The organism is Dyadobacter sp. (assembly GCF_039919315.1).
Lineage (GTDB): Bacteria > Bacteroidota > Bacteroidia > Cytophagales > Spirosomataceae > Dyadobacter.
In genome coordinates this window covers 1-115,343 of the sequence record NZ_JBDSFX010000108.1, presented here as the reverse complement: position 1 = coordinate 115,343, position 115,343 = coordinate 1, and the positions used below count along the sequence as shown (strand labels likewise).

At 45.1% G+C, this 115,343-nt stretch carries 89 protein-coding genes (1 of these 89 running past the window's edge); 54 read left to right on the top strand and 35 right to left on the bottom strand.

All coding sequences use genetic code 11. From position 1 onward, the window contains the following. The 6 genes from ABIO93_RS32170 to ABIO93_RS32145 form a co-directional block, all read left to right on the top strand. Window positions 1-718, top strand: partial view of an FtsX-like permease family protein gene (locus tag ABIO93_RS32170; protein WP_348074153.1) — the final stretch only. It extends 1,703 nt beyond the left edge of the window; only the last 718 of its 2,421 coding nucleotides appear in the window; its start codon lies beyond the left edge, outside the window; its stop codon occupies window positions 716-718. Window positions 719-899: 181 nt separating this feature from the next. Further along, complete coding sequence (locus ABIO93_RS32165) at window positions 900-1,103, top strand: hypothetical protein (RefSeq protein ID WP_348074152.1); 204 nt, start codon at window positions 900-902, stop codon at window positions 1,101-1,103. Continuing rightward, window positions 1,100-1,648, top strand: coding sequence for a hypothetical protein (locus ABIO93_RS32160; RefSeq protein ID WP_348074151.1), 549 nt, complete (start codon window positions 1,100-1,102; stop codon window positions 1,646-1,648). The genes ABIO93_RS32165 and ABIO93_RS32160 overlap by 4 nt, the downstream gene beginning before the upstream one ends. 34 nt (window positions 1,649-1,682) lie before the next feature. After that, window positions 1,683-2,648 (top strand): ion channel, encoded by a 966-nt coding sequence (locus ABIO93_RS32155; RefSeq protein ID WP_348074150.1) that lies wholly within the window; start codon window positions 1,683-1,685, stop codon window positions 2,646-2,648. A 168-nt stretch (window positions 2,649-2,816) separates the two neighbouring features. After that, window positions 2,817-5,228, top strand: coding sequence for an ABC transporter permease (locus ABIO93_RS32150; RefSeq protein ID WP_348074149.1), 2,412 nt, complete (start codon window positions 2,817-2,819; stop codon window positions 5,226-5,228). A 146-nt stretch (window positions 5,229-5,374) separates the two neighbouring features. Beyond that, a complete protein-coding gene (locus ABIO93_RS32145) occupies window positions 5,375-7,753 on the top strand; it encodes an ABC transporter permease (RefSeq protein WP_348074148.1) in 2,379 nt (792 codons plus the stop codon). Between the two features lie 88 nt (window positions 7,754-7,841). On the opposite strand, the gene ABIO93_RS32140 is transcribed toward ABIO93_RS32145, so the two are convergent. Beyond that, the gene (locus tag ABIO93_RS32140; protein ID WP_348074147.1) at window positions 7,842-8,237 is read right to left on the bottom strand and encodes a type II toxin-antitoxin system VapC family toxin; all 396 of its coding nucleotides are present in this window, start codon (window positions 8,235-8,237) and stop codon (window positions 7,842-7,844) included. After that, a complete protein-coding gene (locus ABIO93_RS32135) occupies window positions 8,238-8,447 on the bottom strand; it encodes a DUF2281 domain-containing protein (protein WP_348074146.1) in 210 nt (69 codons plus the stop codon). Between the two features lie 241 nt (window positions 8,448-8,688). On the opposite strand from ABIO93_RS32135, the gene ABIO93_RS32130 reads away from it, so the two are divergent. After that, window positions 8,689-9,072 (top strand): hypothetical protein, encoded by a 384-nt coding sequence (locus ABIO93_RS32130; protein ID WP_348074145.1) that lies wholly within the window; start codon window positions 8,689-8,691, stop codon window positions 9,070-9,072. 48 nt (window positions 9,073-9,120) lie between these two features. Here the strand turns inward: ABIO93_RS32130 and ABIO93_RS32125 are convergent, their stop codons facing one another. Next, window positions 9,121-9,639: a hypothetical protein gene (locus tag ABIO93_RS32125; protein ID WP_348074144.1), complete on the bottom strand. Its 519-nt coding sequence runs from the start codon at window positions 9,637-9,639 to the stop codon at window positions 9,121-9,123. Window positions 9,640-9,647: 8 nt separating this feature from the next. Beyond that, entirely contained in the window at window positions 9,648-10,199 is a 552-nt protein-coding gene (locus ABIO93_RS32120) for a sigma-70 family RNA polymerase sigma factor (RefSeq protein WP_348074143.1), read from the bottom strand. Window positions 10,200-10,353: 154 nt separating this feature from the next. Here ABIO93_RS32120 and ABIO93_RS32115 point away from each other — a divergent pair, with 154 nt between their 5' ends. The 18 genes from ABIO93_RS32115 (at window position 10,354) to ABIO93_RS32030 (ending at window position 45,683) form a co-directional block, all read left to right on the top strand. Then, window positions 10,354-10,680 carry a DUF6249 domain-containing protein gene (locus ABIO93_RS32115; protein WP_348074142.1) on the top strand — a complete coding sequence of 109 codons (327 nt, stop codon included), beginning with the start codon at window positions 10,354-10,356 and terminating at the stop codon, window positions 10,678-10,680. Between the two features lie 270 nt (window positions 10,681-10,950). Next, window positions 10,951-13,395: an outer membrane beta-barrel protein gene (locus tag ABIO93_RS32110; RefSeq protein ID WP_348074141.1), complete on the top strand. Its 2,445-nt coding sequence runs from the start codon at window positions 10,951-10,953 to the stop codon at window positions 13,393-13,395. Window positions 13,396-13,574: 179 nt separating this feature from the next. Continuing rightward, window positions 13,575-15,977 carry an ABC transporter permease gene (locus ABIO93_RS32105; RefSeq protein WP_348074139.1) on the top strand — a complete coding sequence of 801 codons (2,403 nt, stop codon included), beginning with the start codon at window positions 13,575-13,577 and terminating at the stop codon, window positions 15,975-15,977. Between the two features lie 53 nt (window positions 15,978-16,030). After that, window positions 16,031-18,442: an ABC transporter permease gene (locus tag ABIO93_RS32100; protein WP_348074138.1), complete on the top strand. Its 2,412-nt coding sequence runs from the start codon at window positions 16,031-16,033 to the stop codon at window positions 18,440-18,442. An 86-nt stretch (window positions 18,443-18,528) separates the two neighbouring features. Further along, window positions 18,529-19,353 carry an ABC transporter permease gene (locus ABIO93_RS32095; protein WP_348074137.1) on the top strand — a complete coding sequence of 275 codons (825 nt, stop codon included), beginning with the start codon at window positions 18,529-18,531 and terminating at the stop codon, window positions 19,351-19,353. 68 nt (window positions 19,354-19,421) lie between these two features. Beyond that, the gene (locus ABIO93_RS32090; RefSeq protein WP_348074136.1) at window positions 19,422-20,960 is read left to right on the top strand and encodes an FtsX-like permease family protein; all 1,539 of its coding nucleotides are present in this window, start codon (window positions 19,422-19,424) and stop codon (window positions 20,958-20,960) included. A gap of 118 nt (window positions 20,961-21,078) precedes the next feature. Beyond that, entirely contained in the window at window positions 21,079-23,454 is a 2,376-nt protein-coding gene (locus tag ABIO93_RS32085; protein WP_348074135.1) for an ABC transporter permease, read from the top strand. A 111-nt stretch (window positions 23,455-23,565) separates the two neighbouring features. Then, on the top strand, window positions 23,566-23,982 hold the full coding sequence (locus ABIO93_RS32080; RefSeq protein WP_348074134.1) for a hypothetical protein: 417 nt from the start codon (window positions 23,566-23,568) through the stop codon (window positions 23,980-23,982). A 165-nt stretch (window positions 23,983-24,147) separates the two neighbouring features. Further along, window positions 24,148-26,565, top strand: a complete 2,418-nt coding sequence (locus ABIO93_RS32075; protein ID WP_348074133.1) for an ABC transporter permease — start codon at window positions 24,148-24,150, stop codon at window positions 26,563-26,565. A gap of 11 nt (window positions 26,566-26,576) precedes the next feature. Beyond that, a complete protein-coding gene (locus ABIO93_RS32070; protein WP_348074132.1) occupies window positions 26,577-28,955 on the top strand; it encodes an FtsX-like permease family protein in 2,379 nt (792 codons plus the stop codon). 11 nt (window positions 28,956-28,966) lie between these two features. Further along, complete coding sequence (locus ABIO93_RS32065; protein WP_348074130.1) at window positions 28,967-31,429, top strand: FtsX-like permease family protein; 2,463 nt, start codon at window positions 28,967-28,969, stop codon at window positions 31,427-31,429. A gap of 15 nt (window positions 31,430-31,444) precedes the next feature. Beyond that, complete coding sequence (locus ABIO93_RS32060) at window positions 31,445-33,841, top strand: ABC transporter permease (protein ID WP_348074129.1); 2,397 nt, start codon at window positions 31,445-31,447, stop codon at window positions 33,839-33,841. A gap of 10 nt (window positions 33,842-33,851) precedes the next feature. Beyond that, window positions 33,852-36,230 (top strand): ABC transporter permease, encoded by a 2,379-nt coding sequence (locus ABIO93_RS32055; protein WP_348074128.1) that lies wholly within the window; start codon window positions 33,852-33,854, stop codon window positions 36,228-36,230. Between the two features lie 32 nt (window positions 36,231-36,262). Continuing rightward, window positions 36,263-38,635, top strand: coding sequence for an ABC transporter permease (locus ABIO93_RS32050; protein WP_348074127.1), 2,373 nt, complete (start codon window positions 36,263-36,265; stop codon window positions 38,633-38,635). 122 nt (window positions 38,636-38,757) lie between these two features. Then, complete coding sequence (locus ABIO93_RS32045; protein ID WP_348074126.1) at window positions 38,758-40,251, top strand: capsule assembly Wzi family protein; 1,494 nt, start codon at window positions 38,758-38,760, stop codon at window positions 40,249-40,251. Window positions 40,252-40,407: 156 nt separating this feature from the next. Further along, window positions 40,408-42,807, top strand: coding sequence for an ABC transporter permease (locus ABIO93_RS32040; protein WP_348074125.1), 2,400 nt, complete (start codon window positions 40,408-40,410; stop codon window positions 42,805-42,807). Between the two features lie 22 nt (window positions 42,808-42,829). Then, window positions 42,830-45,280, top strand: a complete 2,451-nt coding sequence (locus ABIO93_RS32035) for an ABC transporter permease (protein ID WP_348074123.1) — start codon at window positions 42,830-42,832, stop codon at window positions 45,278-45,280. Window positions 45,281-45,395: 115 nt separating this feature from the next. Continuing rightward, the gene (locus tag ABIO93_RS32030) at window positions 45,396-45,683 is read left to right on the top strand and encodes a hypothetical protein (RefSeq protein WP_348074122.1); all 288 of its coding nucleotides are present in this window, start codon (window positions 45,396-45,398) and stop codon (window positions 45,681-45,683) included. A 14-nt stretch (window positions 45,684-45,697) separates the two neighbouring features. On the opposite strand, the gene ABIO93_RS32025 is transcribed toward ABIO93_RS32030, so the two are convergent. From ABIO93_RS32025 to ABIO93_RS32015, 3 genes are all read right to left on the bottom strand, one after another. After that, window positions 45,698-46,627 carry a serine hydrolase gene (locus ABIO93_RS32025; protein WP_348074121.1) on the bottom strand — a complete coding sequence of 310 codons (930 nt, stop codon included), beginning with the start codon at window positions 46,625-46,627 and terminating at the stop codon, window positions 45,698-45,700. A gap of 11 nt (window positions 46,628-46,638) precedes the next feature. Then, the gene (locus ABIO93_RS32020) at window positions 46,639-47,469 is read right to left on the bottom strand and encodes a carbohydrate-binding family 9-like protein (protein WP_348074120.1); all 831 of its coding nucleotides are present in this window, start codon (window positions 47,467-47,469) and stop codon (window positions 46,639-46,641) included. Between the two features lie 170 nt (window positions 47,470-47,639). Continuing rightward, window positions 47,640-48,965 (bottom strand): hypothetical protein, encoded by a 1,326-nt coding sequence (locus ABIO93_RS32015; protein ID WP_348074118.1) that lies wholly within the window; start codon window positions 48,963-48,965, stop codon window positions 47,640-47,642. A 121-nt stretch (window positions 48,966-49,086) separates the two neighbouring features. Here ABIO93_RS32015 and ABIO93_RS32010 point away from each other — a divergent pair, with 121 nt between their 5' ends. The 4 genes from ABIO93_RS32010 (at window position 49,087) to ABIO93_RS31995 (ending at window position 54,858) form a co-directional block, all read left to right on the top strand. Continuing rightward, on the top strand, window positions 49,087-49,656 hold the full coding sequence (locus ABIO93_RS32010; RefSeq protein ID WP_348074117.1) for a sigma-70 family RNA polymerase sigma factor: 570 nt from the start codon (window positions 49,087-49,089) through the stop codon (window positions 49,654-49,656). An 845-nt stretch (window positions 49,657-50,501) separates the two neighbouring features. Then, window positions 50,502-52,958 (top strand): T9SS type A sorting domain-containing protein, encoded by a 2,457-nt coding sequence (locus ABIO93_RS32005; RefSeq protein WP_348074116.1) that lies wholly within the window; start codon window positions 50,502-50,504, stop codon window positions 52,956-52,958. 122 nt (window positions 52,959-53,080) lie between these two features. Then, entirely contained in the window at window positions 53,081-54,442 is a 1,362-nt protein-coding gene (locus ABIO93_RS32000) for a GH1 family beta-glucosidase (protein WP_348074115.1), read from the top strand. 59 nt (window positions 54,443-54,501) lie between these two features. Further along, on the top strand, window positions 54,502-54,858 hold the full coding sequence (locus ABIO93_RS31995) for a hypothetical protein (RefSeq protein WP_348074114.1): 357 nt from the start codon (window positions 54,502-54,504) through the stop codon (window positions 54,856-54,858). 3 nt (window positions 54,859-54,861) lie between these two features. Here ABIO93_RS31995 and ABIO93_RS31990 read toward each other — a convergent pair whose 3' ends face one another. Beyond that, the gene (locus ABIO93_RS31990) at window positions 54,862-55,092 is read right to left on the bottom strand and encodes a hypothetical protein (RefSeq protein WP_348074113.1); all 231 of its coding nucleotides are present in this window, start codon (window positions 55,090-55,092) and stop codon (window positions 54,862-54,864) included. Between the two features lie 120 nt (window positions 55,093-55,212). Here ABIO93_RS31990 and ABIO93_RS31985 point away from each other — a divergent pair, with 120 nt between their 5' ends. Together ABIO93_RS31985 and ABIO93_RS31980 are read left to right on the top strand one after the other, a co-directional pair. Then, complete coding sequence (locus tag ABIO93_RS31985) at window positions 55,213-56,256, top strand: DUF4097 family beta strand repeat-containing protein (protein ID WP_348074112.1); 1,044 nt, start codon at window positions 55,213-55,215, stop codon at window positions 56,254-56,256. 132 nt (window positions 56,257-56,388) lie between these two features. Then, the gene (locus ABIO93_RS31980) at window positions 56,389-57,369 is read left to right on the top strand and encodes a helix-hairpin-helix domain-containing protein (RefSeq protein ID WP_348074111.1); all 981 of its coding nucleotides are present in this window, start codon (window positions 56,389-56,391) and stop codon (window positions 57,367-57,369) included. A 21-nt stretch (window positions 57,370-57,390) separates the two neighbouring features. On the opposite strand, the gene ABIO93_RS31975 is transcribed toward ABIO93_RS31980, so the two are convergent. Beyond that, on the bottom strand, window positions 57,391-58,083 hold the full coding sequence (locus ABIO93_RS31975; RefSeq protein WP_348074229.1) for a TIGR00730 family Rossman fold protein: 693 nt from the start codon (window positions 58,081-58,083) through the stop codon (window positions 57,391-57,393). A 207-nt stretch (window positions 58,084-58,290) separates the two neighbouring features. Here ABIO93_RS31975 and rpiB point away from each other — a divergent pair, with 207 nt between their 5' ends. Continuing rightward, window positions 58,291-58,722 carry a ribose 5-phosphate isomerase B gene (gene rpiB / locus ABIO93_RS31970; protein ID WP_244820990.1) on the top strand — a complete coding sequence of 144 codons (432 nt, stop codon included), beginning with the start codon at window positions 58,291-58,293 and terminating at the stop codon, window positions 58,720-58,722. On the opposite strand, the gene ABIO93_RS31965 is transcribed toward rpiB, so the two are convergent. Then, window positions 58,719-60,131, bottom strand: a complete 1,413-nt coding sequence (locus ABIO93_RS31965; RefSeq protein ID WP_348074110.1) for a hypothetical protein — start codon at window positions 60,129-60,131, stop codon at window positions 58,719-58,721. The genes rpiB and ABIO93_RS31965 overlap by 4 nt on opposite strands. A gap of 208 nt (window positions 60,132-60,339) precedes the next feature. On the opposite strand from ABIO93_RS31965, the gene rbfA reads away from it, so the two are divergent. The 3 genes from rbfA to ABIO93_RS31950 are packed head-to-tail and all read left to right on the top strand — an operon-like array spanning window position 60,340 to window position 64,647. Then, window positions 60,340-60,723 (top strand): 30S ribosome-binding factor RbfA, encoded by a 384-nt coding sequence (rbfA, locus tag ABIO93_RS31960; protein ID WP_348074109.1) that lies wholly within the window; start codon window positions 60,340-60,342, stop codon window positions 60,721-60,723. A gap of 19 nt (window positions 60,724-60,742) precedes the next feature. Further along, entirely contained in the window at window positions 60,743-61,969 is a 1,227-nt protein-coding gene (locus ABIO93_RS31955) for an FtsX-like permease family protein (RefSeq protein WP_348074108.1), read from the top strand. 44 nt (window positions 61,970-62,013) lie between these two features. After that, the gene (locus ABIO93_RS31950; RefSeq protein ID WP_348074107.1) at window positions 62,014-64,647 is read left to right on the top strand and encodes a M1 family metallopeptidase; all 2,634 of its coding nucleotides are present in this window, start codon (window positions 62,014-62,016) and stop codon (window positions 64,645-64,647) included. Window positions 64,648-64,772: 125 nt separating this feature from the next. On the opposite strand, the gene ABIO93_RS31945 is transcribed toward ABIO93_RS31950, so the two are convergent. The 6 genes from ABIO93_RS31945 to rplU form a co-directional block, all read right to left on the bottom strand. Then, window positions 64,773-65,840, bottom strand: a complete 1,068-nt coding sequence (locus tag ABIO93_RS31945; RefSeq protein WP_348074106.1) for a substrate-binding domain-containing protein — start codon at window positions 65,838-65,840, stop codon at window positions 64,773-64,775. 474 nt (window positions 65,841-66,314) lie between these two features. Continuing rightward, window positions 66,315-67,361: a ferredoxin--NADP reductase gene (locus ABIO93_RS31940; protein WP_348074105.1), complete on the bottom strand. Its 1,047-nt coding sequence runs from the start codon at window positions 67,359-67,361 to the stop codon at window positions 66,315-66,317. 34 nt (window positions 67,362-67,395) lie between these two features. Next, entirely contained in the window at window positions 67,396-68,481 is a 1,086-nt protein-coding gene (locus tag ABIO93_RS31935) for a hypothetical protein (RefSeq protein ID WP_348074104.1), read from the bottom strand. Between the two features lie 79 nt (window positions 68,482-68,560). Continuing rightward, complete coding sequence (locus tag ABIO93_RS31930) at window positions 68,561-69,157, bottom strand: NifU family protein (protein ID WP_348074103.1); 597 nt, start codon at window positions 69,155-69,157, stop codon at window positions 68,561-68,563. A gap of 164 nt (window positions 69,158-69,321) precedes the next feature. Next, complete coding sequence (gene rpmA, locus ABIO93_RS31925; protein ID WP_348074102.1) at window positions 69,322-69,606, bottom strand: 50S ribosomal protein L27; 285 nt, start codon at window positions 69,604-69,606, stop codon at window positions 69,322-69,324. A 78-nt stretch (window positions 69,607-69,684) separates the two neighbouring features. After that, a complete protein-coding gene (rplU, locus tag ABIO93_RS31920) occupies window positions 69,685-69,996 on the bottom strand; it encodes a 50S ribosomal protein L21 (protein WP_026632321.1) in 312 nt (103 codons plus the stop codon). 403 nt (window positions 69,997-70,399) lie between these two features. Between rplU and ABIO93_RS31915 the strand changes: the two genes are divergently transcribed. The 6 genes from ABIO93_RS31915 (at window position 70,400) to ABIO93_RS31890 (ending at window position 74,561) form a co-directional block, all read left to right on the top strand. Then, window positions 70,400-71,020, top strand: coding sequence for a thioredoxin family protein (locus ABIO93_RS31915; RefSeq protein ID WP_348074101.1), 621 nt, complete (start codon window positions 70,400-70,402; stop codon window positions 71,018-71,020). Window positions 71,021-71,044: 24 nt separating this feature from the next. Beyond that, complete coding sequence (locus tag ABIO93_RS31910; protein ID WP_348074100.1) at window positions 71,045-71,956, top strand: SMP-30/gluconolactonase/LRE family protein; 912 nt, start codon at window positions 71,045-71,047, stop codon at window positions 71,954-71,956. A 100-nt stretch (window positions 71,957-72,056) separates the two neighbouring features. Further along, on the top strand, window positions 72,057-72,734 hold the full coding sequence (locus ABIO93_RS31905) for a DUF1361 domain-containing protein (protein ID WP_348074099.1): 678 nt from the start codon (window positions 72,057-72,059) through the stop codon (window positions 72,732-72,734). After that, entirely contained in the window at window positions 72,709-73,083 is a 375-nt protein-coding gene (locus ABIO93_RS31900) for a diacylglycerol kinase family protein (protein WP_348074098.1), read from the top strand. The genes ABIO93_RS31905 and ABIO93_RS31900 overlap by 26 nt, the downstream gene beginning before the upstream one ends. Before the next feature lie 33 nt (window positions 73,084-73,116). Next, entirely contained in the window at window positions 73,117-74,229 is a 1,113-nt protein-coding gene (locus ABIO93_RS31895; protein WP_348074097.1) for a hypothetical protein, read from the top strand. A 35-nt stretch (window positions 74,230-74,264) separates the two neighbouring features. Then, window positions 74,265-74,561, top strand: a complete 297-nt coding sequence (locus ABIO93_RS31890) for a transcriptional regulator (RefSeq protein ID WP_244820975.1) — start codon at window positions 74,265-74,267, stop codon at window positions 74,559-74,561. Window positions 74,562-74,737: 176 nt separating this feature from the next. On the opposite strand, the gene ABIO93_RS31885 is transcribed toward ABIO93_RS31890, so the two are convergent. Further along, window positions 74,738-75,241 carry a DUF2911 domain-containing protein gene (locus ABIO93_RS31885; RefSeq protein WP_348074096.1) on the bottom strand — a complete coding sequence of 168 codons (504 nt, stop codon included), beginning with the start codon at window positions 75,239-75,241 and terminating at the stop codon, window positions 74,738-74,740. A gap of 166 nt (window positions 75,242-75,407) precedes the next feature. On the opposite strand from ABIO93_RS31885, the gene recG reads away from it, so the two are divergent. Continuing rightward, the gene (recG, locus tag ABIO93_RS31880; protein ID WP_348074095.1) at window positions 75,408-77,528 is read left to right on the top strand and encodes an ATP-dependent DNA helicase RecG; all 2,121 of its coding nucleotides are present in this window, start codon (window positions 75,408-75,410) and stop codon (window positions 77,526-77,528) included. Between the two features lie 2 nt (window positions 77,529-77,530). Here the strand turns inward: recG and ABIO93_RS31875 are convergent, their stop codons facing one another. From ABIO93_RS31875 to ABIO93_RS31835, 9 genes are all read right to left on the bottom strand, one after another. Further along, window positions 77,531-78,874 (bottom strand): FGGY family carbohydrate kinase, encoded by a 1,344-nt coding sequence (locus ABIO93_RS31875; RefSeq protein WP_348074094.1) that lies wholly within the window; start codon window positions 78,872-78,874, stop codon window positions 77,531-77,533. A 131-nt stretch (window positions 78,875-79,005) separates the two neighbouring features. Next, entirely contained in the window at window positions 79,006-79,701 is a 696-nt protein-coding gene (locus ABIO93_RS31870; protein ID WP_348074093.1) for a GDSL-type esterase/lipase family protein, read from the bottom strand. Between the two features lie 90 nt (window positions 79,702-79,791). After that, window positions 79,792-80,484: a hypothetical protein gene (locus ABIO93_RS31865; RefSeq protein WP_348074092.1), complete on the bottom strand. Its 693-nt coding sequence runs from the start codon at window positions 80,482-80,484 to the stop codon at window positions 79,792-79,794. Window positions 80,485-80,492: 8 nt separating this feature from the next. Further along, window positions 80,493-81,146 (bottom strand): hypothetical protein, encoded by a 654-nt coding sequence (locus tag ABIO93_RS31860; protein ID WP_348074091.1) that lies wholly within the window; start codon window positions 81,144-81,146, stop codon window positions 80,493-80,495. 174 nt (window positions 81,147-81,320) lie between these two features. Next, on the bottom strand, window positions 81,321-82,631 hold the full coding sequence (locus ABIO93_RS31855; RefSeq protein ID WP_348074090.1) for a TolC family protein: 1,311 nt from the start codon (window positions 82,629-82,631) through the stop codon (window positions 81,321-81,323). A 24-nt stretch (window positions 82,632-82,655) separates the two neighbouring features. After that, window positions 82,656-83,318 (bottom strand): ABC transporter ATP-binding protein, encoded by a 663-nt coding sequence (locus ABIO93_RS31850; protein ID WP_348074089.1) that lies wholly within the window; start codon window positions 83,316-83,318, stop codon window positions 82,656-82,658. A 235-nt stretch (window positions 83,319-83,553) separates the two neighbouring features. Further along, window positions 83,554-85,974: an ABC transporter permease gene (locus tag ABIO93_RS31845; RefSeq protein ID WP_348074088.1), complete on the bottom strand. Its 2,421-nt coding sequence runs from the start codon at window positions 85,972-85,974 to the stop codon at window positions 83,554-83,556. A gap of 5 nt (window positions 85,975-85,979) precedes the next feature. Beyond that, window positions 85,980-86,879 carry a winged helix-turn-helix domain-containing protein gene (locus ABIO93_RS31840; RefSeq protein ID WP_348074087.1) on the bottom strand — a complete coding sequence of 300 codons (900 nt, stop codon included), beginning with the start codon at window positions 86,877-86,879 and terminating at the stop codon, window positions 85,980-85,982. A 58-nt stretch (window positions 86,880-86,937) separates the two neighbouring features. Then, window positions 86,938-87,405: a hypothetical protein gene (locus ABIO93_RS31835; RefSeq protein ID WP_348074086.1), complete on the bottom strand. Its 468-nt coding sequence runs from the start codon at window positions 87,403-87,405 to the stop codon at window positions 86,938-86,940. Between the two features lie 225 nt (window positions 87,406-87,630). On the opposite strand from ABIO93_RS31835, the gene ABIO93_RS31830 reads away from it, so the two are divergent. From ABIO93_RS31830 to ABIO93_RS31815, 4 genes are all read left to right on the top strand, one after another. Further along, window positions 87,631-88,875, top strand: a complete 1,245-nt coding sequence (locus ABIO93_RS31830; RefSeq protein ID WP_348074085.1) for an MFS transporter — start codon at window positions 87,631-87,633, stop codon at window positions 88,873-88,875. Between the two features lie 68 nt (window positions 88,876-88,943). Then, complete coding sequence (locus tag ABIO93_RS31825) at window positions 88,944-89,174, top strand: DUF433 domain-containing protein (RefSeq protein WP_348074084.1); 231 nt, start codon at window positions 88,944-88,946, stop codon at window positions 89,172-89,174. Window positions 89,175-89,255: 81 nt separating this feature from the next. Next, window positions 89,256-89,495, top strand: coding sequence for a hypothetical protein (locus ABIO93_RS31820; RefSeq protein WP_348074083.1), 240 nt, complete (start codon window positions 89,256-89,258; stop codon window positions 89,493-89,495). Then, on the top strand, window positions 89,492-89,908 hold the full coding sequence (locus tag ABIO93_RS31815) for a putative toxin-antitoxin system toxin component, PIN family (RefSeq protein WP_348074082.1): 417 nt from the start codon (window positions 89,492-89,494) through the stop codon (window positions 89,906-89,908). Before ABIO93_RS31820 ends, ABIO93_RS31815 begins: the two co-directional genes overlap by 4 nt. A gap of 8 nt (window positions 89,909-89,916) precedes the next feature. Here the strand turns inward: ABIO93_RS31815 and ABIO93_RS31810 are convergent, their stop codons facing one another. The 3 genes from ABIO93_RS31810 to ABIO93_RS31800 form a co-directional block, all read right to left on the bottom strand. Next, window positions 89,917-92,322: an ABC transporter permease gene (locus tag ABIO93_RS31810; protein ID WP_348074081.1), complete on the bottom strand. Its 2,406-nt coding sequence runs from the start codon at window positions 92,320-92,322 to the stop codon at window positions 89,917-89,919. 84 nt (window positions 92,323-92,406) lie between these two features. Then, a complete protein-coding gene (locus ABIO93_RS31805) occupies window positions 92,407-94,782 on the bottom strand; it encodes an ABC transporter permease (RefSeq protein ID WP_348074080.1) in 2,376 nt (791 codons plus the stop codon). Between the two features lie 138 nt (window positions 94,783-94,920). Continuing rightward, on the bottom strand, window positions 94,921-97,311 hold the full coding sequence (locus ABIO93_RS31800) for an ABC transporter permease (protein WP_348074079.1): 2,391 nt from the start codon (window positions 97,309-97,311) through the stop codon (window positions 94,921-94,923). A 275-nt stretch (window positions 97,312-97,586) separates the two neighbouring features. Here ABIO93_RS31800 and ABIO93_RS31795 point away from each other — a divergent pair, with 275 nt between their 5' ends. From ABIO93_RS31795 to tnpA, 4 genes are all read left to right on the top strand, one after another. Next, a complete protein-coding gene (locus ABIO93_RS31795) occupies window positions 97,587-99,071 on the top strand; it encodes a glycine--tRNA ligase (RefSeq protein ID WP_348074078.1) in 1,485 nt (494 codons plus the stop codon). 128 nt (window positions 99,072-99,199) lie between these two features. Next, window positions 99,200-100,669, top strand: a complete 1,470-nt coding sequence (locus tag ABIO93_RS31790) for a nicotinate phosphoribosyltransferase (RefSeq protein ID WP_348074077.1) — start codon at window positions 99,200-99,202, stop codon at window positions 100,667-100,669. A 12-nt stretch (window positions 100,670-100,681) separates the two neighbouring features. Beyond that, a complete protein-coding gene (locus ABIO93_RS31785; protein ID WP_348074076.1) occupies window positions 100,682-100,915 on the top strand; it encodes a DUF3820 family protein in 234 nt (77 codons plus the stop codon). A 151-nt stretch (window positions 100,916-101,066) separates the two neighbouring features. Further along, on the top strand, window positions 101,067-101,588 hold the full coding sequence (tnpA, locus tag ABIO93_RS31780) for an IS200/IS605 family transposase (RefSeq protein WP_348074075.1): 522 nt from the start codon (window positions 101,067-101,069) through the stop codon (window positions 101,586-101,588). Window positions 101,589-101,707: 119 nt separating this feature from the next. Here the strand turns inward: tnpA and ABIO93_RS31775 are convergent, their stop codons facing one another. The 3 genes from ABIO93_RS31775 to ABIO93_RS31765 form a co-directional block, all read right to left on the bottom strand. Next, a complete protein-coding gene (locus ABIO93_RS31775) occupies window positions 101,708-104,515 on the bottom strand; it encodes an insulinase family protein (RefSeq protein WP_348074074.1) in 2,808 nt (935 codons plus the stop codon). A 101-nt stretch (window positions 104,516-104,616) separates the two neighbouring features. Further along, entirely contained in the window at window positions 104,617-105,342 is a 726-nt protein-coding gene (locus ABIO93_RS31770; protein WP_348074073.1) for a lipocalin family protein, read from the bottom strand. 101 nt (window positions 105,343-105,443) lie between these two features. Continuing rightward, window positions 105,444-106,481 carry a methylated-DNA--[protein]-cysteine S-methyltransferase gene (locus ABIO93_RS31765; RefSeq protein WP_348074072.1) on the bottom strand — a complete coding sequence of 346 codons (1,038 nt, stop codon included), beginning with the start codon at window positions 106,479-106,481 and terminating at the stop codon, window positions 105,444-105,446. A gap of 228 nt (window positions 106,482-106,709) precedes the next feature. Here ABIO93_RS31765 and ABIO93_RS31760 point away from each other — a divergent pair, with 228 nt between their 5' ends. Beyond that, window positions 106,710-107,954 carry a hypothetical protein gene (locus tag ABIO93_RS31760; protein ID WP_348074071.1) on the top strand — a complete coding sequence of 415 codons (1,245 nt, stop codon included), beginning with the start codon at window positions 106,710-106,712 and terminating at the stop codon, window positions 107,952-107,954. 2 nt (window positions 107,955-107,956) lie between these two features. Here the strand turns inward: ABIO93_RS31760 and dnaE are convergent, their stop codons facing one another. Continuing rightward, entirely contained in the window at window positions 107,957-110,917 is a 2,961-nt protein-coding gene (gene dnaE / locus ABIO93_RS31755) for a DNA polymerase III subunit alpha (RefSeq protein ID WP_348074070.1), read from the bottom strand. A 52-nt stretch (window positions 110,918-110,969) separates the two neighbouring features. Between dnaE and ABIO93_RS31750 the strand changes: the two genes are divergently transcribed. Together ABIO93_RS31750 and ABIO93_RS31745 are read left to right on the top strand one after the other, a co-directional pair. Beyond that, window positions 110,970-111,254 carry a type II toxin-antitoxin system RelE/ParE family toxin gene (locus ABIO93_RS31750; RefSeq protein WP_348074069.1) on the top strand — a complete coding sequence of 95 codons (285 nt, stop codon included), beginning with the start codon at window positions 110,970-110,972 and terminating at the stop codon, window positions 111,252-111,254. 6 nt (window positions 111,255-111,260) lie between these two features. Further along, complete coding sequence (locus ABIO93_RS31745) at window positions 111,261-111,560, top strand: HigA family addiction module antitoxin (RefSeq protein WP_348074068.1); 300 nt, start codon at window positions 111,261-111,263, stop codon at window positions 111,558-111,560. Window positions 111,561-111,568: 8 nt separating this feature from the next. On the opposite strand, the gene dinB is transcribed toward ABIO93_RS31745, so the two are convergent. Then, on the bottom strand, window positions 111,569-112,810 hold the full coding sequence (gene dinB, locus ABIO93_RS31740) for a DNA polymerase IV (protein ID WP_348074067.1): 1,242 nt from the start codon (window positions 112,808-112,810) through the stop codon (window positions 111,569-111,571). A 142-nt stretch (window positions 112,811-112,952) separates the two neighbouring features. Here dinB and ABIO93_RS31735 point away from each other — a divergent pair, with 142 nt between their 5' ends. Beyond that, on the top strand, window positions 112,953-113,714 hold the full coding sequence (locus ABIO93_RS31735) for a LexA family transcriptional regulator (protein WP_348074066.1): 762 nt from the start codon (window positions 112,953-112,955) through the stop codon (window positions 113,712-113,714). 564 nt (window positions 113,715-114,278) lie between these two features. On the opposite strand, the gene ABIO93_RS31730 is transcribed toward ABIO93_RS31735, so the two are convergent. Next, the coding region (locus ABIO93_RS31730; RefSeq protein WP_348074065.1) for an ABC transporter ATP-binding protein at window positions 114,279-115,343 on the bottom strand (1,065 nt) is incomplete at its 5' end.

Here is a 115,343-nt window from a genome sequence, read left to right as displayed (position 1 = left end):
GGTGATCATCACAGAAAGTATGGCCAAAATGATCGGCGAGAAAGAGCCCGTTGGCAAATATTTCCAAACCGACACTGCCGGTGTAAAGTATCAGATCATCGGCCTGATTCCTGATTTTAACCTCTATTCCTCTAAAAACGGGAAGAAACCGATCACCATGTATCTTTCCCGCTCCCAGTCGCTTTCGTACATATTCGTACGGGTGACGCCACAGAGCCTGGCCGTTTCAATGGATAAGCTGAAACGTGTCTGGAAAGAAATTGCGCCGGAATCTGAATTCATCGGTTCCTATGTAGATGAAAATACCAATGCATGGTACCGGGAAGAGGAGCGGTTGTCGCAGGTTTTCAGCCTTGCCTCGGGAGTGGCCATTGTGTTATCCTGTCTGGGTTTGTTCGCCGTTGCATTGATCGTGATGGAACAGCGTACCAAGGAAATAGGCGTACGCAAAGTGCTAGGCGCGAGCATTTCCAACCTGGTATATGTATTATCGAGGGATTTTGTCAAACTCGTGCTTATTGCAATTGTCATTTCCACGCCGCTAGCCTGGTTCGCGATGCAAAAATGGCTCGATAACTATCCCTACCGCATCGAAATCAGTCCAATGGTATTTATTATCGTAGGTCTCGCCGCCGTCGTGATAGCCGTAGTCACGGTAAGTTTCCAAAGCATCAAGGCTGCGCTGATGAATCCAGTGAAGTCGTTAAAGAGCGAGTAGTGGTCAGTTAACGCGTTGAAATTATATTTGAATGCCTGCAATTTCGGTTGCGGGCATTTTTTATTTATGACTGAAAGTGATCGAAGTACGTTCATCTAGGAATTTCATGTCTACAAGATTATATTTGTCAAAGGGCTGTTGAGTCAAGGAATTCGATAAATGCTACTTTTTGCATAACCATATGGATAGTGTCGTAAGTAAAACCGGAATTATGGTCAAAAGTCCCGGCAAAATGAATGCTTCTGAGCTTAAAGAGTGGAAAAGGAAATCATACGAGAGAGCTAAGGAATATTTATTTTCGATAGGGCAGCCATTGGTCTATTTTGGAAAAGACGGAACACCGGTAGCGGAGTACTCTGATGGGAGAATAGAAGCAGTTCAATGATCATACATTTAATTGCCGGGCCGCCTGGAATTGGTAAAAGTACCTACGGCAGAGAGCTGATTCCAACAGATATCCCCATTGTGGATCATGACCTCGCTGCTCAACAATACAAAAAAGAAGGCTTAGTAGATTACTCTCAGTTAGCTTCACAAAAGGCCAATCAGTTCATTAGTAGTTGTATTAAAGACCAAACAGACTTTGCTCTGGAACTGAATCTGGGATATGAATCTCACTACGAATATTTACGCTCGCTAGCCATTTCCAGCAAAAATGTGAAGATACATCTGATCTTATTTTTTACAGAGAATGTGAATCTTTGCTTGCTGCGAGCCAAGGCCAGGTTCGAGAATGGGGGGCATTTGGTATCTCCCAAGATCATTGAAGAAATGTATAAAAATACCCTTCCACTTTTGAAACAAAATATTTCCATATTCTCCCTTTATACTTTTGTAAGCGTTACAAGCACGGAAATCGAAGTCGTTACGGAAACTGACATTCCTGCTTGGGTCGAAAAATCCGATCTGCGCAAATACATTAAATCTTAGACCGAAATCCAAAAAAATAACGGCCTGCCCGGTTATGACCAACCAATTCTCCAAATCACCGCAAAGCAATGCGATCGATAATACTGGTTTCAGCCCTAATAGTAGCGCGGAGGGGGGCAGGCTGACGAATAAGGACGGGCGGATAAACCTGCGGAAAAGTGGGGTGCCTTTATACGAGCGGATCAGCATCTATCACTCGTTGCTTAATATGAATCCTGTGGCATTTACGCTGACCGTGTTCGCGGTATATACCTGCCTGAATTTGTCTTTTGCAGCACTTTATTACTCCATCGGGATCGTTCACCTGAATGGTACCCATCCGGAAGGAAACTTTGTTGGAGATTTTTTGCAGGCTTTTTTCTTCAGTTCTCAAACACTCACGACAGTCGGCTATGGCCACATCAGTCCTTCAAACTTTGTGACCAACGTGGTGGCCTCGCTGGAATCATTCATTGGGATCATGTCTTTCGCATTGGTGACGGGTATGTTTTATGCCCGTTTTTCGAGGCCGAAGGCTTACATCCGATTCAGTCCCAGTCTACTAGTGGCACCGTTCAAAGGAGGGAGGGCGCTGATGTTCCGACTTGCTACTTACAAAAATAACCATCTCACTGATGCGGATGCGCAGGTTACCATTGCCGTACATGTGGAGGAGGACGGAAAAACCGTGACGAAATTTTATCCATTGCCATTGGAGATCAATCACATCAATTCGCTGGCGCTGAGCTGGACGATCGTTCATCCGCTGGACGACAATAGCCCGCTCCGTGACTATACCAAGCAGGATTTTATGGATTGTAAAATCGAAATGATGATTACGATCAAGGCATTTGATGATCATTTTTCGAATACGGTCCAGCAACGTACGTCCTACACGCAGGACGAGCTGGTATACGGCGCGAAGTTCCTCCCGATGTACGCCCGCTCGGAGGATGGTCATTATACAAACCTGATGCTGGAAAAGATCAATTTATACGAAAAGGTGACTTTGATAGCCTAACCTTCGCACATCTATTGGACGCCTCCTGTTCAAAGCCGTACAAACGTGTCCGAAAGCGGACATTAGATGACGTGTTTAGTTTTGTAAATAACTGAAATTCAATGTAATGTCTTGTTGGTATGAGTTTTAAGTAGTGGTTTTCGAATACCACAACCAATTTGACCAGCCATGATAAAAAACTATCTTATTACCTCTTTCAGAAATCTAAGGCGCAATTGGAATTTTACTGTTATCAATATCACCGGGCTCACCCTGGGCCTGGCTTGCTGCATACTCATTTTCTTCACGGTCAGGTATGAATTGAGTTTTGATGCGCATCATCAGCATAGTAACAAGATTTATCGTATCCTCAAACACAATAAAGGGGAAGGTGGCGGCTACAACATGGGCATGCCGCTGCCGATCCTCGCAGCGCTGCGGAACGATTATCCGGAAATGAAAAACCAGGTTACCTGTACCTATTCCATGCGGGAAATTTTGGTGACGATCGGTGAGGGGCCTGCCAAGAAAAAACACTCGGAGCCTTCTTATTATGTATCATTTGTGGGCCCGGAATATTTTCGAATGCTTGATTATACATGGATTAAAGGCTCTCCCGCCACTTCTCTTACCAACCCAGGATCGGTTGTCCTGACCGAAACCCAGTCGGAAAAGTATTTTGGAAAGGGTAATTCGATGGGTAAAACCATACGCGTCAACAACAACATGAACTTTGTTGTGACCGGAATTGTGAAAGATCCTCCTGCGACTACCAATTTCCCATTTTCAACCATGTTGTCCTTTTCTTCATTAAAACAATATGGCGCATTCACGCAATGGGACGACTGGGTTAGCTCTTATGGCGGCGGGCAAATGTATATGATGTTGCCAGAGTCAGTGACGGAAGAGCGAATGGAGCAGCAGCTGGCATCTTTTACCAAAAAATACTGGGAGCCAAAACAGGCCGCCGAAGAGGAATTGGTGCTGCAACCTTTGAAGGAAATTCATTTTGATACGAAAACAAGTAACTATGCCGGTCGCTCGATCAGCAAAGGAATGATATGGTCGATGGTATTGGTCGGGATTTTCATCCTGATCACCGCCTGTGTGAACTTTGTGAATCTCGCGACCGCACAGGCATTGCGCCGCGCGCGAGAAGTGGGTGTACGGAAAGTGCTGGGCAGCACCAGGGGACAGTTGCTGCGCCAGTATTTCTCTGAAACTGCATTGATTACGATTTTATCCGTCGTACTGGCACTTATCGTAGCGCAAAGTGTGCTACCGTATGTGAGTAATGTCCTTAATATCAAGACGGAAGGCGTCATTTTCTTTACAGATCTGTCCGTGATCTCGTTCCTGGTGGTACTGACTGCTGTAACTACTTTGCTGGCAGGTTTTTATCCTGCATTGGTGGTGTCGGGCTATCAACCGATACTGGCTCTAAAAGGTAAGATGAGGACTGCGGGTAGCGGTCAAAATAATCTGAGATCGGGCCTTATTGTACTTCAATTTACGATTTCACAGATCGTGCTGATCGGTACGCTTATCGCTTACAGTCAGATGAAATATTTCCGTACGCTGGATCTGGGGTTTGACAAAGATGAGATCATCAGCATGCCCATTCCGGACCGGCAACCTGGGCAACTGGAAGCATTTTATGCCAAGTTGGCGTCGGAACCCGGTATTAAGTCAATGAGTTACAGTGCGTTCACACCGATGTCACGCAGCAATTGGCAAACTGGCTTTGTTTTCGAAAATGACGCTGATGCGCTTCCATTTGAGATAGTCATGCGCCCGGCGGATACCTCTTATGTTAAAACTTATGGGCTCACTATGGCTGCGGGCAGAATGTACCTGCCGGCTGATACTATGCGAGAATATGTTGTCAACGAGGCGTTTGTGCAAAAGCTAGGTTATAAAAATCCGCAAGATATCATCGGAAAAAGGATGGCGATTGGTGGTTCTGATTACAAGTTGCCGATTGTGGGCGTGGTGAAAAACTTCAATACATATAGCCTCCACCGTGAAATCATTCCTTGCGTGTTGACAACTGACCGCAACAACTATTTAACGCTTAGTGTGAAGCTGGCGGCGAATTCGGATGCCCGCCAGATCGAGCGGATTGAAAAAGCCTGGTCAGCCACTTTCCCTGATTATCTTTTTAAATACTCTTTCTTTGACCAAACACTTAGCAGCTTTTACGAAAAAGAGGAAAAACTGTTCTCCCTGTTCCGAATCCTGACGGGTATCGCCATTTTTATCGGCTGCCTGGGGCTATACGGTGTAGTCGCATTTATGGCCGAATCACGGACCAAGGAAATGGGGATCCGCAAGGCGATCGGTGCATCGGCGATGAATATTTTCGGGCTGTTCTCCATTGATTTTGTAAAACTGGTTGTAATTGCCCTGGTCATTGCATCCCCCATTGCCTGGTATGTCATGAATGAATGGCAGCAGGATTTTACCTATAAAGTGGAGATTAGCTGGTGGCTGTATGTGGTTGCCGGTATCTCAGCGGTCATTATTGCATTGATTACCGTTAGTTTCCAAAGCGCAAAAGCTGCATTGATGAATCCAGTGAAGGCGTTGAGGAGTGAGTAGGTACCAGCTAAAAGCTATTAGCCGTTAGCTTTTAGCCGATTTCATGGTAAAAGTAATTTCAAAACCAAACAGTCAGTATAAAAAAGCAAAAAGCTAATCGCAAAAAGCTAGTAGCTAACAGCTAAAAGCTAACACCCAACCCCGCCATGATTAAGAACTATTTCCTGATTGCGCTGCGCAATCTTTCGAAGAACAAAGTCTATTCATTTATCAACATCGCCGGGCTTGCCGTAGGTATTGCCGTGGCCATGCTGATCGGCCTTTGGGTGTGGGATGAGCTTTCTTTTAATAAATACCATAAAAACTACGACCGGCTCACGCAGGCTTACATTAGCCAGACATTCAATAAGCAAACCGGTAGTGGGAGGGCCGTATCGCTTCCGTCGGTGATGGAAATGCAGACTAAGTATGCTGCGGATTTCAAAAATACCTCCATGGCTTCGTGGAATTTTGGGCATTTGCTGGCCAATGGCGATAAAAAGATCAGCAAGCAGGGAATGTTTGCCCAGCCTGCTTTTCCTGAAATGTTGTCATTGAGAATGATCAGCGGGGACTTAAAAACAGCATTGAAAGAAACCGGCTCGGTGGTGATTTCAGAATCTGTCGCAAAAGCATTGTTTGGTAATGGAGAGGCGCTGAATAAAACGCTTAAACTCGATATCAAAAAGGATGTGAAAGTGACGGGGGTATATGAGGATATTCCATTTAATTCCGAGTTTCATGACCTCAACATGCTCCTCACCTGGAATGATTACCTGCTCGCTGAAAACTGGGTGAAGGATGCACAGACGCAATGGGGTAACCACTCTTTTCAATTTTATGCGCAGGTAGCCGACCGTGTGGATATTGAGAAAGTATCATTGAAAATCCGGGATGTGGAAATGCCACACGCATTTTCGAAAACCGACAACCCCCGATATTTTCTGCATCCAATGAGCCGCTGGCATTTGTACTCCGATTTCAAAGACGGGAAGAATGTAGGCGGAGGGATACAGTTTGTGTGGTTATTTAGCATTATCGGTGTATTTGTTTTGCTTTTGGCTTGTATCAACTTCATGAACCTCAGCACCGCGCGTTCCGAAAAGCGTGCGAAAGAAGTGGGTATCCGTAAAGCGATTGGTTCGCTGCGGACCCAGCTGGTATTTCAGTTTTTGAGTGAATCATTTCTGGTAGTCGGGTTCGCATTGATTTTGGCGATACTACTGGTGGCACTTACATTGCCTGCATTCAATGAGCTTTCGGGGAAAAAAGTAGGGTTTCCGTATGCCTACCCGATGTTCTGGCTTGCGCTGATCGTCTTCTCCGTGTTCACTGGCTTGATTTCGGGAAGCTATCCTGCCTTTTATCTGTCATCTTTCAATCCGCTGGCGGTTTTGAAAGGGACTTTCAAGTTGGGTAAATGGGCTGCTACGCCAAGAAAAGTCATGGTGGTGATGCAGTTTACGGTCTCCATTACGCTCATTATTGGTACCATTATTGTCTTTCAGCAGATTCAGCATGCTAAAAACCGGCCGGTAGGTTACGACCGGCAAGGTTTGTTGCAGATTAATATTTCCCCAAACCTTTACGGTAAGTACTATCCCCTGCGGGATGATCTTTTGAAATCCGGTGTGGTGTATGAAATGAGCGAATCGTCGAGTCCTACTACCGGCATTTATTCCAATCAGATCGGTTTTGAATGGGAAGGAATGGAGGCAGGATCGTTACCATTATTTGGCACGATCGCGGTTACGCATGATTTTGGAAAAACGATTGGCTGGAAAATTATCCAGGGACGTGATTTTTCAAGGGCTTATTCGACAGATACTGCCGGTTTTGTATTAAATGAAGCAGCAGTCAAACTGACGGGAATCAAGGACATTGTGGGTAAAACGATCCGTTTCAACGGGAAGCCGCGTCAGGTGATAGGAGTAATCAAAGATATGGTCATGCAGTCTCCCTACGAGCCCGCGGTTCCGACCGTCTTTTTAATGGATTATGAATGGGCGAGCCTGATTAATATAAAATTGGCGCCTGGTAATGAGGTAGATAAGGCATTGAAAAAAGTAGAAGCCATATTCCGGAAGCATGATCCGGACTCGCCTTTTGAATTCAAATTTGCAGATGAAGAGTATGAAGCCAAGTTCCGGGCGGAGGAAAGAATTGGTAAGCTGGCGCGGGTATTTGCAGTTCTGGCGATCTTTATTTCGTGTTTGGGCTTGTTCGGATTGGCGGCTTATACGGCCGAGCAGCGGACGAAGGAAATAGGTATCCGCAAAGCGCTGGGGGCAAGTGTGGCGCAGATGTGGGCCATGTTATCCAAAGAATTCGTGTATCTGGTGATCCTGTCCTGCGCAATCGCCTCACCCATTGCATTATATTTCCTCCATGACTGGCTGAAAAAATATGAATATCATATTGAATTGAGCTGGGTTGTATTCGCAGTGTCGGCGGTGACTGCGATTGTGATTACGCTGCTTACCGTAAGTTTCCAGGCGATTAAAGCTGCATTGATGAACCCAGTGAAATCGCTCAGGAGCGAATAGTGTTCTTCCTGATATCATAGAATTAAAAAATCATCCGGCATTCAATTAGATTATCATTGAATGCCGGATGATTTTTATTGTAATACTCCTACCAGGCTATGTTGATTTGATCTTGGTACAAGCCAAACTTAGGATCTGAGGTAATGATCGTATGATCTTCGGAGATGGCCGTCGCGATAATCAATCTGTCAAACGGATCGCGATGCTGATCCAGAAGGAGCAGCTTTTGATAGGCGATAATATGTGATTCTTTTATCGAGACTGTCGTGATTTCATCCCGGGAAGACCTAGCCATAGTTTCAGCCAGTGAATCAGGCAATTCAAGTTTGCCAATCGTGACTTTAATGGAAATCTCAAACCAACTGGCAGTACTTACAAAAATTTCGTTTTCAAGATTCTCAATGAGTAATTTGGCTTTTCGGGAAAGTCGCGGGTTGTCTTCAAGAAACCAAATCAATGAGTGTGTGTCCAGCAAATATTTCATTTAAATATAATCTTTAAGATCGTCCAGCGGTTCGTCGAAATCGTCAGACATTTTAACTTTTCCGCTTAAAATTCCAGCCTTTCGCTTTTTTAATGGAGCAGGGTTTTCCTCAATGAACGTGACGATCACTTCCATACGCTTATCAACCGGTGGTTTTTCCATCAGCGTGATCTGCCCATTTTCAAAAATTCCTTTTACCGCGGTCAACATGTCGAGAGTGTTTTCGGTTGCTACTCAAATATAACTGTTTATGATTGTTTTTATTAATGTGATGCCATTAAGGAATTCTCACATTAAAGTAAAATATCAAATAGTAACCACTCGTCGATAAAAAACAGCATACTGTCTGGTAAATGACCTGGTTCGCAGATTGGCTTTAAAGTGAATTAAACGTTTGTCAAAAAAGGCCCTCTAACCTACATAAACAAACAATTTAAACATTTTAGAAACCATGAGAAAGACCATTTTAGCCATCGCAACCATAGTTACATTGACAGTAGGCAACAGCTTCGCACAACGTAACAACCGCCACGAAATACCGGCTGTAAACAACTCCCGCGTTGATAATGCTTTTGAGGAGTTCAAGATCAACAAGCTGGATGAAATTGTAAAACTGTCGCGCAAGCAGGAAAACAAGATCAAGAAGATCGAAAACCATTATGACCGTCTGAAATCATCCAACAGAAGATACAACACGTATCAGGGTGCTCAGCGTCTGGAACAGGAAAAACAAAAAGAAATCCTGTCCGTGTTAACCCCGGCGCAACGTCAGCGTTTGTTTGCCTACCAACATGGAAGCCACTTCGACAACCGTCGTTACAACCGTAAAGGATAATTTTTGCGAAACTTGCCAAGTCTTCAAGACTTGGTAAGTTTTTATTATTCAAGACTTGCCAAGTTTTATTGCTTTTAGCCGTAGAAAATAATCGAAAAGCATCAATGCTGCCAGCCCGATAATGATGAGCGAATAATGCTGTGGCACATTGTTCATTTTGTCGGAAATAATGTAAGTTGATCGGGTAGCCTGCTCAATTACGCTGATGACTTTTGGAGTTTGTTCGGAGGTATTTCCAGGAAAATAAAAACATGCTGCAATGACCAGTACCGCAGCTGCAGCTATCCAGTACCATGTTCTTTTGGAAATAATAGGCTGATACCTGATCGCCGGAGCGGCAACAGGCAATGCACGCAAAACCTGGTTCGTGAAAGCAACTGACGGTTTTTCAAGACTGGTACCTTGGATCAGCATTTTCAGCGCAGCCTCCTCAGTAGTCGCGATGTGTTGCCATTCCACACTGACCTTTTTCATTACATTTTCAGTAAAATCTGTGCGGGGCTTATCTATTGCAGCTTTTTGCAGCAGTTTTCTGAAATTTTCTTCGTTAGGATTCTCCGTTTCCATGCTCGGCGTTATAACAAGAATTGTAGTTCTTTCCCCAAAATCTTCCTGGCCCTGAACAGCTTTATTTTGATATTAGCAGCAGAAAGGCCCGTAATTTCTCCGATTTCTTCAACCGAATTTTCGTTCATATAGTACAACGTAATCAGCAGCGACTCTATTTTCGGCAGCCTCTGGATTGCGGCTTTTACAAATTTATCTCTTTCAGCGGTTTGTAGTTGCTCAATCTGAGGAGTTGAATGGTCGTAATTGTAATTTTCACTCAATTCCTCGTCAATGGACAGGAACTGAAACTTATCCTGCTGTAATTTAGAAATTGCAGTCCGGTAAACGATGGTATAAAGCCAGGTCGAAAATTTCGATTTTCCCTGAAATGCATTGATCTGAAGATAAACCTTCACAAAACTTTCCTGCGCCACATCTTCGGCGTCTTCCGCATTACCCAGGATATTGAAAGCAATGGTGTAAGCCATATTTTTGTACTTATCTACAAGAAAAGTGAAGGAACCCAGGTCTCCTTTTTTTACATTGTCAATATGGATCTGATCTCCCGGGTTCTTCATGCATTCAAGTTACTCATCTTCTGATAAGACATGAATGATGACTGGTCGGTTACAGTTTGGGAGATATATTTTTTATTAAATATTTTTTCAAAAATCTGTAACCAGACAGAGGTGTCACCTGTCAAATGGGTACAAAACAATTAATAGAAAGATCATGAACGGAGTAGTAATATCATTGGGAGCATTTGCCGGGCTTTTTGGAATTTTTTACGTTTTCCTTATGACGCGCCACCGGGAACGTATAGCCCTCATCGAAAAAGGCGCCGACGCCTCTATTTTCACGGATAAGAACTTTTCCAGCTATCCTACCTTGAAATTCGGAATGCTGTTCGTTGGTATCGCTCTGGGCATATTGCTGGGCGATATTCTGGAAAGACAATATGATTTTAATAAAGGGGTTGCCTATTTATCAATGACTTTTCTGTTCGGCGGGATAAGCCTCATTTTAAATTTCCTGATTGAAAGAAAAATGAATGGCTAACTGCCTCATAACCTGCTGGGATTATATTTGCTTACCGATTAAATCAAATATTTGCCGTTCGTCATTTAGCGAAAATATTATCGCATAGTACCTTGCATCGCAAAGTACCTTAGAATACATTTGTATATCAGTTTGATTTTTAACTGTGATACTATGGCCATTAATTAAGAAAAGTAGCCCCAAATTTTAACGATGTTTTTAAAAGAGCCACAATCTCTTACAGGAATTACTATGCCTTTTGCATCTATTAGCCAGCTCAAAATGTTCACCATGAAAACATTACTCCTAGTTTTAGTCTCTTTTCTTTTCTCCGGACTCGTGTGCGTGAGCCACGCATCTTTTGGGCAAACGATCAATACCGGAAGCCGGATATCCGGGTTTGTCGCCGACTCTTCCAATAACAAAGCGCTGGATTATATCACGGTTAGTTTAATGACAGATAAAACCACGGCGATCAAGGCGGACTTTACCAAAACTGACGGGTCATTTGTATTTAAAAACCTTAAACCATTGAAATATTCGATTGTGATTGTCGGGGTAGGTTACAAGACAAAAACAGTGGTTGCGGACCTATCGGACAGTACCAAACAAAGCATGGAGCTTGGCTCCATTTCGATTAGTCCTAGCATTACCGGCCTTAAAGAAGTTACAGTCACGACGATTAAACCCATTGTCCAACAGGAAGTGGACCGTATCATTTATGATTTACAGGCAGACCCCGAAAGCAAGGTTTATAGTGTGCTGGAGATGATGCGCAAAGTGCCTTTTCTCTCTGTGGATGCGGACGACAACATTTATCTGAAAGGCAATGCGGATTTCAAGATCCTGATCAATGGCAAACCTTCGAGTATGGTCGAAAGAAGTTATAAAGAGGTGTTGAGAAGCATGCCGGCCTCGTCCATTGAGCGCATTGAAGTGATCACCACGCCGCCAGCCAAGTACGATGCCGAAGGATTGGCCGGAATTATCAACATTATCACCAACAAAAAAATGGATAACGGCTATAATGGTACAATTAATGTAAACGAACGCTTTCCAATTGGAGGACCTGGATTTGGCGGAACCGTGTCTGCTAAGTTGGGAAAAATAGGGATGACGGCTATGGCTGGTGGAAGCCAGTACAATACGCCATCAACGCTGAATAGAGTGAGTAGAAGTACTTTCGGTGAATCTCTGACAAATACGAATCAGAGTGGATTTGCGAAATCAGCCAACAAAAACGGTTATATCGGATATGAAATCAGCTACGAAATTGATACGCTGAACCTGTTGAGTGCGCAGTTCAATATCAACGGCAGTAAATCGGAAGGCTCAGGTTATCAGACTTCCCGATTGAACCGGAGCAGTGAAATCCTGGAAGCATATCGGGTTGACAATAATAACTGGGGGGATGGAAACGGAATGGATGCAGCACTCAACTTTCAACGGACTTCAAAAGCAGATAAAAATAGGCTCCTGACATTCTCGTATCGCTATTTTGGGTATAACAATAAGCAAAACAGTAACCTCTCGATTTCGGAGCAGGTCAACTTCGAGCTGCCTGATTACCGCCAGATCAATTCACAAAGTTTTTCGGAACAGACTTTTCAGGTGGATATCGTGTACCCAGTCAAAAAACTGACGATTGAGGCCGGCTTAAAAGGCATTATGCGAGATAATCGCAGTGATTTTCGATATGATGTTTTTAATCCTGATACAAATGAGTATCAAATCAGTCCCGGGATGAGCAACAAGTACAACAATACTCAAAACGTCTTCGGTGTTTACAATACCTATCAATATAACCTAAAAAATTGGTCTTTTAAAGGAGGTGTACGCATTGAACAAACGGTCGTCGACGCGGACTTTATTTCTACCGATTCAAAGGTAAAGCAAAACTATTTCAACGTGATCCCGTCGGTGTCTGTCAACCGTAAATTCAAAAATAACAATGCATTGAACCTGGGTTACTCGCAGCGTATCCAGCGCCCTGGAATCTGGCAGCTAAATCCATTTATCGACCGCTCCAACCCAAATTTCGAAAGAACCGGGAATCCAAACCTGCGACCTGCATTTGTTAACGACGTTCAATTGACTTACAGCCTGAATAAAAAAGCATCTATTAATATTGGGACTGGCGTTACAGCTTTTCGTGACCTCATCTTCCAAGTAGCAGTTTATGATCCGGAAACGAACATCACACGGAATTCTTTTGAGAACACCGGAACGGCACGTCTCATTATGCTCATGCTGAATGTCAATTATCCAATCACGAAAAAATGGAATTTCAGCCTGAATGCCAGAGCAGCTCATGGAAAAGTAAAAGGAATTGTAAACAACATTCCAGTGACGAATCAAGGCATTATGTCGCAAGTTTCTGTATCCACGGGTTACCGGCTTGTTAAAGACTGGAAAGTGAGTGCGAATTTGAACCTGAACGGGCCTGGTGTTAATTTACAGGGAAGCAGTAATGCCATGACCAGCTGTGCCTTCAGTGTCAGCAAAGACGTGATCAAGGATAAATTAACATTCTCGGCCGCAGCCAATAACCCATTTACCAAATTCAGAAGCTTCCGGCGGGAGACATCAGGGCCCGATTTCGGCCAGACCGATTATCGCAGGGATTACTTCCGATCATTCAACCTGAGCCTGAACTACAAATTTGGCCGCTTGAAGGCTGCTATCAAGAAAAATCAGAGGGGTATACGGAATGACGATGTGCAGAGCGGTAACTAATCTAGCGAGACTTGGCAAGTCTGAAAAGGCTTACCAAGTCTTTCTTTTAATTTTCGCGTACAAGGCTGAACAGCATTGTCCGTTTTCGGACGATCATAAAGGAGTTAAATTATTGATTATTAGCATTTTGAGTAAATGGCACAAATTTGTTAGCCATAACCCTGAACAACTCAATTTTTATGCTGAGAAACTATCTGAAAATCGCGCTGCGGAACTTGTTGAAACACAAGTCGTTCAGTTTCATTAATATAGCAGGCGTAGCCATTGGGCTTGCCTGCTTTCTGATGTTGTCGCTTTATGTAAAAGACGAGCTCAGTTATGACCGCCATCATGCGAATGCGGATAGGATTTATAGATTAGCCAGAACATTTCTTTCCAAAGACGGCACCGAATCATTGCGTCTCGGCCACGCGGCGCCACCTTTTGGCCCGTTGGTGAAGCAGGATTTTCCGGAAGTGGAGCAGGTAGTGAGGCTTTTGGAAGTGGATGCCCTGGTGAAGTATGGCGAGAAAACATTCAATGAAGAGAACATGTTCGCGGCCGAAGCCAATGTATTCAAGGTGTTTACTTTTGATGTTACGCAGGGTAACCCGGACAAGGCTCTGGAAAATCCCTTTTCGATCATGTTCTCGCGGCCGATGGCTGAAAAATATTTTGGAAATGAAAATCCGATCGGTAAAATCGTGCGGCTGGACAATCAGTTTGACTATACCATTACGGGCATTTTCGAACCGCTGCCTAATCAGTCTCATTTTCACCCCAATTTCCTTGTCTCATTTTCCACATTGAACGATAACCGAGTTTACGGTGCGGAAGGATTAAGGACCAATTGGGGAAACAACTCTTTTTCAACTTTCCTGCTGCTCCCTAAAAATTACGATCCTCAAAAGCTGATTAAAGCATTTCCTGCTTTCCAGAACCGCCGTATTGATCCAAAAGCATCCACCTACTCGGTACTGAACCTGATGAAGCTGACGGACATTCACTTGTACTCGCATTTGGATTCTGAAATTGAAGCGAATGGTGATATCCAGTATGTGTATCTTTTTTCAGCCATTGCTATTTTCATTCTGGTCATTGCCTGCATCAATTATATGAACCTGGCCACTGCGCGATCAGCTATGAGGGCCAAAGAAGTGGGGATGAGGAAAGTGATCGGTGCGGTGCGTCACCAGCTGATCAGGCAGTTCCTGAGCGAATCCATTTTGTTGGTTGCAGTTTCCCTTCTTTTTGCCATCGTTCTGGTCATGGTATGTCTGCCTTTTATGAATGATTTTACGCAAAAGCAGCTTTCTTTCCAATCACTTATGGATCCTGTTTTCCTTTCCATCGTGGTAGGCATTACGCTTTTTACTGGTTTGGCGGCAGGAAGCTACCCGGCTTTTTTCATGACATCATTTCAGCCGCTGAGTGTTTTCAAAGGCAAGATCGCTTCTGCATTGAAGAATGGAAACCTGCGCCAGGTGCTTGTAGTGACGCAATTTGCCATTGCCGTCGCGCTGATCATCAGTACTGCGGTGGTGTATAATCAAATGCGTTACATTAGAAATTACAAACTGGGTTATTCCAAAGACCAGGTTTTGCTGCTGCGTGCGGGAAGCGATTCAGCGACCAATTATGAGAGCATGAAGCAACAACTGAAAGCCAATAGTAACATTACGGAAGTGGGCCGCTCCTCGCGTATTCCTTCGGGCAGGCTGCTGGATTCGTGGGATGCTTATGTCATGAAAGGAGATTCCATGGCGCCAACCGATGTCACTATCAAGTCATTGTCAGTAGATGAAGATTTTATCCCTGCCTATGAAATCGAAATGGCTGCCGGCAGGAATTTTTCACGTGCTTTTTCAACAGATAAAACGAATGGTTTTATACTCAATGAGACTGCGGTAAAGCTTTTGGGCTGGAAAACCCCTGCTGATGCGGTTGGTAACAGGTTTGGTTATGGAAATATCCGCGGGCAGATCATCGGCGTTACCAAAGATTACCATTTCGAATCCCTGCACCAGAAAGTAGCGCCTATTGCTATGTTCGCGCAGCAGGACCGCATGGGTTGGATGTCCGTACACGTTTCGGGCGGCAACATTAAGGCAGCGCTGGCACACATTGAATCTGTTTGGCAGACTCAATTCCCCGACCGACCATTCGCCTACGAGTTCCTGGATCAGAAATTTGGACAGCTGTACGCACGGGAACAGACCCAGCAGTTGCTGTTCGGAATATTCGCAGGGATAGCGATTTTTATATCATGCCTCGGCTTACTGGGTCTGTCCATGTTCATGGCTGAGATCAGGACCAAGGAAATTGGTGTTCGCAAAGTATTGGGAGCGTCAGTGACCAGCCTGGTGATCCTGCTTTCCAATGATTTTCTCAAACTTGTCCTGATAGCCATCGTCATTGCATCGCCCATTGCCTGGTACGCCATGAATACCTGGTTACAGGATTTTGCATACCATACCGAGATCAATTGGTGGGTTTTTGCGTCCGCAGCATTGATATCGATCCTGATCGCATTGTTTACCGTGAGTTTTCAGAGTATCAAAGCAGCATTAATGAACCCGGTGAGGAGTTTGAAGAGTGAGTAGGGGGCAGATAAGCAATGAATAATTTTACCCATTTCAATAAATCTATATAACACATGCTTAAAAATTATTTCAAAATCGCTACCCGTACGCTCTGGAAGTACAAAACAAATTCATTCGTCAGTATTATCGGTCTTGCTCTCGGGATCGGATGCTTTCTGCTACTGGCCACTTATGTGCTCCACGAGCTTCGCTATGATCGTTTTCAGCCAAATGGAGATCATATTGTCAGAGTTAATCTATTTTATCAATCCGGTGACAGCGAGCCAGTTCATGTTGCAGTAACGCCAACTGCGGTGGCGCCCACTTTTTCTCGGGAATTTGCCGAAATTAAAGAAGCCGTCAGGCTTTATCCTTATGGCGGCGGAGGCTCTGTTGCCGTACAGTATAAGGATATGTTGTTTAATGAAAAGAAGATTCTTTTTGCAGACGCGTCATTTTTTAAAATTTTCCCATCCGTGTTTATTGAGGGTGACCCTTCAACCGCCCTGTCTCTTCCGAATTCGGTAGTTATAGATGAAACTACTGCCCAAAAATATTTTGGTAAGCAAAGTGCAATCGGGAAGTCGGTGACGATGAACGAAAAATTAACGATGCAAATAACCGGTGTCATTGCCGATGTTCCGTCCTATTCACATATTAAGTTCAATTGGCTGGGAAGCTACAGCACGTTGCCGCGATCGAAGGAAGAGGCTTTTGACTCCGCAAATGATTACACCTATTTGTTGCTCCAGCCGCATTCAACAGCAGAAACATTACAAGCAAAGGTCAATCAGTTTGTTGATAAAAAACTGAATAATCCCCAGGATCCTACTTCAAAAGTAAAGCTTATCCTGGAACCATTTAACCGAATTCACTTGTATTCCAGCGTTTCGGGTGGTTTGGAGGCCTCTGGAAATTATAAATACATTTATATACTTTCCGGTGTGGCCTTGCTTATCCTGATAATCGCATGCATCAATTTTATAAATCTGGTCACTGCTCGTTCGGCCATCAGAGCACGTGAAGTGGGCGTGCGAAAAGTAATGGGTGCTGCCCGGACGCAAGTTTTTCGTCAGTATCTATTTGAATGTGGTTTAATCACGATCGCAGCAATCTTTATAGGGTTGCTCATTTCTTTTTTAGGGTTTCCAGTACTCAGTAATATCGCTGGAAGTGAACTTGGGCTGAAAGTATGGCCAGCTTATTCTGTGATATTATTGCTGATTGTACTGGCAATTGGGGTAACATTATTGTCAGGTATTTACCCGGCGGCTGTGCTTTCAGGGTTTGAACCAATAAAAGTTTTAAAGGGTAAAGTGATTGCGGCGGATGGTGGAAGTGGTTTGCGTAGCGCACTGGTTGTGTTCCAGTTCACCATTTCAATCCTTTTTATTATTGGGACAATCGTCGCTAATCAGCAGCTTTATTTTATCCAAAATAAGAATCTAGGGCTTAATTCATCTCAAATTATTGTTTTGGATGTCGGCTCCGGCATATCCGCTGTAAAACTGGCATCCATGAAAAGTGAATTGCTGAATAATTCACTCATTAAATCCGTCACTGCTTCCTACGAGTCCCCTGTGAATGTGCAAGGTGGTTATACGATATCAGCCAGTGACAAACCACGGAATTTTCAAATGAATATCACCGCAATTCCGGTAGAAAAGGATTTTGTGCCAACACTTGGTATGAAGTTGGTTACAGGACAAAATTTCAATGACACCGACATTCTACGGGCAACTAACGATTCTGTGGAGCTACGGAAATATGCATTCATTTTAAACCAATCTGCGGTAAAAGCGCTGGGTTGGACGGCTGAAACTGCAATTGGCAAAAAGGTTAACATGAATGGACGCGAAGGAGAAGTTAAAGGAGTCACAAATGACTTCCATTTTAGATCGCTGCATGAAAAAATAGAACCCATTGCAATTATTCCTGAATACAATTATTTTGGAAAAATAATGGTGAAGGTTGCTGGTAACGAAACATCAAAAGTGGTGGAATTGCTGAAAAAGAATTGGAAGGCAAATTTTCCGTTACGACCATTCGAGTTCCATTTCCTGGATGAGGAATTTGATGAAATGTACAAGGCAGAAACGCGCGTTTCCGAGATCCTTGGAATATTTTCCGCAGTAACCATCTTTATTTCCTGCCTGGGATTATTCGCTTTAATCGCATTCATTTCAGAACAGAGAACAAAAGAAATCGGAGTTAGAAAAGTGCTGGGTGCTTCGGTTATGAGCATTGTGATGTTGCTTTCGAGAGATTTTGTGAGACTGATGCTTATTGCGATTACAATAGCTTTCCCACTGGCTTGGTATGGCATGGACAAATGGCTTTCGGACTTCGCTTATCAGATTAAAATAAATCCCTGGACATTTGTGTTTGTAGGGCTTTCGGCCGTCGCAATCGCCTTATTTACAATCAGTGTCCAAAGCATCAAAGCAGCATTGATGAACCCGGTGAAATCGTTACGGAGCGAGTGAGAGCTGTGTTGGCTTAATTCACAGTTAAAAAAAGTGAGCATTATTTAATTTAACTAACGTTGGCAGATCGCCAACATTCTAGGATCATGTACACAAACTATCTAAAAATCGCCTTCCGAACGCTAATTCGCTATCGCAACTACACTATTCTCAATGTCCTCGGTCTTTCCGTGGGCGTCGCTGCTTGTCTGCTTTTGTATGTTGTTTATACATATGAGTCAGGTTTTGATACATTTCATAAAAACTATGACCAGATATACCGGATTGCTAAAAAAACGGAATATCCGAATGGGCAGATCGATTATACGCCCGGCAGTCCGCTGCCGTACGAAGCTGCATTGAAAGTAGATATTCCGCAGCTTGGTACAATCGTACCGGTTTATGGCACCGTTGATCCCCAGGTGACAGTACTCGGAAAAGATGCTGATAGCCAGAGAACGGATAAGAAGTTCAAGGAAGAAGATGAAGGATTGCTGACGGTACCGGAGTTTTTCGACCTGTTTGACTTTGCGTGGCTAAGCGGTTCAAAATCAGTTTTGAAAGATCCGAACATAGTGGTGTTGTCTCAAAGAAAGGCTGAGAAATACTTTGGTAAATGGCAGGATGCAGTTGGCCAGTATTTGAAGATCAACAACAAGACGGTCATGAAGGTAGGAGGTATCCTCGAAAACCCACCGCTGAATACGGATTTGCCAGTTGATATTGTCATTTCGTACGAAACCAAGCGGAGACAACCGTTGTCGTTTGGCTGGGGTGATTTTAAAAACTGGGGCAGTACAAGCAGCAATGATCAGCTTTTTGTCTTTTTGCCCAAGAACCTATCTGTTAAAACCATTGAGAATCAGTTTCCGGGTTCATTAAAAAACACTATAAGGATGAGAGGAGCAATGCCAAAGTTTCGCACTTCCTGACTCCTTTATCCGAACAACATTACGACGCAAAGCTCAACAATTTCAAGGGTCATAGCATCAGCAGAAGTGTGCTTTGGACGCTGGTAGTGATCGGCATTCTGATCATTTCGATGGCGTGTATCAATTTTATCAACCTCGCAACGGTACAGTCGGCCCGTCGCTCCCGAGAAGTTGGTGTCAGAAAGGTTTTGGGCAGCAGTCGTCCTGATCTCATCAGCCAGTTTCTAAGCGAAACATTCCTGATCGTGGTTTGCTCCGTCTCAATTGGCGTGTTACTTGCTGCGTTAAGTATGCCTTTACTTGGCCTGATCTCTCATGTCCCGGCTGAGTTGCCGGTGTTAAGCAAGCCGGAATTATGGCTGTTTGTCCTGGCATTATCGCTTTTGGTCAGCTTGATTGCAGGATTCTATCCGGCCATTGTCATGTCGGGTTTCCAGCCGATCGAAGCCATTAAGAGCAGCGTAGCCAACCGTTCATTTGGCGGTGTTTCGTTGCAAAAGTTACTGATTGTCCTGCAATTTGGAGTTTCACAAATATTGGTTGTCGGAACCATTGTCACGATAACGCAAATGAATTTTGTGAGTAAACTCGATCTGGGCTTTACAAAGGAAGGCGTTTATTCGGTCAATCTCGATGAGGCTTACACCAGCAGGTTCCAGTCATTCAAAAATGAATTGCTGCAAAATCCGGACATTCAGTCTGTCAGTTTCTCCTCGGATGTGCCGTCTTCGGATAATAACTGGTCGGGTAACTTCGCATTTGGCAACAGGGGCAAGGATGAGGATTTTCAGATATTTGAAAAGTTTGCCGACCAGGACTATTTCAAAACCTTCGGCTTGCAGTTTATCGCGGGTAAGGCTTACGAAATGGGCGATTCTACCGGTGCTTGCGTAGTAAATGAGACACTACTCGCGAAAGTGGGCATCAAAGATCCACAGCAGGCGGTTGGAATGAACATCAGGCTGGGCGGCGGTAAATGGCAGCCTATTGTGGGCGTGGTAAAGGATTTCAAAGCGAACTCTGCCCGTGAGGCTAGTAAACCGATCATGATCGCTCCGCTGCCACAATATTACTGGCAGGGTGGCATTAAAATACGTACCGGTAACATTTCAAGAGCGGTGGAGAGCATTGAAAAAGCCTATGCAAATGTGTTTCCCGAAGTGGCGATCCAAGGCAAATTCTTCGACGAAAGCATTGAGGATTTTTACAAACAAGAGCGGCAGATCACCTTGTTATATCAAATATTTGCAGGTCTTTCCATCTTTATAGCCTGCCTGGGATTGTTCGGTCTTGCTACTTTTATGGCGCAGCAGCGGATGAAGGAGATCGGGGTGAGAAAAGTACTCGGTGCGTCAGTCGCCGGTATCGTGGGGCTGCTATCCAAGGATTTTCTGGTATTGGTATTCGTAGCCATTGTGCTGGCTTCGCCCGTTGCCTGGTACGTGATGGATAAATGGCTGCAGGACTTTGAGTATAAGATCGCGATCAGCTGGTGGATGTTCGCCAGCGGTGCCGGTATGGCAATCATCATTGCATTCGCCACCGTCAGTTTCCAGAGCATTAAGGCTGCGCTGATGAATCCGGTGAAGGCACTAAGGAGCGAGTAGTAGCTTTGGTCATTGCGTTGTAAGCAATCATCATTTATGGAAAAATAGTTTAATAGCAATATTGCATCACCAAAATAGGCTAACAGCTAAATGCTAATAGCTAAAAAAGCTAAGAGACATGCTCCTGAACTATCTCAAAGTCGCCACTAGAAATCTAGTCAAGAACAAAACCTATTCCGTGATCAATATTTGCGGTCTGGCTTTGGGAATGGCAGTCTCGGTACTGATTCTGATGTTTGTCATGCATGAGTCCAGCTATGACAAATTCCACGCTAATCACAAGCGGATTTACAGGGTATTGGCCAAAGTGAAAATGGGCGATAATGAGTTTCAAATGCAGGGGTTTTCGTCTGATAAGGCACCCGCTCTTAAAAATGCAGACGCGAGGATCAAGGATTTTGTGAGGATACTGCCGAGCTATGACAAGATCGTGATTAAAAGCCCTGAAAAAGGCATGTTTTTCGAGGAGAATTTTATGTTCACTGATCCGTCATTTTTGAAGATTTTTTCATTCAAATTAAAAGAAGGAAACCCTGCTACGGTATTAGAAAAGCCTTTTACAATGGTGATTTCCGAGCGGGCGGCGCGTAAATACTTTGGGGACGCCGATCCGATTGGTAAAACCTTGTCCTATCAAGGGAAGCACCCTTTGCAGATTACAGGCATCATGAAAACTGCGCCTTCCAATTCGTCTTTCAACCCGGACTTTCTGGCATCGATTTCCACCTATCCGCAACTGAGTGAAAAAAACAAGAATGACTGGATATCGGGTGGAATTTTTAACATCTATCTGTTGCTCGATTCCGAAAAATCTGCTGCAATGGCTGAGCGGAATCTCAATAAAAAGGAGGGTGGGAAACTGGATGCATTTGGCAGCAAGTCCAGGTACATTCTGGAAGGACTGAGCGAAATTCACTTGGGCAATAATGTTGTGGATGGAGGAAACAACAAGCTCATCACGATATTCACCGGTGTCGCCGCATTGATCCTTTTTCTGGCATTGTTCAACTACATGAGCCTCACCACCGCCCGCGCTACCTTACGTGCGAAGGAGGTAGGCGTCCGTAAGGTGATAGGTGCGGGCCGTGGCGGGTTGGTGAAGCAGTTTTACGCAGAATCCATATTGCTTTGCACACTAGCATTTGCGCTGGCGTTTATTTTAGTGCGCTTTTTGCATCAGCCGTTTTACGACTTGCTGGATCTGCATATTGATGCCTCCTTTCTGGTTTCGCCCAATTTCCTTGCATTCTTAATTGCATTGCTCGTTTTGACCGCGCTCATTGCCGGAAGTTACCCCGCATTGGTACTGTCAGGATTTGCTCCGCTGGATGTGTTAAAGGGACGGTTGGGAGGAAAACGGAGTGGCGCGGGTGTGAGAAAGCTTTTTATGGTATTTCAATTCACTGTTTCCATCGCATTGATTATCAGTAGTCTGGTCGTGAAAGACCAGCTGGCTTTTATGCAAAACAAAAAACTTGGCCTTTACAAAGACCAGATACTGACCGTACCATTGACAGAATCAATTTCGAGCAACTATTTCCCATTGCGGGAAGAGATAGGCCAGCAGGCAGGCGTGGAGAATTACACTTTCTGCGATGTGGGCCTTTTCAAAGATTACAACATGTTCTTTTTGAAAAACAAGGTCAGTAAAAAGGATGTTGGCGTTGTTAGTATGCTGGTTGACAGCCGTTTTGTGAAGACATTGGGCCTCAAATACAAATCAATGCCCGTACCAGAGTCATTCAAAAAGCAAAATTACTGGCTGCTGAATGAAATGGCTGTGAAGGAACTGGGCATCAAAGGTGATCCCGTCGGGCAGGATATGCAGATCGCAGGGAAAATTGGCGGTGTTCTGAAAGACTTTCACTTTACCGCGGTGCAAGGTGGAATGAAGTCGATGGGTATCCAGGTTGTGAATGATACCACCAATATTTTAAAGCGGCCCGGCGGATCAAAAGCCACCATGTATGTGAGACTGGATCCGAAGACCAATATCCATGAGAAAGTAGCGACGATTGGAAAAATCTTTAAAAAATATGACAAGGAGAAACCATTCGAGTACTATTTCCTTGATGATGCATTCAATGAAACATTCAAAACGGAGATGCGGATGTCGCAAATGTTTTCGGTTTTCACAGGATTGGCAATTTTCATCGCCTGCATGGGACTTTTTGGTCTGGTAACGTTTACTGCCGAAGCCCGTACCAAGGAAATCGGCATACGCAAAGTACTGGGTTCATCCGTGGCCGGGATCGTTACATTGCTTTCAAAAGACTTCATCAGGCTGGTTCTGGTGGCCATTGTGCTGGCCATTCCTGTTGCCTATTTTTTGATGGATAAATGGTTACAGGACTTCGCTTATCGCATTGCTATACCGGTTACTATTTATCTGTATGCGAGTTTATTAGCAATTGTAATCGCATTGCTGACCATCAGTTTTCAAAGCATCAAGGCTGCATTAATGAATCCTGTGGAGTCTCTGAAAAACGAATAATGATCCCTGTACAAGGCGTGAAGTAGATTGTTGAAATTATATTTGATTATTGATAGATTTATTTGTAAGATTTGTGGATATGTGTTTCAGCCTCAACTAAATCTGCGCCCCATGCAAAAACGTTTCACCACTCTTGCACTTGTTGTGCTGTCCCTGTTCCTTTTTAGTTATTCATGTCAGGATCACGTCGTTCCGGGCATTCCTCCGCAGTTGAAAACCCTGCCATTTGGAGGCGGTCAAAATGCAAAATGCAGTTTGACCTACACGGTGGAAGTTACTGATGTTGGCACCATCCCTGTGAAAGAATACGGTGTGGTATTCAGCGCGGTAAACGATGGTCGTACTTTCGTCGATAATCCGACTGTGGCCGACAATATCAAAGTAATCGTTGCCCTGCCATTTGTGGCCGGACCAAAGAGTAATGCAGGTCCGCAGATATGCACGAGCCGAATTAGTTACCGCGCGTACGCTATTCTGCAAGACGACAGTGTAGTGTATGGTAATACGCTCAATTATAACGACGACTAGTCAAAGGTTGATCACTTCCAAGTTTTCCTGCAAGTCATTACGTTAGCTGTTCGATTTCGGACAGCTAATTTTTTTTTGCGGCCTTAACTATCTTATAATCAGCGATGTAAATTTCTGGTATGCATTTAATACTGTGATCGTACAAAGCAGACAGCTCCCACGATCATGCTCAAAAATTACTTTAAAATTGCCTGGCGCACCCTTTGGAACAAGAAGGCGTTTGCAGCCATTAATATTTTTGGCCTTGCTATTGGCCTCGCCACGTGCATGCTGATTTTGCTGTACGTGCAGCATGAGCTCAATTACGATCGCTATAATGTGAATGCTGATCGTATTTTCCGCATCACGATGCACGGGAAGATCGGAGGTAATGATATCAATATTGCCATCGCCCCGGCACCGGCCGGTCCTTCGGTTGCCAGAGATTATCCGGGTGTTGAGGCATTTACGCGCACCACTACCGAGGGTACATTCCTGGTGAAAAATGATCACGAGCATTTTAAAGAGGAGCATGTCGCCTTTGCGGATTCCAATTTTTTTCAGGTTTTTTCAATTCCGGTTATAAAAGGAAACCCAGCCACGATACTGAAAGAGCCTAATACTTTGGTGATTTCAGAATCCGTTGCTCAAAAGTATTTCGGGAAAGCCGACCCGATCGGTAAAAGCCTGACGCTGGGTAGCCGGGGCCTGTTCCGCATTACTGGAATTTGCGAAAATGTCCCTTCCAGCTCCCATTTTCATTACGATTTTTTTGGTTCAATGAGCTCGATCAAGCTGGGGGATAAATGGCTGTCGAGCGGCGCGCAAACTTACCTGCTGCTTCGGAAAGATTATCCAGTGGAAAAACTGACCGCTCAGGGGCCGGCCATTGTAAAGAAATACATTGGGCCTGAAATAATGGAGTTTCTGGGAATGACCTATGAAGAATATTTGAAAAAAGGCGACCGCTTCGGCTTGCAATTTCAGCCGCTCACCGACATTCACCTCAAATCCAACCTGGAAGGCGAGCTAGAACCCAATGGCTCGGTTAAGTACGTTTACATATTTTCGGCTATTGCTGCATTCATTCTGCTTATCGCCTGTATTAATTTTATGAACCTGTCAACGGCCGGTTCTGCCAGCCGGGCTAAGGAAGTAGGTATTCGCAAAGTGTTGGGTTCAGTCCAGCAACAGCTTATCCGTCAATTTCTTACAGAATCTATTTTGCTTACATTACTGGCACTTTTAGTAGCATTTGCGCTGGTAGTCATTGTGCTACCGAGCTTCAATGAGCTGGCCGGAAAGCAGTTTGACCTGCAATCGATTCTAAATGTAAAAATGATCTCGCTCGCACTGGCCGGGTGTTTAGTCGTCGGGTTATTAACAGGCAGCTACCCCGCTTTTTTCCTGTCATCATTTAAACCGATACTGGTTTTAAAAGGGAGAATTCAATCTGGCATGCGTAGCGGCTGGTTGCGTAATTCGCTGGTAACCATTCAGTTTGTGGTGTCGATTGGAATGATCATCGGTACCATTGTGGTATTTCAACAACTGCGTTTTATTCAGAATAAAAAGCTGGGTTTCCATAAAGAACAGGTACTGATCCTGCAAGACACCCATCTTTTAGGAGATAAATCAAAGACATTCAAGGAGCAGCTAACCAAGCTTTCGCAGGTTGTGAATGTGTCGCTGGCGGGCTATTTACCAGCTGGAAATTCCAACAGCTCTACGGACGGCTATTTACCCGAGAGTGCCGATAACACCGTTTCACCTTATCGATTCAGTACCTACTACATTGACGATAACTATCTGCCGACATTAGGCATCAAAATTGCGGCAGGACGTAATTTCTCCAAATCATTCGCCTCGGATAGCGCCGCAGTGCTTGTCAATGAAGCTACCGTCAAACAATTTGGCTGGAAAAACGCGATCGGCCAGCGCATACGCACGATTGGCAACGGGAGCCCGGAAAGCAAGCGCACGTATACGGTAGTAGGTGTGACGCGAAATTTCCATTTCAAATCCTTGCACGAGCACATTGCCCCGCTCGTGATGATGTACGGCGGCGACCATTACCAAATGGCACTCAGGATCCGTACAGATAACTTTCCCGGACTGATCAAAAGCATTGAAAAAACATGGAAGTCAGAAACGGACAGCCCGTTCTCGTATTCATTTTTGAACGAGCGGTTTGATAAAATGTATCAGTCCGAGCAGCGGGTAGGAAAGCTCTTCGGCATTTTCGCCAGTCTGGCCGTAGTGATCGCATGCCTCGGATTATTTGGCCTCGCAGCATTCACTACCATCCAGCGCACCAAAGAAATCGGCGTGCGGAAGGTATTGGGAGCCTCTGTGATGAGCATTGTCGCTCTGCTATCAGGCGACTTTTTGCGCATTGTAGTCGTAGCCATCGTCATCGCAACGCCGCTAGCCTGGTATGGAATGAATCAGTGGCTGGCGGATTTTGCCTATAAAATTGACATTCAATGGTGGGTTTTTGTGCTCGCGGGCGTGCTGGCAGTTGGTATTGCTTTGCTAACCGTCAGCTTTCAAAGTGTTAAGGCTGCATTAGTCAATCCTGTGAAAAGTTTGAAAAGCGAATAATCTCAACAGCCATGATCAAAAACTATTTCAAAATCGCCTGGCGGAATCTTGTGAAGGAACGCCAATTTACGCTTCTGAACCTTGTGGGCCTATCCACGGGGTTGGCGTGTACATTACTCATTTACCTGTGGGTGAACGATGAGCTGCATATTGACCATTACAACGCAAAGGAAGGGCAGCTTTATCAGGTAATGGCCAATCATCCGAGTGAGGATGGTATGGAGACCATTAACCATACCGCCGGGCTCCTGGCCAATGCGCTGGTCGCGGAAATGCCGGAGGTGGAGCACGCGGCGACGGTAGTACCTGCTTCCTGGTTTGGCAATAAGGGATTGGTTTCTTTCGGCGATACGCACATCAAAGCGGGCGGTCAGTTTATCAGTAAGGATTATTTCAATGTTTTCACCTGCCCGGTTTTGGATGGCGATGTGAGTGTGTTGTTTCGTGACAATCAAACAGTTGGCATTTCGAAGGAACTGGCTTTAAAACTGTTTCATACAACGGACAACATCATCGGCAAAACCATCGCCTGGGATCACGGCGAATTCAGCGGTAATTACAATGTAGGCGCAGTTTTTCAAGGAAACCCAACCCATGCGATAGAGCAATTTGAAGTCCTATTCAATTTTGCTCTTTTCGTGGAGAAGCGCCCTAGCATGAAATCCTGGGGCAATAGCGACCCCAGCACTTTTGTGATCCTGAAAAAGGAGGTGGATGTAGACCAGTTCAATGGCAAGATCAAAAACTTTCTCGCTACCAAAGACAAAGGACTGAAAGCGCAGTTACTGGCGATCAAATATTCAGACAAATACCTGCATGGGCAGTTTGAAAATGGCGTGCAGGCAGGTGGGCGGATCACCTATGTACGGCTTTTTTCAATCATCGCCTTGTTTATTCTGGTGATTGCGTGTATTAATTTTATGAATTTGTCCACTGCCAAAGCCTCTGGCAGAATGAAGGAAGTGGGGATCAAGAAGGCCATTGGTGCATACCGCCGGTCGCTGGTGATCCAGTATCTGGGCGAGTCGGTCATGATGGCCTTTCTGTCACTTTTCTTCGCTATTTTGCTGCTGATCATTCTCTTACCGCAATTCAATCAAATTACCGGGAAGCAGATCAGCCTCGCATTTGACAGTCAGATTATCCTCTCAATTTTAGGAATTACATTGCTGACCGGACTCATTGCAGGCAGCTATCCTGCGCTTTATTTGTCCGGATTTAACACCATTGCAGTACTGAAAGGCTCACTTAAAACATCGGCAGGCGAGTTGCTTTTCAGAAAGGGATTAGTAGTATTCCAATTTGCAGTTTCAGTGATTTTCATCGTTTCCGTGCTGGTAGTTTACCGACAGATCGAATACATTCAGAACAAGAATCTCGGATACAGCCGCGACAATATCATTCAATTTGAAATTCCGTTCAAGATGGATTCGCTGAGCCTGGCATCTTCCGAATCATTTCTTAGTGAAGTGAAAAACCTGCCTGGTGTCATGAATGCATCCAGTTTCAGTCATAACCTGACCGGCGGCCACGGTGGAATTTCGGGTTTTGAGTGGCCAGGCCGCCCGCCGGGCAAAGACATTGATTTCGCAAATTTGGAAGTAGGATTCAATTTTATTGAGACCGTTGGAATCAAAATCAAGGAAGGAAGGGGTTTTTCACAAAACCAGAATGCCAGTAATGAGATCATTTTCAATGAATCGGCCATTAAAAGCATGGGGTTGAAAGATCCGGTTGGAAAAATCGTCAGGTTCTGGGGAATGGACCGGCAGATCGTCGGGGTGGTCAAGGATTTTAACTTTGAGTCGCTTTATGAACGTGTAAAACCCTGCTTTTTTCAGGTATATCCTGTTATGCCGAATATTATGGTGAAAATCCAGGCAGGTGCTGAGCCTCAAACCATTGCACAAATTGAAAAAACATTTCAGTCCTATCACCAAGGCAATGCGTTCGAATACAAGTTTTTAGATGAGAACTATAATGCCATGTACGCCTCCGAGCGACGGATCAGTTTACTATCCAGGTATTTCGCCGGACTGACAATTCTCATATCCTGCCTCGGCCTGTTTGGTCTAGCCGCATTTACGGCGCAGCGCAGACAAAAGGAAATAGGGATCCGAAAAGTAGTCGGCGCCACAGTTGGTAATGTCGCGGTGCTGCTATCGACTGATTTTCTTAAACTGGTACTGATCGCCATGATGATCGCCTTCCCGCTCATTGCCTGGGCCATGAACCAGTGGCTCAATGAATTTTCATATCACATTACTTTGGGTTTGAATGTGTTCATTTTTTCCGGCATATCGATTATCGCCCTTGCCGTCGCCACAGTAGGGTATCAAGCCATCAAAGCGGCATTGAGTGATCCGGTTAAAATTCTAAAAAGCGAATAGCACTAAATCTTATGCTCAAAAACTATTTCAAAATTGCATTCCGGCGGTTAATGTCCGACAAAACCCACACCGCGATCAATGTGCTTGGTCTGGCGCTGGGAATGACTAGCTGTTTGGTTATTTACATTTTTGTGCGTTATGAGGTTAGTTTTGACAGTTTTCATACGCAAAGCGAAAATACTTACCGGGTCGTTGAACACAGTCGTCAGGCAGACGGCGTGCAGCATTGGCCTACTACGGCCTATCCTTTGGCGGAGGCGATCAGGAATGATATGCCGGGTGTGCAGGTCACGCAGACTGCCGGCCCCGTAACCCGCATTATCAGTTCCGTGAATAGCAAAGGCAATGTGAGCCGCTTCGAAGAAAACCGCCTAATGTTCGCCGATCAGTACTATTTGCAAACTTTCGACTTCGGGAAGGTTGTTCCCGGTGGAATCTGGCTCGCCGGAAATGCCAAAACGGCTTTTGAGCAAACCAATGCTGTAGTACTAACCACGAAGCTCGCCGACCGTTACTTTGCAGAATTTGCAGGACATTATGACAAGCTGATCGGTAAGACTTTAAAGCTCAATAATACAGATCCGCTGGTGGTATCCGGTATCATCAAAAACCCGCCGCATAATACCAATCTGTTGTTTGAAATGCTGGTAAATTATCAGTTTTTCAAAAATAACAACCGGTACCAGGCTGGTAACTGGTCGGGAAATTATGAGGGAACTACCTATCTCACATTACCTGCTGGCTTGGACCCGAAAGCGATAGAGCGCGGGTTGGCAGCATTGAAGAAAAAATACATGAATGCGGAGGACAACCAGCGCGTCAGTTATTTTTTGCAGCCGCTTGCCGATATCCATACCAATACGATTTATGAAGACTTTTTAGGAGGCTATCACGTGAGCCGCCAAATGCTGTGGGTGCTCGGAAGCCTCGCCATTTTTCTAATCCTCATCGCCTCATTCAATTTTATCAATCTTACTACCGCTCAGGCGAGTCGTCGTAACAAAGAGGTAGGTGTTCGAAAGGCTGTTGGTAGCACGCAAACGCAGCTTTTCGGTCAGTTTATTGGGGAAACGCTCTTTGTTGCAATGTTGGCTGGCGGTATTTCGGCTGTGGCGTTGGGTTTCCTGCTACATTGGGTCAATGCATCGCTGAGCATCATTAACCTGGATCTTCGGCCGGATGTTACTGTCTGGATTTTTTGTGCGGTATTGGTTGTGGCGGTTGCGTTGTTTGCAGGCTTTTACCCGGCGGCAATACTGGCCAGATTTCAGCCGGTCAATGCATTGAAAAGTGCTGGTATGGCACAGCGTCAGCGATTTTCGCTTCGCCAGGGACTGATCGTATTTCAGTTTTGCATTACTTATGGTTTGCTGGCCGGGACGTTCGTTGCTTCCCGTCAAATGAATTTCTTCATGAATAAAGATCTGGGTTTTGCGAGAGATGCGGTGATTACCCTCAACGGTCCGCGAAACCAGGTACAAGGCAAACAGGAGGTTTTCAAACAGCAGTTATTACGTGACCCAGCCATTGAGGAGGTAAGTTTTTCCTCCGGCGCGCCGATCACGGAGAATTACTTTGGCACCGATTTTCGATTGAAATCTGAATCCAGCCAAATGAACCGGCAGGCCGAAATGAAGGTCGTTGATTTGAAATATAACTCCCTATTCGGTCTCCAAACCATCGCCGGTCGCTGGTTTTCCACTTCGAACATTGTACCTGACGGGTCTGCATTCAATGGTTTCGTGGTCAACGAAACCATGGTGAAGAATCTGGGCTTAACTCCTGAAACTGCGATCGGGAAGGTCGTGACGATCAGTGAGGGAGAGGCACCGATTTTGGGAGTGGTGAAAGACTTTCACAATGTATCGCTGCAGCAACCGATTGTACCATGCGTGCTGATGTGCTGGAATACTGGTTTTTTCGAACAAATCCACATTAGGTTGCAGGCTATTCCGGGTGAGCACGTTCTCGATTTACCGAAAGCACTACAAACGATCGAAGGCACCTGGAAGCAACATTTTCCTCAGGATGTATATCAATATGCATTCTTGAATGAGTCTTTGGCGAAGGGCTACATTGTTGAAAAACTGGTTTTTGACGCATTCAGGATTTTTGCGGCGATCTCAATATTTATAGCCTGCTTGGGATTATTTGGCCTCATTACCTTCACTGCCCACCAGCGAACCAAAGAAATTGGCGTTCGCAAAGTACTGGGCGCGTCGGTAGCCGGTATTGTAGCGCTCCTTTCAAAAGATTTCTTGAAACTAGTGATGATCGCAATCGTAATCGGCATCCCCATTACCTGGTATGGATTAAATCAATGGCTACGGAATTTCGAATACAGGATCGGTATTGAATGGTGGGTTTTTGTCCTGGCAGGGCTGCTGGCCATCGGGATTGCCTTATTGACGGTGAGTTACCAAAGTATAAAGTCCGCGCTGATGAATCCGGTAAAAAGTCTAAAAAGCGAATAACACATCCTACTTGCTATGTTCAAAAACTACATAAAAATCGCGTTCAGAAACCTTTACAAAAACAAAGGTTATTCTGCTATTAACATTGGTGGCCTTGCAATGGGAATGGCCGTCGCGATCATGATCGGCCTGTGGATCCAGGATGAATTTTCTTTTGATAAGTACCATCAGAACTACGGCCGCATTGCGAAAGTAATGCAGACGGTTGACTTCGAAGGAGAGGTTTTTCATGGCGGTTATATGCCTGCGCCCATGGGGAGCGAGCTGCGGAACCACTACAAGGATGATTTCAAATATGTGGTCATGTCGTCTTTTAATAGCGAGCATATCCTGGCCAACGGAAACAATAAATTCACCCGGAAAGGTAACTATCTGAGTGCTGAGGCACCTGAAATGTTTTCATTAAAAATGTTGAAAGGCACTCGGGCAGGGTTAAAAGACCAGGCTTCGGTGATGTTGTCGGCCTCGGTTGCCAAAGCATTGTTCGGTGCCGCCGATCCGATGGACAAGATCATCAAACTGGACAATAGACACGACGTCCGCGTTACAGGCGTCTACGAAGATCTTCCATATAATACAGAATTCCGGGACCTTACCTTTATAGTTCCCTGGGACCTGTACGTGAGTACGCAGGATTGGGTGAAAAATGCGATCAATAATGCGGAGTGGAACAATAATTCCTGGCAGGTACTCACGCAGATCAGCGACCATGCGGATTTTGAAACAGTTTCCAGCAAAATCAAAGACATTAAACTAAAACATGCGCCGGAAATAGCTTTCGCCAAGCCTCGGATATATCTGTTACCGATGAGCCAATGGCATTTATTTTCAGGATGGGATAAACACGGGTTACCAGACGGCCGCATTCAGTATGTCTGGCTTTTTGGGATCATTGGCATTTTCGTATTGCTGCTGGCGTCGATCAACTTCATGAACCTGAGTACCGCAAGATCTGAAAAGCGGGCGAAAGAAGTAGGAATTCGCAAGGCGATCGGTTCTATGCGCAGCCAGTTGATCAACCAGTTTCTGAGCGAATCCATGATGGTGGTCGCGCTCGCATTTGTATTGTCGCTCCTGCTGGTCGTGGTACTGCTACCGGTTTTCAATGAAGTGGCTGACAAGCAAATGAATGTTTTGTGGACAAGTCCATGGTTCTGGGTGGCCGGGATCGCTTTTTCCCTGGTCACGGGCCTTATTTCAGGAAGTTACCCCGCGTTTTACTTGTCATCATTTCAACCGGTAAAAGTCTTGAAAGGTGCAGCCCGTGTGGGCCGGTACGCCGCTATCCCCAGAAAAGTGCTGGTGGTTTTACAGTTTACGGTGTCTGTGACCTTGATTATCGGTACGATCATTGTCTTTAAACAAATCCAGCACGCCAAGAACAGGCCGATCGGATACGACCGCACGGGGCTTGTGACGGTAAACATCAATACTCCTGAACTATCCAGCCATTACAATGTGCTACGGGAAAATTTGCTGAGAACAGGTGCGGTGATGGAAATGTCCACATCTTCGGCTCCGGCCACGGAAATGAACTCATCCAACAGCGGATTTGAATGGGAAGGTAAGGACCCGAACTTTAAGGAAAACTTCGGTACCATTGCCGTAACGCATGATTTTGGAAAAACGGTTGGTTGGCAGTTTGTGGAAGGGCGCGATTTTTCAAGACAATTCTCTACGGATTCTTCTGGTATGGTGCTGAACGAGACGGCCCTCAAATACATGAAAATGAAACGTCCGTCTGACATTATAGGCAAGACGGTGAAATGGCAGAACACTTCTTATACGGTGGTGGGTGTAATCAGGGATATGGTCATGGATTCTCCATTCAAGCCTGTTGAGCCGACTCTTTTTATGGTGAATTATGGCTGGGCCAATGTGATCAATATCAAATTGAACCCGACATTACCTGCGAGAGAATCTTTACGGAAAATCGAGTCGGTTTTCAAAGTGATCAATCCGGGCAGTCCTTTCGACTACAAATTTTCGGATGAACAGTACGCTGCCAAATTCGCCACCGAGGAACGAATCGCTACGCTGGCATCCACATTCGCGATCCTGGCCATCGTAATCAGTTGCCTGGGCTTGTTCGGATTGGCTTCTTTCACGGCTGAGCAGCGCACCAAGGAAATCGGCGTGAGGAAGGTGCTGGGGGCTTCGGTAGCTAATTTGTGGGCATTGTTGTCAGGCGACTTTGTGGTGCTGGTGGTGATATCCTGTGTTATTTCTGCGCCCATTGCTTATTATTTTCTCAACGGCTGGCTGCTCAAATACGAGTACCGTACTAATATTTCATGGTGGATTTTCGCCTCTGCTGCGGTCGGGGCGATAGTGATCACATTGTTGACGGTCAGCTATCAGGCGATCAGGGCTGCGTTAATGAACCCGGTTAAAAGTTTGAGAAGCGAATAAATAAAACACTATGCTCCGAAACTCTTTTAAAATTGCTTTCAGAAATCTTGTTAAAAACAGGATCTATTCAGGTATCAACATTGCGGGGCTCGCTATCGGGATGGCGGGGGCCATTATTATTTTCCAGCTGGTTTCCTATCACCTCGAAGTAGATCATTATCACCGGAATGCGGCCCGGACTTATCGCGTGGTGGTGGATTTGCACCTGGAAGATGGATCTGTGGAGAAAGAAAAAGGATCGGCATATTTGCTGCATGAAACGCTTAAAAAAGAATATGGTGATGTAGAGAGTGCCAGTTACCTCGCCCAAAAAGAGCTGACAATAGCAGTCGGAAATACAAATCCGAAGAAATTCCTCGAAAAGGAAACTGCGGCTTTCACCAATCCTGATTTTTTCAAAATATTCGATTACGAATGGCTGAGCGGGAATGCAGCTGTTTTGAATGCGCCCAATACAGTCGTGCTCACGGAGCGATATGCGCGAAAATACTTTGGGAAAACCAATGTCATAGGTCAGTACATCAGGATCAATAACCAGGAAAACGCGGTAGTAGCAGGAATTATAAAGGACTACCCGGAGCTGACGGATTTCAAAAGAGACATTTTCGTCTCACTTCCGACATTGAAAAAACTGATGCCCGAATACGGTTACCAGGATTGGGGCTGGATAGATAGCGGTCGCGAAACATACATTACCTTGCGTTCCGTAGAGGATAAGGCCGCCTTCGAAAAGCAAATGCCGGCCTTTTCAAAAAGGTACTATGGCGCCGATAGTAAGGTTTTTCACTACCATTTGCAGGAGCTGGCGGATGTACATTTCAATGTAGACTACGGCGGAAAGATCAAGTACTCGACAATCATTATGCTGGGCTCGGTCGGTTTATTGCTCGTTTTGATCGCCTGCTTCAATTTTATCAATCTATCTACCGCACAAGCATTTAAAAGGGGAAAAGAAGTAGGCGTGCGAAAGGTGCTGGGTGTGTCACGGGCTCAGGTTTTTTGGCTGTTTATTCAGGAAACCGCTCTTTTTACCATTATATCGTTCGTGTTGGCCATTGCCCTGTCGGGTATGATGGCCATGTTGCTGACAGACTGGCTCGGAATACACATTCAAAACAGCGGCCTCACTGACTTTGGTTTTGTGACATTCATTCTCCTTTTGCTGGTTTTTGTAGTTGCGATGGCCGGGTTTTATCCTGCGGTGATGATATCGAATTTTAATCCGCTGCTAGCGATCAAAGGTTTGGCAGGCCAGCAGGTGAACGGACATTTTTCGGTCAGAAAAGGACTTGTTGTGGTTCAGTTCGCGATCTCGTTTGTCATGATCGCGGTTTCTATGGTCATTATCCTTCAAGCCAGATACCTCAAAAATAAAGACTTAGGCGTGGATAAGGACCTTGTTTTACACATTAACCTCCCCGAAACCGAATCAGGCAAGGTTAGCACATTCCGAAATGAGGTCACACGGTTAAAAGACGTTGCTAGTGTCTCTTTTTTCAGGACGCCGCCTTCCGCCCAGCTGGGAAGCGGAGGTAGCATTAAATTCGAAAACAGGGACTGGGAAAAATTCGTAGCGAGATCCCGGGTTGCCGATCATAACTATGTTAAAACGTACGGGTTGAAATTGGTCGCAGGACGAAATGTGGTTGCGTCAGATACATTACGAGAACTGCTGATTAATCAAAAACTGGTCAAAGCGCTTGGACTGAAATCGCCGGATGAGGCATTGAATCGACGTCTGCTGGTAGGGGATGCGGATAAGACCGGCGTGATTGTAGGAGTACTGTCCGATTTCAATAACTCGGATCTTTATACTGCCATAGAGCCGACCGTTGTTTATTCAACATTGAAATATTACAGGCAGGCCGGCGTCAAACTGGCACATTTGAGTTCCGGTACCATTCAGGACATTGAAAGGGTGTGGTCGAAACAGTTTCCCGACAATGTATTTCAGCACAGTTTTTACGACGATGAGATCGCCCGTTTTTATCAGCGAGAGGAGCTGACTTCCCATTTGACTTCCCTTTTCGCATTGTTATCGGTGTTTTTGTCCTGTCTAGGATTGTTTGGCCTGGCGGTTTTTTCCATTGAGCAGCGTACCAAAGAGATCGGTGTACGCAAAGTGCTGGGTGCTTCGGTCATGAGCATCACGGGTTTGTTGTCCAAAGATTTCCTGCGGCTGGTCCTCATCGCCATCGTGATCGCCAGTCCGGCGGCTTATTATTTTATGGATAAATGGTTGCAGGACTTCGCATTCCGCATCGACATTGAATGGTGGATTTTTGTCGTTTCTGCGCTGGTAGCTGCTGGTATAGCTCTGGCCACCGTGAGTTTTCATAGTGTCAAAGCAGCATTGATGAATCCGGTGGAAAGCTTAAAAAGCGAGTAATTGTCCTTTTTTATAAATATTAATTCATAGCCATGCTCCGAAACTATTTCAAAATCGCTTTCCGGATCCTTTTGAAAAATAAAGGTTATTCCGCCATTAACATAGGAGGTTTGTCAGTCGGGATGGCCGTCGCGACGTTGATCGGACTATGGGTCTACGATGAGTTGTCATTTGATAAAAATCACAAAAACTATGACAGGGTCGCCCAGGTAAGGCAGTTTGTCAAGTTTGATGTTGAAAAAGCGATGTACGATGTGATGCCGATCCCGCTGGCGGAGGAGCTTCGCAGCAAGTATGCGGAATTTGAATCGGTCAGTTTGTCGAAAGGACAATCTTACATTCTCACATCAGGCGAGAAGAAATTTTCGAAAACCGGTAGTGCGGTAGAACCTGCTTTTACGGATATCATGTCGGTGAAAATGCTGGCTGGAACACGAGCTGGCCTCGCTGAGGTTAATTCCATTCTGTTGTCTAAATCACTGGCCGGGGCCTTTTTTGGAAATGATAATCCGATCAATAAACTGATCAGTATCGACAACAAACAGACCGTCAGGGTTACAGGTGTATATGACGATTTTCCTGAAAACAGCTCGTTTAAAGAAGTCTATTTCCTAACTCCCTGGCGCTTACTAATCGCGATGGATGCCGGCGCAAAACGTTCGCAGGATCAATGGGACGAGAATTCTTACCAGATTTACGCGCAACTCAAAAGTGGCGCCGACTTCGGAGTCGTGTCTGGCAAGATCAAAGATATCCGCGTCAACCGCGCAGATCCGCCGGGGTACAAGCCCGAGTTTTTCCTGCACCCGATGCACGACTGGCATTTACGTTCTGATTTCAAAGACGGAAAGCAGGTTGGCGGGCTGATCGAATTTGTATGGCTGTTTGGCACGATAGGTTTCTTTGTATTGCTGCTGGCCTGTATCAATTTCATGAACCTGAGCACTGCGCGCTCCGAAAAGCGGGCCAAGGAAGTGGGTATCAGAAAAGCGATAGGCTCTATGCGGAGCCAGCTCATCAATCAGTTTTTCAGTGAATCGATGCTGGTCGCAGTGCTTTCATTCGTCCTTTCATTATTGCTTTCGTTCCTTGCATTATCATTTTTCAATGAAGTTGCTGAGAAAAAGATCTCCATACCGTGGACGAATCCATTGTTTTGGGCCATTGGAATAGGATTTAGTCTGATGACGGGCGTCATTGCCGGAAGTTATCCGGCACTTTACCTTTCGTCTTTCCAGCCTTTGAAAGTACTGAAAGGAACCATGCGTGCCGGCCGTTTCGCAGCCATTCCAAGACAGGTACTGGTGGTTTTGCAGTTCACAGTTTCTGTTACCTTGATCATCGGTACCATTGTGGTGTTCCGGCAGATCCAGTTTGCCAAGAACCGTCCGGTGGGCTACACTCGCAACGGACTCATTGAAGTGAGCATGAACACACCGGAGCTTTACGGGCATTACGATGCCATGCGGAATGATCTGCTGAATACTGGTGCTGTGCGAGAAATGTCGCAGTCGTCGGGTTCCGTAACGGTCCAGTATGGCGGTACTACCAATGTTTCGTGGGAAGGAAAAGCGCACGGCACGCAGCCATTGGTGATGAGTAATTTTGTGACGCATGATTACGGGAAGGCGATCGGCTGGACAATGGTGCAAGGGCGGGATTTTTCGAGGGCGTTCTCCGCGGATTCGGCCGCTATCATCATCAATGAATCTGCTGTAAAGCTCATGGGCTTCAAAAATCCATTGGAATCTTTTGTTACCTGGGACAGTAGACCCTATAAAGTGATCGGCGTGACGCGCAATATGATCAAGGAAAATCCATTCTCGCCTACCAATCCGTCCTTTTTCCTGCTGAATTATAGGAATGTGAGCGTCATTAATATCAGCCTGGCACCCGATCAAAGCACCAGCGAATCATTAGCCAAAGTGCAGGGTGTTTTTGCAAAGTATAATCCGACGAGTCCATTTGTTTACAACTTTGTGGATCAGGAATATGCCAAAAAATTCGGTGAAGAAGAGCGTATCGGCAAACTGACGGTATTTTTTGCGGTACTCGCTGTTTTCATTTCCTGCCTGGGTTTGTTTGGTCTGGCCTCATTTGTTGCTGAACAGCGCGTGAAGGAAATCGGCATTCGCAAAGTACTCGGTGCGTCCGTTGCAAACTTATGGCAAATGCTATCCACTGATTTTGTGGTGCTGATCATCATATCCTGCGTCATCGCCGGGCCTATCGCCTGGTACTTCATGAGTGGCTGGTTGCAAAACTACGCCTATCACGATGAGCTTTCATGGTGGATATTTGCGGCAACAGGATTAGGAGCATTGGTAGTGACGTTGCTGACGGTCAGCTACCAGGCGATCAGGGCGGCTTTGCTGGATCCTGTGAAAAGCCTGCGGAGCGAGTAAGTGGCTTTGCACATGAAGGTTAGCAAAATGTGATTAATGTTTTATTAAATCAGACGTGTCGGGAAAATATTTCTCAAAGGCTCTTTATCTTGCAGGATATTCCTCATCAATGAATTATGCCTTTGCCCAGACTATTTACTCACACTACGATTTACCTGCTGTTGTTTTTTTCAGGACAACTCTATGCACAAAAAAAAGCGCTGGTTTCGAGCCTGGAAGCAGGTCTCGAAGCCGGAGCGTATGTGTCTACCAATGACGATACCCCATTCTGGCTGCGTACCAACCGTTTCGGAATCGTTTCGAACCAGTCTCCCTCCGGTGTTTTGCAGGGTTATCTTCGCAAAAATTACCAATTCTTCGACAGCCTTTCCAATCGTTCCAGGAAACTGGACTGGCGAGTGGCCGTCAATCCGGTACTGACTTACAACAAGACGAATAAATACAACCTGGTTTTGCCGGAAGCGAATGCGAGTGTGCGGTTTAAAATGACCGAGATTTACATTGGCAGGAGGAAAGAGGTGATGGGCCTGGGTGACACTACCTTGTCGTCGGGCTTTTATTCGGGCTCTGGCAATGCATTACCCATGCCCAAGATCCAGATCGGTACCATTGGTTTCACGCCATTGAAATTCACCCGGAATTTTCTGGCAATACATGCCGGTTTTGCCCACGCATGGTTTCATACCGATTACCTGGACGGTGTAAGACTGCATCAGAAATTCCTGTATTTCAGGTTGGGGAAGCCAGCTTCGGTCAGCAAATTCTACCTCGGGCTTAACCACAATGTGATGTGGGCCGGCCATGGCGAGTACCTGAAAGAAAATCCGGATTTAGCCCTGGACGGCGAATTACCTTCTTCCTGGAAATTTTTTCCTAATGTGGTCCTGGCCTATACCTCCAAAAATTGGTATAAAAAAAATGGTTATAGCTCCTTTGACAGCTACCGGCTGGGCAATCATTTGGGGAGCTATGATTTTGGTTTTGAAACGAAGGCGGGCGCCTATAAGCTGTTCATTTACCATCAGCATCCCTTTGAAGACGTGTCCAGTATGGTGTTCAAAAACGTTCCTGACGGGCTTTATGGTGTTAATTTCAAATTGAAAAGTGCCAGCCAGCGCACAGGCGTCCTGCTGACCAACATTACCGTCGAATTCTTGACAACAAAGGACCAGTCGGGCTCTCAATTTTTTATTACCGGCAGTAAATTCCAGGGAGCAGACAATTATTTCAACCATTCACAATACAAAGAGGGCTGGTCGTACAGGGGGCGGCCCATCGGTACGCCGTTTATTATCCCAGGTAAAGATATGGACCCGGCCAAGCAGGGTAATGGTCGATATTATCCCAATAACCGGGTAAATATGTGGTACCTGGGCGCACAGGGAAGGCTTGGGAAGGCATTATCGTTGACTTTGAGAACCTCATACAGCCGTAATTTCGGAACGCCGGGCGCGGACTATAATCCTGTGCGCGGGCAATTTTCTTCATTATTGGGTGCCGAATACAGGCTGGCGTTTCTGGGTAACACCATTCTCACAGCGCAATGGGCCATGGACAGGGGGGATATCTTCACCAAAAACAATGGCGGCTTTATCGGTTTGAAAAAGGCCTGGTAAGCGTGCTATGTAACCCAACATGCACAATGTTCATCCGTGAACAAAATTGTTCGATTTCGGACAATTTTATGTGTTTTGTTGAAGCTAACAAATTGACATAGAATAGGTTGGTGAACTTGGCATAACTTTATTGCAGTGAGTTTTTTAATCTTTGCTATGCTCAAAAATTACCTTAAAATTGCTTTCCGCAATATCTGGAAGAACAAAGTTTTTTCAGCCATCAATATTGTTGGTCTTGCTATCGGCATGGCTTCCTGTATTATGATCATGCTCTTCGTATTTTTCGAAAAGAGCTTTGATCAAATGCATACCAAGAACCTTTACAGGCTCGATGAAGTACAGAAATTCGAAGGCATGGTCGCCCCTCAGAAAGTAGCATTGTCTATGTTTCCAATGGGCCCTACCTTAAAAGAAGAATTCCCTCAGATCCGCGACTATACCCGTCTTACCTCATTTGACAAGGCCTTACTCACTTATCAGGAAAAGAAAATAGAATTGCCGAAAGTGCTTTGGGTAGATCCTAATTTTTTTCAAATGTTTGATTATAAGCTGATTGAAGGCGAAAAGGCGAATGTGCTGAAAGAACCCAACACAGCTGTACTCTCCAAAAGCAGTGCTGCCAGTATGTTCGGTAATGTCGATCCGATCGGCAAATCTGTCATTCACTATGGTAATGATACCCTCACTTTCAAGGTGACAGGGATCATGGAAGATGTACCTGCCAATTCGCATTTGCAATTCGATGGCCTATTTTCGTTCAGTACCATCACCGGTCCTGATAATATGAAAAATTGGGGCGGAAACTGGCTCATTACCTACCTTGATCTGGCCAAAGATACCGATGTACCAGCACTAGAAAAGAAGTTTCCTGCTTACCTGAAACGGCATATGAAAGAAGGCGGCTGGAAGTTCTATGAGCTGTTTCTGCAACCGCTGGCAGATGTTCACGCGCAGTCAGCCGACATTACGCACGATTATATCAATTTTCAAAAGTTCGACAGGAGCTATACCTACATATTTTCGGTGATAGGGATCATTGTCCTGATCATTGCCTGCGTCAATTTTATGAACCTTTCCACCGCGCGTTCGACGGGAAGGGCGAAAGAGGTGGGTATCCGCAAATCCATTGGTGCACAGCGGTTTCAGCTGGCCGGACAGTTTATCGGAGAATCGGTTCTGTTGTCGGTCATTGCGTTGGTACTGGCGGTATTGTTGGTCAAACTGCTGCTGCCGGGTGTGAATCAGCTGAGTCAGAGGGAGCTGAACTTTGCGTTCTTTACCAACCCTGCATTGTTGCTGGGTATTTTGGGAGGAACGGTCGTGATCGGTATTTTTTCTGGACTTTATCCTGCTGCGTTCCTGTCTGCTTTTCAGCCCATTACCGTATTGAAAGGTACATTGCAGCATAGCAAGAGCAATTTCAGGAATGCATTGGTGATCGCCCAGTTTTCGAGCGCGGTATTCCTGATCATCGCGACTGCTTTCGCGGTTAAACAGCTGCGTTACATGCAGAAAAAGGATCCTGGTTTTGTCAAGGAGCAGGTGATAATTATTCCGCTGGATTCCAAATCGGGGCCTAAGTATCAGGCGATCAAACAAGAGTTGCTTTCCAGTTCATTTGTGGAAGCGGTGACGGGCTCACAACAGCGGTTAGGAAACAATTTCCACCAGACCGGCGTCACATTTCACGGCGACGGACCTGCCAAAGAGATCGCTTCGTCGCAGGTGGTCGTGGATCCGGATTATCTTACATTGTATAAAATCAAACTTGTCGCCGGGCGGAATTTTACGTCCGACGGCTCGGATAATGCCAAAACGTATATCATTAACGAGTCGCTTGCGAAAGAACTCCTGAGAGATCAGCCCAAACTCACTTTGGAAACGCTGGTAGGAAAGCATTTCGGATTTTCCGGAATGGATTCATCGGGAACAATTGTAGGGATAGCGAGAGATTTCAATTTCAACTCGCTGCATCATAAGATCGAAACATTATGCCTGTTTAACCAAAAAGACTGGGGTTATCAGGAAATGTCTGTGCGGATTAAGGGAAAAGATGCAAAACAGTCGATTGCAGCCATTCAAGCGATGTGGGCTAACTTGGTACCTGACCAAACTTTCACTTATTCTTTCCTGGATGAACATTTTGCCGATCTATACCGCGCCGATAGCCAGGTGAGCGAAATTGTAGGTATTCTCGCCGCGCTGGCCATTTTCGTGTCATGCCTGGGTCTGTTTGGCCTGGCTTCGTATTCCGCCGAAAGGAGGATCAAGGAGATTGGGGTTCGCAAGGTCATGGGTGCTTCAGTGGCAGGCATCGTCGCGCTACTCTCGAAAGACTTCGTAAGGCTGGTGCTGGTATCGATCATCATTGCAACGCCCGTCGCGTGGTGGGCAGTGAATGCCTGGCTGACCGATTTCGCTTACCGGATTGACATAGAATGGTGGGTTTTTGTAACAGCAGGATTAATGGCCATTGCCGTAGCATTGCTCACGATCAGTTTTCAAAGTATCAAAGCAGCAATGACGAATCCAGTGAAGTCGTTGAGGTCGGAATAATAGCCAATTAGCCCTTTAACCTATGTTCAAAAACTACTTAAAAATCGCCCGGCGTAACCTCTTTCGTCATAAGACTTTTTCGTTGATCAATATTCTTGGGCTGACGATCGGGTTGACCTGCTGTTTTTTGATCATGGTTTTTGTTCGGCATGAGTTGAGTTATGATCAGTTTCATGCGAAGTACGATCGGATTTACAGGCTCAATTACATGCCTAAGTTTGCAGGTTTTACCCAGTATATCGGTCTCACTCCGGCGGTTGCTTCGCCTTTGCTGCCAGACTTTTTTTCAGAAATAGAAAAGTCCGCGCGCGTGTACAGGAGCAACGCGACCATTGAAATACCCAATAGCACCAATCCGCGGCCAGTCAAATTTGATGAGGAGCGTTTCTTTTTTGCAGATTCAACATTACCTCAGATCTTTTCTTTTCAATTTATCGAAGGTGACGTCAGGACGGCATTGAAGCAGAAATTTTCGGTTGTTATTACCGATAAGATCGCGCAAAAATATTTTGGGACAAAAAATGCACTCGGAAAGACGCTGCTTTACGAAGGAAAACACCCGCTGAAAGTTACCGGCGTTATCAAGGAACTGCCTGACAATTCGCACATTAAAATTGATTTGCTGTCGGATTACCAAACCATGTATGCGACCGAAAGCGAGCTGGTGAGGAGCAATATTCCGAAGAACTGGGTGATCACACATTCCGCAACCTATGTTTTGCTTCGGCCCGGGAAAACGGCAGAGAGTGTGAATGCGAGGCTGCCGAAGTTTTTGGCTACCTATGCCGACCCTAATGTGAGCAAGGGAATTGAATATAAGCTGCAACCGCTGGCCGACATTCACCTTAATTCTGAAATTGAAAATAACCCCGAACCCACCGGCAGTCGTACCTATATATATGTATTTCTCGGTATCGGGTTAATGACATTGCTCATTGCCTGCATTAACTTCATCAATTTGTCAACCGCCAGGTCGCTGAAAAGGGCGCGGGAAGTTGGGATACGCAAAACATTGGGTAGCGAAAAAGCGCAGATTGTCTTTCAGTTTCTGGGCGAATCCATGTTATTGAGCAGCATTGCGTTGGTACTAGCCATTGTTTTGATCGCGCTGCTGTTTCCGGTACTGAATGATCTCACGGATAAAAATCTGACATTATCCTACCTTTTGGAAAACCCGGGGTTAGTGATTGTATTTGTCGCTGTCGCATTGATTGCCGGGCTTTTGTCGGGAAGCTATCCAGCCTTTTTTGTCGCCCGTTTTCAGCCCATTACTACGTTAAAAGGAAGCTTTGTAAGTGGTAAGGCAAGAGGCGGAGCGCTACGGCAGGTATTGCTAGGATTTCAGTTTATTGCTTCCATCATGCTCATCATCGGTGCTATGGTGGCGTTTCGGCAGTTGCAATTCCTGATGGAGAAGCCCATGGGTTTTGACAAAGACCATATTCTCACAGCAAGTCTTCGAAGCGAGAAAATTACAAACCTGTTCGCTACACCCAGCGACAGTTCCTATCTGAAACTCAAAACTTTCAGAAATATCCTGCTCAAAAACCCGAATGTGAAAGAAGTCACATTTTCAACCCGGCAAATGGGCGCCGGAGCCGTTCAGCGCAATGTGGCTCCGGAAGGAAAAACCCGGGATGCTAATCTTTTCATTGGTACAGTAGGCGTGGATTTCAATTTTGTGAAAACCTATGGTCTCAAACTGGCCGCAGGCAGAGATTTTTCAGAAAGCCATTCTACGGATAAAACAGCGGCATTTTTGATCAACGAAACCGGTGTGAAGCAGCTGGAATGGAAATCCGCTCAGGACGCAATCGGGAAATCCATTAATCTGGAAGGGAAGCAGGGGCGAATCATTGGTGTGTTAAAGGATTTTCATAATCTGTCATTACAAAACCCGATTCAGGGCATGGTGATGGATATCGACCAGCCCATGTTCACACAGGTGTCGATCAAACTTTCACCCCGTGAAATGGATAAAACGCTGGGATATGTGAGGGAGGAATGGGACAAGTATTTTCCTGAAAAAGGTTTTGATTACGAATTTCTGAATCAGAGCATTGCGGCTTCCTACGCTACCGAGCAGCGACTGAGTAAACTAATCGGCTATTTCGCAGGTATGGCGGTACTGATCTCTTGCCTGGGATTGTATGGTCTGGTTTCTATTGTAACGCAGCAGCGTACGAAGGAAATCGGGGTTAGGAAAGTACTGGGGGCTTCGGTGAGCAGCATTGTGCAATTATTGTCCAGGGATTTTGTGGTACTGGTCGCAGTGTCGCTGGTGATCGCCAGCCCGTTGGCCTGGTACGCGATGAATAAATGGTTGCAGGATTTTGCATTTAAGACAGATATTGCCTGGTGGATATTCGCCTTGGCAGGGCTGCTGACCATTACCGTTACGATTTTGACAGTCGGTTTTCAGAGTATTAAGTCAGCATTGATTAATCCGGTAAAGTCGTTGAGGAGCGAGTAGGGGCGGCTTTCAGCTTTTAGCTGTTAGCTCTTAGCTAATGGCTAACAGCTAACAGCTAAAAGCCAAAAACCAAAAGCCCAAAAAAATTAAATCAATTTAAAAAACACCAATCACCATGAGCCACATTGCGATCCCGATCCCGCCGCTTCAAGGTAAGCAGGAGATTAAAGTTGAAGTAACGATCAATGGAATTAAACAGAACTTGTTCTATCGTGTTGAGCTTTTTTATTGGGAAGATTGCACCAATCCTGTGGCTCATCGTGCCGATTGTATCAGCGAGATGTTGTCTCATCACGATCCGGATTGGACCGTTTACTACATTGGTGCGCCTACGGACGAGTTTGTACCGATCACATTTGTAAAGAAAGAGAGCAGGAACCTTCTCCGGGAAGCGATTGCATAAACTCTACTTTTTGCTCAAAACCAAAATTTATCCGAACCTTCGGCAGGTTTCCACTTGCTTTTCGGCTCGAAATGGTTCCAGATTATGGCAGAGACTTTCCGGATGAGGACATAACCTTCATTTTGTTTTTGCCAGGTCTGGTCCTGTTGGTTTTTAGTCGCAATGCACAAAACATAATCGCCATGCGGCGCGTGAATGACCAGTGCCTCTGACTTGGCCTGGTTGACGGCGCCGCTTTTTGCGGCTGTTTTAATGTAAGGAGGTATCTGCGATATAGCCTCGCCGTCCCAGAACTGCATGCCCATATACCGGTACATCCGCTCGCTGACCGCCGGACTGATGGCCTTACCATTGCGGATCATGGCAACCAGTTCGGCCATTTCACGGGGTGTGGTCTGGCCCCAGCCATATTTGGCCTGCCCGTCTTTTCTACCCGGCGTTCTCGAATTCACTCTCGTATTGGCAAATCCGTTACTGTCCAGCCATTGGTTGATCGTCGCACCGCCGCCTGCCATGGCCTGCAACCACAGGCTGCCGGTATTGTCGCTCAGCGAGATCATGAGATGGACGACTTTGGGCAATGCAATTTTAGTACTGTCTTTCAAAGAGCCTACTATGCCATTATCGTATTTCAACGAGTCGCGGTAAACGAGTTCCTGGTCAAATTTTATTTCTCCCTGATTGATTTTGTTAAAAAGCCCGCACAAGATCGGCACTTTCACCATACTGGCAGTCGGAAAAATGGTATCCGCATTGACTGCGGCGACACGGTTTGTTTTGAGATTCCGAACATATACGCCTACCTCGCCATGAAATCCCGCCAAGGCTTCTTCGAGCTGCGCAGTCAGCCTCTTATCAACAGAAGTTTTTTCAATGGTAAGCGGTTGGGCACACAAAAATCCGGCAGCCAGCAAAAACAGAATGGTGTAATAATACTTTTTCATGTGGCCCGGTTTCAATTGTTTTGAACAGTATCGTCAGTCTTTATCCTGCCTGGTTTTTTGGTACTGAAATGCAGGTAGCCCCAGTATTCGGGATAATGCATGTTGATCATGCCTTGCGGAGACCATACCCAGTTGTACTCCGGGATGAGCTTGTGTGTCTCTGGATTTCTTTTCCGGCTGTATTTCCCATCATCACCGATGGCATGCTGCCAGTTTACCCGCGAAAAATTGATTCTCCATTCCGCACTATTTTCAGGGATAATGGCTTTGACCTGATCGGTCGAGAGAGACTCGAACGGAATGGCGATTTCCAGCGTCCACCGCTTATCCTTGTCTTTGCTATCATTAAGGGTACCGTCAATGGTAACTGCTGATTTCAGGTTTTGAATATCCCATTTGAGCTGTGCTTTGCCGCCGCGCCGGTAAGTTTTGGGCAGGAAAAGATCGAATGTATTATTGATGGCATTGATTTCCAGTTCGTAGTAATTTTCGGTATCGCCGTCAGGGTCGATGAAAACTTCAAAATCGTTTTCGAGGTAAACGATCTGGTCCTTCTTATCCTGATATGCCCAGATATGCTCCTCCTCAATGACAGTCGCAATGTAGAGAAACTCTTTATCCCAGAGCATTTTTACCCTCGTTTCCTGTAATGGCGAAGGTTTTTTGTCTCCCTCAATATCCACGAAAGCACTCGTCCATTCCGCCTTTTTCCAGGCGCCTTCATTGAGCTTCCCGTCAATGTTGATTTTTTTGTCAATCTGGTAGCAGGTGTAGCTTTTTGGGGGAGCTGCCGGCTGTGCAATGCTAATAGTAAAATCTGCAATACAGCAAGCAAGTGGCATAAAGACGCTCAGAGCTGATTTGGACAGGTATTTGTGTTGAAATCTGCTTTTTTTCAGGAGTAAGTTAAAATTTTTCAAGATCAGTAAAGGAAGAGATTTAGGAATCTCAATATAGCCTGAACTGACGGGAATTTTGCACAATTAATGCCTTTTTCTGTCTACTATCCTGACTACTTTTCTCCTTTCACTACAAGGTCACTTGCCTTGACCTGAGTGGTTAATAATTCTTCAAATAATTTCCAACGCAGTGCCGGATTGGCTTCTGCACCGCCTTTTGAATGGATATAATTTTTGATCAGATCCTGACCATAGTTGTAATTGATGACATAGCTTCGGTATTTTTTGATAAAATTGAAATAAACGATTGCCCCTTTTTCAGTGAGCAGGCAGTAATCCGTAAGCCATCTGATCACTTCCGGCTCACTCATTTTTTTGCTCAACAGGCCTCTCGCGACTTCATTTCTGGCATAATTTAATTCAGACTTGATCTCCAAAGCTTCGAAATAGGCGTCGGTTCCTGCGGTATCCAAGCCTGCCAAAGGAATGAGGACATTCTTGCAGAATTGTTTCTGTTCGTCGCCAGGGAAAGCTAGGGATATGCCAAAATTAGCGCTGCCTTCCGCAATGAGGGATTGCGGACTGAATAGCGGATACAATGATATCTCTGTCCAACCTTTATCGTGAAAGAAATTCTTTTCCAGCAAAGCATTGTAAACGTGATGCCCGGGATATCCTTCGTGGCAGGCCAGGTCAATGGCTCTTTCAATGAAAATCGGCTGGCTGACATTGATCTGTATCAGGCTTTTATAATTGCCTTTGTACCAGTTATAGCCCGACCAGGGCTTGTCAGTCACGTATTCGAGCTGAAAATTCTCCTGGGAAGGTAATTTATAATGTTGTAATGTTCTTTTTCTCGCTTCTGCGATCGCAGTTTTGAAAATGGTATCAATTTTGGTTTTAGGGATAAGAAATCGCGACGCCATCTTTTGGAACCGGTCTGGTAATGACCCTTTTCCCGGAAGAATGCTGTCGAGCCGTGCGATCAGCGACTGAAAATGACGTTCGGTGTAAGCCGGTGCTACCGCGTCAAACAGCTCCTTTGACTCGACGTCAAACGGCGCATACTCACCCGAAAATATGCGAACCCTTCGTTCAAATGCAATAAGCTGCGACGTCATCCAGCCCGCTCTATGTTTGAGTGAATCATTTGCCGTTTTTCCGGCCAGATCCGCCAATGCCGTTCTCAGTTTAGTAATGCGAAGGATCAGGCTGTCTTTAGGAAAGACCGGGCCGGGCTTTTGAGCAGGTTTCAATGAATCCGGGCCGTAGTAAGCATCCACAAAGTCGCCATCGTACTGGCCGATAGTCAGTCCAATTTTTACATAATCCACCGATATCTGATCAAATGCCGCTTTTTCACTGGATTCTCCCGTTTTTGAAGTACACGCATTCAGTAAAACAATCATCAGGAATGCGACAAAATTTTTTGAAGACATAAGCATGGAATTTACAATAAGCTGTCCCGATTTGATGCCTAAAATACACATATTGATTGTAAAATCGGGGTGGAACGGAATTAATATATAGTGGGCTTGTAGTTTGTTAACCCTGATCGTAATGCTTAAAAAGTCTACTTACACGCAGCCGGAATTGATCCTGCTTCTCCAAAGCAACAGTCGCGAGGGTTTTGAATACTTGTATGACAATTATTCTCCGGCTTTATATGGCATCATTCTCAAAATAGTAAAGGACGAGGAGCGGGCTGCGGACGTATTACAAGATACTTTCCTGAAAATTTGGAAAAATATGACTGCATACAATGTCGAAAAGGGGACATTATTCACCTGGATCCTGAACATTGCCCGCAATACTGCCATTGATAGGCTTAGAACAGAGGTGAAAACGAGCAATGTGGTCAACCTGGAAAACATCACAGATTCTCAACTTACTAATGTGAGCATTTTCAACCCCTCCCCGGGATTGATGGACATTAGAGAGATTGTTGAGCTGTTGATGCCGGAGAGAAAATTACTTGTTGATATGGTTTATTTTCAGGGTTATACCCACGAAGAGGCATCTGAAAAACTGAATTTGCCACTTGGTACCGTCAAATCAAGAATACGTAAGGCATTACAGGAGTTGAGACATATATTTTCTATGCAAAATTCAACACTTCAATTAGCCTGAGACCTCTTCCGGGCAATCTTAGTTGTACAAGTATATCGGCATATCTTCTGCTCTTCTACGCGATCTCCAAGTCATCAGGCCGCTATTTACCTAAATCCTTATTTTTTATTCCGTTTTTGAACCTTGTAACCAAATGGCGGTAGGTGATAACGCTTGCCTATTCCAAATACTATGTGGCTAAAAGCCTGTGATACAGTTACGAACTTACTGTTACAAGTTTTAAGTCAGCATAAATCTTGTAGTAGTCACCATTTTCGCAAAAAATAATTTTGTCGAAATTCTTCAGTGGCTTTTCACACATGTCCACAAAAAACAGCCTCTGTTAAGTCGGCCTGCCAGTTGTATATCTTTCCTCTCACAGCCCCGCCGGAGCTTCCGATTTGTAGAATCGCTTCTATAACCTTTTTGGTATTTTATAAATAAAATTTTTTAATAAATCAAGTGTCGAGAAGTGACAAACGAAATCTGTAAGGCAGAAAAATGTGCCAATGCAAGTTTTAGAATAACACCTTTCGCTATGTTGGTACAACAAGCAATTAACAGGGTGCCCTGACACTATGTTGAAAAAATTATATTATTATTTTCAAATGTTACTGCTTATTACTTAGGGGTAACATTCGAACTGATTACATCAATCTGCTCAAATTTGAGGCATTTTTGTATTTTTTGATATAGAAATACTTCTAATAAAACCAATAGAAATACTTTTTAAATTCTAATAAACCTAATTTAAATGCATATGTAATATAAAAAAAGTTATATTTTTAAACAATCCAAAACATAACTTTGCAAGTACATTATACTACTTTCTCATTAAAGCTAATTAGTTCCAAATCAATCAAGTTATGAAAAATTTTACTTTACTCATTTCCTTACTCTTACTTAACCTTGCCGTCAGCCGGCATGCGTTCAGCGCTGTTACAGATTGCGGGTGCGCAGATGCTACGAATGCATTAAAGAATGGCAGCTTCGAATCCGGTACAGACAACTGGAGCAAAACGGATGGCACGAATTTCGGTACCGACAATGCTTACGATGTTTGTGGTGAAAAAAATGGTTTGATCACAGGCGCAGGAGCAATTTATCAGGATGTTGCACTGGTTGCAGGAAGCATTGTTGACCTTACCGTATATGGGGGTACGCATGATCTGAGCAAAACGCATTTGTTCAAGCTTACCTTCTATAACAGCTCCGGACAAAAGATCGATGGTGATCATAATATATCCAGAGATATGGATTACAAGGTGACCGACAACCACGACCTGAAGCAGTTCAGTTTGTCGAGCACGGCACCGGCGGGCGCTACGAAAGTTCGCTTTTCTGTCACTTCAAGTGGAGACTATTTCAAAATAGATGTAGCTTGTATGAGTGTTACACCGCCAGCCCCGACAGACTGCGGCTGTCCTGATGCTACAAATGCACTTAAAAACGGAAGTTTTGAATCTGGAACGGGCGATTGGGCTAAATCCAGCAACACTAACTTTTACACAGATACAAAATACAGCCAATGTGGTGCTAAGAATGGTTTGATCGATGGATCAGGTTCTATCTATCAGGAAATTAACCTGATACCAGGCAGCAAAGTTGACCTGACTGTTTACGGTGGAACACACGATACAAATTTCACCCATAAATTCAAGCTTGATTTTTACAACAGTTCAGGTCAGGTCATTACAAGTCCGAACAATAACAAGTCGGTGGACATGAACTACCAAGTTACTCAGTATCACAAGTTGCAGCAGTATACACTGTCTGCTACTGCTCCGGCAGGTGCTGTGAAGGTTCGTTTCTCTGCTACTTCAAATGGCAACTTTTTCAAAATCGATGTGGCCTGTATGACCATTACTACGCCTCCTCCGGTAGACTGCGGTTGCAAGGATGCTGATAATGCACTTAAAAATGGCAGTTTCGAATCAGGTACAGACAACTGGACAAAAGCCGATGGTACGAACTTCGGTCCTGATGAAGCGTATAGCATATGCGGTACCAAAAATGGTTTGATCACTGGTGCAGGATCTATTTACCAGGAAGTAAATCTGGTTCAGGGAAGCAAAGTGAACCTGACTGTTTACGGTGGTACCCACGACATTTCCAAAACGCATAAGTTTAAACTTGAATTCTATAATGCATCCGGTGTACTGGTCCCAATTCCTGAGGATATCACCAATACCGTTGAAATGGATTACAAAGTTACTCAGACGCACAAATTGCAGCAGTATACCCTGTCGGGGACTGCGCCATTGGGTGCTACTAAGGTCCGCATTACGGCCTCGTCTTCTGGTGACTATTTCAAAATTGACGTGGTATGTATGAGCATTACGTCTCCTCCTCCGGTGACTTGCGACGAATGTACTGGTAATAAGATGGTTAACGGAAGTTTCGAAAGCGGAACAGACAATTGGAGTACAACCGGAAATGTTTTCGCTGACCCTATCATTGCTAACTGTGGTTTGAAAAGCTTGATCCTGGCCGGAGCGGGTTCTTTCTCACAGGACATCACGATACTTTCTACTTTCGGAAGCACTATCAACCTGAGTTTCTGGGGAGCTGTAAAGACAAATAGAGATCAGAAACTGGAAATTATATTCCTGGACGGTTCTAACAAAGTGTTGGGTACCCTGACTCAGCAGATCGATAAATTGGTAGAGGCTGATACATGGGGCTTAATGAAATATTCATTGGCAGGTGTTATGCCTTCCGGTACAACCATCGCACGTATCAAAGGTTCAGGAACAGAGGATTACCTGGCTGTGGATGGGTTCTGTCTGACATTCTCAGGCTCTGCTCTTCCGGTAACACTGGTGTCATTCGATGCTAAGAAAGAAGGCTCAACAGCCACACTGACATGGGCTACATCCTTTGAAACCAATTCCGATCATTTTGATGTTCAGCACAGCCAGGATGGAAAGGCTTGGGCTAACCTGGCCACTATCCAGGCGGAGGGTGAAAGCAAAGTTGTGGTTCCTTATCACTATACGCACACTAGTCCTTTTAACACCAACCTGTACAGGCTTAAAATGGTTGATCTCGACGGAACATTCGCGTATAGCAGCATTAAGAGCCTGAATTTCAACGGCGAGGAGCAGATGAACATTTATCCTAACCCGACTGCCGACAGGATCAAGCTGAGTAGCAACATGCAGATCGCCAATGTCAAAATTTATAGCCAGAACGGTGTAATGGTCATGAATACGCGGCCTGATTCAGGTAACGAAGTGGACCTGACGAAGCTGGCGCAGGGAACGTACTTTGTGAAAATCAATGATGGTACGCTTACCCGCAAAATCCTGATCGTAAGATAGGTTTACAAGAGTAATTTGTAGAGAAAGTATTTTGAAACCCTTCGTCCGTATAATTGCGGACGAAGGGTTTTTCTTTGCTAATATGTTCCTAACTTTCTGCGGAAAAGACCAAATAGAGCGTTTTGACAAAGATAGATTGTATTTCAAAGGCAGACTTCGGTACTGATTTTTTGTGGGGAGTTGCCACTGCTGCATACCAGATAGAGGGAGCCGTTAACGAGGACGGGAGAGGGGATTGTAACTGGGATGTTTTTGCCAAAAAGAATGGTAAGATCAAAAATGGCGACCGCGCTACCTTCGCCTGCGATTTTTATCACCGGTACGACGAGGATCTTGAACTCGTACAGGCAATGGGGTTCAAGGAGTTCCGTTTTTCGATTTCCTGGTCGCGCATGATACCCGGCGGTTTTGGGGATGTGAATCAAAAAGGCATTGATTTTTATAACAGACTGATTAACAAGTGTCTGTCGCTGGGTATTGAGCCGTGGATCACACTGTATCACTGGGACCTGCCACAAGCCCTGGAAGTGCTGGGCGGATGGAAAAACAGAAAGATCGTTGAATGGTTTGCTGATTATACCAAAGTATGCGTAGCTGCATTTGGTGACCGCGTCCGCTCGTGGATCGTGCTTAATGAACCCATGGCAGTCGCCGGACTTGGCTATACGACCGGGCTGCATGCGCCTGGAAAGAAAGGTGTCTGGAATTTTTTACCGGTCGTTCACCACCTCGCACTTTGCCAGGCCGAGGGCGGCAGGGTTATTCGCGACCATGTGGCCAACGCATACATTGGTACCGCGATTTCCTGCTCCTATGTGCATGCATATAGCACGAACCCGCGGGATGTGCGGGCTGCGAAACGCGCCGATGCGCTCATGAACAGGCTTTTTATTGAACCCGCACTGGGGCTGGGATACCCGACAGATGCGTTTCCTTTTTTGAAACAAATCAATCAATATATGCTGGCCGGTGACGCAGAAAAACTAGCATTCGACTTTGATTTTATCGGTCTGCAGAATTATTTCAGCGTGGTCGTGAAGCATTCATACCTCGCGCCGGTAGTGTGGCTGAAAGAAGTCCCGGCGACATTACGCAATGTGCCTACCACGGCCATGGGCTGGGAAGTTAACCCGGATGGAATGTATCAGATACTCAAACAATTTGAAAAATATAAGGAAATCAAAGAGATCATTGTCTCCGAAAATGGAGCGGCTTTTGATGATGATTTTTCTGAAAATGAGGTTTCGGACAAGCAGAGAGTACTTTTTTTTCAGCAATATCTCGCAGCTATCCTGAAAGCGAAACAAGAAGGAGTGAATGTAAAGGGTTACCTCGCGTGGACGCTGATGGATAATTTTGAATGGGCGGAAGGCTATTCGGCACGCTTTGGCCTGGTGTTTGTGGATTTTGAAAGTCAGCAGAGGACCGTGAAAGACTCGGGAAAATGGCTCACAGGATTTCTAAACGAGACAAAAACATCTTAAAGGTTCCAACCAATTTACGGCTTAATGCATCTCTGGAATAACCTAAAAGAAGTTGAAATATGAAAATTTTGATTGTTTTATTCGGTTTGCTCGCCTGGATAGGCTGTCATGACGAAAGTAAAGTTTTGAATGAAGAGATACTTGAAACCGATGCTACCTGGACGAATATGTTGGCAGCAGACGGATGTGCCTGGCATTTCGCGGTAGTTAGTAAGGATACTTCCTATTATTTTATACCAAACGAGGCATCAAAAGCAAAAATCGATGCCGTGTTGGGCAAACTGGAAAGTAGTTACAGTTTTACCGATGTGCATTTGAAATATGCCTACACCGGTAATAAAGGAACTGTTCAATGTGGCTGGGGTACCAAAGCGACGTACAACGAAGTCAAAATCATTGAAATACATAAAAAATAACACTTACAGATTAAGAATGTCCTTTGCTTCTTTTTCTGAATAATAAGGCGACAATTCTGCTTCATCAATAATCTCTTGCACCTGCTCATCTGTGGCAGGTGTACTTTTTTTGGGGATAGCGCCCTCATAATCCTCCTCAAATACGATCATTCCCTTTCTTTCCAGCGTTTGAAGGATTTTTAATACCAATTCCTGATCGGACTCTTTTACGGCTTTTACCTGAAATGTTTTCATAATTGTGTTGGGTTTAATAACCTAGGACATACCTAAAAAACCATTCCCGGGATAATCCGCGAAATTCCGTGCAACCTCTTCCCGGGTTTTTACATCATTACTCAAACAAATCAACGAATCATGAAAAAGAAACAACTACTTCTGATAGTGCTTACCCTTTTTGGCAGTGTGGCCTGCAGCGCACAGTCAAACGAAGACAAGCCTTACGTAACCAAAAATTTCACGTCAGCCTCTTTGAAAGAACTAACAGTTGAAACTTCCGGCGGCTCGATTTCCGTAACGGGCGGTCAAAGTGGTGGTTTCAAAGTGGAAATGTATGTGAGGCCTAACAATTGGAACAATAGAAAGGAACTTTCCAAAGAAGAGATAGAGGACAGGCTGGAAGACTACGACATTCTGATCGGTACTGAGGGAGGCCGGGTTGTGGCGACTGCGAAGAGAAAAGACAACGTCAAATGGAACAACGACAAGAATGTTTCCATTGGATTCAAAGTATTTACACCAAGAAATGTGGCTACCAATCTGAAAACGAGTGGCGGTAGCATCAAAATCGCATCGCTGACAGGCGAGCAAAATTTCACGACCAGCGGTGGAAGCCTGAAAATCAATGATCTGGACGGCATGATCCAGGGCCGTACTTCTGGCGGTAGCATTGATGTGGCCAATTGCAGGAAGGATATCAACCTTCACACCAGCGGAGGCAGCATTAAGGCAGAGGCGTTGAAAGGAAAAATTGAATTGAAAACTTCCGGTGGCAGCATTGAATTGAATAGTCTCGACGGCGAAATTGAAGCACATACCAGTGGTGGCAGTGTAAGAGGTGATAACATTATGGGCGCTTTGAATGCGGGTACATCTGGCGGATCCATTCGTCTGGCGAATGTTTCAGGAAGTCTGAAAGCCAATACCAGCGCCGGAAGCATTGAAGTGGAACTGAAAAGCCTGGGCAAATATGTGGATCTGTCGAGTTCGGCAGGCAGCGTGCGTATTTCGATGCCGCTAGACAAAGGCGTGGACCTGAACCTGAAAGGAAACAAGGTTTCTATCCCGCTTAAAAACTTCGACGGTGAGGCTGAAAAAGATTTTGTACGTGGTAAAATGAATGGCGGCGGAATTCCAGTAACACTATCAGCAAGCAGCGGAAGTGTGTATGTGAATCAATAAGTAACTTGAATGTCTGCGAGGGCGGGGAACGGAGCATGGCTCTATTTCCCGCCCTCTTTTTTTTATTTTGTCCAAAACCGAAACCAAACGACAATACCTGCGTCAAAAGGAAGCATATTTTTCAATTGACGCATGTATAAAGGACTCGTTCAGTATTTGCAGGACTACTTTGGAATTTCCAGAAAAGAGGCGAGGGGAGCCCTGGTGCTTATTTTGCTTTGTTTTTTGATGATCTGGATGCCTTTTGTGTTCAGAAGATGGGTACTGCCATTGATGCCGTTGCGATCAGCACCTCCTCCGAGGGACATGCTGGATAGTCTTGCCAATCTCCTGGAAAAGGAAAATCAGCAGAAGTTTAGGAAACCAAAATTTTATCCTAAAAAATACAAGGAGAAGATCACGCGATCTGGCAGGCTTTTCGATTTCGATCCCAATCAGGTTTCGATTGCCCAGATGGAGGAACTGGGGATCCCGTCGTTTCTGGCAAAAAGGATTAACAAATTTCGGAGCAAAGGAGGGAAGTTTCGTAAAAAAGAAGATTTGCTCAACATCTACGATTTCCCCTCCACCATGTATCAACGACTTGAACCACACATCGTTTTGGCGGGTACTGCTGTTGCAAAACGCCCGGAAAGTGCAGAAAATACAACGTTAGTTGATCCTAAGAAGCGCTATCCCGATAAATCAAGTTATTCCAAACCGTCGAAACCTGCTCTCGCGGCATTTGATATCAATACTGCGGATACTGCCCAGCTGGTAAGGCTTCGGGGCATTGGTACCAAGCTTTCGCTTCGCATCCTGAAATTTCGTGACGCATTGGGAGGCTTTCATTCAACGGCACAGTATACCGAGATTTTTGGCCTGGATTCCCTCGCATTGGCCGAGTTGAACCGTTACGCCAAAGTGACGAGCGAAGTAAAAAAGTTGAATGTAAACATTGCCACTGTGGAGGAACTGACTGCACATAGCTATCTGAGAAATAAAAAGATAGCGACGATCATTGTCAATTACCGTACGCAGCATGGAGCCTTTCAAACCATTGATGATTTGAAAAAGGTAAAAGTGATCGATGAGGCTACGATCAAAAAGATAGAGCCATACTTGTCGTTTTGACCGGCATGGCTTTACTTTTGACTAGAAGTTTGGTTTCAGCAAGTATTTGGAATAGAAGTTGTCAATCACCCTGACGGCCTCGTCCGGCGTATCTACCACGCTGATCAGTTTGAGATCTTCCGGGTTAATGTTCCGCTCCGTCAGCATGGTACTCTTAATCCAGTCCAGTAAGCCCGTCCAATAGCTGCTACCAACCAGTACGATCGGGAAACGGCCTATTTTTTTAGTCTGGATCAATGTCATCGCCTCAAAAAGCTCATCCAATGTGCCAAAGCCGCCGGGCATGACGACGAAGCCCTGTGAGTATTTTACAAACATGACCTTTCTGACAAAGAAAAAATCAAAGTTGATGCTCTTGTCGTGATCAATGTAAATGTTGCTGTGCTGCTCAAATGGCAGCTTAATGTTCAGTCCCACGGACTTGCCACCCTGCTCAAATGCTCCCTTGTTACCAGCCTCCATGATACCGGGGCCACCACCTGTGATGACGCCATATCCGTGTCTCACGAGTTTGGCGGCAATTTCTTCCGCCGTTTTATAATGTGGATTGTCAGGCGTAGTACGGGCGGAGCCGAACAAGGAAACGCAGGGGCCTATCTTGGCCAGTTTATCGAATCCCTCCACGAATTCGGCCATTACTTTAAATATGACCCAGGAGTCGGCACTTTTTATTTCATTCCAGTTTCTGTCTTCAAATGCTTCTTTGATCCGCATTTCGTCCTCGGGAACCGCCGGATTCAGTAGGGAAACGTCTATCAGCTCTGCATTGGTTGGTTTTACTTCTTCACTCATATTTAAAGATTCAATTTAGTTGTTGAATTAGATAATAGTAACTTTGTGCCAGTATCATTAAAAATAGAAACTTTTAACTTTATCTGCTGCTGTTTCAAAGAGCAGCGGGTTACAATTAACAAAAAAGTAATGAGAAAAATTGCTATTGGCTCTGACCACGCAGGGTTTCCCTACAAAGAACCGGTTATCAACTGGCTTACAGCTAACGGGTTTGAAGTGAAGGATTTCGGAACATACAGCGCCGATTCAGCTGACTATGCAGACTTTGCGCACCCGGTAGCGAGCGGCGTTGAAAACAAGGAGTTTGAAAAAGGGGTTTTGCTGTGTGGAAGTGGCCAGGGAGTGTGCATTACGGCAAACAAACATCAGGGAATCCGAGCTGCATTGGTTTGGGACCTGCCTCTGGCATCTCTTGCGCGGCAGCATAATGATGCGAATGTGATCTGCTTGCCAGTACGATTTATCGAGTTGGAAACTGCGCTGGCAGCCGTGGGAGCATTCCTCAGTACTGAATTTGAAGGCGGCCGGCATCAGACGCGTGTCGACAAAATCTCCTGCTAATCAATCCGCTGGTAGATACCTTTCCAGGGGCTTAGCTCATATTGTTTTTTCAATGCCGGGACCCTGTTGAGGAGTTTCGGCATGATGTTTACCTTATCTACCACATATTCAGGCGGATCTTTTCTGAAATTGTCATACACGTGGATAATGCTGTCGAAGTTGTCAAGGTTGCGTAAATCGTAGCTCGCCAGTTCCCAGTTCAGGTAAGGTGTGGCAGTGAAATTGTTAATGTATTCCCCTGAATGCTGGCCTAGTACGAGTATCCGTTTATTCCGGATCTGTTCGGGAAGTTCAGCTGGCTTAGCCCTCAGGTTTTCCAGTTTCCCCATGGATATTCCCGGAATAATGCCTCTTAATCCTTGGTATTGAATCAATAAAATCACCGCGCCCATTAATGTAAATTGCAGCTCGTCGGCCCAGCTGTTCTTTTTGAAACTTTGAAAATAATGCGTGGCGAAGAAGGCGGCAGGAGGGACGAAAATGACAAATTGCATCGGCGCCAGAAACTGCATGAGCGGAATGGTAAATACTGCTACAATGAACCACAGTGCCATTACCTGCTGAATCCTGGTCTGATAATTCACAAACCGTAGCGTCGTGAAAATACGCATAAAACCCATAATCCCGAATCCGAGCGGCAGCAGCAATGAAGCCAGCAGAGAGGAGAAATCATTGAGATTATACTGCTTCACCTGAAAAACGGAGGTGAGCAGGTTCCTGTTCAGGCTTTCGATACCATTATTAAGGTAAAAGAAAAGCACGACCATTAAAAGGGGAAAGATGGAACCGAACAAGCCCAGCAAATGGTGGCGGATGGTGGAACCGGTGTAAAATAGCAAGGCCAGAAATGCCCAGATTACAAACAAGGAGGCTGGCAGATAAAAAAGCGTGGCAATACCAATGTAAAGGCCCATTTCAAATACCTGCGTTGTAACCTCCCGCCTGACCAGTATTTTGACAATGGAGCCAAATGCGAACAGCAGAAATGTGGTGGCCAGCAACATAGGCGATAATGTGCCCATGTCGAATGAAATGTTCAGGAACAGCGCATATAGTGCACCCGGTAGAAAGGTTCTTTCAGGAAAAACCTCCCGGGAATGGATAACATAGTTGAAATAAAGAAGCTGAATGATGGACACAGCCATCGCGGCAAGCTGGTATACCCATTGTGTACGACCAAAAACGCTGTCGATGAGCCAGTAGGTAAGTCCTGAAAACGGGCTGACATTATCCCACACATCGCGGTACAACATAAAGCCCCGACCCATCTGCTCACCTACCAGCATCCAGCTCAGTTCGGGAATAAGCAGCGGCGCACCACCGAGGAAAAACGGCAGCCGCAGCAGCAGGAAAAATACTACTAAACTGATGGTCTGATACCGTGCGTTGACGCGAAAAAAACTAAGCAAGAAGTATGTGGATTATGTATCTTGTCGGAATAACTTTCACGAAATTACAACTCCGAATTCTACAAAAACAAAATAAGTATGGATATTTGTACTTATTTAAAGAAGCGGGAGAATGACTTAGGAAATGTAAGTTTACATAATCCTAACTTGTGGGGTGGACAGGCCGAAACAAGATAGCAACGGGTCCCTCCGGATAATGATCAATAATATGGAATCGAAAAGACAACAAAAAGTAGGACGGCAGATACAAAAGGACCTCGGAGAGATTTTTCAGAAAGATGCACAGCATTTGACCAGCGGATCCTTTGTTACCATCACCGCCGTTCGCGTGACACCAGACCTCAGCATTGCGAGAGCGTACCTGAGTTTTTTACCAGATAAGAATAAAGGTTTTTTACTGGAAACCATCAAGGAAAACACACGTTTCATACGTCAAAAGTTAGCAGAAAGAGTGCGTCATCAGTTGCGCATTGTACCCCATCTGCAATTTTATATCGATGATACCGCTGAGTATGCGGCTAAAATGGATCTGCTTTTTTCAGATATTGTAATTCCGCCAGCTCAGCCGGACGAAGACGAGGAAACAAACTGATTTCAAGCACGTTTCGCTCATGAACCTCTCTTACCGGATCGCCGTACGCTACTTCTTTTCACGTAATAAACGTAGTTTCATCAGCCTTATAGCCCGTATTGCCATGGCAGGCGTGGCCGTAGGGACGATGTCAATGGTAGTGGTACTGTCGGTTTTTAACGGTATGGAGGACCTGAACCGCAAGATTTTCAAGACATTCGATGCGGATGTGAAAATATCACCCAGCGAAGGCAAAAGATTTAAGGTTACGGACGAACTTCTCGGACAGATCAGGTCTACCGAAGGGGTACGGCTGGTGACGCAGGTTATCGAGGATAATGCTTTGGCAAGGTACGGAAGCCAGCAGACGATCGTACGGCTCAAAGGTGTCGACAACACATTCGAACAGCAGGGGCAATTGGATACGGCGCTCATTGAAGGTTCGTTGAAACTGCATGGCAATGTGGGCACGCCTTATGCAGTCATTGCGGAAGGTGTGAGAAATGCATTATCCATATCATTGGAAGACATTATCACGCCACTGGAACTGCTGTATCCCAAAACGGGCAGCAAAACATTGAACCTGACGTCCTCGGAGGCATTTAATCAGGTTTCTCTCAGACCGGGAGGGATATTTTTTATTGAGCCCCGTTACGATGATTATGTGATAGCGCCGCTGGCACAGGTAGCTTCACTGATGCAATACCAGGGAGATCGGTCGGCTGTGGAAATCAGGATTAGTCCTGGTTTTGAAGAGCAGCAGGTGAGCAGGGCATTGGCGAAGAAACTGGGTGAGAAATTTGTGGTAAAAGACAGGGATTCACTCAATTCAGATCTGTTACGCGCCATTCGACTCGAAAAATTGTTTGTCGCAGTAACCTTGTCTTTGATTATTTTAGTAGCCGCAATCAATATTTTCTTTTCGCTGAGCATGCTGGCGATTGAAAAGAAGAAGGATGTTTCGATGCTGTACGCGTTGGGTGCCACGCCTGTACTGATACGAAAGATATTTTTGGCAGAAGGTGCGATCGTTGCGCTTTCAGGGGCCGTTGTCGGATTGGGCGGGGGTATCCTGATTTGCTGGCTGCAAATGACATATGATCTTGTTTCAATGGGTATGGCAACTTCTCTGGTGGACGCTTATCCCGTTAAATTAATATGGGGGGACATACTCTTTACAGGCATTATTGTCGTTATCATTACTATGGTTGTATCGTACGTGCCGGCCAGACGAGCAGCACAGGCAGGGCGGATGGTACGTGTTTAACATGATTATAGAGACGAAAATAACGCTATACAAACTCAATTACTTTGACTTACTTCCTAGCATTCAATCTGAAAGCAGATATGACCGGTGACCCGAAAAAACGTTTTTTGAGCCGATTGATCTTTACATTTTTTGGAGTTATATTACTTTTACCCTTCCAGTCCGCTGCATCTGTGAATGGTGCCAAGGCAGATACATTGTTCCGAAGAACTCCCGGGACCGTCACTCCAAAAGGTCCTTACAGACCTGAGAGAACTAAGAAAAGTGATATTCTTTACACCCGTCTCGATGTGCAGTTTGACTGGGTAAAGCAACAGGTACCAGCTTCGGCGATCCTGAAATTCAAGTCTCATTTTTATCCGCAGAATACACTGGAACTCGACGCGAAAGGCTTCGATATCAAAGGTATTGCATTGCTTGACACGGTAGGGGATTATGGCTCTTTAACCACAGAAGAGATTGCGGGAAAAGTTAAGAAAAAGCTTGAATACACCTACGACAAACGCAAGATCATTGTAAAGCTGGGGCAGAACTATTCTAGAAAAGACACGCTCTTTATCAAAATAGACTACGTTGCCCGGCCTAATAATGTGCCTCGCGACAAACCGGATGATAGTCCTTCTGATAAAGGCTTGTACTTTATCAATGCCGACGGAATGGATGAAGGAAAACCGCGGCAGATTTGGACCCAGGGAGAAACGGAGGGCAGCTCGTGCTGGTTTCCAACCATTGACGCTCCTAATCAAAAATTCACACAGGACTTTTATATTACCGTAGACAGCACCTACAAAACATTGTCGAATGGGCTGCTGATAGGGCAGGAGGAAGGCAAAAAAGGAACCCGTACCGATCACTGGAAACAAACGCTTCCGCATGCACCGTACCTGGCAATGCTGGCGGTCGGTGATTTTGCAGTGGCGAAGGATATGATGCCTAATGGTCTGGAATTGAGCTACTATGTTGAGCCCAAGTACGGTGCAGATGCGCACGCGATCTTTGGAAGGACCCCGGAAATGATGGGATTCTTTTCTAATATTTTTGGCATGGAATTCCCCTGGGAAAAGTACGCTCAGATCGCGGTGCGGGACTTTGTGGCGGGGGCCATGGAAAACACCACTGCCACCGTGCACGAAGAAGGCGTGCAAAACGACGCACGGTCGCTGGTCGACGGCAACTCGGATGCGGTGATTGCCCACGAGCTGGCGCACCACTGGTTTGGTGACTATGTCACTGCCGAGGAATGGGGGCAACTGCCATTAAATGAGTCATTTGCCAATTATTCAGAATACTTGTGGAGTGAATATAATGATGGTAAGTACGAGGCCGACTGGGGCAATTTGCAGGAAATGAAACAATACCTGGCAGAGTCCGAAACCAAGCAGGTCCCGATGATCCGTTATTTTTATAAGGATCGGGAGAATATGTTCGACAGCCATTCCTACGCAAAAGGCGGCCGGATTCTGCACATGCTGCGCTCTTACGTGGGCGACGATGCCTTTTTCGCGGCTTTACAGTACTACCTCAAAACACACGCTTTCGGCACAGCTGAAATCGATGACCTCAGAATGTCTTTTGAGAAAATCACAGGACAGGATCTCAATTGGTTTTTTGATCAATGGTTTCACAGACCTGGTCATCCTTTACTGAAAATTCAGCAGGAGTATGTTGCTGCCACAGGAAAAGTGCTTTTGAAAATCAAGCAGACGCAGGATACTACTGCAACCACCGTATATCGTTTGCCATTGAAAGTGGACGTATGGGTTAGCGGTAAAAAGAGCCAGTATAACGTGTTGCTGGAGAAAGCAAACCAGACATTGGAATTCCCTGCTGCCAAAAAGCCCGATCTCGTGCTTTTTGACTCGGACGCGCAATTGCTCGGTGTGGTCGAGCACGAAAAGACAAAAGTTGAAATGGAGTTTCAGTACCTGAACGCTGACCGGTTTTTACATCAATACGAAGCACTTTCACAGCTTGAAGGGAGCCTGGCCGACAGTACGGTCAAGAATATACTGGTGAAGGCGATGGATGATCCCTTCTGGAAATTGAGGCAAATGGCGATCAGTAATTTTGGTGAATATGATGGTACAGGCTTTGCCGATATCGAGAAAGTCATCCAAAGTCGCGCACGCCTGGACCCGCATCCGCAGGTACGATCGGAGGCGATCATTACACTAGCTTCGTTTGGCGACAATAACAGTGATTCTATTTACAGGGAGGCTTTGACCGACAGCTCGTACCAGGTTGTGTCTGTGGCCATTGAGAAGTACCTTATGGGGCAGCCCAATGACGCCAATGAGATCGCGGCGGAGTTTGAAAATTCACCCAACGACGCCATCGTAACTTCCGTGGGTAACTATTACGCCGGACTAGCGCAGCCGGAGCGTTTTGACTGGTTTTTGGACAAGATGAAATCCATGAAGCCAACAGAGAAATACAACTTCTTACAGGTTTTCGGGAAATATCTGATCAAGTCAAAGCAGGACATTCAGCGCAAAAGTATACCGGTACTGGAAGGTTTGGCAAGAGAAAATCCGTCTTATTTCGTAAGGTTCGGCGCATTTCAAGCCCTGGGGCTGCTAACCGACATTCAGGGAGTTTCAGCATTGCGCAAAGATATCCGCGCCAAAGAAACAGAACCCAAGCTGAAAGAAATGTACAGTCAGTTTGGGGATTTGTAGGTTGCTGGGGAAGTCATTTCTAGTCAGGAATTGTCACCTATTGTCATTCGTTGTATCAAAAACAATAAATGACCATCATGACAACAAATGACTAAACCTGACCACACCTGACTAGTAATTGAACGCTACTTTTGCGGATCCAAATAGTAGTCCAGGTTTTCTCGGGTAATGATGTCCAGCGGGAGGAATTTGATCGGTGGGATCTCTTTTTTGAAAACAAGGTGATTGGCGAGCTGATGAATGCCCCAGTATCCCTGTCCGAGCGGATTCTGATTGATTAAGAAACTAATGATCTCTTTATTCAGATAATTAAGGTTAGGCTCCAAAAGATCATAGCCGACCAGCTTGATGTTGGTAATGTTCTTTCTTTCGAGGTAGGAAGCTACTTCAAACGCCCGGGAATTGGTTACATACACCGCGCTAAGGTCACTGAATTCAGCCAATATCTGATCCAGCTGATCATCAATAGCCTCACCCTCTGGATAGTTAATTTCCTTGCTGATGATGTTGAATGTCGTGTCGCGCTTGCTATTTTCGAAATAATCCCTGAACCCGTTTTCTTTGGTGATCAAATGCGCGGAGTTCGAAATGTCTTCGTTGATGTGCGCAACCAGGACACTACCCGGCGATTGCAATCCAAAACTAAGTATCTTGGCCGCAAGTGAGCCGCTCCGGTACGAATCCTGTCCAATGTAACATAACGGCGCTACGTGCTCTATTTGGGTGTTAAAAAGGACATACGGGATATTCAGTTCGGCCCATTCTTTGAAAAAAGGAAGTGCCTGCTTATAAAACACAGGGGCTATGAGGAGCCCATCGGGATGTTCGCGGGTTACCTCCTGCGCCTTTGTGATAAATGAATGCTCTTCATGCGGGTCGAATATAAACGGAGTAATGTATATCCCATACTGACGCAACTCTTTTTCGGCTTTTTCAAAACCTGTTTTCGGTGCTACCCAGTAGGAATCCAGGCTTGGATCGGGCATGAGGACCGCCAGGTTAAATGTGCGTTGTGATTTTAACGACTGGGCAATGAAATTGGGCTCATAGTTCAACTCCTTGATGATGGCCAGTATCCTCTCACGCACATCATCCGCTACTCTTCCACGATTATGCAAAACACGGTCAACGGTCCCTTTTGAAGTCTGGGCTTTTTCCGCAATATCTTTAATTCTGACTATTTTCTTTTTCACACCTAACTTAAATACAGAGAACTTTTGATTAAAAGTCAGCAAAGCTAATAACTAATCATGAACAAGGGGCATATAACCTCGTCTAGTTAAACCAGACCATACTGAACAATATTTTTCAAATTATTTTTATAATAAATTTGAGATTGTCCATTGAACAGCTTAATTTTACCTGATCAAAAATGACTATTGATGACAAAAACGTGTACGGACACGATGCGTAAAATGTGCTGTGTGCTCGAACACTTTTTCAAATTTTAATAGGATTATCGGATTTTACAATTAATTTTGTAATTAAGATCTGAAAGAAAATATTATTTGCCTTTCGGAGTAAAGACATCAGTAAACTTTTACAAATCCCTGGTTGGATTTTAAGAAACTACCTATCCCTTAACCTTTTCTAAAATTCTTAGCGGAATTTTTCTAATCCTAAATCCCGTCCGGCGTACGAAATCTCATTTTCGTACGCTTTTTTTATCATCCAATACGCACCTTCACATGATCACTGTCGGGATAGGCGGAGCAGGTCAGGATCCATCCTTCTTGTAAATCACGGTCCGTCAGTACCTCGTTCACGCTCATGTGTATGGATCCGCCCGTGCAAACACCCGCGCAGGTAGCGCAGCGTCCGCCCTTGCAACTGTACGGTAGCTGTATGCCTGCGGCCAGCGCAGCGTCAAGTATGGTGGTGTGGGCGGGTACCAGCAGCTCATGAAGTTTTCCACGGTAATGGAGTGCAATTACATGCGGATACGACACCGGTGGAGGTGGAGGCGGAGCGGGGATCACAAAGTTTTCCTTCCGGATCTGAGCGTCCGAAAAGCCCATAAAATGTAATGTAATCTCAACTGACCGCATCAAATCGGATGGGCCACAAATAAAAAAACGGGCATCTGGCCGATCGTAGTGTAACGATTTGTTTATCAATTGTTCCAGCCGCGTATTGTTGATCCTGCCCCGAATACCATTCCATTCATCAGAGGGCTGGCTGTGAATGTGTATCACATGTAGTCTTTCCGGGAATTGCTGTTGCCATGCGAGGATTTGGTCATAGAACAATGTGTTCCTGATGTTTCTGCTCGCATAGATCAGCGTTACGCGACTTTCTGTTTCCTGGCTAAGGGTTTGCTTTAAAATCGAAAAAAGGGGCGTAATACCGCTGCCTGCGCCGATGAGTACAATGTCCCGGGGTTGTCCTGCATACTCTTCCAAAACGAAACGGCCAGATGGTGGTAATGCGGTAAAAGTATCCCCCTCACGCACGGTATCGATCCAGAAACGAGAGATTTCGCCATTGGAAACACGCTTGATAGTGATCGCCGGATAAGCGTCCACGCCAGGAGCTGAGCTCATTGAATAGGAGCGCCGCACCTCATGCCCGTGCATTGGGATAATAAACGTCAGAAACTGCCCGGCTTTATATATAAAATGGTTTTCATCGGTTCTTTCAAAAACAAAAGTCTTGCTATCATCGCTTTCCCTGATAATTTCTCTTAGACGCAATGATAGGTTCGAGTCAGACATTTGATCTGCGGTGGTTTGAATGGTCCATAAAAGATTACCTGCTCAGTGAGGATTGCCATAAAACCTCATATTCTGCCAGCAGGGCCCAGCAATGTGCTTCACAGATCCAATGCATGTGAAACAGCGGATGAGCGGACATTCGGTAAACTAGCGGATTTTCATAGGCGGTCAGCAATCCGGCTATAAAAAAATAGAAGCCTTTAAACTCCCGGGTGGTGAAATTTTCAACCGGGACCCGTTCCGTTTTGACTCCAAGTCTGATCAGAGATCCAGCAAGGATCACGCGATCCATCGGGCTCGCGGTCTGGCTCAGGAGCTGAACAGTATCTGCGATCAGCTTATCGCGAACTGATTTCAATTCCTCAGGATCGAAACCAGCTATCAACCTCGAAACATGGTAAATGATCAGCGGCGTTCGGGGGTATTGATGTGCGCAACGGAACGGTGCGTCTATATATCTATTTGTTTCAATAACGGATCGGATGTAGGTGAGGCTTGCGCTATCATGCTCACTCAACGGTAGTTCGTAATGAAGTATGCAATACATGAGATTGCTCAGCACGCTTACATCAAATTCAATGTACATATGCTTACCAAACCACGTGGAGTATGCTTTGAGCGACTGATATTCGGGGAAGGTGTTTCTGATCCATTTTTTCGAACCATTGGCGTGTATTGAGAGCTTGTCTTTCAGCCATCGTAATTCGTCGTGGGTGGGATTGGAGGTCAGGTATACAAATGCTGTGTCGTCCACATCGTCGGGAATGCGGAAATGCTCGAAATGACGAAACAAATGTCCGTTTGGAAAATGTAAGGAAGGGCGTGTTTTCCAGAAATTGTATGTTTTCAGGCCGTCTTTATTCTGAAACGCGGGATAGTTGCCGACGACACCGGCACAAATCCTGTCAATCTGCTCCCAAAGGTCCTGCTGTGTATTTTTTTTTATGGATAGAAGCGTGAAACAAGTAATCGCGGAAAAAAAGAGCGTAGTGTCCTGCCTTTTATAGCCGATCAAAGGATTGATTCTTTGTGCCGGAAAAATACCTTTCGGGAAATACTGGTCGCCTTCTGATTGGAGGGCTTCGATCCGGTCTAAAAATTGATGCAGAACTTGCTTCATGCTCCGAAACTAACAAAACACATTAAAAAAAGAAACCCTGCCGATCAGACAGGGTTCCCATTGGATATGATTGGAAAAATCAAACTCCCTCCGCTACCACCTCTTTTACATCAGGTACCATGCGGGTCAGAAGATTTTCAATGCCCGCTTTCAATGTCAATGTAGAGGAAGGGCAGCCGCTGCAAGAGCCTTGCAACAACACTTTTACCACGCCGGACTCTTCATTGAAAGAATGGAAATTGATAGCGCCACCATCTGATTCAACCGCCGGCCGAACGTACTGATCAAGCGCGGCTTTAATTTTTTGAACTGTGTCAGAATCTCTTGAATCAACGATCAATGTATTTTTTTCAATCGTGGTTTCCTCAAAAACCGGGTGATTTTCTTCAAAATAGATCTTGATAAATTGCTTGGTATCACGAAGTACCTCTTCCCAGGCAATGGCATCATCCTTGGTGATGGTAATAAAATTGCTGGCGATGAATACTCGTTTGACGTGCGGAAACTGGAAAAGGTCCGATGCAAGCGGAGACGCACTGCCTTCCTGCAAAGCCGCTTCCAGCGACGGATAGTCAAATGAAAGACCGTCAGGTACCAATTCGAAGTTTAACACAAACTTCATTGAGTTGGGATTGGGACTTAATTCTGTATATACGAAAACGGGACGTGATAGCATCTTAATGGAAAATCAGTTTGATCGTTTGAAACTTACTCTTTTCGGAAACAAGTAAAGTTAACTTTTGGTTTGAACAACCCTCATTTATGGTACAATAAAAAACCCGTCGGACGATTCGTCTGACGGGTTCCTGAAATCTCTGTTACGAAAATTTCAATTACTTACTATGCTTCTGCCGTAGCAGCAGCTACAACCGCGATAGGCTCAATGTGTACAAAAGACTTGTTCTCACGAGTCTTACGGAATACGACATGACCTTCAACCAATGCAAACAAAGTATGGTCACGACCGATACCTACATTTTTGCCAGGATTGTGTTTTGTTCCGCGTTGACGAACCAAAATATTACCTGCTTTGGCATGCTGACCGCCGAATAATTTTACTCCAAGACGCTTGCTTTCTGATTCACGTCCGTTTCTTGAGCTACCTACACCTTTCTTATGTGCCATGATATCTTAACTATTAATTATAATTTCTTGATTAAACTGACATTGACTTTCCTGACGGATCGTCAAAAGGGAAAATGGTTAGGCAACGATTTCGTCGATGCTGATCTTAGTCAAATACTGGCGGTGGCCATTCTTGACCTTATAACCTTTACGTCTTTTCTTTTTGAAGACGATTACTTTTTCACCTTTAAGGTGTTCAAGGACAGTTGCTTTAACAGAAGCTCCTGCCACTGTTGGAAGACCTACCTGTACTGTGCCTGCGGTGTCAACCAGAAGGACTTTGTCAAACACAAGAGCAGCGTTCACGTCACCTTCAAGCCTATGCGTGAAGATTTCGAGACCCTTTTCAACCTTAAATTGCTGACCTGCGATTTCTACGATTGCGTACATGTTAATAAATTATGATAAACTGAATTCGAAAATGAGGTGCAAAGATAGAGACATAAATGCAGAATAACAATGCTTTAACTGCTAATATTCCGTCCAAACGAACAAGATTTTTTTACTTTTTTAGAAATAATGATACTGTTAAAGGGTAAGGTCACGTATAGTTGTCTTTCATGCGCGGTCCGGCAGTCCGGCGTTCCGCATTCCGATATTTTTGTGTCTGCTATAATTATTTGCCCTCAGATAGTTAAAGCAGGTCAAAATATTACCTTTATATATTATGTAGCCGTCATAACGTTTAGTCACTAATGGTTTATTGATTGTCTTAACAAACTTTAACAGTCTGGTTTGTTACTTTTATCCTTAGATCACGTCTAACCATAGAATGAGTACTAAAAACGAAAAAATGAAAATTTGTCTGTGGGTTTCGATGGTTTTGTGCGTGTTAATGGCTAGCCAAACATCCGTTAGCGGACAAAATTCGGGAGGTTATCAGATCGGCGATGCAGTCGCGAACTTCCGGTTGAAAAATACCGACGGAAATATGGTTTCCCTGGCTGATTTAAACAATGTGAAGGGTGTGATCGTGATCTTTACCAGCAATCATTGTCCTTTTGCAAAAGCCTATGAAGACAGGATCATTGCCCTGAACGGCAAGTTTGCCTCGCAGGGATTTCCCGTGATTGCCATCAACCCGAGTGACCCCGGAACGCATCAGGACGATACATTTGAAAAAATGAAAGAACGTGCTTCTGCCAAGAATTACGGCTACCCTTACCTGGTGGACGATTCCCAGCAAACAGCCAAAGCTTTTGGTGCAGCGCGCACGCCCCAGGCTTACGTACTTCAAAAAAGCGGTGCCAAATTTACTGTGCGGTACATTGGTATGATCGACGATAATCCACAGGACCCGGCAGGTGTGACCAAGCTTTATGCCGAGGAAGCCGTTGCGAACCTGATAGGGGGCAAGCCGGTCGTGACGACCATTACCAAGCCGGTGGGTTGCGCTATTAAATGGAAAAATTAGTAATTAATTGATTAAGAAATATTTATGACTAAACTTCTTACGCTCCTCGTTTTCGTTTCTTTTATATTGACCCAGGTTGCTTTCGCCCAGACCAAGAGTAAGAAATTCTCGAGTGAGGGTGAATTTACAAGTAACTGTGAAGGGCCGGCGGTGGATAGTGATGGGAATGTGTACGCTGTGAACTTTGCCCGGGATGGTACCATTGCCATTATGAACGGCAAAGGGAATGCCAGTTTTTTTATAACCCTTCCCAAAGGCAGTACGGGAAATGGTATTCGTTTTGCTGATAAAAACACTTTTTACGTAGCCGATTTTACAGGACATAATATTCTGAAAGTCAATTTGATCACAAAGGACGTCAGTGTTTTTGCGAATGAACCGAAGATGAACCAGCCCAATGACCTGGCTATTACTGCTACCGGTCATATTTTCTGTTCAGATCCTAACTGGAAAGATGGAACGGGTCGGATCTGGCATGTTTCTCCCGATGGCAGAACTCGCCTGGCAGCTGAAAATTTGGGTACTACCAATGGAATTGAAGTAAGCCCGGACGAGAAAAAGCTGTACGTTAATGAAAGCGTCCAGCGGAATGTATGGGTTTTTGACCTTGCTGCGGATGGAACATTGTCCAATAAAAAGCTTTTACATCAATTCGAAGACGGCGGAATGGATGGTATGCGCGTCGACATTCACGGCAATTTGTACATCGCCAGGCATGGAAAGGGAGAAGTCGCCGTACTTTCACCAGAAGGCAAAGTAATTCAGACTATTCAAACCATCGGCAAAAAAGTGTCCAACATCTGTTTTGGAGGACGCAACGGTAAGACGTGCTACATTACCCTGCAAGACAGAGGTTGTCTCGAAACTTTCAAAGCGAAAACAGCAGGGCGCGAATGGGCCATGATGAAGGCTTTTGAAGAAAACAGCAAAAAATAATTCCCCGCACATTTACTGAACCATTCAATTTTGATTTGAAGAAATGGTTTTGATTTAGTTACTTTGCAATTCAAAGTACTTTATCAAAACTGATAAGACATTGGAAAAATTAGTGCGTTATCTTCAAAACAATCAAAAAGTAGGGCTTCTCGCTTTTGTTTCCGGAGCTGCAATGATTTTGCTCGCACTCAGGATCGGTCTCCGGGATTGGAGTTTTATTTTTCTCGCCTGGAACTTGTTTCTGGCCTGGGTACCGTTGCTTTTTATCAAATGGGTCTGGGAACAGGAGGCAAGGCGTCAGGTCCCTTTCTGGCTACTCATGATTTATCTGGTGATCTGGCTGCTGTTTTTTCCTAATGCACCCTACATCATCACCGATCTCAAACATTTGAGGGGAGTACCGGAAAATATGATCTGGTTCGACTCGGTCATGATCTTTACATTCTCCGTGGCCGGCTTTCTGACAGGTCTTTACAGCATCCGCATTGTACACAGGATCATTACGCATCGGTGGAACCAAAGATTAGCCTGGGCTACCATCATCATTGCGATGTTTATGAGTGGCTTTGGGGTGTTCCTAGGACGTTACGGACGGTGGAATAGCTGGGACATCATCACACAGCCCGGGGCATTGGCGCGTGGTATTTTTGCCAGTCTGAGAGATCCATTGGCTATAAAACACACACTCACGTTTTCGTTCGTGCTGATGTTGTTGTACTTTGCGTTCCATATTTTCGCTGAACTGAAACAAAATGAACGGACCCATAAATATTCCTAAGGCGCTGCGCAGTTTCCGCTATGCCGGAGTGGGTATTTACAATTTGTTCCGCTTTGAGAACAACGCCCGCATTCACCTGATAGCCTGCATTGTGGTGGTCTTTGCAGGAATTTTTTTTCAAATATCCCCGGTTGAATGGTTATTGATCGTGATCCAGATCGCACTCGTACTGTCAGCAGAAGCATTCAACACGGCCATTGAGAAGCTTGCGGACCTGGTTTCGGCGGATTATCACCCGGTGATCAAAATCGTGAAGGATACTGCCGCGGCGGGTGTTTTGATACTGGCCGTTTCGGCTGTCATAGTAGGTGCGGTTATTTTTATTCCAAAGGTGCTGCTGCTCTTTTAACAATCTGGTAAGGACTTATTCCAAAACTGATTTATGAATTCTAATCAGGACTCTCTACATACATTGAATGAAATCCGCAACCTCATGGAGCGGTCTTCAAAATTTTTATCGCTCAGTGGGTTGAGCGGCGTTTTCGCAGGCATATTTGCACTCATAGGTGCGAGCGTTGCCTACGTGAGGTTTAAAACAGACTGGCTGGCTGATATTCTTATCCCTTTTGGCACCTACACAGGACATTCCAAGGATGGTATCATTCAATTTTTGCTAATCGATGGCCTGTGTGTCCTGGTTTTTTCCCTGGCCATCGGAATCGTCATGACCGTGCGCAAGGGAAAAAAACGTGATCTGACACTTTGGAATGGAAGCTCCAAGAGGCTTTTGGTGAGCATGCTGATCCCGCTGGCTACCGGTGGGATTTTTTGTATCGCCATGCTTTATTACGGCGTAATTTGGCTTGTTTTTCCGGTTACCCTCATTTTCTATGGACTTGCACTGGTGAATGCGAGCCGGTTTACGTATCCGGAAGTGTTTTTTCTGGGGCTATCTGAAATCGGCATTGGATGTATTGCATTGTTTCTGACAGGTTATTCGCTTCTTTTCTGGGCGTTGGGGTTTGGTGTGCTGCACATCATTTACGGGTTGACGATGTATAACCGTTACGATCGGGAGAAGCTTTCTGAGGGGAAAGCGGGTGCTAAAAGTATACTTGGTTTGATTTTTTTGATGGTATCAATTAACGGTTACGCGCAGATTCCGGGTGATACTACACTAAGCAAGGCGAAAAGATGGTACGATAAAGAAACTATCTATATGCGGGGCGGCAGTAGTTTCGTGAAAAACAATGTTATTTATACAGGGCAAAAGGCACTGCGCCGCGAGTTTATAATCTCGGAAGGTGGGTTGCAGCTTTATCTGAAGTCCAGGCGGACGAGAAGTATCGGCCTGGTTATTTCAGTGGCTGGTTCTGCGGGATCGGTCATTTCGCTGGTTTCAGGGAACCGGGATAATCTTAAAAAATTCTTTTGGGTGTCGGTAGGCACCGGTATCGTGTCATCCGTGCTGACAATGAAGGCGAATAACATGCGGGATCAGGCGGTGTGGTTGCGGAACCGCGATGCGATGCTCCTATTGGATGCCGATCTATAAATTTGGATTAAAGACCTGGCAACGGGGCTGGAATAATGGAATGGTTAGAAAAGTTTAATAAAGTTTTTGAAAGTAAGATCAGGCTCGGGTTAATGTCCGTGTTGGTGGTAAACGATTCCCTCAGTTTTAATGAATTGAAAGATCTTTTACAACTCACAGATGGTAACCTGGCTTCGCATTTAAAGGCACTCGAAGAAATAAAATACGTAGAATTTCAGAAGCAATTCCTGGGCAGAAAGCCCCTTACCATCTACAAAGCCACCGACGAAGGGCATAAGGCATTTACGGAGCATTTGCAGGTTCTCGAAAATATGATCCGGCAGAATCTGTAGCCAAGCTTGTTATCCTGAGCGAAATAGCTTGTCACAAAGGAGCGGACCGGGCCGCCGCGCAGTCGAAATGCAGTACGCACTTACATTTCGACCGCCCGGCGGCCCGGTCCGCTCAATGTGACAAAGCAGCCAATGTGACAAAGCGTCTAGTATGACCAGACGCTCATTTGATAATGTTAAAACTTAACTGGTACTGAGAAGCCAACTTTATCCCATTGGAAATCCAGGGAAGCATCGTTGGCTGTGAAGGTAAGTTTCTCCTGCGAAGTAGGATAAGTCTTGTTCGGAACGGTTACTTCCAGAACATTTTTGCTTTTATGTTCTTCGTACTTGTAAGCGCCCCATTGGCCTAGTTGGCTGTTCAGGATAATAGTCCATTCCTTTTCATTAGGAGTAGCAACCAGCGTATAAGTACCTGCTTTGATGGCCTTTCCACCAAATGTTGCGTCCTTTTTGAAGGTAATCTGAGTCGCGCTGTCCGCGCCGATACGCCATGGTTTGCCATAAGGTTCAAGGCTGCCGCTTCCCGCTTTTCCAAATAATACACGCCCTTTTTTCGATGGCTGTCCGTAACGGATGCTCATATCTTTACCTTTTGCAGTAACGTGAGGACTGTCTTGTGCGGATGCGAAAGTAAACGCGATAAGGGTCAGGAAAAGCGATAAAAATGTTGTTTTCATAAAAAGTAAGAATTTAGTAACTGGTTTTGGTGGTTAGAGAACTTAAATTTTAACGAAATACGCAAATCAAAAGTTGTGAACCAAGACCTAAACTTCCTGTTAACTTAGATTAACATAAGTAATGCTTGCAATCGTTGTTTTAGTGATTTCAAGCTATATTTGAGCGATGACTTCAGAAACAAACCCATCTGTACGGACCCGTTTTTTTGACACCAAAATTGAATTCCTGAAAGGAGTAGGGCCTCAAAAAGCCGCTTTACTGAATCAGGAACTAGGGATATTTACATTTGGAGACCTCATTCAGCATTATCCTTTCCGGCACGAGGACCGTACCGTTTTTCATAAGATCAATAGTCTCAATGAACAAATGCCTGCCGCCCAGATCCGGGGAAGGCTCAGGGAATGGACTACCGTTGGTGAGGGCCACAAAAAAAGACTGGTAGGCTATTTTACCGACGGTACCGGGTTGATCGAACTCGTGTGGTTCCAGAGCGTGGCCTGGTACGAAAAGAACCTGCGGGCCAATACGGAGTACATTGTATACGGTAAGCCGATTGCTTTTGGAGGGAGATGGAGTATTACGCATCCCGACATTGATCTGGTTACCGCTGAAAATGAGCACGCCGGATTCTGGAATCCCATTTACCCACTGACTGAAAAACTGCGTAAAAAATTTCTGGACAGCCGTGCGCTGAGCAAGATCATGAAGAGCCTGCTGGAAATTTCGCGGCCGTATATCAAAGAAACACTTCCTGAAAATCTGGTTCAGAAATACCGGCTGATTTCGAAAGCAGATGCCCTCTGGCACTTCCATTTACCCCAAAATCAGCAGGGGCTTCACCAATCGCAGCGTAGACTGAAATTTGAGGAGCTGTTTTATAACCAGTTCCGGCTGATTAAGAACAAGCTGCTGCATAAGACTGAATTTCCGGGGTTAGTGTTCACTAATGCGGCCCTGGTGAAAGAGTTTTATGACAAACACTTGCCATTTACGCTTACCAATGCGCAAATAAAAGTGCTGCACGAAATTCACGAAGACCTCAAAACCGGCAAGCAAATGAACCGGCTGCTGCAAGGCGACGTAGGTTCGGGAAAGACCATTGTAGCATTCATAGCAACACTTTTTGCGCTGGATAACGATGCGCAGGCCTGTTTAATGGCGCCCACCGAGATATTGACCGATCAGCATTACCAGGGATTAAAAAAGTTTGCTGATCTGCTCGGGGTTACCATTGGGAAACTCACAGGTTCTACCAAAAAGAAAGAGCGTGAGGTAATTCATAAACAACTGTTGGACGGTACATTAAACATCATTGTCGGCACGCATGCATTGATTGAAGACATTGTCCAGTTCAAGAATCTGGGACTTTGTATCATTGATGAACAACACAGGTTTGGGGTTGCTCAGCGTGCCAAATTATGGGCCAAAAACCCGCGAATCAGCCCGCATATGCTCGTGATGACCGCTACGCCCATTCCGCGAACGCTGGCCATGACATTGTATGGCGACCTGGATATTTCAGCGATCAATGAACTGCCCGCTGGACGAAAACCCATTAAAACAGTGCACCGCTATGACGCGCACCGGCTATCTGTTTTCGGTTTTTTGAGAGATGAAATTACCAAAGGACGACAGATTTACATGGTATACCCACTGATCGAAGAATCCGAAAAAATGGATCTCAAAGACCTTATGGACGGTTACGAAAGCGTTTCGCGCTCTTTTCCCGACGTTCCATTGAGCATTCTGCATGGTAAAATGAAGTCGGCAGACAAGGAGTATGAAATGGGGCGTTTTGTACGGGGAGAAACCAAAATTATGGTCGCTACCACGGTGATAGAAGTTGGTGTGAACGTGCCCAATGCTTCTGTAATGGTCATTGAAAATGCCGAACGATTCGGATTGTCGCAATTACACCAGTTGCGGGGCAGGGTAGGACGGGGAGCGGAGCAGTCTTACTGTATCCTCATCACCGATTACAAGATCAGCAAGGATACCAAATTGCGCATTGAAACCATGTGCCGGACCAATGATGGTTTCGAAATAGCAGAAGTAGATTTACAATTGAGGGGGCCGGGAGATATATCAGGAACGCAGCAAAGCGGTCTGGTCGATCTTTTGGTGGCGAACCTTGCGCTCGATGGTGAAATATTAAAAGCGGCAAGACAATCGGCGGAAGCCATTTTGACGGAAGACCCCGATTTGCTCCAGTCTGTCAATCAGCCCATACTCGCTCATTTGGAGAATTTACGCAAGGAAGAAACAAACTGGAGCAGGATCAGCTAGGGTTAGGGAGCGATCTCTCTGATCTCACCCGAAAAATCAAATGTCTGCGGGCGCGTTACATGTAGGGCTGCACCCAGGGATGTTGCGTACGGGAGATCTGTCGCATACACTTTGTGATTAGGATATCTGCGGGCGATGAGCCTGGTGAAAATCTCATTTCTGGCAAACCCACCGTCAATGTAAATCGCCTGAACATCATTCACACCTACCAGATCAAGCGAAACGAAAAGTAACTCTGTCAAACCTTTGATAAGGTGGTGATATGCCGCTTCGGCTGAGCTGAAAGCACTGATCTGCCATTCCTGTGTGTTGGCTTCCGGGAAAGGCCCGTTGCCGGTCATGCAGGCTGTGTAAAATGGTGGTGTATCCGCTGTCAGAAAAGCATCATTGAATGCTACTCCCTTGTAAAATTCACTGTCAACGCGGAAGTACTCAGCAATGCGCGCTAGCTGAAAATCGTGCTCACGGCCCAGGAACAAACGCGACGCAGTAACCCCGCTTCCTTCCGGCGTCAGGTAGTTCATGCAGTCACGTTCCAGCTGATAAGAAGTGAGCGGCTTGGAGGCGAATGAGTTGAAATTGATACACCAGGTACCGGTTGATAGCAGCACAAAAGGTTTCTTGACGGCCATTCGATATGGAATGAGCGCGGAAGAACTGTCATGCAGCCCGAATCCTGATTGAATGCCTTTGTCTTCGTGACGATAAATGAATGAAGACGATGCCAGTACCGGCGCCAGTTTTTTATGAATTCCTTCCGCTTTTACCCACTCGTGGTAATCCCACATTTCGAAGCTCCATAATGCGGTATGGCAGCCCAGGGATGTATAATCGCTTACTTTTCTGCCGGTAAGCAGGTAAAGGATGTATTGGGGTAAATGCAGGGTAGTAACGATCTGCTTGTAAATATCCGGCCTGGTATATTTCAGCCAGTACAGCTGCATGCCGGAGTTCAGCATACCCATGTTTGGCGAGCCTGTTTGAAGCGAAATTCGGGTAGGATCTCCGTAGGTGCTGTAAAACTGTTTGGATAAGTCCTCAGGAAATGGTTTCAGGTAAGAATAAAGGGGCGTGAGTGGCTTGTTGGCAGCATCCAGGTGAACCAGACTTGCACCATACCCTGCTACATTGACGGCCTTAATGTCATATTTCGGATTCTTAAGCAATGCATGCCACCGGTCCTGGACCCAATTGGTCAACAGTTCGCAATCTTCGCTCGGAAAACCATCCTCGTCCGTGGTCTCAGGAAGTGCTTCGGAGAATTCTTCCAAGATCTGATACTTTTCGTCAAAAAGTACATACTTTTTATTGGTCCTGCCAATGTCAAAAACCGCTGTTACTTTCATTATTTGAATGCGATATCACTTTTTTACCCGGAAATGTATTTTTGCGGTCAATATAGTGACTTTACGTTAAAACCTATACCCTTATTCGTTCTTTTAAAATGTTTGTAAAAGCAGTGCAGAGCAGGATAGCTTTACACCGTTTTTTCCAGTATCGGTTTCAAAACCTTTACCCAGCGCTTGTACCCTTCACCATTCATATGAAGGCTGTCGCCGAGGAAAATGCTACCATCCGGACGACCGTTTTTGAGCATCACAGGCCACACATCAATGTACCCATGTTTCTTGTCGGTTTTGATATAATCCTGAATCAATTTATTCGCTTTAATGACCTCATCTTTTCTCGCCCAGCGCGAAGGTGAGGGTTTTAGAGACATGCCGTATAACTGTACATCGGGTTGTTTCTGGCGGATCTGCTTCACCAATGTTACATATGCGTCCCTTACCTGCTCAGGAGTTTTGGGTTTGGAGCCGAACATATCGTTTTCACAATAGATGACGACCGTTTTGGGCTTATATTTAGTAACGGTGCGATCGGCGTAATAAATCACTTCGGGTAATGTGGAGCCGCCGAAGCCGCGGTTAATGATCGGCAGCGGCGCAAGGTCTTCGGCAGCTGACTGCCATTTGGTGAAAGAAGAACTTCCCGTAAAAACGATACCGCCCGGCGCAGGCATTTTTTCGGCATCCTGTTTTTCATAAGCTACAATGGTGCCCTCGGACCGGTCGAGCTTGTAATCCGGCTCCCACGGAGCTGCCACGTTGTTATTAGTAGGTTTGTGGCAGGCATGAAGCCCAACGATGCAGAGAACCAGGAAATATTTTTTCATTCTAACAAAAAAGTGGATATGCCATAAGAAGGTATATCCACTCTATTTTTAATGTAAAAACCGCAATTATTTCACCAAAACAACATTTAATCAATCCTTAAAAAAATACCTCAGGCCCAGTCCCACACTAGGAAAAGTAATGGACGGATTAAATCCGTAAGTGAAGCTATTCTTAATCAGATCATCTGAATCGGGTAATTTGACTGTGTTTTCCAAGGTGTATTTTGCCGAGAAAGGCTGCGAAAATCCAAGGCTGCCAAGCAGCCACCATCTCTCGTTCAATTTGTAGTATGCGCCTGCGTCAAGCCCGAGTGACAAGAAAATTGAGTTCTGTTTTACCTCATATATTTCCGCTACTGTTCCATCCGATTGAACATTGGTGGTTTTGCCGTAGGTGTAATTCAGGTTTACCTGGGGGCCTCCATAAATGCCAAACTTATCACTGAAATGCTTATAGTATTGCCAGAAATGACCCACTCCCACGCCTATTCCATTGATACCCTCAACGATTAGCGGGGCGCGGGTAGGGTTGACAGACCTCTTGCCACCAGTTAAAGAAGTGCTCAAATTCCAACCGGAAGCGCGGGTATTCGTTTTGAATTTTCCTAAACCGATATCAATGTTATATCCGTAACTGTTTGAAGATGGATTGTCCTTGGGATTAGTGCTGCCTAATCCGACAGATAAGGAACCGGAAATAAATCGTTTGCCATCCATCTGGGCAAAAACAGCGCTATTTGAGATTACGAGTATAAGAAGAGTAAATAAAAATATCTTTTTCATGACCAGGTTCATTTAGGTTGTAGGTACCACGACGCGCGAATCCCAAAATATTGAGAAATACTGGATGTGATGCCCGTATTAAAATTGAAGGTGTTATCGTCATTAAAATGTGTGTAACTGAGATTTAGAGAGAGTACATTGATATCCGACTCCAAAGAAAAGCGTGGCGTCACCCAGAAAGACACGCCAGGATTCACGTAGATCCCTCCCGAATAGCCATTCTCGAAAATTTTATTGTCAGCATCGAAATTCTTAGATCTCAAATAAGCAAGATTGACCGCTGAATGAAGATAAATAGCCCACTTTGGACTCAGCGATTTATAATGCCGTAGATATGGCGCGAGGTTAATTGCCATCATATTGTAACCTGAATTAAAATCCCCGCTCGGATTATTGTTTTTATTTCGGGCCCGGGTCAGCGAAGGGCTTAGCCTAAACCCGAACATTTTATTGTCGCCGATAAACCACCCGGCCTGTACAGAAGGTGTAACATTCAGCACATTTCCTTTCCACTCCGCACCTTGCGGATATTCATACTTATTATGATCGCCGTTCCCGGTAATAGTGGCTCCCCAGTATCGGGTACCTTTTTGAAGTTGGGCATTAACTGAGCCTGCCAGGCAGATTCCTCCCAGCAAGACCAATAGAAAAAGTTTTTTCATGACCGTTGTTTTTTGTTATGAAAAGCAAGATAATGATGTTTATGTAACCGTAGAATTATTTAGCTTTATTTAACAAAAAGTATAAAAAAAGAGGCAGCCCGAATAGGACTGCCTCTAAGAATTACCGATACCAAATTTAACCTAACAATCTTGACGGCTGTCAGCCGATATATCTTAAAATACCCCCTGCCAGTTCCCCTGGCGATAGTATTGTAAAAGTCTTTGTTGCATCAAGAAATCGTATTTCGCCTGGATCGCATTACCCTGGGCTTTGGCGAGATTAGCCTTAGCTAGTGAATATTCATAAGAGTTTGCGATCCCTGCATTCATTTTGCTTTCTATGACTGCGAATGCAGCGGTGAGCGATTCTACCTGGCCTGTTGCAGAAGCATATCTGTCCGCCATGGTCTGCAAGTTGAGGACAGCCAGCTCGATGCCTTGTCTTAAAATCTGATTGGTCACATCGAGTGTATTCTGCGCCTGACGTTCCTGTACTTTGGCCAGTTCCACCCTCGGCTTGGTTAGCCAGCGGCCCATGATGGGGATATTCAGGTTCAATTGTAATGAGCCGTTACGGGTCGCATTCAATTGGTTGAAATAATCCAGGTTCTTGTTACTGGTAGCGTAAAAAGCACCCATTCCGCCACTCAGGTTTAAGGAAGGATAATTGAGTGCTTTAATGGATTTGACCTGATAAGAGAAACTTTGGCGGTATAATTCAGCACTGCGTATCTCCGGAAAACTCTTTTGTGCGTCTTCGTATATATCAATAGCGTTAGCAGCAGTGAGAGTGGAATCTCTCGGAGCAAGTGCTTCGAACTCCACCTGATCGTCGGGTGTAATATTCATCCTTTGAAAAAGTGCCAGACGGGCAGTACGGTAATTATTCAGGGCTGTTACCTGGCTGAATTTATCATTGGCCAGCTGCGCTTTGATTTCATAAAGCAAGTTGGCTCCCACTGTTCCGGCATTCACTTGTTTGGAGATCCTGTCGACCTGAGTGAGCGACGATTCTACCTGGTCTGTCCAGGATTCGTACAGTGCTTTTGTAGCCAATACATTCACGTACCCCTGCATCAGCAATACCGTTTGTGCATTTAATACTGCAGTACGATTTTCCTCGGCAGATTCTTTCAATAGTACTCCCTGTCTGATCTGGTTCTGTACTCTGAAACCTTGAAAAATGGGCGTCTGAAGGTTAAGCCCAATAGAGTTATTGCCGTAAACCTGGTCTATATACGCATTGGTGTATTGGTCGATACTCCGGCCAATGTTAACGCTCTGGCTTGCCCCAAGTGAGATCTGCGGAAGCATCTGGGATCTGGTTTGCCTCAATTGCGCCTGTGCAGCTTCCGCTTGCAGGTTACTCTGCTGATAAATGAGGTTGTTCTTGGCAAGAAGGCTCACACATTCTGAAAGGCTCAGGGTTGCCTGTGCTTTGGCGAGAAATGGTGAAAGGCAAAAAAGTAATAAAAAACGTTTCATGGCTAATAGATCATTATGATTATGTTAGGCTAACCATCCGTCCTTTAACCGAACCACCCGGTTTCCATAACCGGCGTTTAGTTCTGAATGGGTTACCTGGACTATGGTGACTTTGTCTTCCTGGTTCAATTTTTGGAACAGTTCCATGATTTCAATGGCTTGTTCCGAATGCAGGTTACCTGTTGGTTCATCTGCGAAAATTACTTTTGGATTGTGAACGATCGCTCTGGCAACCCCTACTAACTGCTGCTGGCCTCCGGAAAGCTGGTGCGGGAAGAGATCCTTTTTCGCTACCATGTTGAATCGGTCCAGAAGCTCCGCTACCCTGCTTTTACGCTCCGATCCCGAAGTACCTTTGTAAAGCAATGGTGTTTCAATGTTTTCATAAACCGTTAGTTCGTCGATCAGATGATAGGCCTGGAACACGAAACCAATGTGGTGACGGTGCAACTCGGTCCTTTTTTTCTCGGTTAATTTCTGAACCGGCTCATCCAGGAAAAGATATTCTCCTTCCGATGGTTCTTCGAGTAATCCGAGGATATGCAAGAGGGTGGATTTGCCAGAACCCGATGGCCCCATGATCGATACAAACTCACCTTCTTTAATATGTAAATCAATGTGGCGCAAAACGTAAGTCTTGCCAAAACCTGCCGGGTAATACTTTGATATCTTTTCTAACTTAATCATAAAAATTTTTGGGTTTGAGATTTCAGGTATAATTACAGACAAGCTATTTCAAAAGCAAATGCCTATACCGGCGTCTCTTATGCCAATCCTATTTTAAAAAGCCTTGCCAGAACATTAAGTCATTGATATACAAATTTTTAAGTTTTATTCTAAAAGTTCAATCGTCCGAAATCGTACAAAATGTGTACGGTATCGAACGATGGGAAATGGCCATATTTCGAGTACTTTTAAAGGCCTATTCGGATCGTAGCGAGCGCACCGGATCGAGCATTGCGGCTCTTATTCCCTGGGATGAAACCGTTGCCAGTGCGATCAAAATCGACAGTAAACCGGGAATGATCAGGAGCGTCGGAGCGACGGTGATGCGGTAAGCAAAACCTTCCAGCCAGAGGTTGGCCAGGTAGTAGCCAGCCGGACAAGCTAATACAATGGCGAGGAAGATCAGTTTGATAAAATCTTTTGAAAACAGGGCTGCTATATGAAATACTGTGGCGCCCAGCACCACGCGTATGCCGGTTTCACGCTTGCGTTGCGCCGTTGCGAGGTGAGCCAAACCAAATAATCCCATGCAGCAGATCAGTACTGAAAGTGCTGTGGCATAATTGATTATTTTTTGCCAGCGCCGCTCCTGTCCGTACTCCTTCGCATTGTAGTCGTCAAGGAACTCATAAGCAAATGCAGCGTCGGGGAGGATCTTTTTAAATGCTTTTTCCAGAAGTGTCAATGCCTTTTTTTGGTTTTTTGAATTGATTTTAACCCACATTTCACCTCCGCCATGCTGCTCGCTCATGACCATGATCATCGGCCTGATGCGCTCTTTTAATGAGCTGTAATGGAAGTCTTCCATGACGCCGACAATGGTGAATTTACCATTTCCAAAATAGGACTCAGGTGTCAATTCTTTTCCAATCGGGTTGCCCAGGTTAGCAGCTTTGACAAATGCTTCATTGACAAGGACCGAATGTGCCTTATCAGAAGGATAGTTTGTCGAAAAATTCCTGCCTTCCTTTATGCCGATTTCAAGCATGGAAAGGTAATGCTGATCAATGCTCCGGTAGTTGCTGAGGATGTTGAGGTGGTTAACATTCGTTTCACGAAAGCCGAATTCGCCGATCAATGACATTTGGCTGATGAGGGAATGATTACTGAGCTCACTCCTGAATTGCGAATTGATCTGATGGGTGTCTCTCACACCCGAAATGTTGATTTTGACGATCATTTCAGGGTTATATCCCAAATCCTTCGACTGAATGAAGTGCATTTGTTTGTAAAAAACCAATGTCGCGATCCCGAGCAAAATGGCAATCACAAATTGAAACACTACCAGCCCGCGACCAAGGATGTTTTGTCCGGAAAGTCTCGCTTTTTGATACAAAACCTGCACCGGACTCAAACCTGAAAGCAGATAGGCCGGATAAAGGCCGGATGCTAATGTATTGAAAATCAATATGCCGAATATCCACATTAACACTTGCGGATAGATCAGCTGATGCCAGGTTATCTGTTTGCCTGCCAATTGGTTAAAGACTGGTAGCAACGCCAAAGTAAGTGCTGTCGCCAGAATCAATGTGAAAAAACAAAGTATGGCCGATTCTCCCAAAAATTGGAACAGTATCTGAATCTGGCTGCTTCCGGTCGATTTTCGAATGCCTACTTCCTTCGCTCTTTTCAGTGAACCTCCTATGTTGATATTGATAAAATTGACGCTGGCCATTAACAAAATGAAGGTGGCAATCCCCAGAAAAATATAGGAGTACACTGGTTTGCTTCCATTGATCACGCCGGATTCGCGGTTTTGGTTTGATACTTCCTGTGGGTTAAGATGAATGTCGGTAACTTTTTGCAACCCATAAGCAACTTTCCGCTCGGTGCCGGTCGCTTTCAGGTGCGCCGCCAGTTGATCTTTTGCATGGATCTGATGGATCTGATTGAATTTTTTAACAACGGCCGCTGGATCGGCTTTTGGATCTAAAACTACAAATGTGCCCAGGTAGGCATTCAGCCAGCTCGTGTCGTCAAATGACAACTGCATAAAGCTGAACGGAAACAGCACGTCGAATTGAATGGAAGAGTTGGCCGGCGGATCCCGTACCACTGCGCTGATCACCAATGGTTTCCCCAGCCGCATTGCCGAAGGATCAGCGTCCATTTGCAAAATCCTGCCTACGACATCCGTACGGTTAAAGAATTTGAGCGCCGTCTTTTCCGTCACCACTACGGAATTGTCGTTTTTAAGAGCCGAATGCTTGTCGCCGGTTTGTATTTTGAAACTAAATACATCGAAGAACGAATCATCCACAAAAAGCAGTCTGAGTTTAAACGCTTTGTCCCCAGCCCGCACGTCCCCGTGAATGTCACCGCCCATGATGCGGGTATAGGCGCGTATTTCGGGGACCTGCGCGTGAAATGCAGGCCCTTGTACCTGGCCGGTTCCACCCGTCGTGACGATTTTGCCCTCGTTCAGAAAAGTCGTTGTGATGCGATAGAGATTGGGGCTCTGGCTGTGAAAATTGTCAAAACCCAGCTCGTCTGTGATGAAAAGAGCAGCCAGCAAAACGCAGATCGTACCCAGCGCAAGACTGATCACATTCATGCACGAATACAGCCTGGTCTGCCACAAATGGCGACCGGCAATTTTCAGAAAAGTTTTGAACATAGGGATCAGGAATGGACTTCCATTTTGTAGCCAACGCCGTGAATGGCGGTAATTTTTACATAAGGGTCATTCGCAAGCATTTTTCTGAGTCGTGAGACAAACACGTCAATGCTTCTGCCCACGGTCACCCCTTCATCCTCCCAGACCGATTTCAGGATCGTATCGCGTTCGAGAATTTGGTTGGTATGCCGTGCAAAAAGACTAAGCAGCTTTGTTTCACGGAAAGTCAGCTGCTGAACAAAGTCGCCGGAAACCAATGTCTGATTTTGAATGTCAAGGTAAGATTTGCTGAATTCCAGCTTCGGTGAAATTAAGGCGTCAGGCACTTGTTCGGCGATTTTCTTTGGCCGCGACTTATTCCATGCGATCAGGCCGAGCCCTGCAAGTGCGCCTCCGAGTGACAGCATGAACCAGTTCTGTCCACCGGTTTTTGCTTCCTGTTTTTGTGGAATGAAAGATACCTGTAACTGGTAACATTGTCCTTCGTGCGCACGGTCCTGGCAGGCAACGCCACCTTTCTGATTGAGTTCCAGAAAATTATAGCCAAGCTGTAATTCGCCCTTGTCACAATCCAGTACCGTTACATTGTACCCGGAGATAATATCTTGCATTTGAAGAGATTCCTGTAAAAGGCCGGGCAGTTTGGCATAGTCAAGCACATGTTCCATACGAATTGAAAAGGTATTGGCATCCAATTGTTTCACCGGCGGAATGGTAGATACCGTATCTCCGTTGGCGATCAGCAAATGATGGGCAGTACGCCTCAATGCCAGATTTGCTTTCTCTGCGAAACGTACCGATTCATTATTAGCAACCGACGGGGCGATCCAAAAATGCGCCGCCGCAAACAGAAAACACAAATTTCTGAGGATAGTATTGAAACCGCGTGTTTCTGATTGGATCATTTGAAACAATGTAAATGTAGATGCTGCCAAACAAATTTATCGAAATGGTGAGTGCTTTTCAGCAACCGTCGCCTTTTTTATTCCCGGTAAAGAACCAATTGAACTGCGGTACCAGCTGCAAACGGGAAACCGGGATCACCCTGCGTCCGACCGGGTCGTTTTTGTCGGCCGGCTCAATAATAATTTCGTCTCCGGCTCTTGCGAATTTCAGAATGTCAGCGAATTGGTATTGGAGCATCGCGTAGTGAGAGGCGTATGTGTCGGCGTCTACTATTTTACCGGCTCTTTGCAGGTACACCTTGAAAGGGACATTGGTCTTGACCATTGCCTGCGGGTTACCTCTTACCAGGGAAACAACACCTCTGTTAACAAGAGAAAGCTGCGAAAACTCGACTGCCACGCCGTTCAAAAGGACAGAATGGTAAGGATACTTTTCAGTAACCTCCCGGGGTAGTGCCTCGGATGCTGACAACGAAAGAACCAGGGCTAGGGCCGGGAAAATCCTCCTGAGTTTGTTTTGTATCATGACATTGATTTTTGGGGAAATGATGAACTATTCCAAAAGTATGAATACTACCCAAAACGCCGGTAAAAGGCCTGTAAAACATTGTAAATGAAATGTAAAAGATTGATTTTGATTGGTTAAGGTCTTCAAATGTTACAGTAGCAACAATTTGTATTAATTTTTAATTAAAGCAGAACATAATGGCACATCAATCGTGTTACCCTTCTGAACACCACAATTACTGATTTGAAAACAGTATCCTCCAAAGATCCCTACGCTGCACTCCGCTACTCAGATTTCAGGTTTTTTATATCCAATACATTTCTTTTTTCGGCCACGATCCTCATTCAGGAGGTGATTGTTGGCTACGAATTGTATAAAATGACGCACGATCCGCTCGCGCTTGGGCTGATCGGTCTGGCGGAGGTGATACCATTCATTATTACGTCCATTTTCGGAGGCTACATTGCTGACCAGAAGAATAAGATTTCCATTATGCACATTAGTCTGGTGGTCATTTTATTAGGCTCAGTAATCCTTTACACCGCATTTCAGCCGGTGATTTACAATGCGCTCACCCAATCACAGCACCTGCTCGTGATCTATTCGGTTTTTGCATTGATCGGTTTTGCCAAAGGGTTTTATTCTCCGGCTTCCAGTTCTTTAAAACCTTTTCTGGTACCACGAGCGATTTATCATAATTCCTCGACGTGGAGCAGTTCATTCTGGCAGGCCGGATCGATCACCGGGCCAGCATTAGCCGGGTTTTTATATGCTTTTTTTGGGTTGAGAAACACATTACTGGTGGTTATTGTCAGTTTTGCCATCTGCTGGATATTGCTGGGAATGATCAAAACACAGCCTGAATTCCCCAAGATTTCTACGCCGATATTGGAAAGTTTGAAGGAAGGTTTCCGGTTTGTATTCAAAACCCGGATTGTACTCTACGCCATTTCACTGGACCTTTTTTCTGTGCTTTTTGGCGGGGTAGTGGCGCTTTTACCGGTTTTTGCAGAGGATATTTTGAAGGTAGGACCGGAAGGATTGGGTTTATTGCGGGCCGCGCCCTCGATCGGTTCATTACTGACGATGTTCGCGATGGCATATTATCCGCCGACCCATAATGCGTGGCGTAATATGCTGATCGCGGTGGCTGGTTTTGGAGTTTTTACGATAATTTTTGCTGTTTCAACCAGTTTTCTGCTATCCTGCGGAGCATTGTTTGCGACGGGCGTTTTCGATAGCGTGAGTGTCATTGTTCGGCAGACTATCCTCCAAATTTACCCTCCCGACGAGATGCGCGGACGTGTTGCCGCTGTGAACGGAATGTTCGTCAGTTCTTCCAACGAGCTTGGCGCTTTTGAATCGGGTGTAATGGCAAAAGCTTTTGGTACTGTGCCTTCTGTGATTATGGGAGGCATTTTTACGATCGTGGTTGTCAGTGTTATTTATCTGAGATCGAAGGATTTGTTTTCAGTGCGACTGAGTTGATAGCGTAATCTTGATAGATTGATTAAATTTGAGCAATTGGTTATTTTTGTCTCCTTAAATACCTGATCATGTATATCTATAAAAATATCATAAGCATTGATGAAGGCAAGCGGAGCGGCAAACCCTGCATCCGTGAAATGCGGATAACTGTTGAAGATGTTTTACTATGGTTGGCATCCGGAATGTCTTTTGATGAAATCATTCTGGATTTCCCAGAATTCACACAAGAAGACATTATGACCGCGCTGGAATTTTCTGCGAACCAGCAGAAACGGATTTTTTATGATGTAGCTGCATGAAGCTATTGATTGATATTTTCAGGATTAAGAGTTAATTAGTTATTTTCGTTTTAAGTCACTTACACATTCACTTCTCTAAAAATGATATCTGTTCAAAAAAAATCAGCCGATTCGCAAAAACTGAGCGAGATTCAGATCAGTTTACTGCGCCTCTTTGATCAGGGAATTAGCGAAAGTGAAACGATTGAGGTCAGAAAGATGCTGATGGATTATTTCGATCAGGGACTTAGGAATGAATTAGATGAGGTATTAAGTAAAAAGAAATACACCGATCAGGATTATCGTAAAATGCTTACAGACGATAATTTCATGAGTAAATGATGCGTGTTGTAATAGACACAAATTGTCTTAGAGCTTCAATTCCACCAAAAAGTCCGTTTTATCAATTATATCTCGATTTCATATCGGGAAAGTTTCAATGGTACGTCAGCAATGAAATCTTGTTGGAATACGATGAAATTTTGGCTTCAACCTACTCTTCAAAAACTGCACAATTCATCCTGCATCAACTCGCCGTTGCTCCTAATGTAGTATTTTCAGAACCTGCTTTTAAGTGGAATCTGGTACTCAATGATCCTGACGACAATAAATTTTCTGATCTGGCGCTAAGCTCAAATGCCGATTACCTTGTCACTAATGATAAGGATTTCGATGTTTTCAAGACCCTACCATTTCCTAAACTGTTAATAATTGATCTCGAATCATTTCTGAGGAAATTAAGTGAGGTCGAATAAAAACTACCTCAATCACTCTTCAAACTCGTCACCGGATTCATCAAAGCAGCCTTATAAGTTTGAAGACATACCAGCGCTGTGATCAGGATGGCGAATGCAATAATGATTTCTGCGAAGGTTGTCCAGCCGATATCAATTCGATATGCGTAGGTTTGGAGCCATTTTTTCATGGTGAAACAGGCCAGCGGAAAAGCTACTGCGACGGCGAAAACCATCACCAGCATGAATTCTTTCAGGAAAAGGGCAACTACGCTAATACCCGAAGCTCCCAATACTTTCCGAATCCCTACTTCCCGCGTCCTGCGCGCGACATTCAGGGACACCATTCCGAGAATCCCCAAAAGCACGATCACGATTGAAAGTGCAGTCGCTGCCTGAGAGGCCTTTTTCAGCAGCATTTCGGATTGGTAAAGCTTTTGAAGCGTTTCATCCATAAACGAGAATTCAAATGGCGCATCCGGCATCAGCTCTCTCCATTTACTTTCAATTGCTGCCATAGACTCCCCCAGATTGGACGACTCGACTCGAAATGACAGATAGCGGTAAGAATTCGTCTCATGAATGTGTACGAATGCCAAAGGTTTGATCGCCTGATGCATGGATTCGAAATGAAAATTTCCGGCAACACCTGCAATGGTCAGCGCATTGGGGGAATTGTGAACCCGGACTTGCTGGCCGACTGCTTCCGAAGCATTCGCATATCCCAACGCTTTGATCGCGGCCTCATTCAAAACGATCCTGTCAGATTGATATGTGCTATTTTCCTTTTGAAGAAAATCACCAGCCAGCATCTTGATTCTATAGGTATCTGCATAGTTTTCGTCCGTTCCCAAAAACAGCGTGTGGATGGCCTGGGCAGAATCCTGGCCTGGCTTATATACACCAAAATGCCCACCATTGTTACCATTCGGGATCTCGTAGGAGAGGCTCGTCTCGCTTATTTCTTTCATTCCCGATAATTCATCCCTGATCGATTCCATTTTCGCCAGCCCCGTCGGAGTCCAGTCGCGGGGAACGCCTACTGAAATGAGCGATTCTTTTTGATAACCCAGGTCTTTATTGAAAAAATAATTCACCTGTCTGGTCACGATGGCCGCACCTGCAAAAACGAATAGGGCAATGCTGAACTGCGAACTGATTAGCAATCTCCGGAAGTAAACATTCTCACGAACCGATTTCAATTTTCCTTTCATGGAATCGATGGACGGAATGGAAGATAACACAAAAGCCGGATAGATTCCCGCTAGTAACCCGGTTAGTAGTGCGCAGATCAACGGGATCAGGAGGGAGTAGGGGAATAATGTTAGTACGGAATCAATGGGTTTGCCGAGCAGATCTGCGAAAAATGGCCTGAACAACTCGTAAAAGCCAATTGACAGAAACATGGCGAGTAATGCTAGAAGAAAAGACTCTGCCAGAAATTGTCCGATCAACTGCCTTTTCAGACTCCCCAGCACCTTCCTTACCCCGATTTCCTTTAATCTGGATGACGAATTTCCGATGGAGATATTAATAAAATTGACAATCGCCATTAGCAGGATAAATGCAGTAATGCCCGAAAGCGTCAGGATCATTTTATTAACCAAACCATTATTCGCTTCCCGGTAGTAGATTTTTAATGGCGTGAGGTAAACCTGCAAATTGGCCCGCATTGCCTCGCTGGCATTCGTGCGCATGATCTGCTCAATTGGTTTTTCCAGATCTTGAACGGCCACGCCATCGCGGAGTTCCAGAAAAGTAACCATATAAGGAAATCCCCAGCTATCCTCGAACCCTTTCCGACCTTCCAGGCTGCTGAATGGGATGAAGATCTCCGCCTGATTAGGTAGCAAATGCGTGACAGAATTATTGGATAAATCCTTCAAAACGGCCGTAATCTGGTATTCCTGCTTGCCGCCCATGAAGTTATTCAATGTCAATGTCTGGCCAATGACGTCTGTTTTACCAAAATATTTAATGGCTTTGTTTTCTGTGATCGCAATGGTATTGGGCGCGTTCATGGCAGTACGAGCGTCGCCGTGCAGCAGCGGAAATCCGTACATGCTTAGGAATGTGGAATCACCTGTTTGCACATCTTCGCGAAAATGTTTGTCGCCTTTGGAAACTGCAACGGTAATGCCGTCGTAGCGATAATAATTGGCGACAAGATTGGGATAATCCTGTTTCAACGTCTTGCCGAGCGGTCCCAGCGTAGCAATGTCGACACCCATATCGGGGTTTTTCCACTTGCTGCGAATGATCACCTGGTTACCTGCATTACGCAGATCCCGGTTTACATTCAGCTCACCAGAAACATAGCTCACCATCAGGAAAGTGAAAGTCATTCCGACGGAAAGCCCGAAAATAGTGACCAGCGCATAAAATTTACGTTTCAGCAAATTCCGCGAGGCGATTTTGAAGTAGTTTTTCAGCATGCCATAAAACTAGCCAAAAATCGCAATGCTAATTTGGCCAGGCATGCTGTTTAACTATTTTTAACTTATTGCAAATGAGTGGAGTTAGTCGGTTTTGAGTGTTTCGGCGGGGTTGGTCATCGCCGTTTTGTAAGTCTGGATACCGATCGTGAATAACCCAATGAGCGACAATGATCCGAGGCAAGTGAGGAACACGCCGGGGCCAAGCTTGGCGTGGTAAGTGAAAATGTTCAGAAACAATGTGCCCAATGCGTAACCGATCGGTAAGGCGATAATGGCGGCGATCAAGATCAGTTTTACAAATGAACCGGACAAAAGGCGCATGATCTGAGCAACACTGGCGCCCATTACCTTCCTTATGCCGACTTCTTTGGTGCGTTTTTCGGTACTATAAGTTACCATTCCAAGTAAACCCATGGCAGCAATAACGAATACAATGAGTACCATCAGACTTGTGATCTGCTTGTCCCCATTTTCGGCATAGTTGTCATACATTTGCTTTTCATACCACGAATAAACAAACGATTCGCGAGGGAAATATCGCTTCCATACTGCTGAAAGTGAAGCCGTTACTTTGTCCTGGTCAGAGCCTTCCGCGATTTTCAATGACATGACTTTAATCTCCCTCGGATCAAATGCAAGTACCAATGAGGAAACCGGCAATTCGTAGCGCATGATGCAAAAATCCTTCACCACACCGGAAACAATGACTTTGGTCGCGTTCAGTAGGATAGTTTGTCCGACAATATCCTGCGGATTTGCCCAGCCGAGTGATTTTACAGCTTTTTGATTTAAAACAACAAAATGAACGGAGGTATCAGCAGTGGCGGGCATGTTTTCGCCAGCCAGAAAAACCAGGTTCATATTCTCAATGAAATGGGCATCTACGGCATAGATATAGGCATCTTTGGCGGTTAGGTCTTTATTCTTAGAGTCAATTTTATCCAGTTTAACCTGCCCGGTAAATTCGTTGAAAGGAGCTGAGGCGAGTCCTACACGCTCTACGCCTGCTTGTTTGGCCATTTCATTCGTGAGCAGTTTGTAATCACTGCCCGGAGCAAGCGGTATATTCAGGATATTTTTTCGGTTAAAATTCTGATTGTCAGTAGCCATGTATTCGAACTGACTGTTCATAATCCCGATTCCGGTCATAAAAACCAGCGCCACTACGAACTGAACAATGGTCAGCACTTTTCTGAAACCGAACTTTCCGACACCCACCGGTACAAGTTCCCCTTTGAGGATCTGTACGGGTTCATAGGATGATAAAATCCGGGCGGGAAGAATACCTGCCAGAAAGCCTGTGAAAAGTGTAAAACCAATGAAAATGATCCATAGCAAGCGGGTGTCATTTACCTCCCAGGTAAGCCAGCGCACATGCACGTAGGATTTCATCAGCAATAGCCCGAGGTATCCAATGAACAACGCCAGCGTAGCGATCACGGTTGTTTCCGTTAAAAACTGACCAATCAGCTGCCAGCGTTTGGCGCCTGCAACCTTACGTACGCCTACCTCACGCGCGCGGCTCAGCGAACGGGTGAGCGTGAGATTGACATAATTGAATCCGGCAAGCAAGATGATAATGAGCGGGATCAGCAGGCTGACACCAATTTTCCAGATCGGTTCAACATACGGATTGTTGCGCAGGTTTTCGAAGTCGGGGGAGATGTCGCTCAGTTTTTGGCTACGGAACGAATGTCCTTTAATGTCTTTGAAACTGACGGTCTTTTTATTCTCTTTTGTAATCGTCGTCAGCGCCCTGTCCAGGTCAGCTTGCTGGTTTCCTTTGGCTAACAATACGAAGGTGTAGGAGTTATAATCCAGCCAGTTCTGTTTGTCCAAACCTACATTCAGCAAAGGGAATGTGGCCATAGATAGCACCATATCCGACTTCAAATGTGTCTGGAATTTGCCCAGCGGCTTAAAAACACCGGTGATGGTAAATGGGCCAAACTCGTCGTGGGTCAATATTTTTCCGACCGGATCGGCATTACCAAAAAAACGTTCGGCAGCGTCATGGGTCAGTACTACAGTTCTGGGTTCAATGGCCGGCTTCCCTTTTTCAAGTGTGAATCCAAAAACATCGAAATAGGACGCATCTGCGTATAAGCCATCCATCCTCAGGGACTTAATGCCATTGCTCAACTTGCCGCTGAAATTCCTGTTGACCCGTACCGATTTTTCGATCACACTTTGCTCATTACCCAGTTTTTCACCCAGTGGCAAAGGCGTGGAGGCTAATGAAAAAACTTCACCATCATTGCTCGTCGCATCTGTCAGAACGCGGTAAGTCCTGTCTGGATAGGGATGGAAAGAGTCTTTTTCAAAACTACTTTGAACCTGAATAAGCTGCATCAGGCAAAACGCCATGGCCAGACCCAGACCTAAAACATTGATCAATGAAAACATTTTATGCTTCCAAAGGCTGCGAATAGCGATTTTGAAGTAGTTTTTGAGCATCGGCGTTCGGCTGTCGGCCGTCGGATTAAGGTTATTTGGCTATTAGTGGTTAGGAATTAGCGGTTAGCTATTAGCGTTTAGCCAAAGAATAAAAAGCTAGCAGCTAAAAGCAAGCAGCAAGCAGCTAAAAGCTAACAGCTATTCCGTCCTCAACGACTTCACTGGATTCATAATAGCTGCTTTCAATGCCTGGAAACTGACAGTCGCTACTGCGATGACGATCGCGATCAGCCCGGCCAATGCAAATATCCACCATGAGAGGTCGGCACGATATTCGAAGTTCTGCAACCATTGGTTCATAGCGTAGGCTGCAACCGGGACACCGATGAAGATGGCGATCAGTACCAGTTTTACAAAATCTCCTGATAGCAGCACGACCACATTCTGCACGCTGGCACCCAGTACCTTTCTCACGCCGATTTCCTTGGTACGGGCTTCTGCTGCGAATGCGGCCAGGCCGAATAATCCAAGGCAGGCGATCAATACGGCCAGTATCGCAAACGAAAGCAGGACGCGTCCCTGTCTTTCTTCTGATTGATATTGTTTTGAAAAGTTTTCGTCCAAAAAGTGGAAATCAAGCTTTGCTTCGGGATCAAATTGCTTGTAGGCGGCGCTAATGTAGGCCAATGCCTCCTTCGTTTTCTCAGGCTGGATCCGCACGTAAACATTATCTTTGTCGGAAGCTTCCGGCATCTGGATCACCAATGGTTCAATTTTATGCTGAAGAGAGTAAGTATGGAAATCTGTAACGACTCCGATCACTTTTACCTCTTTGGTAGTACCCTTATCATCGATGAAATATTGAACTCTTTTGCCAATCGGGTTTTTCCATCCCTGTTTTTTGACCAATGCCTCGTTCACGAGTACCGCGCCGAACAAGTCAGCGGGGGAATCATCCTTAAAATCCCTTCCCTGCACTAATTTGATTTCCAGTGTTTTCAAATAATCACCATCGGCTGAAAACTTCTGAATGATCTGCGTTGAGCCAGGCATTTCACCAGTTTCTGTTTCAATAATCAGCCCGCGTGCCCCCATACTGTTGTTACCTAGTGGATTACTGGCAGCGGCAACACTTTCGATCAATGTACTTTGTGTCAACTTTTCTTTGATAGCCTGGATCTGGGTTCTGGGTTCGTCTTTGTCGATATGGAATGTCAGCACCTGGTCCTTGTTAAAACCGAGGTTTTTGTGGCTAACGTAATCCAACTGGCGGTACACAATGCCCGAGCAGGCGATCATGACGACGGTAGCGGCGAATTGAAAAACCACCAGCGACTGCCGGAATCGGGTACCACCCGCCTGGCTGCCCATTTGTCCTTTGAGAGCGGACACCGGACGATATCCCGACAACATCAATGCCGGATACAGGCCGCTCACCAGCCCGATCAATATAATAAAGCCCGAGGCCACCAAGGCTGTCGACCAGCCGCTGTAATTGATGGTCAACGTTTTTTCAGCCAGTTCGTTAAAGAATGGTAATGCGATTTTAACCATCAAAGCCCCTATACATCCTGCAATAAGGGTCATCAAGAAAGATTCAGTCAAAAACTGTCCGACCAACTGAAAACGTTGAGAACCGATCGCTTTCCTCACACCGACTTCACGAATGCGTTTCATGGAGCGCGCAGTGTAAAGATTAATGTAGTTGATGCAGGCAATAATGAGGATCAATGCGGCTACTACCGAGAAAATGTAAATTGTATTGATGTTCCCGTTCGCACCGATTTCGTAGTCAAGATGCGAATAGAGGTGGATAGAGGTCAGTGGCTGCAAAACCAGTTTATAATCCACGTTACCTATTTCTTTTTTGAGATATTTTGGGAAAAAGCTGGTCAGTTTTTTCTCAAACTTTTGATAATCCACGCCTTTTTTTAGCAAAACATAAGTGTAAAGCTCTGATTGCTGCCAGCCAGCCGTGTAATCCTCAGGTAACGAACGTAATGCGCTGAAATGCAGGTGAGAGTTCTCGGGAGTGTCTGCAATAACACCTGAAACGGTATTTGGAAAGTTATTAGAGAACATTACGGTCTTTCCCAGTGCTTTGGACGCATTTCCAAACAGCTTTTCAGCCAGTGTTTTGGTCAGCACTATCTTCTGAGAACCTTTTAAAGCGGATTTTGGATCACCATATAAGAACGGATAAGAGAAAATGTCGAAAATCCCTGGATCTGAAAAGTAAATGTCATTGGCGTCGATCGTCTTTTCTTTGAAAGCGATTTTGCCGCCGCCTTCCGGGTGTATCCGCACTGTTTTTTCAATTTCCGGATAATCATTTTGTAATGCTGGTGCGTACGGAGCCGAAGTTGGTGCCAGTTTAAAACTTCCGGTCGGCCATTTGGCTTCGTGCACTACCCGGAAAATCCGGTCCGACTTGTCATGAAAACGATCATAACTCAATTCGTCGGCGACATACAGTACCATCAGCCACACTGCGGCCATTCCGATCGCGAGTCCAACGATATTTAACCCGCTGAACAGTCTATGGTTCAGGAAATTCCGAAGCGATATTTTCAGGTAGTTAAGAAGCATAGTCAGGTTATTTAAACGTAAGTCTGATTTAACTGATAAAAATGATGTGCCATTGTATTTTATATATTGTTAATCAGATAGTTATATAATTTTTTTATTGGCAAAGTGTTCGCTTTTGGACATTCCTGTTCAGTGTTGGACGGGTTATTTAAGGAATTGCCTGATCATTTCGATGTAAAGAAAATACGCATTGCCGTCAAAATCCCTAATTTTGCCAAATTCATGATTTTGATGGATTTAATAGTCATTTTTCTTATTGATTTTAAACGAATAGAATGAACCAAGCACCTGCTACTTCTTTACAAGACATTGTTGGGCATGCCAAGGAATACGGTTTTGTGTTCCCCTCTTCTGAAATATATGATGGATTGCAAGCTGTTTACGACTATGGTCAGAACGGTGTAGAGTTAAAAAATAACCTGAAATCAGCCTGGTGGAAGGCCATGACGCAGCTGCACGACAACATTGTCGGCATCGATGCTTCGATTTTCATGCATCCGCTAACCTGGAAAGCATCCGGCCACGTGGACGGGTTTAATGATCCGATGATTGATAACAAAGATTCGAAAAAACGGTATCGTGCCGATCAGTTGCTGGAAGGTAAGGCAGAACAATACGAAGCGGATGGTCAGCCGGAAAAAGCACAGGCATTGCTAGCCGAAATGGGACGGCTGCTCAGCGCGGAGGACCTGGCTGGTGTGCGTGAACTGATCATTACTGAAAATATTAAATGTGCGGTTTCAGGCACGACTAACTGGACGGATGTACGCCAGTTTAACCTGATGTTTAGCACGCAGGTGGGGTCTGTTGCGGAGGAGTCAAACCTTATTTACCTGCGTCCGGAAACGGCACAGGGTATATTCGTGAATTTCCTGAATGTGCAGAAAAGCGGAAGAATGAAGATTCCTTTTGGTATTGCGCAAATTGGCAAGGCGTTCCGTAATGAGATCGTAGCACGCCAGTTTACGTTCCGTATGCGGGAATTTGAACAAATGGAAATGCAATTTTTCATTCGCCCTGGTACTGAAATGGCCTGGTACGAATCGTGGAAAGAGGCGCGTATGAAGTTTCACAAAGCGATCGGTTTACCAGCTGAAAAACTGAAATTCCATGATCACGAAAAACTGGCACATTACGCCAATGCGGCCGTGGACATTGAATATCAGTTCCCTTTTGGTTTCCGCGAAATGGAAGGTATCCATTCAAGAACCGATTTTGACCTTCGGAATCACCAGGAATTGTCCAAGAAAAAGCAGCAATACTTTGACTCGGACCTGGATGAAAACGGCAAGCCTTATGGTAACTACATTCCTTATGTAGTCGAAACTTCGGTGGGTGCCGACAGGCTTTTCCTCGCCGTTTTCTGCAATGCATATACTGTTGAAACGGTGGGAGAGGGTGACAATACCAAAGAGCGTACCTATTTGAAATTGCACCCTGCATTGGCTCCATTTAAAGTAGCCGTGTTGCCATTGGTGAAGAAAGATGGTCTGGCTGAAAAGGCACAAACCGTTGCCAACTCGCTAAAATCGTCGTTCCGTACAACTTATGACGATGGCGCGGCGATTGGAAAGCGTTACACCCGCCAGGATTTGATCGGGACACCATTCTGCGTGGTGGTGGATTATCAGACTATGGAAGACGATACCGTCACCATCCGTCACCGCGATACAATGGAACAGGAACGTGTGTCGATCAGCGAATTGAAAGAGAAAATCGGTTACCAGGTGGCTATCGAGCGAATTCTGGAAGCTATTTAATATTGATTGCAGATAGTGAAATGGCTGTTTCGAGAGAAGCAGTCATTTTTTGTTTTCGACCATTCCCACCTAGCAATAGTCGGGAATTTTTGATTAATTAGGTACCTCATTACATTCCATACACACGGATGATCAACAAACTATACGACACTTCGCTAAGCCTTTTGACTGACCTGTACCAGCTTACGATGGCTTATGGCTATTGGAAAGCGGGAAAAGCAGAACAAGAGGCGGTCTTCAATCTATATTTCAGGAAGCATCCTTTTCAGGGCGGGTTTACCGTTACCTGTGGCCTGAACAGCGTGATCGATTATTTAAACGACTATCGTTTCAGTGAAGAAGACCTTGATTATATCAGCACGCTGACAGGGAATGACGGGCAAAAATTATTTGAACCCGGGTTTTTGGAATATCTCCGCACGATGGAGTTACAGTGCAGCATTGATGCGATTCCGGAAGGTACCGTGGTGTTTCCTAACGAGCCGCTTTTGCGGGTTCAGGGGCCTATTTTACAATGTCAATTGCTCGAAACCCCACTTTTGAACCTCATTAATTTTCAATCGCTGGTAGCGACCAAGGCGGCGAGAATGCGGTTGATAGCCAGGGATGACGCATTGCTGGAATTTGGTTTGCGACGTGCACAAGGGCCTGACGGAGGCGTTACGGCCAGTCGCGCAGCATACATAGGAGGGTTTGATGCTACTTCCAATGTGCTGGCGGGAAAGTTGTACGGTATTCCGGTGAAAGGAACGCACGCGCACAGCTGGGTAATGTCGTTTGATAGCGAGCTGGAAGCGTTTGAAACCTATGCACGGTTCATGCCCAATAATGTGACGCTTCTTGTCGATACCTACGATTCTTTGAACGGAGTAAGGCATGCCATCAAAGCTGGCCAGCAACTGCGTGAGCGAGGTTACGAACTTGGTGGAATCCGGCTGGACTCAGGTGACCTGGCTTATCTGAGCATTGAGGCACGTAAGCTGCTTGACGAAGCTGGGCTTGAAGAGACGAAAATTGTGGCCAGCAATGATCTCGACGAATACATTATGGATAGTTTGAAGATCCAGGGTTCCAAAATTGATATCTGGGGAATTGGTACAAAACTGGTTACGGCGTTCGACCAGCCTGCATTGGGTGGGGTTTTTAAGCTGGCAGCTATCAAAAACGACTTAGGTGAATGGGACTATAAGCTCAAATTATCCGAACAGGCCATCAAGGTTTCCACGCCGGGAATTCAGCAGGTGCGCCGGTTTAAGGATTCCAAAGGTTTTGTTTCGGATATGATTTTCAACATTGAAACACCGCTTATTGGCAGAGCTACGATGGTCGATCCTTATGATTTTACCAAAAACAGATCATTTGGAGAGTCAAGTCATTTCGAAGATTTATTGGTTCCTGTTTTTGTAAAAGGCCGGCTGATCTACACATTGCCTTCCATTCATGAAACGAGGAAGCGGGTTCAGGAGCAGTTGTCTCATTTTTATAAAGGTATCAAGCGCTTTGTGAATCCACACACTTATCCTGTGGGCTTGGAAAAGGGACTGTTTGACATGAAAACTGACCTGATCATGAAGTTACGGGCCGGAAACGAAGATTAACCATTAAAAATCATGCAAGAAATTCAACAACCGGATTCAGAGATGCTCAAAGAATTGATCCGGTACAAAATGCCATTTGGCAAATACAAAGACTGGATCATAGCCGATTTGCCAGTCTCGTACCTGGAATGGTTTCAAACCCAGGGCTTTCCAGCAGGGAAACTCGGTATGTTGCTCAGCACCATGTACGAGATCAGGTTGAATGGTCTCGAATTTTTGGTGCAGGGGCTTCGGAAGTTGGGGTGAGGGGACCGGTTTTCGCCACCCGTGATCACATCCCGTCAACCCGTGATAACATCCCGCCTTCCCGCCCATCCCCCGCCAACCCAGGGCTTAAACCCTGGGCTATGGGCCGGGCGCCGCTCTCTTGGACGGCTTTAGCCGAAGCTCTTGCACCATGCTACTACACATGCGATACTTTTTACAACTCGCAACGTCTAAGGCATTGATAGTTTATAGATTCACTGTAATGCTAATTCATATGTCTTACGTAAAAATTTGGATTCACGCTGTATGGAGTACAAAATACAGGCAACCAATCCTGAAAGAACCAATTCTCCGAGAGGTTTGCGCACACATCAAAATGAATGCCAGGTCAAAGGGTATTTTCATTGATCGAATAAATGATCATGAAGACCATATTCATGTACTTATGATGCTCAAAAATGATAACAGTATTTCGAAGCAAATGCAGCTACTAAAAGGAGAGAGCGCTTTTTGGGCCAATCAAGTCGGGTTGGTGAACGGTGGTTTAGAGTGGTCTGTCAAATATTTTGCGTCATCCGTTTGCGACGATAGGCTTGATGTTGTTCGGAGGTATATTGACAATCAGGCTGCTCATCATCGGAAGCAGACTTTCCAGGATGAATACAAGGTCTTTTTGGAAAGGTTGGGATATACGGAAGAGGATTTTGGCTAAGGACCCAGGGCTTAAGCCCTGGGTTGGCACGGCAGACCGCGATGTCATACTTCCAGCCCAAGGCTTTAGGGTGCATGGTGCATGGTGCATGGCCTCCAGCCCAGGGCTGAAGTCCTGGGTTATTTTTCGGGCATTAGCACGACTTTGATGTAGTTTTCGTCTTTGAAGTACTTCTGCGCGGCTGCTTTCGTGCTTTCTACTGTTACTGATTTTAGCAATTTTTCTTGCAGGAAAACTTCGTCGAGGTCGTCGCCGAGGAATGTATTATCGTCGAGGTAGTCGAGCCAGAAGTTGTTGGTTTTCAATGCAGTTTCCGTTTTTCGCTGGGTTTCGGCCACAAATTTTTCAATGTCTTTCGGATCTGCACCATTTTGCTTGATCTTCGTAACCTCTTCCTGCGTGCGTTTGACCAGCTTATCCACATTTTCGGGCGCACAGCCAAAACCGACGCTAAACCGGTAATGTCCGGTTGGGAATTTGTCAGTACTTTCCGAAACCCCCACACCATAAACGCCGCTCTCTTCTTCACGCAGGGATTCAATCAACTTGATCTGCAATACCTCCTGCAATGCCTCAATCTGAATGTTGTTTTCAGGATTGTAGTCATATTCGCCACTTGAAACGAGCGTAACACGGCTTTTTGGTTCAAGTCCTTTATAGATCGTTTTTTCTATGCGTCCTTTCGGAGGGAAAATCGATGGATGCTTAAATGTATCATCGCGGTCCGTCGAAGGTAATCCGCCCAGGTATTTTTCAAGTAGAGGTTTAATGTCTTCTATTTTAAATGCTCCGACAATGGTAAAAACAAAGTCAGACGCATCTGAAAAACGGTCTTTGTAAATCGCCACAGCGCGATCCAGACTAACCTTATCCACACTTTCCGGTTTCAAAGGCTTACGCATCGGGTTATAACTGGTCAATACACCATTCAGCGAGTCAGAATATACTTTTTCGGGAGTTAATGTCTTCTGCATATTTTCCAGATATGCTTTCTGATTGGCCAAAATGCCTGTCACCACATCCGCATCTTTTCTAGGCTCGGTAAAATAAGCGTAGATCAGCTGTAAAGTAGTTTCCAGGTCTTTCGGATTCGTATTTCCACCGATACCTTCCGTCAGTTCACTTACATAGGGCCCGGCATTTGCTGTTTTTCCTGCAAGGAATTTTTGCAATTGAGTCTGATTATAAGGCCCCACACCGCCAGATTGAATCAGATAACTTGCGAAAATTCCGGTTTCCCTCTCGTCCGGAAATAGTGAGTATCCGCCTTTGGCAGTAGCCTTGATCAGGATTTCGTCGTTTTTGAAATCAGTCGGTTTAAGCAGTACTTTCACGCCATTCGACAATATGAGCTCTGTAGTACCCAGTTTTTCTAGCTTCTTTTCACTAGTTACTTTCCCGGCTTTGGGTTCGGAAGGAAGCAATGGTGTGTCCACTACGTCATCCACATAAGCTATCACGTCTTTTCCAGCCTCGGCGAGGAGTTTGCGTATGTCAGCTTCTGTTGGAAGCGTGTCTTTGCTTTTTTCAGGGCCCATTACTACTACAGCACGGTTTTTGTCGGTAATGTACTTTTTGGCCAATGCATTGATTTCCGCCAATGTGACACCATCCAGGTGTTTTTTTACAAACTCAAAATAGGCCGTTGCGCCCATGTACGGCTTGTCATGCAAAAAGTGGTTCAAGTATTCCTGCACATGATTACCGGATTTTGTTTTATCTCGTTCTTTATAGTACTGCTCAATAGCATTAAAAAAATCTTTCTTCGCACGGTCCAGTTCAGGCTGCGTAAAACCGAACTTCTGCACCCGGGCGTTTTCTTCCAGCAGCGCTGTTAATGCAGTTTTCATTGAGCCGGCATCTTTCGCCAAGGCAACCGACGTGTAAGAATCCAGGTTGCCGAGGAAGTCGCCGTACTCACTTCCGCCGTAAAGGAACGGTGGATTCGCCTTTTGCGTCAACTCTTGCATGCGCTGGCCCATCATAGAATTATACAGCTCTTGTGCAAAGTTGTTTCTGACATCCTGCAAGGTTTTCTCCTTGCTATTAGGTTGTTTGTAAATAAGTTGAATTAAATTCTGCGGGTATTCGGGATCCGTTACAATGGCTACCTGTGTAGAACCATCCAAAGGAATGTCATATTTGGTCCTTTTCTTAGGACTGGCAGGCGGCTTAATAGAGCTGAACTTTTGAATGATGGTAGCTTCCACTTTGGCAACATCAAAATCCCCCACTGCAATCACCGCCATTAAGTCCGGGCGATACCAATCTCTGTAAAAAGAAGCGATCGTTTCCGGCTTGAAAGATTTCAAAATACTGTCTTTCCCGATCGGCAGACGCTCGGCATACCTTGAATTATTGAGGATCACTTTCAGAAATTTGTCACGCATCCGTTGCTGCGCCCCGCGGCCCATGCGCGATTCTTCCAATACGACGCCTCTTTCCTTGTCTATTTCGGATGGATCCAGTAATGCGCCATGCGCCCAGTCTTCCAGCACCTGAATGCCTTTGTCCAGCAAACCAGCTGAATCTGTCGGAATGGGTAGCATATATACCGTCTCGTCGAAACCGGTATACGCATTCAGGTCAGCGCCGAACCTTACACCAATCTTTTGAAGGAAGTTAACCAGTTCATTTTTAGGGAAATTAGTGGTCCCGTTGAAATTCATGTGTTCCATGAAATGGGCCAATCCCTGCTGATTGTCGTTTTCCAGCACCGAGCCGGCCTTTACGGCCAATCGTAATTCCGCGCGGTTTTTGGGCTCAGCGTTCTTTTTTATATAGTAGGTAATTCCGTTTTTGAGTCTTCCCGTTTTTACATCAGGATCAAGAGGGACTTTTTGAGTACTTAGGTTTTGTGCTGAAAGAGGGGTTGCAAAACATATTCCCAATCCTGCAAAGCATATGGCTATAAATGCCTTTTTCATTTTTCTTATTTTAAATTTGATAAATTCAGGAGGGACGAAATATATAGTTAAAGATTGCGATTGCAAAGAAGATGGCGAAATGTTTTAAAGCGCTACGCCATCTATTCTATCATTTCAGGACATTTTATTCCTTTGAAATAGAGTCCTTTCCTGAAATTTAACTTGGATCGGTTTTTAAAAACAACTCCATCTTTCTGATCCACGACCTCTCCAAAGCCTTCCAGCCAGCCAGTACCTTTTTTCAGAAACACAACTTCCCTCGTGGATTCGGTACCTTCCGCAACAAATGTGTAATTGGCCAGCAATGTATCTCCCCGCATTGTCCCGTTGATTTTCCCCCTATTTTTATCTTTTTCAAAAAAAGCATAAACCAGTTCGCCTGTGACAATGCTGTCGGCGACATTGATATGCAGGAACGCAGAATCCTTTTTCACCTTATAGACAAAGCATTCATAAATTTCGAAATCCGTGACCAGCTTTTCCGGCTTAACAGTTTTCGAGTAGGAAAATTTCTGTCCGTTTTTTTCAAGGACCAATGTACTGTCTTCAACTGAAATGATTTTTAGTGTATCAATCATGTCCTTTTGACCCTCGGTATTACGCTTACCGGATATGATCAGTAGGTCACCTTGTTTTTCCCACTTCTCATAAGTCATTGTACCGAGATTGATGGCCACAGCTTTTCCATCGTCTTTGAGTGTAAAACCTTGTTTATGTTGCGGTTGATCCTGCATATCGGTCACCCAGCTACCTGTTATTGAGCCGGATTCTTTGGTACAGGAGATTGCGAAGATTATTACTAGAAGGAAAAAAGCGTACTTTTTCATTGTTTGGAACAATTAATGAATGATTTGACTCGGCGCAAACCAACAAAACTGATTAAGAACGAAAAAGTACTTTTGGAATTATTTTCAGTATCAGGAATTCCTCAGCTATTGTTCTTTTCATGGTCGAGAAGCCATTGTTTTCTCCACAATCCACCTCCATAACCCGTCAGCATGCCGTTCTCACCGATAACCCGGTGGCAGGGGATCAGGATGGAAATCTTGTTCATTCCGTTGGCATTAGCCACTGCCCTCACTGCTGCCGGTTTGTTCATGGCAATGGATTGTTGCTTGTAAGACCGGGTGGCACCGAAAGGAATGGTCTGTAATTGCTGCCATACCATTTGCTGAAAAGCGGTACCAGGCGTGAATAGCGGGACCGTGAAATCTTGGCGTTTACCCTCAAAGTATTCTTCAAGTTGCGCATTCAATGTGTCAAAATGCCTGTTTGCGCCCTGAATGATGACAGAGTTGAGGTTTTTGGACAAGTACTTAAATTCTGTTTCCAGCATTTTCCGGTCCGTAAATTCGAGCAGGCAAATTCCTTCCTCCACCGCGCAGGCGTACATAGTTCCCAGCGGAGTTTCCAGGCGAATAATGTTGATGATCCGTTTGGTTTTACTATTCACCGGTGACACACCAAATATGGATTTGAATGAATCATTGAAGCCGCTGAGTGACTCATAACCGGCATCGAAGGCGGCGGAAGTGATTGTTTCGCCGTTTTGTATTTTCTTGAATGCTGAATTGATCCTGAACATGCGCTGGTAAGCATGAAATGTTATCCCATGATTTTTTAGGAACCATCGCCGAATTTTGCTCGGCTCAATTCCTCTCTGCACCAGATTCCAGTCCTTAAATTTCAGCGAAGGATCAGCATTAATCTCTTTCAGTATATCCGAAATGTAATGCGGTGTTTCACCCATTTTTTCCAGCGGGTTGCAAACTTTGCATGGCCGGTATCCGTGCAGGATGGCTTCCTTAGTCGTTTTGAAAAACTCAACATTTTCGGCCTTTGGCTTGCGGGCTGTGCAGGTAGGACGGCAGAAAATTCCGGTTGTTTTTACGGCCGCGATAAATGTTCCCTCATATGAAACATCCTTTTCAACCAGGGCCTGATACATCATTTCAGTAGTAAGCATATTATTTTTTAAACAAAAATACTTGCTGATAACAGGACTGGGCAACCGGAAATTGAACAACTATTTTTTGAATATCATTTTTTGGGTAAAATACCGGAGGTAGGGTAGTTTGATGGTCTATTTATCGTAAATTTTGCAAAAATAATTCAGCTTAACCCACTCATAAAGTTTCTGATTACCAGTTTGTTACCTTTTTAATTTTGGAATGCGAAATCTAACAATGGTTAAATGGTTTTTGTAAGTGGTCTTTTCCGGGATATTATTTCCGTCCGTCTTTCGCGGCAAAACAGTGCATTAATCTTATGCATTGTCGCATATATGGTGGCAGAAAGCTACTACCTGTACGGACGTTTTGCCAGCCATGAATCCGATCTTACACTCTATTACAGCACGGCCGTTCATTTGTTGGAAGGTCAAGTGCCTTTCAGGGATTTCAAACTGGAATATCCGTTTTTTGCATTAATCCCCATTGTCATTCCTCAGCTTTTCAATGGTCTAACGGGAGGTGGTTTTTACACTTACTCTTTTTGGTTGGTGCTTCAAAATATGTTGCTGGGCCTGGCAATAGGCGTACTTATTTACAAAACCGCCAAGCTGAACAAGAAGATCGCCGTGTATAAATACTTGGTGATCCTCATCTTTTCCCTACCCGTTTTTCTCTACCGGCTTGATCCATTCCCTGCTTTTCTGACGATTTTTGCCATTTACGCGCTCGTATCGAAGCCTTTTACTTCCGGTGCTTCTCTCATGGTTTCAATTGGAGCGAAGCTTTATACCATTATTTTTTTGCCGGTAATCGGGCTGTTTTATTTGATCAATCAACGTCATAAAGCCGCGATAATGAGCTTTATGGGTGGGTTATTGGTCCTGCTGCTAGCATTTGCAGCCTTTTTTCTGATGGAAGAAAATGGTCTTCGTGATTTTTTAACGTACCACCAGTCCAGGGGAATTCATCTGGAAAGTTTTCTGGGAGGTTTGCTATTGTTGCTTTATCAATTTGGTATAGCCTCTGTGGAAGTCAAACATAGTTATGGAGCAATGCATTTGGTGACTCCGTGGACTGATGAACTGTTGTTCATAGTCAAAGTCATTACGCCAATTTGTTTCGCCGCCCTGGTCATTTTTATCGGCTGGACTTTCCGGCAGCAAAGGTTGGTTGAAAAGGAAGTGTCAATTTTGAGTCTTATTCATGCATGTACCGCCCAGCTTTTACTCTTTTTACTTCTTAATAAGGTTTTATCGCCTCAATATATGGTCTGGCTTTTGCCGGTCATTCCATTTTGCAACAGCCGGATCTTTCTGATTTTTACAGCGGCGCTGATGCTGACGGTGTTTATTTTCCCAGGCGAATATCATTACCTGATAGCCCGCCATATTTCAATGGTACTGGTCCTGAATTTGCGTAATATGTTACTAATTTGGCTACTGTTTGAGGTTCTGTACGCATTTCGAAGAATGAAACGGGCGCAGTGACATTATCTTACCGCAGAATCCATTCGGGTCATTTCAATCACTTCAATACTCAGGAACCCGAATTCATCCATGACTTTACCATGGATTTTATAGACTCCCTTTCCGGAAAATTTGAATTTTGCAGCCACAGGCGGAAAATGAACGGTATCAATAAACTGCCCTTCCTGGTCCAGAAATGTACCGAAATACATCACTTCCCCTCTTGCAGTCCTGGTATTTTTGATCGCGACGAGATAGCCATATTGTACAACTTCGCAGTCAATATAGTTGTGTAAGTCATTTGACATTACACTTTTAGGCAGCTCATGTTTCAAAAGATAAAAAGGACTGCAAAGCGCAAATCCCAGTAACTCGATCTGGTCATAAGCATCGTCGATTGCAGACGAATGAAAAACAGGCAGTTCAAAATCTTTTATTTCGGTGTGAAACAACTGCTTCTGCGGTACTTTCGGCGTCTTGTTGATCCAGAAATGTGCTTTCCATAGTAACGTTTTTTTATCAATACCGGTAAATCGGAATGCATTAATGCGGATCAGGATCGTAAGTTGTTCAATGGAAATAGAGACACGGTCCAGGAAGTTAACCAGGGACGTAAAAAGGCCGTCTTGCTGCCTGGCCAGCAGGATTTTATGAATGGTTTTTTCTTCAATTTCATTCAAAAACTGCATGCCCAGGTAAATGTCTTTCCCTTCTATGACGGTTTCTCCGGCGCTATGGTTAACGCAGGGCGCGAGTATATTCGCTCCCAACATCCGCGCCTCATGCACATATAGTTCAGGTCCGTAAAACCCGCCGCCATTGTTCAAAACAGCCACCATATATTCCAATGGGTAGTACGCTTTGAGGAAAAGCGTCTGGTAACTTTCAACAGCATAGGAGGCAGAATGGCCTTTTGCAAACGCATAACCGGCAAAACTCGCAATCTGATTCCATATATCCTGGGTCATTTGCTTGTCATAACCCATCTCTTCACAGTTCCTGAAGTATTTTTTCTTAACCCTGTCAAATTCATCGCGCCCACGGAATTTTCCGCTCATCCCGCGTCGGATCACGTCCGCTTCTCCTAATGTAAGCTTGGCGAAGTAATGCGCCACTTTGATCACGTCTTCCTGGTACACCATAATGCCGTAGGTTTCAGGCATTAGCTCCATTAATTTGGGGTGCGCATCTTCCCTTTTTTCAATATTCTGATGTCGCAAGATGTATTCCCGCATCATACCGCTTTTGGCGACACCCGGCCTGATAATGGAGCTGGCCGCGACCAGACCAAGATAATTGTCTACTTCCAGCTTTTTGAGCAACATCCGCATCGCAGGCGACTCCACATAAAAGCAGCCGATACATTGAGCCTGCTTGATCAGGTTGTTGATTTTGGGATCGGTCTTGAATTTTTTAACATTATCAATGTCAAATGCCGGAGCGTCCGGGCGGTTATAGCGGATCACGTCCAATGTTTCCTTGATCTTCGCCAATCCTCTCTGACCCAGAATATCATATTTGTTGAGGCCTACGTCTTCCGCAATCACCATGTCGAACTGCGTGGTGGGGAAGCCTTTTGGCGGAAGATCCGTCGCGGTAAAATGGTGAATGGGTTTCTGGGAGATCAGTATCCCGCCGGCATGAATGCTCAAATGGTTGGGTTGATTGTTATCCTGCAAGTATTTGGCATATTTTATAACCAGCGTGGCAAACTGATCCAGCTTATTCGGGTCGTACTTTCCGTCGCTCAATGCATCGATCTCGTAGGCAGGTAAGCCAAATACTTTCCCCAACTCCCGCACCGCCGCGCTGTGCTGGAATGTGCTGTAAGTAGCCAATAACGATGCCTGCCCGTTTTTCCCAAATGTGTCAAAAATGTACTGCGTCACATCTTCGCGGTCGCGCCAGGAAAAATCAATATCAAAATCCGGCGGATTTTTGCGGTACAGGTTCATGAACCGCTCAAAATACAGGTCGAGCTCGATCGGATCCACATTGGTAATATTGAGCAGATAGGCGATGATACTGTTCGCGCCGCTTCCACGGCCCACATAATAGTAGCCTTTATGACGGGCATAACTGGTAATGCTGTGGTTGACTAGAAAAAAAGGGATGAAGTTTTGCTTTTCGATCAGGTCCAGTTCCATGGATATCCTGTCGAAAATAATGTCGTTCACACTATCTCCGTACCTGTTCCCGATCCCCTCGTAGGCTAATTTACGAATAAGCTGGTAGTCGTCTGCTTTGGTTTCGCCAAACACCTGCAAGTTTTGATGTTCCTTATCATCCCCAAAAGTGAAATGAATGTGACATTGAGCCATTAACTTTTCTGTATTGTAAGTGATAGGATCAAAGTCTTTGAAATGATACTGTAGAACTTTTGATGGTAGTACCACCTCCGAGTCTTGCGCTGTTTGAGAGGTAGTTAGCTTGCTCAGTAACGTATTTTCATCAACAGCCCTCAAAAGTCGGTGCGCATTGAAGTCTTTTTTATTGCGAAAGCTGACAGGCTGCAAAATAACCAGCCTGTCCTGATGCTTGAAAAATGGAGAAAACTGGACTCTGTTCAGATCTCTGGTAGAAACGCCAATGTATTCATTGGGGAGAAATGTTTGTTTCCGGGTTCTAACGAGTTTTTCAAAAGGATAGATGAAAAAGACATTTTCCAGATGCGGGGCCTGGTCAGGGAAGTTTTGTTTGGAATGTAAGTGGCTGGACAGGAATGCATTCAACTCCTGGAACCCCGCGTTGTTTTTCGCGATGCCGACAAATTGCTGCTCAATGCCATTTCGGAAATCAATGCCGACTATTGGCTTAATATCATGCTTTGGAGCCATTCTGATAAAATTCAGGCAGCCCGATGTGTTATTAATGTCGGTGAGTGCGATGCAGCCATAGCCGCTTTCCTTGCCCATTTTAAGCAACTCCTCCTCGGGAATCATCCCATATCGCAGACTAAAAAAAGAGTGACAGTTGAGTAGCATGGTGAGAAAATAAACTTTATACTTACTTTTGGCGTTACTAACGCAATTCGTTATGATTATAGGTTTTTCATCAAAAGACACTGAAAAAATATGGCTTGGTGAAAGAGTAAGTGGGCTGCCCTCTGAAATTCAGGAGATCGGGCGGAGAAAGCTCAGGATGCTGAATAACTCTCAAAATCTGGCAGATCTTCGTATTCCTCCTTCAAACCGGCTTGAAAAACTTTCGGGAAACCTGAAAGATTTTTATAGTATCCGCATTAACGATCAGTGGCGGATTGTTTTCAAATGGTCTGACGGAAATGCTTCGGAGGTAAGTATCATGGACTATCATAAATAATACTCAATGGAAAAATTAAAGAACATTCATCCTGGCGAGGTCCTTTTGGAGGAATTTTTAAATCCAATGGGGATCTCAGCATATAAATTGGCAAAAGAGACTGCTATTCCTCAAACAAGAATAAGCGAAATCGTAAAAGGTCGAAGGAGGATCACCGCGGATACTGCTTTGCGATTCAGTAAGTATTTCGGAACAACTCCCAAATTCTGGCTTGGCTTACAGGACGATTTCGATCTGGAAGAAGAGCAGCATCTGATTTTTGGCGAACTAAGCAATATCAAGACTTTACAATATGATGCAGCATAGTTGCCATGTTACGCATTCCGATGTGCCGGGATAATGGGAGGCTCTCCATTGAATGGGTTTCCCATACTGGCGATATTCGGGATGCCTAATGTTGTTCCCCAGCTCAGAATTGAGTTGCCGCGATTATCTGTTCCGTACCTGTTTCGTATGTAATCCATTGCCATATATAGGTTAAGTCTTTCCTCGGAGTCATCAAACAGGTTAATCTGGTAGTTACCCGTCACCAGGTCACTGAAATTGACCCCAACCAGCCGCACCATCATCCGCCGGTTATGAAGCTGGTCAAATAGCCGCTCAATCTGAGGGATCAGAATGTGATCCGCTGATGTGTAAGCGATTTTTATCTGCTTTGAAACCGTATTAAAATCGGAATAACGTATCTTGACAGAGACACAAGAAGTCAGTTTATTGCCGGTACGCAGTTGATAAGCAAGGTTTTCACCCATGGCCCTGATCATTTCGCGCATTCTCTGCACATCACCGGTGTCCTTACCAAATGTCCTTTCATTGGAAATAGATTTTCTTTCGTGAAATGGAACAATAGGCGAATTGTCCAGACCATTGGCCCTGTTCCAAAGCAATGTGCCGTTTTTACCCAGAATTTGTGTCATCATTTCAACCGGCATTTCCTGTATAGTCTTGACGTACTTCACGCCCATATCATACAGGACTTTGTTCGTTTTGTCACCCACCATCGGGATTTTCTGAACCAGCATCGGGGCGAGAAAGGTCTTTTCCATTCCTGCATCTATCTTTTTCTGGTTATCGGGTTTGGCCTCACCCGTAGCTACTTTTGACACTACCTTACTCGTAGACAAGCCAAAGGAAATCGGTAGGCCACTTTCTTTTTTAATGCGCTCCCTGAGTTCTTTCGCCAATTGGTAGCTGTTATGAAATTTATCCATTCCCGACATGTCGGCATAAAATTCATCGATACTCGCTTTCTCAAAAACCGGAACCGTTTCCTTAATGATCTCGGACACTATTTTTGATTCTTTTGAATAGATACCGGCCTCTCCGCGTATGACCGTTGCCTGCGGGCATAGCATTCTGGCCATTTTCATGGGCATACCTGAATGTATCCCGTATGGCCTGGTCTCGTAGCTGCAAGCTGCCACAACCCCGCGGTCCCCCGTGCCGCCTACCAGCACTGGTATGCCCCTGAGACGGTCATCGTGCTTTCGCTCGACGGATACAAAAAATGTATCAAGGTCCATATGCAATATCGTGCGCTCCACTTGATGTTCCACTTGGTTTGGAATTTTTACAAATTTATGGATTTGTTCCAAATATATGGATCATGTCCATTATATAAAAGGAAATATTCCAAAATATTTTGTATGTTTGACTGCATTAAGAAGTAATGTGATTTTTTGACTTGACCAGCCAACTATGCCAATCGACGAGGAATTCAGACGTTTTAAGCAGATAAGAGAGGAATTGAATTTGACCCAGTCAGCGTTTGCAGATGAGCTGGGCATTAGTGCTACGACTGCTGACATTGAAAGAGGTCGTACGCGCATTCCCGGGCAGGTGGTGAAAGAACTTTTGAAAAAATACCATATTAACCCGCTTTGGCTTTTTGGCGACAGTACCCAGAAGTACCTGCACGCTGAGAAGCTTTCGATCAATCCTAAAATTGTTACCGTTGATAATACCGGCAATGAGAATATTGTCCTGGTCAGTGCGAAAGCGGCAGCGGGATATCCTAATAATATTGGCGATGCGCAATGGTTTGAAAGCCAGCCTGCTTTCAGTATTCCCTTGCCAGAGTACCGCAATGCTACTTTTCGGGGATTTCAGGTAGAAGGCGACAGTATGTTACCCGTACTTCATTCGGGTGAATGGATCGTGGGCAAGGCCGTCGATGATTGGGAGAATCTCAGCGACAAACGTATGTATGTGATAGTTACAGTCGACAGCATTCTGGTTAAACGAGTGCAAAAGGAAACCCAATCGGCGTTTATCAATCTCATTTCAATCAATCCCGAGTACGCGCCCATTCGTATTGATCGCAATGAAATCCGCGAAGTGTGGCTGGTCAATAGTAAGTTGACGTTTGATCTGGAAGCGGATACGCAGCAGGTTAGCTTGCATAGTCTGCATCAGGAAATGAGGGAGCTGAGAGCGGAAGTGAAGAAACTGGTGAAATAATAAACTTAACAGAGGGGCGATAAGTCGAAGAAGTGAAGGCGGAAAATTACCTGTAATGTCGACTTATATATTCTCAGGATCTAGTAGTTGAAGATTCTTGATTTTCTTAAAATCCTTGGTGTTGGACGTGATGAGTGTCAGGTCATAACCAGGGAAGTTGCGGCGATGATGATGATCCTGTAGTCTTCAACAATTTTATCCGACACTAGTACCTCAGCTTTTTTTGAAAACTGTTGTTGCAAATAATAAATAGCCGTGTTGGTATCCCAGAGGCATTTTATTCCCATTCGTTTCGTAGATCCCCCAATTGTCTTTCAATGTCACTGACTGATTGCTTCGACATTGCGCCTTTATATTTGCTTTTGACATTTTGGATTTTTGAAGCAGGCTCTGAAACCTCTCTTCTCAAACGGATAAGCTTCAAGCGCTCTAAATCCATTAAAAGATTTATTGCCTTGTCGTTAATAATGTCAACGGTTACAGTCTGCAACATGAGTCTATTAGCCTGGTTTTGAAATGAATTTACGCAATAGTCTAAATTTACATCAACTTTAACAATTAAACCTACACCTCCTCAGTAACCAACTGTTTCTCATAAAGCTCTTTATAAGCCCCATTAGCTGCCATCAGTTCGGTATGTGTGCCTTGCTCCACAATTCTTCCTTCGTCCAGGACGACAATTTTATCGGCCAGCTTGGCGGAAGAGACGCGATGGGAGATGATCACCGAGGTACGCTGATCCATGATCCGCTTCATGTTGTTGAGGATAATGTTCTCCGTATTGGTGTCAACCGCCGATAAGCAGTCGTCGAGTACGAGGATTTTAGGGTCGCGGGCAATCGCTCTGGCAATGGAAAGTCGCTGTTTCTGTCCTCCCGATAATGTAATGCCCCTTTCTCCCAGCATGGTTTCGTAGCCCTGAGGGAAATCAATGATGTTGTTATAAAGGTCGGCGTCTTTTACTGCCTGTTCAATTCTCTCAAAAGGCATATCGACGGTTCCGAAACGGACATTGTTTTGGATCGAATCTGAAAAAAGGAACACATCCTGGGGCACATACCCGATCTGGCGACGATATGCGTGCACATCGTAATCCTTCATCGGGATGTTGTCGATCAGGATCTGGCCCTCGGTAGGGTCATATAAGCGGCACAGTAAATGCGCCAATGTGCTTTTCCCCGAGCCGGTTGTCCCTAATATCGCTACGGATTCTCCTGGATTTACTTTGAGATCAAAATGCTGTAAAGCCTGAATTCCTGAATCCGGATAGATAAAACCAACATTTTGGAAAGTGATTGCCCCTTCCAATGGTTTGACCAGGTTTTTCTCGGAAACCAATGTCGTTTTTTCATTCAAAAATTCATTGATCCTTGTTTGCGATGAAGCGGCACGCTGGATCTGGCTGGTAGTCCAGCCCAATGCCATCACCGGCCACGTCAGGATATTGACATATAGGATGAACTCAGTAATGTTGCCGGGCGTTAATCTGCCGTTGATAATTTCCTGGCCGCCTACGTATATGATGAGAATGTTGCTCAAACCAATGAGCAGCAATATCACCGGATAAAAGAAGGAGTCAACTTTGGTGAGGCCGAGCGATTTGGTCTTGAAACTTTCTGCCTCTTTTTG

Coding starts and splice junctions, on each gene's coding strand:
- ABIO93_RS32050 (WP_348074127.1), top strand. CDS start 36,263: ATGCTCCGAAACTATTTCAAAATCGCTTTCCGGATCCTTTTGAAAAAT.
- ABIO93_RS32110 (WP_348074141.1), top strand. CDS start 10,951: ATGAAAACATTACTCCTAGTTTTAGTCTCTTTTCTTTTCTCCGGACTC.
- ABIO93_RS31890 (WP_244820975.1), top strand. CDS start 74,265: ATGGAATGGTTAGAAAAGTTTAATAAAGTTTTTGAAAGTAAGATCAGG.
- ABIO93_RS31940 (WP_348074105.1), bottom strand. CDS start 67,361: ATGTCTGACTCGAACCTATCATTGCGTCTAAGAGAAATTATCAGGGAA.
- ABIO93_RS31845 (WP_348074088.1), bottom strand. CDS start 85,974: ATGTTCAAAACTTTTCTGAAAATTGCCGGTCGCCATTTGTGGCAGACC.
- ABIO93_RS31810 (WP_348074081.1), bottom strand. CDS start 92,322: ATGCTGAAAAACTACTTCAAAATCGCCTCGCGGAATTTGCTGAAACGT.
- ABIO93_RS31995 (WP_348074114.1), top strand. CDS start 54,502: ATGAAAATTTTGATTGTTTTATTCGGTTTGCTCGCCTGGATAGGCTGT.
- ABIO93_RS31770 (WP_348074073.1), bottom strand. CDS start 105,342: ATGAAAAAGTACGCTTTTTTCCTTCTAGTAATAATCTTCGCAATCTCC.
- ABIO93_RS32030 (WP_348074122.1), top strand. CDS start 45,396: ATGAGCCACATTGCGATCCCGATCCCGCCGCTTCAAGGTAAGCAGGAG.
- ABIO93_RS31870 (WP_348074093.1), bottom strand. CDS start 79,701: ATGAAAAAATATTTCCTGGTTCTCTGCATCGTTGGGCTTCATGCCTGC.
- ABIO93_RS32160 (WP_348074151.1), top strand. CDS start 1,100: ATGATCATACATTTAATTGCCGGGCCGCCTGGAATTGGTAAAAGTACC.
- ABIO93_RS32105 (WP_348074139.1), top strand. CDS start 13,575: ATGCTGAGAAACTATCTGAAAATCGCGCTGCGGAACTTGTTGAAACAC.
- ABIO93_RS31865 (WP_348074092.1), bottom strand. CDS start 80,484: ATGAAAAAGATATTTTTATTTACTCTTCTTATACTCGTAATCTCAAAT.
- ABIO93_RS31900 (WP_348074098.1), top strand. CDS start 72,709: ATGAACGGACCCATAAATATTCCTAAGGCGCTGCGCAGTTTCCGCTAT.
- ABIO93_RS32020 (WP_348074120.1), bottom strand. CDS start 47,469: ATGCCACTTGCTTGCTGTATTGCAGATTTTACTATTAGCATTGCACAG.
- ABIO93_RS31825 (WP_348074084.1), top strand. CDS start 88,944: ATGTATATCTATAAAAATATCATAAGCATTGATGAAGGCAAGCGGAGC.
- ABIO93_RS32025 (WP_348074121.1), bottom strand. CDS start 46,627: ATGAAAAAGTATTATTACACCATTCTGTTTTTGCTGGCTGCCGGATTT.
- ABIO93_RS31935 (WP_348074104.1), bottom strand. CDS start 68,481: ATGAAGCAAGTTCTGCATCAATTTTTAGACCGGATCGAAGCCCTCCAA.
- ABIO93_RS32165 (WP_348074152.1), top strand. CDS start 900: ATGGATAGTGTCGTAAGTAAAACCGGAATTATGGTCAAAAGTCCCGGC.
- ABIO93_RS31915 (WP_348074101.1), top strand. CDS start 70,400: ATGAAAATTTGTCTGTGGGTTTCGATGGTTTTGTGCGTGTTAATGGCT.
- ABIO93_RS31745 (WP_348074068.1), top strand. CDS start 111,261: ATGGAAAAATTAAAGAACATTCATCCTGGCGAGGTCCTTTTGGAGGAA.
- ABIO93_RS31765 (WP_348074072.1), bottom strand. CDS start 106,481: ATGCTTACTACTGAAATGATGTATCAGGCCCTGGTTGAAAAGGATGTT.
- ABIO93_RS31850 (WP_348074089.1), bottom strand. CDS start 83,318: ATGATTAAGTTAGAAAAGATATCAAAGTATTACCCGGCAGGTTTTGGC.
- ABIO93_RS31930 (WP_348074103.1), bottom strand. CDS start 69,157: ATGCTATCACGTCCCGTTTTCGTATATACAGAATTAAGTCCCAATCCC.
- ABIO93_RS31760 (WP_348074071.1), top strand. CDS start 106,710: ATGGTTTTTGTAAGTGGTCTTTTCCGGGATATTATTTCCGTCCGTCTT.
- ABIO93_RS31955 (WP_348074108.1), top strand. CDS start 60,743: ATGAACCTCTCTTACCGGATCGCCGTACGCTACTTCTTTTCACGTAAT.
- ABIO93_RS31815 (WP_348074082.1), top strand. CDS start 89,492: ATGATGCGTGTTGTAATAGACACAAATTGTCTTAGAGCTTCAATTCCA.
- ABIO93_RS32115 (WP_348074142.1), top strand. CDS start 10,354: ATGAACGGAGTAGTAATATCATTGGGAGCATTTGCCGGGCTTTTTGGA.
- ABIO93_RS31975 (WP_348074229.1), bottom strand. CDS start 58,083: ATGCGGATCAAAGAAGCATTTGAAGACAGAAACTGGAATGAAATAAAA.
- ABIO93_RS32010 (WP_348074117.1), top strand. CDS start 49,087: ATGCTTAAAAAGTCTACTTACACGCAGCCGGAATTGATCCTGCTTCTC.
- ABIO93_RS31990 (WP_348074113.1), bottom strand. CDS start 55,092: ATGAAAACATTTCAGGTAAAAGCCGTAAAAGAGTCCGATCAGGAATTG.
- ABIO93_RS31785 (WP_348074076.1), top strand. CDS start 100,682: ATGCAAGAAATTCAACAACCGGATTCAGAGATGCTCAAAGAATTGATC.
- ABIO93_RS32100 (WP_348074138.1), top strand. CDS start 16,031: ATGCTTAAAAATTATTTCAAAATCGCTACCCGTACGCTCTGGAAGTAC.
- ABIO93_RS31790 (WP_348074077.1), top strand. CDS start 99,200: ATGATCAACAAACTATACGACACTTCGCTAAGCCTTTTGACTGACCTG.
- ABIO93_RS32070 (WP_348074132.1), top strand. CDS start 26,577: ATGATCAAAAACTATTTCAAAATCGCCTGGCGGAATCTTGTGAAGGAA.
- ABIO93_RS31750 (WP_348074069.1), top strand. CDS start 110,970: ATGATTATAGGTTTTTCATCAAAAGACACTGAAAAAATATGGCTTGGT.
- ABIO93_RS31835 (WP_348074086.1), bottom strand. CDS start 87,405: ATGATACAAAACAAACTCAGGAGGATTTTCCCGGCCCTAGCCCTGGTT.
- ABIO93_RS32005 (WP_348074116.1), top strand. CDS start 50,502: ATGAAAAATTTTACTTTACTCATTTCCTTACTCTTACTTAACCTTGCC.
- ABIO93_RS32060 (WP_348074129.1), top strand. CDS start 31,445: ATGTTCAAAAACTACATAAAAATCGCGTTCAGAAACCTTTACAAAAAC.
- rpiB (WP_244820990.1), top strand. CDS start 58,291: ATGAGAAAAATTGCTATTGGCTCTGACCACGCAGGGTTTCCCTACAAA.
- ABIO93_RS32140 (WP_348074147.1), bottom strand. CDS start 8,237: ATGAAATATTTGCTGGACACACACTCATTGATTTGGTTTCTTGAAGAC.
- ABIO93_RS32080 (WP_348074134.1), top strand. CDS start 23,566: ATGCAAAAACGTTTCACCACTCTTGCACTTGTTGTGCTGTCCCTGTTC.
- ABIO93_RS31980 (WP_348074111.1), top strand. CDS start 56,389: ATGTATAAAGGACTCGTTCAGTATTTGCAGGACTACTTTGGAATTTCC.
- ABIO93_RS32130 (WP_348074145.1), top strand. CDS start 8,689: ATGAGAAAGACCATTTTAGCCATCGCAACCATAGTTACATTGACAGTA.
- rplU (WP_026632321.1), bottom strand. CDS start 69,996: ATGTACGCAATCGTAGAAATCGCAGGTCAGCAATTTAAGGTTGAAAAG.
- ABIO93_RS32155 (WP_348074150.1), top strand. CDS start 1,683: ATGACCAACCAATTCTCCAAATCACCGCAAAGCAATGCGATCGATAAT.
- ABIO93_RS32145 (WP_348074148.1), top strand. CDS start 5,375: ATGATTAAGAACTATTTCCTGATTGCGCTGCGCAATCTTTCGAAGAAC.
- dnaE (WP_348074070.1), bottom strand. CDS start 110,917: ATGCTACTCAACTGTCACTCTTTTTTTAGTCTGCGATATGGGATGATT.
- ABIO93_RS32085 (WP_348074135.1), top strand. CDS start 21,079: ATGCTCCTGAACTATCTCAAAGTCGCCACTAGAAATCTAGTCAAGAAC.
- ABIO93_RS31875 (WP_348074094.1), bottom strand. CDS start 78,874: ATGAAAGTAACAGCGGTTTTTGACATTGGCAGGACCAATAAAAAGTAT.
- ABIO93_RS31895 (WP_348074097.1), top strand. CDS start 73,117: ATGAATTCTAATCAGGACTCTCTACATACATTGAATGAAATCCGCAAC.
- ABIO93_RS32040 (WP_348074125.1), top strand. CDS start 40,408: ATGCTCAAAAATTACCTTAAAATTGCTTTCCGCAATATCTGGAAGAAC.
- ABIO93_RS31795 (WP_348074078.1), top strand. CDS start 97,587: ATGAACCAAGCACCTGCTACTTCTTTACAAGACATTGTTGGGCATGCC.
- ABIO93_RS31805 (WP_348074080.1), bottom strand. CDS start 94,782: ATGCTCAAAAACTACTTCAAAATCGCTATTCGCAGCCTTTGGAAGCAT.
- ABIO93_RS32095 (WP_348074137.1), top strand. CDS start 18,529: ATGTACACAAACTATCTAAAAATCGCCTTCCGAACGCTAATTCGCTAT.
- ABIO93_RS31985 (WP_348074112.1), top strand. CDS start 55,213: ATGAAAAAGAAACAACTACTTCTGATAGTGCTTACCCTTTTTGGCAGT.
- ABIO93_RS31820 (WP_348074083.1), top strand. CDS start 89,256: ATGATATCTGTTCAAAAAAAATCAGCCGATTCGCAAAAACTGAGCGAG.
- ABIO93_RS31800 (WP_348074079.1), bottom strand. CDS start 97,311: ATGCTTCTTAACTACCTGAAAATATCGCTTCGGAATTTCCTGAACCAT.
- ABIO93_RS31840 (WP_348074087.1), bottom strand. CDS start 86,879: ATGATCCAATCAGAAACACGCGGTTTCAATACTATCCTCAGAAATTTG.
- ABIO93_RS32120 (WP_348074143.1), bottom strand. CDS start 10,199: ATGAAGAACCCGGGAGATCAGATCCATATTGACAATGTAAAAAAAGGA.
- ABIO93_RS32125 (WP_348074144.1), bottom strand. CDS start 9,639: ATGGAAACGGAGAATCCTAACGAAGAAAATTTCAGAAAACTGCTGCAA.
- ABIO93_RS31735 (WP_348074066.1), top strand. CDS start 112,953: ATGCCAATCGACGAGGAATTCAGACGTTTTAAGCAGATAAGAGAGGAA.
- ABIO93_RS31775 (WP_348074074.1), bottom strand. CDS start 104,515: ATGAAAAAGGCATTTATAGCCATATGCTTTGCAGGATTGGGAATATGT.
- ABIO93_RS31855 (WP_348074090.1), bottom strand. CDS start 82,631: ATGAAACGTTTTTTATTACTTTTTTGCCTTTCACCATTTCTCGCCAAA.
- rbfA (WP_348074109.1), top strand. CDS start 60,340: ATGGAATCGAAAAGACAACAAAAAGTAGGACGGCAGATACAAAAGGAC.
- ABIO93_RS32065 (WP_348074130.1), top strand. CDS start 28,967: ATGCTCAAAAACTATTTCAAAATTGCATTCCGGCGGTTAATGTCCGAC.
- ABIO93_RS32150 (WP_348074149.1), top strand. CDS start 2,817: ATGATAAAAAACTATCTTATTACCTCTTTCAGAAATCTAAGGCGCAAT.
- ABIO93_RS32075 (WP_348074133.1), top strand. CDS start 24,148: ATGCTCAAAAATTACTTTAAAATTGCCTGGCGCACCCTTTGGAACAAG.
- ABIO93_RS31910 (WP_348074100.1), top strand. CDS start 71,045: ATGACTAAACTTCTTACGCTCCTCGTTTTCGTTTCTTTTATATTGACC.
- ABIO93_RS31885 (WP_348074096.1), bottom strand. CDS start 75,241: ATGAAAACAACATTTTTATCGCTTTTCCTGACCCTTATCGCGTTTACT.
- tnpA (WP_348074075.1), top strand. CDS start 101,067: ATGCTACTACACATGCGATACTTTTTACAACTCGCAACGTCTAAGGCA.
- ABIO93_RS32035 (WP_348074123.1), top strand. CDS start 42,830: ATGTTCAAAAACTACTTAAAAATCGCCCGGCGTAACCTCTTTCGTCAT.
- rpmA (WP_348074102.1), bottom strand. CDS start 69,606: ATGGCACATAAGAAAGGTGTAGGTAGCTCAAGAAACGGACGTGAATCA.
- ABIO93_RS32055 (WP_348074128.1), top strand. CDS start 33,852: ATGCTCCGAAACTCTTTTAAAATTGCTTTCAGAAATCTTGTTAAAAAC.
- ABIO93_RS31860 (WP_348074091.1), bottom strand. CDS start 81,146: ATGAAAAAACTTTTTCTATTGGTCTTGCTGGGAGGAATCTGCCTGGCA.
- ABIO93_RS32135 (WP_348074146.1), bottom strand. CDS start 8,447: ATGTTGACCGCGGTAAAAGGAATTTTTGAAAATGGGCAGATCACGCTG.
- ABIO93_RS32015 (WP_348074118.1), bottom strand. CDS start 48,965: ATGTCTTCAAAAAATTTTGTCGCATTCCTGATGATTGTTTTACTGAAT.
- recG (WP_348074095.1), top strand. CDS start 75,408: ATGACTTCAGAAACAAACCCATCTGTACGGACCCGTTTTTTTGACACC.